We start from the raw sequence: 115,343 nt of genomic DNA on the forward strand, positions 1-115,343 counted from the left end.
CCTATTACTTTTAGCAGTTCTTTTTTTAATCTATAGAGATCGTAAAGGCATTGCTGGATTTCATTTGCTACAGATTTAGAGTACGCTCCTCCAGTGTTAAAATACTTTGCAATCTGATTAAGATTAGAGCCGATTTTTCCATACTCTGCTAAGAGCATTTTTACTGTTTTGCTTTCAATGACAACCTCATAGTGTATGGCCATTTTGTGATCTAAAATCAGGTTTCTCAGATAATCAGAACGTGATAATTTTGCCTGAGAAGCGGCATGATTGACTAACTCTAATTCAATGTCACTTAATCTTAAACAGATGATATTAGAGTGTTTCATTTCATTTCTTTTTTTCTTCGGTGCCATGTTCCTCCTTTCTTAATTTGGCACTTCCAACTTTATGGCACTCCACAAGAAATATCAGCTGTCCCTTCTGATACTTCTGGTGTTGCGTACACATTTTATGTGGAAGCCAATCTGACATTTTGCAAATGTCAGTATCGAGGGTATGGGGAGCGAAATCCACATCAAGATAAAACTCAAAGTAATAGGAAAGCCAAAATGGCGATACCGTATTACTGAGTGGATCTTGCTCTTGAAAGATTAACCCTCTCATATAACGAAATGCTCAGAGGGAAAAATACAGGGCGAGATAGAAAAAAAGTTAAAAAATTGATATACTACTATTTAGAATTAATCAAAAAAAGAGTTACTAACGGGCAAATAGCGTTTTTTGTTTTGTATGGTAAGTGTATTTAATAAGGGGGATAAAATGTTTGAAAATCAAATTGCAACACTAACAACGATTTTAAAGGATAAAGATATTCATAATTATATGGGGGATACATTTTGGAATATTATTAAAGCTGTCTCGCTAGGTGATATAGGTGCATTGCTCGATTCCAGCATAGATATAAAAAATATGCTTTTCCATGCACCATCAGTTTTGTTTTGGGACAAAATGCAGAGATATATGTTCGGTACATTTAGGAATTATGCTGAACAAGTAAAGATGGCGGGAAAATTTAATGAGGAAAATATGGATTATGAAAAATTTGTAAAAAGGCAGATTCATCTTATCAATGAAATTAATGATGATAAAAAAGTTGATTATTTTGCTCAACTTACTAGGTGCTATCTCTTAACTGAAATGGAAAATGCTTTGTATTATAAACTTGCAAGATTTTTAATTATGTGTACACCTGAAGAACTAGATTATATCGCTTCTTTTGATTATGAGGAAACAACGAATCTAACTGCTATGGTTTCGTCGTTGTATCAATATGGTTTGTTTGAACAACAGGAACGGAAAAATGGTGGTGTAGATTATGTACTTTCTGGATTTGCAAAAGCATTGAAAAATAATAGTTTAAATTTTAATGAAGGAATTAGTGGAAGAGATCGGATAGTCTCTTATTCTCAAATATCTCCTCTTAGCATCTCAGAGCCAATGACATGGGAAGATCTTGACGATGTGTTTAGTGAGAATGAAATTGTAATTGATGGAAACGGATCACGGAAATAAGATGATGATAAAAGATTTTGTGGAGAAGAACGCACAAAAAATAAATTAGAATACATATTATTTCTAACTGTACAATATAAAAGTGGAATTTGAATATATGGATACAAATTGAAAATGACAGAATTTGAAACTTGAGGAGAGATATTTTATGAAAACAGAAAGAACAGATGAGTTGTACAAGTTTTTACTTACCAAAGGATATCCGAAAGAACTTTGTTCAGAAATAGCTTACAATATTTTGAATACTGATTATACGGCGACTAGAATGTTAGGATACTTGTATCGTTACACGGAACCTAGAATAGAAGATGTAATAGATGAAATGATAGCAATTTTAAGTGACCGGGAAGAATTCATAAAGAAAAAAGAAATGGAACAGGCACGGGCTGTTATAAACGAGATTTATAGAAATGGGTTGTGATATAAAATATGAAAATAAAATAATTCAATATGAATATTAGTAATTTGTAACGATAGTTGTCGAAGAAAAGCCTTCGGCAACTATTTTTTTAACTTTTTTTCATAATCACCCTGTAAAATCCATTGATTTCCTTTCGTTATATGAGAAGACAAATTTGTTTTCTTTCTTATTTATAAATGGAAAGGAGTTTTGTGAAATGGGTTTTGCAAGAAAAGATGTGGAAGCTACTAAGAAAATGGAAAAGAAGTTCGTGAGATATCCAGAAGGTGCGGAGAAATATAGTTTGGGATTAACAAAATTTCAGGCATTAGCAAAAGAGGCGAAAGCAGTCTATAAAATTGATAAAGTAGCTTTAGTTAATTGTGAGATATTTGAAAAATATTTGGAAACATTCCGAGAGTATTAAAATTTTAAGAGAGAAAATAAGAGAGAAGAACTTCTATAATTTTCTGCATTTTTAATTGACTTTATGTCATACGGAAAGTATAATGTTGGTATAGGAGGTATAAGAGCTGAAATGAAAAAGATGGGAAGACCAAAATCAGACAATGCAAAGAAGAAAGTATTAAGCATTCGTGTTCCTGATCAACTATATTCCCAGATGCTTGCATACGCCGAACAACATAAAATGAATACAACGGACATTGTCCTAAAAGGGGTAGAGATGCTTTTATCCGAGCAGGAAAAATAGTGAGTGCTTCTCTCTTAAGAGGAGGAAACTATTATGGCGAAAGTCAGAAAAGATTTGCGAGGAAGATCTTTACGCAAAGGAGAAGTACAAAGATCATCAGATAAAAGATACATGTACACCTATACAGATCCGATGGGAAGACGTAAATTTATATATGCTAACGATTTGGCAGAACTAAGAGAGAAAGAAGCTAAACTGATGAAGGATCAGTTGGACGGATTGGATCTCTATGTTGCTGGCAAGGCAAGTGTGAATGATACGTTTGATCGGTATATGTCCACGAAGTATAATTTGCGTGAATCTACAAAAAGTTCATATTTATATACGTACGATCATTATGTACGTGATACCTTTGGGAAAAAACGGATTGCAGATATAAAGTATTCTGATGTGTTGCAGTTTTATTATTATCTTCTTAATGAAGTAAAAATTGCATTAGGGACTTTAGATACTGTTCACTGCTTGCTCCATCCAACATTTCAGTTGGCAGTACGGGATGAGATTATACGAAATAATCCTACTGATGGAGTAATGAAAGAAATCAGCAGAGAATCCAGTAAGAACAGAGGAATTAGACATGCATTGACAGTAGAGCAGCAAAGAGCATTTATGGAATATATTGCGAACCATCCGATATATTATCATTGGTGGCCTATGTTTACGGTGTTGCTTGGAACAGGGTGTAGAATTGGTGAGGCATTAGGGCTTCGATGGCAAGACCTGGATTATGACAAAAGAACAATCAATATAAATCACAGTTTGAGTTATTATCAAAAACCAGAGAGCAACAAAAGTGTATTGAGAATATCTAAACCCAAAACGGAAGCGGGAATTCGTACAATTCCAATGTTGGATATTGTGAAAGATGCTTTTGAAATGCTTTATGAAGAACAACTGGAAAATGGCTTTAATGAAACAGAAATTGATGGAATGTCAGGATTTATTTTTTGTAATCGTTTTGGAATGGTTCCAAATCCACAAACAGTCAATCATACGATTAAGCGTATAGCGAATAGTTATAATGCGGATGAAGTGGTGCGAGCTAAGAAAGAACGGAGAAATCCTATTATATTACCTAATTTTTCTTGCCATCATCTGAGGCATACTTTTTGTACACGACTTTGCGAAAATGAAACAAATTTAAAAGTTATTCAATCCATTATGGGACATAGAAACATTGAAACAACGATGGACATTTATGCGGAAGCAACAGAAGAAAAGAAACAAGAGTCATTCGAGAATTTAGCAGCAAAATTAGATATTTTTTGAGAAGTGCTTAGTAAAACGGATGACAACAATTTGTTTGGTTTACAGCAAATTGACAACAAAGACAATTCAATAATGACGAATAGTGAAGTAATTATAAGGTTTATAAATTTAGAAAATATAGTACAGTGACGCATCCCGAAGAATCATGAAGAAAATGTGAAATCTTTCCCGACAATGAAGTCATTAGACGCAAAGAAGGGCGAGAACAAGGCAGAGAAAGCTTCTTCTGCTGCAGCGGAAGCACCGGCTGCGGCTGTAAGCGTGTCCGCACCAAGTGTACAGCTTGACCTTTCTAAGGTAAAGATCGAGCCTCTGTTTGCAGATGACGTAGACTTTGAAACCTTCAGCAAGTCTGACTTCCGTGTCGTTAAGGTAAAGGCCTGCGAGGCAGTAAAGAAGTCAAAGAAGCTGCTGCAGTTCACTCTGGATGACGGAACTGGTACAGACCGCACGATTTTAAGCGGAATTCATGAGTATTATGAACCGGAAGAGCTGGTAGGCAAGACCTGTGTGGCGATTACCAATCTGCCTCCTCGTAAGATGATGGGCATTGATTCCTGCGGTATGCTGATTAGTGCAGTGTATGAATATGATGGACAGGAAGGATTGAATCTTTTAATGCTGGATGACAGCATTCCCGCGGGGGCGAAGCTGTACTAAGGCTTAGAGAAAAAGCGTGCTTTTTGAGCAGCGTACGACAGCGGTGCGACATTTTAAAGTGGCTTAACGGGTTTTAATAAGCGATGTAAATATTTTGTACTAAGAAGGACATTTTTCTAAAAGAAATTTTAGGAAGATGTCCTTTTGTGTTATGGTCAAAAAAGAATTGAAACTATGGTTTGTTACCGGAGAGATGAAGGTAAGTGCTATTGTTCGGTAACATCGCCGAAAAACGAATCAGAGAAATAGGAGTGTTTGATGAATATATAGCAAAATGGAGAGCGTGACAGAGCATGTTGAAAAATATTTCTATACAAAGCCCGATAGAATGGGTATAATAAAGGTAACAAGAGGATCATCTATTAGAATGGAAGAAGTGATAAGTAATGACAGCACTGAGAAAAGATGCGATGGATTTACTGGAACGGATGCCGGAAGATAAGCTGTATTTTATCATTCAGATTATGGAAGGTGTGACTGGTCTTTATGGCTCAGAATCAGAAAAAGTAAGAGAACAGGCATTTGAGCAGTTAGAGAATCTCAGACGGAAAGCACCGCAGATAGATTATGAAAGAGAATTAGCTAGTTACAGAGAGGAGAAATATGGGACTGCGAATTTTGGTTGATACAAATGTTCTTCTTGATTATCTGCTTTGCCGCAGTCCCTATGATCGGGCCGCAGAGCAGATCGTTGTTGCCTGTAAGCAGAGACGGGTATCAGGATGTATTGCGGCACATTCCATTTCAAATATGTTCTTTATTTTGCGTAAAGTGTTTAGTGTTGCGTAAAGACGTAAACTGTTGTTAAGCATATGCGAATTATTTGAGGTTGAAGAAATCGACAAGGCAAAGATTCTCAATGCCCTGGCAGATGAAACATTTTCAGATTTTGAGGATTGTCTGCAAAAGGAGTGTGCGGCTGCATTTCAGGCGGATTATATTGTTACAAGGAACTGTGCAGACTTTAAGAGCAGCGGAACACCCTGTATAGAGCCAGCAGAGTTCTGTAAAATGCTTTCAGAATAGCATAATCTTGCGGTATTCATTTCAAGGCTATGACAAATCCATATCTTCGGGGAAGGCAATATAAGAACAACGGCAGTGTTCTTCATCAAGTATTTAGGGACACTTGGGTTCTCTGCAACCAATGATATTTTTGCGGAAAATGCGTGGTATTTCAGAAATGCACTTGTCTGTGCAAACTATACGAACCTGCAAAAAGGTATTTACGAAACAACAGAGTATCTGGAAGCGTTTCTCAGAAATCTGTTATTGAACGAGAAAAATGGGCTTCATAATCGAAATCTTCACATAAGTGGACGTTTGAACGAAGAAAAAGTGGACATTCAAGACAAAAAAGTGGATGTTGAAAGTGTACTTTCCGAAAGGGGTAGCGATTTCTCAGTAAAAACGACAGTTCATATTCAGAGACTTTTTGAGAAGTTTGGTTTTGATGAGGTGTTTGGAAGAAGTGCAGCTATGGAAGTTCTTGAGTTGAAAGCTTCAGGTGTTTCAAAACTTCTTTCCAATTTGGTGCAGGCAGATATTATTGAATCAGTATCCGGTCATGGAAAAGGAAAATATAAATTCAAGAAGTAGTTAGAAAATTTCAAGAAGCGATGGCTATGGAGAATAAATTAGAAAAAATCAGTCAAAATAGTTTTATGGATAATTTTGTTAAAACCGATGACATCTTAAAAGATATGTGTGGGATTACTGAGTCCTTACAAAAAGTTGCATATCGGACGGTCAATACAACGCTTATACAGAGAAATTGGCTCCTTGGTTATAGAATTGCAAGTGAAACTTTCCATATTTTCATAAACTTAAAATAGATTTATTATAATCGCCTTCTTCTGCTAATGCTCTAACTTTAGCTGATAATACCTTCGTAAAATCAAGTTTACGGCTTAACGCTATTGCTAATTCCTGTAATGACATATGACATTGTATGTTGCTTCCGGTTCTCATTCAACCACATTTTCAATGATTTCAAAAGGTATTCGATTTTTGTTCTTCATGTTCCAACCTCGCCCATTCTTTTCTTAACTGTTTCAGTGCCGCTAGTTTCCAATCGTTTACAGTTGTACGACTTCGTCCATAGTTTTTCCCGATTTTCTTGTCTGTATATCTGAAAAAGAACTACAATACTGAAACTTCCTGCCATTGTTTTAACAAAATAGTTCATTTTCTCATCCCCTTTTTCCAAGGAGAGGACTGAAAAAGTAGGTATAGGTGGGGGAGATAATAGAAGGGCAGCTGATGTTGGCTCATGTCCATATGTTAGTGAGCATTCCGCCGATATAAGTATATTGAGTTTTATGGGGTATCTGAAGGGAAAAAGCGCATGGATTAGCGCTTTGAGGTGTGGACAAGAAGGCCGGGCTTAGAGCCTGTGTCCCGAGTTATCCATTTTACGGATAGCAGCGGATATTATGGTAAAAAGTGAAATAAATCGGCTATATTCATTGAAAATTTAACAATTTCTATATACAATGTTAAATATGCTATTTTGGCTTGGTATTGGGACAAAAAATGAAAAAGGGGTACAGTAGATGAGGATAAGTTATAATAAGCTTCAAAAATTGATGGCAGATAATCAAATGAAACGATCCGATTTAATGAGAGTTGCGGAATTTTCGCCGTATGCGGCAACAAAATTAAATAAAAATGAACCGGTTTCTCTTGGGGTGCTGATGCGAATCTGTGAGGTATTTCATTGTGATATTGGAGATATCTGTGAGGTTATTTTAGAGGAGTAATTGGATCAGAGGTTAAAAAAGAAAGGTGATAGATATGACAAACAAAGAATTACTACAGCAAATTCACAGAGACAACAGAGAAATTAAAAGAAATTTTCAGCATCTGGCCAATATTGGACTTATGGGAGTGCTTGGAAACTTTGCTGCGGAGGCAAAGGAAAAGGGCGATGGGGAAGGAAAAACACTCATTAGAGCAGGGCTGTTCTGTATCTTCATATCTGAAATTCTGATTTTGATCAGTGAAATCAATGACTGCAGGAAAGCCAGAACGAAAGAGGAATGAAATTGAAAATCTGAGCACAATTTTCTGCTTGCAAGATGAAATGAATCGTGATAGGATAGAAAAGATATCAGTACTGAAAAAGAAGATAAAAGAAAGGGTGTTATACCAATGTCAGGACATTCAAAATTTGCCAACATTAAGCATAAAAAGGAGCGCAATGATGCTGCAAAGGGAAAAATCTTTACAGTTATCGGCCGTGAAATTGCGGTTGCTGTAAAGGAAGGCGGTCCTGATCCTGCCAATAACAGTAAGCTGCGTGATGTAATTGCAAAGGCAAAGGCAAACAATATGCCAAATGATACCATTGACCGCGGTATCAAAAAGGCTGCCGGTGATGCCAACTCTGTAAACTATGAAACTCTGACCTATGAGGGCTATGGTCCCAATGGCGTTGCAATTATCGTAGATACTCTGACCGACAATAAAAATCGTACAGCAGCAAATGTAAGAAGTGCTTTTACAAAGGGAAGCGGAAATGTAGGTACTCCTGGAAGCGTGTCCTATATGTTTGATAAAAAGGGTCAGATCATTATTGACAAGGAAGAATGTGAGATGGATCCAGATGAATTGATGATGATTGCTCTGGATGCAGGCGCAGAGGATTTTTCCGAAGAGGAGGACAGTTATGAGGTGATTACAGCCCCGGATGATTTTTCTGCTGTCCGTGAGGCGCTGGAGGCTCAGAATATCCCCATGATGGAAGCCGATGTAACAATGATCCCTCAGACTTGGGTAGAGCTTACAGATGAGGATTCCATTAAGAAGATGAACCGTATTCTGGATCTGCTTGATGAGGATGATGACGTTCAGGCGGTGTACCACAACTGGGATACAGACGAAAGATAAGGAAAAACAACGTGAAATCAAAGGTTTTTGACCGTATTTGATGATGTAAAATGTGAAAAAAATGTGCCAGCTATGATATTCTGGACAATTTGCCATCATTCAATTACGAATGTGCAGAAAACTTCTTCCTAAACATGGTAAAAGATGCTTAGGAAGGAGTTTTTATGTTAAATGAGGATGTTTTAAAAGAATTTATTTTTGAATGTGAAATGAGGAGGCTTAGTAAAAGAACAATTCAAAGCTATAGGAATGCTAATTTAAGAATGATGAAATATCTTGAACAGGAATTTCATATTACAGAATTGGAACAAACGCATCATTTAGCAATCAGGGCATATGTTCAGTATCAGACAGCTCAGGGGTTGGCTGAGACGTATATTAATCGAAATATGATTGCATACCGCTGTTATTTCAATTATTGTATCAAAGAAAACTATATTACCAATAATCCAATGGATAGAATTAGCAAACAGAAAGAACCGATTGTTATGATAGAAACATTTAATGATGATGAGGTGAAAAGGCTTATCGGCGTTTTTAAAGGCCCACGTTTTTTAGATGTTCGGAATCAACTGCTTATGGTGATGTTCTTTGATACTGGAATGAGAAATTCAGAAATGTGTGATTTGAAAATAGAAGATCTTCGAGATACATATATTCGTGTTATGGGAAAAGGAAAAAAGATGCGTTATCTGCCTATCACTCCATTTATTAATAAATATCTGATTCGCTATCTTCGTGTACGGGAATCATATATAAAAGACAAATTATGCTATCAGACAGAGTATCTTTTCTTATCACAAAAAGGAAAACGTCTCACACCAGAAGCAATGGAGCATATTTTGAAAAAGGCAGGTGAAAAGGCAATTGTTAGAAGCCATATTAGGGTTAGTCCACATACGTGCAGACATTTTTATGCACAGAGTCAACTGAAAAATGGGTGTGATTTGTATACGGTATCTAAACTTTTAGGTCATAGTAAAGTAGATACTACAAAGCGCTACTTACAGTCAATGCAAGATGAGGATTTAATGGAAATAGCATCCAAGACAAGCCCTTTGATGCGTTTAAAATAAGAGAATCTTGTATAATAACGCAGATATGTGTAAAAAGCATATCTGTTTTTTTGTAATTCAAGTGAATATTCCGGATGGTTTTACATCAGCTGTCCGGTGATATGGAAATCACTTTTTAGATTCGCTTTTGTGCATACCGAATCATAATTTCTGCTGAGACGTTTGTAAAGACTGCTACGCACCGCAGATGCGGCAAGGTCTTGACAAATATCCCAACAGAAATGGATAAGTCATCAAGCACAAAATAGGCGATTTCCGAGTACCAGAATTCTGATTTCCAAATTTCCGGAAGTGCGATTTCATCACACAAGAATATTCATCAAGAAAATAAAACATTCAAAAAAGTATATAATATAAATTGGTAATTTAATTCCCATAACGTAAACATTTTAGAATTACTTTTGGAGAATTTATTATTATCAATGCAAAGGAGATTAAAGCAATGAATAGGAAGATTGATACGAAAAAATTATCAGTTGGTATGACCGTAAAAAATTATAAGGCACTATGTGAACTATTATCGCAGGATGTAAAAACAGGAAATTCAAAAAAAGCTCAGATAGCAGATTTTAAATGCTATTTTGATTGGAAAAGGTCAGGACAGCAATTTATTATTACTGATATATATGATACTCCATTATGTAAGGATGACAAACGGAAAGAAGGTAATAATTCAATTTATATTCCATATATTGAAAAAATTTTACTAATGTATCTAAAGGGTCAGGGGAATACAGATACACTTACGAAAAAAGGATGGTGGGAATTACTTGGATTTATTAATCATAATTATATTTGGTATACAGAAGATGCTTTGAAGAAATTAGATCATGTACTTACTCCTTGGGAAATTAGACATTTTTATATGAGGAGTGACAGAAAGTTAACCCAAATATTTTTTTCTGCCCTTAATAATTTAAAAAATAGAAATATAATTTCGTATGAAATTGAGATAATTATTGTGTTATCGGAAACAGAATATATAAAAGCAGATGAACTTGAGAAAGAGAAAATCGAACAAATGGAGAAACATGTTTTGAATGATATTATGGGGTTTGATACAATGTTTCAAGTGTTTGCGTCTTTCAAAATAGAAGAATTTTACCGAAAAGTGAATGAATTATTGTATGATGCTTATAGATGGATTCGTTATTTCAAGAATGTTAAAATTAGTTTAAGATCTGCTAATACAGATCAGGATGTATCAGAGATGGCATTGGAGAAAAAGCAGCTCAATGAAAAAATTGTGGAATACCTTAACCAGAATACTATTGAATTTTATAATAAAAATATGGAGAAGCATCAAACAGCACTTAAAGAAGAATACTGGGGAGATATTTCCCAATTTGAGCATTTAGAATGTAAGGTATGGAGTCCGCCGGATACATATTTAGAAGCTCAAGCACTCTTAACAGATAAACTGATTAAAATTTAATCTTAATAATAGAATAGTTTTGTAAAAATTGTCCATTTAAAATGGTATATATTATAAAATAAATATATAGCGTTATAAATGGACAAATTATTGGGTTGATATTAATTAGTCTGCGACGCTTTGGCCAATCGCTTGCACGCAAGCTCATGGCTGCGTTGGATTGCAAGCAATCCCCCGCTCAAATATCTTTTTTATGTTTACTCTATTAGGTAAGAAGATCAGAAAATGGTGGGATAAGTTAGATAAAAATTTTAGAACTAATTGAGAAGCACTTAAAAGAAAAAGCACTCAAAGAACATTATCAAGTGGTGAAACTCCAGTGGCAGAGGGCAGAGCTTGAAAGAAAAATTGCAGAGGCTAAAAGAGATAAAAACTGAAAAATCAATTTCAAAGCTCCTCCGGGAAAAAGAGGTGTTGTTATTTTGACAACATCTCCAGATTGCCCAAAATGGGAATACGCTGAGATCCAGAAGTGCATACTATGCACCTCTCAGCCTTTAAAGTCTTACAGCAAACTGGAATCAGCAGAACGCTTTGAAAGCTGGGATATCAAAATGATACTTTAGATATAGATTAGACTAATCCACACACGCCCCCTATATATGTGTCCGATAAAATTTTTTGCTCAAAAATTAAAGAAAATCTATGGTAGTCAAGCATTTTTCAGAATCAGGCCGCCAATCAGAATTTAAACGAAAAATTCAAAAAATACCTATGGAATAAGGGGGATTACGATATTAAATCCCCCTCCCATAATACCTAAAAATAGATAATATTTTAGGGCTGCGAAAAAAAGCTCCAGCGAAAAACACAGATGCAGTATACATTTTTTGATGCAGTATTATGTAATGATAGCGTGTACGATATGCCATACGATAAAGTATTAAATTTGACATTAATTCAAAAGATAATAAAACTGTATTGATTTTTGATAAAAACAGTGCTAAAATTAATACTAAATCAGACGAACGTCAAAAATAATACTAAAGGAGTGGTATCATGGAATACGGATATGCAAGAATCAGCACAGCTAAACAGAACATTGAAAGACAGATCAGGAACATAAAGCAGTCTTATCCGGATGCTCATATAGTAAAAGAGGTGTTCATAGGAACAAAGATTCAGTCACGCAAAGAGCTGGACAAGCTGTTAAAGCAAGTAAAGGAAGGTGATAAGATTATCTTTGATTCGGTGAGCCGTATGAGCAGAAATGCAGAGGACGGCTTTAAGCTGTATGAAGATTTGTACCATAAGGGGATAGAGCTTGTATTTCTGAAAGAGCCTCATATCAATACAGCCACATACAAAAATGCGCTGGAGAGCAATATAGAAATGACGGGAACCAATGTAGACTTTATTCTTGAAGGAATTAACAGGTATCTCATGGCTCTTGCAAAAGAGCAGATACGTCTTGCATTTGGACAGGCAGAAAAAGAGGTACAGGACTTACACCAGAGAACCAAAGAGGGCATTGAAACGGCACGGCTGAATGGTAAGCAGATCGGACAGAAACAAGGAGCCAAGCTCATTGTAAAGAAAGCTGCACCTGCAAAAGAGCAGATCAGGAAGTATAATAAGGACTTCGGCGGCCAGCTAACCAACCAGGAAACTTGGGAGCTGATCGGGATTAGCAAGATGACATTTTACAAATATAAGAGGGAGATCATAGAGGAGATGGCTGAGTAAGCTGTCTCTTTTTTTAATGTACATTATATTTTGAAAATAAAACTGCAAGAGCCTAGAGGATATCCATATAGCGAATGTTGTAGCGTCATGTACGATACATAAACAGGCTTCCAAAAGCACCAGAACGGTATTAAAGACCGTGTATGTTTACGGTTGACAATTATGCAGATAAAGGGACATAGAGGCATAGAGAGGCGTATGGTGCGTTTGGGAATATGATATGGTGAGGGGTAGATAAAACCTAAAACAGGCAGAGGGATGCGGATGGATAGGGAAGTTGGTACGTTTTCACACGGAGTTTAAGTTGGATGTCAAGAGTATTGACTTCTAAAGGTGTGCTGTCAAAATGAAGTGGTATTCACATTTTAAATTCAGATGCCTGTTTAACCAACATCCGAAAATCATTATATCTTTAACGGGGATAGGGCTTTTTCTGGTTGGTTCTCTCGATAATATAATCAACGCTAGTTCCGTAATAATCAGCAAGCTTGCTTAAAATTTCAATAGGAATGGCTCTTTCGTCATTTTCATATCTGGAATAGGTTCTTTGAGATACGTTTAAAATTTTCCCCATATATTCTTGGGTAAGTTCGTTATCTTCTCTTAAGTCTCTGATTCGTTCATATTTCATCATATCACCTCAGAGACCATTATATTAAGACCAAAACAGACTATTGATTTTTAGACTAAATTGGTCTAATATTATCAATGGGAGGGGAGGTGAAGCAGTGATATACGATTATACACACGATAATGAAGGGGAATGTCTGGAAATAGAGATTGAGGCATTGACAGGACAGCAAAAGGAGGAAGTTCGGTTATTTATCCATGATTTAAAGGACGGCAGAGGGAAAAGAGATGCAGAGCAGTATATACAATGGTTAAGGCATACAGTGATTCCAATATTACATGAGTATGCAAGAGTGACGTATTCTGTATTAGAGAGTGAAGAGACAGAAGCGGAAGTTCACATACAGATGAAGAATAAGTACGGGTATGACATAGGAACAGCAGACAAGGCTGTTAAGCTGGCGTTGTTTCTTGCGGATTATATGGGGATTGATACAGACAACGGAATGGTACGGATGAATTTATCATATGGGATTGGGTGAATACAGGGCTATAAAGAAACGGGGATGCCCTAAATGGGGGACTGGTGACAAAATAATCGTTAGTGAAAAGGATATATTGATAAAACAGGGCTGTCTAAATTGACAAGCCCCATAAAGGTATTATTTGTCTTGATTCTTAATCCATTCTCTTAGAACCATGTTGATATACTGGCTGAAACTGCGATCATCTTCCTCGGCCATTTCTTTGATCTTGTTGGCGATATCTTCGTCTAATGTAATGCTGAATCTGTTTTTAAGTGGTTTCATATCAAATACTCCTTTTTAAGATAAGATACCACTGATTGATAACAAACATGCTTAAATGGTATTAAGTATTGAAAAGTATTACTTTATATTATATAATAATATAAAAACAGAGGAGGGAATTTAATGGATAAAAAGAAAAGAATAATAGTTTTTATAGTGGCTGATATTCTTTTGTTAGTGTCAGTTATAATAAGTGGGTGTGCAAATGCTAAACAATTTCAAGAAGAGAGAGAATCATTACTACAGCAAATAGAAAGTTTGAGTCAGGAGAAAGAGAGTCTTTATGCTACAAATGAGGAAATAAATAAGAAGTATAGTCAAGTAAGCCAAGAATTAGAGTCTATAAATGAATCTTTTGAGGCAGCTAAGAAGGAAACAGAATTGCAGGAAGAAGATATTGTTGTACGGGTGGTTGAAAAAGGGGAGCTTCCGAAAGATATTTATAATGGTCGTTATAATGATATGTGTACAATGACATTTGAAATTACCAATAATACAGACCAAGATGTACAGGGAATTGAAGGTACTTTAAAAATAATGGATCTTTTTGGTAAAGAAATTATGGTGAGTGGCTGTGATTTTACTGGTCAGACAATTCCAGCAAAACAGACCATAACAGACAATGGTCTTATTTTTGAAATAAATCAGTTTATTTCTGAACACATGAAGTTTTATAATACAGCTTTTAAAGATTTGAAATTTGATTATACAGTATCTCAGGTGGTTTTTACTGATGGGACAATAAAAGAATAATCAGAAATATTTAAAATCCAGCACAAAAATTAAGGAGAAGAGATGAAAAGGATAATTCTAGTATTTATTTTGATTTTTTCTGTTATAAGCATATCTGTAGGATGTATAAAAATAGATACAAAAAAAAGAAATATACGGGTAACCTCTACAACTGCTAGTGTAACTAGACCTGCTTGGATGGAGGAAGAAACATTAGAGAATGAAGCTTCAAGGTGTGATTAAAATAGCAATATTGATTGAAAAGGGCTACTGTAAACCGCAGTAGTCTTTTTTCATGCATACACATTTTTCGATCATTATATTGCAATATCTGTATGGTATCCATAAAAAATAATTAGAATAATTTTATACTATGTTATTGTAGTTAAAATATTGCCATAGGTACACAGATACTAGAGTAGTAGGAGATTGATAAAATTTACTAAAATTATACAGCAGTATTATTGCTTCTTAACCTCAGCTATGATATACTCTACACAATAATAAAGAATTGGAAAGCATCAGCTATGATGTTTTGGAAGATTTGGGTTGTTTTTAATATCCCCATGATGGAAGCCGATGTAACAATGATCCCTCAGACTTGGGTAGAGCTTACAGATGAGGATTCCATTAAGAAGATGAACCGTATTCTGGATCTGCTTGATGAGGATGATGACGTTCAGGCGGTGTACCACAACTGGGATGAATAATTATGCGAATGACTTATTTCCTGAAAAAGGCTTAAAATCCAGCTTTTAGGGTAAGGGATTCAAGAAAATGCATAAGAGATTGCATAAAATCCGTATCAGTGATGATATACGGGCAAATTTTTAAACCCTTCGAGATGGGTGTGCAAAGACCTCTTTTTGTTTATCGTAATTGACAGACAAAAGGAGGTCTTTTTTATCATCAGCTGCCGGCGGTATTACGGTGATTAAAAGGAGTATGGGCTGCACACCAATTTAAGTGCGGCAGCCCTTTCAGCGGTCAGTTTGATACGATCATAGCCCGCAGGCCTTCTGTAGCTGTAGGAGCATTGAAAAGATAAAGCGTATAGGAAACATTGGCTTCCAGGGTGGCAGAAGCAGCGGCTATCGCATTTCCGGGGAAGGAACCGGTACGGGAGATATAGATTTGGTACCAGTTGGGATAAACGGTAGCATATGAGGTCACATTTTTATAAGCAACATTCGTAAATGGTGTATAAGAGCCGCTGCTGTTTTCAAGGGTCACGTCAAAGGGTCCCAGATTCAGGGACAGATTGCAGGTCCTGAGGCAGGCGGAACCGGATGGTGCGCTGCAGGAAGCATCGGAGATTTCCTTGAGATCCAGTCCGGAAGCAGTGTTGATAATGGCAACCGTCATAGAGGCTCCGGGACGGATGGTAATAGATTTTTGGATATAAACATATCCGTTGGCACCAGAAATGGTCATGGTGCGCCGTCCGGAGGCTGCCTGAACGTAACTGGTGATATCTCCGTTGGCCAGCTGTCCTGCGATCATCCAGCCGCCCAGGGATACATTAAAGGGCTGATATCCGGTTGAGGCGTTAAGTACCCGCACCCGTCCGAAATTGCCGGAAGCAGTACAGTTGTAGCAGGGGAAGCTGATGCCGGGAATTACGGTAATGGAGGAGCCGAAAGCAGGAAAGATGGGACGGAATACAGGAGGGTGGAAATGGGTATGGAAATGACCATTGGTATTCCAGCCCGGTCCGTCAAAGACCGGTCCGCCTTCTCCGGGATTTGGCAAAGGGATAACAGGCTCTGCGCCATCAAAGACCGGGCCTCCCTCGCCGGGATTTGGCAGGGGAATGGCTGGTTCTGAGCCGTCATAAACCGGGCCTCCCTCGCCGGGATTTGGCAGAGGCGTTACAGGTGTATGTTCCTGACGGGTTTCAGCAGCGCTTACCAGGGTGTCAGGGTATGGGTAAATGGGATGGTTATTCATGGATACCTCCCGGTTGATTGTTCATTACAGTGTATGCTGTGCTGCTGCCTGGTGTGCAAAGGGCTGCCGGAGGTATTTTCGGATGCTGAAAGCCATATACTGTTACAGTGAACGATCAGGAGGGAGAACAGAGCATGAATGAAGAAAAAAAGCGCATGGCAGCAACGGCTCTGGGGCTTCCCAAGGATGTGGTTTTGGGAGATGTACTGCTTCGTTTTACCGGTTTTCACGAAGTTTGTATTGAAAATTACAGAAGCATCCTTATGTATACAGATACTTTGGTGAGGATCCAGGCAAGAAACTGCCGTGTAACTCTCCACGGCCGGGAACTGAGGATCCGGTATTACAATCAGGATGCAATGGGGGTATGCGGTCAGATCCAATCGATGGAATTTGAACCGCTCCTGTAGGAAACATATAAAAGGAGGGAGAGCCTTTGCTTTTGTGGCTGTTTCGCAGCATAAAGGGATATGTACGGATCTGTTTAAAAGACGGCTCGCCGGAACGTTTTTTGAATCTTTGCAGTGCAAGAGGGTTTAAAATCTGGAACATCGTCTGCCGTGATAAGGGAGAATACGAAGCATATATGACTGTGGCGGATGTCAGGAGGGTAAAGCCTCTTGTGAGAAAATCCGGTGTCCGCTTAAGGATCACAGGGCGCTTCGGTTTTCCTTTTTTTATTTTCAGAAACAGGAAACGCTGGTATTATGCAGCCGGACTGGGAACTTTTTTCATACTGTTGTATGGTATGACTCTTTTTATCTGGGATATTGAATTTGAAGGGAATTACAGGTACACAGAGGATAATCTCAGGATCTGTCTGGAAAAGATGGATCTGCATTGCGGTATTTTAAAGAAGAAGATAAACTGTGAGGAAGTGGAGACATTTATACGAACGGATCTTCCAGAGGTTACCTGGGTATCGGCCAGTGTGACAGGAACCCGTCTGGTAGTAAAGATCAGGGAAAATCAGGTTTTATCCGCTGTGCCCCAGATAGATGAAACACCCTGTGATCTGGTGGCAGGGACGTCCGGAGTGATTCGCTCTATGATAGTCAGAAGCGGTATTGCTCAGGTATCTGTAGGAGATACGGTAGAGAAAGGACAGATATTAGTCAGCGGCCGTGTTCCTGTTACGGGAGATAACGGAGATGAGATAACATCCCATCTGGTTCGGGCAGATGCAGATATCGAAGCGGAAACAGTGATTGAGTATGAAAAAGAGATCCCATTTTCAAGAATGCTGCGGATTCCCACCGGACAGACGAGAAAGGGGATTTACGTAAAGGCGGGCCCATGGTCTGCTGCTGCGCTTTTTCCTGCTTTAGGGAAAAAAGAGGAGTGGGATTATTATATGGAGGAGCACCAGGCAGTACTGTTTTCTGATTACTGTCTTCCGCTTTATCTGGGAGTGATAGAGGGAAAACGGATGATTTCCTATGAAAAAGCCTATACGAAACAGGAATTGGATCTTCTGGCTGAACGAAAAGAAAAGGAGGAAGCGGAAAAATTAGAGGAAAAGGGGGTACAAATTCTTGAAAATAATGATAGAATAGAAAAGAGTGTATCCGGATACCGGATCAAGGGGGAGATGGTGGCGTTAGGGCCTATCAGTCAATGCCGGCCGGTGGAGGAAATCTCTAAAGAGTCAGAGGAGTGAAGACCGAATGAGTGTAATTGAAACAATGATCGATATTCCCGCAGAACATGAACAGAATGTCTGCGGTCAGTTCGATGCGTACTTAAAGAAAATAGAGCGCACCCTTCATGTGACGATGATCGCAAGGGACGGCGAGATTAAGATCATCGGGCCGGAAAAGGCGGTATCCCAGGCGAGAAGTGTATTTAACAATCTGATCCAGCTTTCCATGCGTCAAAATGCCATTACAGAGCAGAATGTAGATTACGCTCTGTCATTATCATTTACAGAAGAAGACGGACAGATTTTGGAGATTGATAAGGATATCATCTGCCGAACCATTACGGGAAAGCCGGTAAAGCCCAAAACGCTTGGACAGAAGCATTACGTGGATGCCATACGCAAAAAGATGATCGTCTTTGGAATCGGCCCGGCGGGAACGGGAAAGACGTATCTTGCTATGGCTATGGCGATCCAGGCCTTTAAAAACGGAGAGGTTGGGCGGATCATCCTTACACGTCCGGCGATTGAGGCGGGGGAGAAGCTGGGATTTTTGCCGGGAGATCTTCAGAGCAAGATCGATCCCTATCTGAGGCCTCTTTATGATGCTTTGTATCAGATTATGGGAGCGGAGAGTTATCTGCACAATTCAGAAAAGGGGCTGATCGAGGTGGCACCATTAGCTTATATGAGAGGACGTACCCTGGATAATGCCTATATTATCCTGGATGAAGCCCAAAATACCACTCCGGCCCAGATGAAAATGTTCCTGACCCGTATCGGCTTCGGCTCCAAGGTTATTATCACAGGTGATCAGACCCAGAAGGATCTGCCGTCAGGAGCTGTGTCCGGACTGGATACGGCCTTAAAAGTATTAAAACGCATTGATGACATCGGCTTTTGCTATCTTACCAGTTCGGATGTGGTGCGCCATCCGCTGGTTCAGAAGATTGTACAGGCTTATGATGACTATGAGAAGAAAGCGGAGCCTAAAAAGAGGACTCCCAGAGATAAAGGAAGGTAAATACGATGACCATTTCCATTGAATATGAGGCAGAAAAGAAACTGGAGCTTCCCTATGAAACCATTATAAAGGATGTGGTGGAAGCGTCACTGGACTATGAAAAATGCCCTTATGAGGCAGAGGTAAATGTAATCCTTACGGATAATGAGACCATCCGGGAGATCAACCGGGATCACAGGCAGATTGATTCGGCTACGGATGTGCTGTCCTTTCCTATGGTAGACTATGAGGCTCCTTCAGATTTTGACCATGTAGAGGATGCGGTGGAGGATTATTTTAATCCGGAGACAGGAGAACTGATGCTGGGAGATATTGTGATCTCCGTAGAGAAGGTAGAAGAGCAGGCTGAAAAGTACGGCCATTCCCAGACCAGGGAGCTGGCATTTTTAGTGGCTCACAGCATGCTTCACCTCTGCGGTTACGATCATATGGAGGAAGAGGAACGTCTGCTGATGGAGGAACGCCAGAGAGCGATCCTGGAAACCAGGGGGTATACCCGCTGATGCAGAAAGCAGGAATGTGCCTGTTTTATCTATGACGCTTCTGACGGTCTCTATCACAGATACCAGGGACTTTGATCGGATCGTGCTTAAGTGAGATACGAAAAAGGAGCAAAAAACAGATGAAAACAATGAATAAAAAGGGAGCCAAAAGAGCTGCAGATTTTGTGGTTCAGGGCAGTATTCTGGCTATGGCAGGCATCCTGGTGCGGATCATCGGGATGCTTTACCGTATGCCCTTAAATGATATTATTGGAAAGCAGGGAAATGGATATTATACCTCAGCGTATAATGTATACAATATTCTGCTTATCCTTTCTTCCTACAGTATGCCGGTGGCTATTTCCAAGATGATTTCTTCACGCCTTGCAAGGGGAGAGTATGAGAACTGCCGCAGGATCCTGCGGGCGGGTCTTTTGTATGCCACCATTGCGGGCGGAATTGCAGGCTGTGCACTGTGGTTTGGAGCAGATTTATTTGCAGGGCTGATGAAAACGCCTTTTTCCAGCTATGCCTTAAAAACCCTGGCGCCGACGATCTGGATTATGGCCTATCTGGGAGTTTTAAGAGGTTATTTTCAGGGAACAGGCACCATGGTGCCAACGGCGGTGTCTCAGATTCTGGAACAGATTGTCAATGCAGTGGTAAGCGTAGTGGCCGCCGGCCTTTTGTTTCAGACAGGAGCAGCTATGAATGCAGCGAGAGGGGCGCAGAATTATTCCTATGCGTTAGGAGCTGCAGGAGGAACTATAGGAACAGGAGCAGGAGCAGCTACGGCCTTTATTTTTTTTGTGATGCTGACTCTTTCAAAAGGGCGGGAAGTACTGGGAGAGGAGACGGCTCCGGTGCACACCGCGGATGGCTCAGGCAGGGCAAAGGCGGAAAGCTACGGCCGTCTTATGTATGTGCTGACGATCACAGTTCTTCCGATCATTGTAAGCAGCGCAGTCTATAACTGTTCCAATGTGGTGGACAACTTCCTGTTCGGACAGGGAATGGACCGCCTGGGTTATACCGGTGAGGAGATTGCCGTATTCTGGGGGGCACTGGGCCAATACCAGCTTCTTTTTAATATTCCGGTGGCGGTTTCAAATGCACTTTCCTCTTCTTTGATCCCATCCCTGACGCGGGCCGTATCCAGCGGAAATCAGGAGGAAACGAATCAGAGGATCGCTGCTGCCGTGCGTTTTTCCATGCTGATCGCCATTCCGGCGGCTGTGGGAATCGGTGTGCTGGCAGAGCCGGTGAGCAATCTTTTGTTTGCAGGAGAGGATAACAGTCTGTTGATCCGGCTTACCATGGCAGGAGCATTGGCCGTGGTGTTTTTTTCACTTTCTACGGTGACGAATGCGGTGCTTCAGGGCCTAAACCGGCTGGATGTGCCGGTGCGCCATGCGTTTTTGTCTCTGGCAGTTCATATTATATTGGTAGAGGTGTTCCTTATGATATTCCATATGGGGATTTTCAGCGTGGTATTTGCCAATATCCTTTTTGCATTTATGATGTGTCTGTTAAATGGACGCAGCATTGCCAGATATGCGGGATATCGCCAGGAATACAAAAAGACCGTGATCCTTCCTTCTGTCTGTTCCCTGCTCATGGGAACAGCCGCCTGGAGCATATATAAAGGACTTGTTTTTTTATGCCCGGCCCTTTTAAGCGGAGGCCGTTTGGGAATGGCTGTGCTGGTATTTCCCCCGGTGGCTGTTTCTATGGCTGTATATGGGGTGCTTCTCGTGAAGCTTAAGGCAATAGATGAAAAGGAACTTAAGGAGATGCCTATGGGAACCCGTCTGGTACGCCTGTGCAAACGGGTACGCCTGATGTAGAAAGAAAGAGATTTTCGGGCTGGACAGTTGTGTTTAAAAATCAGCAGAACGCAGATACTAGCTTTACAGGAGGTCAGGATCATGAAACGAATGTATTGCTATGCGCTGCTGTTTTTGGGAACCGCTTTTTTGTGTCTGGTTCTTATCTACGGGCTTACCAGATACCGCATCCGTCAGGAAGAGCCGATTCCCAATACCATACTGGAAACAGAGACGGTGCGGGATATGGAGGGACGGGAGGCTGTAAATCAGAGCGGGGTTCTTCCGGCAGCAAAAATGACACAGGAAGAGTCGAAGGAGGAATACTTTCTGGTATCTGAGGCAGGATTTTTACTGGTATTCTGCAGCGATAAAAGCACTATCTGTCTGTATACCCATATTCCGGTCACTGATTTTCCGGAAAGGGAGAGAGCGCGGCTGATGGAGGGAATCTGGTTTCCCTCTATGATGGATGTATACCATTATCTGGAATCGTATACAAGTTAAAAGAAAATGTTTCAGCGGGCGGAATCTGCCGCCCCTGTTGCAGTCAGGAGTAAAACAAAACAGATGAAAAACAGAACAGTTGGAATTATAGGAGGAGGGGCTTCCGGGCTGATGGCAGCAATTTCGGCTGCAAGAGCGGGAGCGCAGGTGACTCTGATCGAACATATGGACCGGGTTGGAAAGAAAATCCTTTCTACCGGGAACGGAAGATGCAATCTGACGAACTACAGGATGGAGCCGGAATGCTACCGCTGCAGCCAGAAGGATTTTCCCATGAAGGTAATTCAAGGCTTTGGCGTGGAGGAAACGCTGGAGTTTTTTAAGTATCTGGGAATCGTGCCAAAAGACAGGAACGGATATGTGTATCCTAATTCCGATCAGGCAGCGTCTGTTCTTGATGTCCTTCGGTGGGAGACGGAGCGGCTTGGGATCAGGGTGCTTCTTTCCTGTCAGGTATCTGTCATAAAGCCCCAGAGGGACGGGGGATTTCTGATCCGGAGCAGCCAGGGAACGCTTCATACAGATACCCTGATTCTGGCGGCAGGAAGCAAGGCCGCTCCTTCTACCGGTTCGGACGGAAGCGGTTATGAACTTGCGAAAGCTTTAGGCCATAAGGTAATTAAGCCTCTTCCGGCGCTGGTGCAGCTTCGGTGCCAGGGAACGCTTTATAAACAGCTGGCAGGAATCCGCACAGAGGCCAGGATCCGTCTTCTGGCGGACGGTATATGCATGGCAGAGGATAAAGGGGAGCTGCAGCTGACCGATTACGGCCTGTCCGGGATTCCGGTATTTCAGATCAGCCGTTACGCTTCAAGGGCATTGGACAAGGGTTCCAGAGTAAGAGCCAGTATTGACTTTATGCCATCCTGGAAGGAAGATGAGGCGTTCCGTCTTCTTAAAAAACGGGCAGTCATGCTGAAGGAAAAGCCAGTGGGAGAGCTTTTTACGGGAATGTTAAACAGAAAACTTGCGCAGGTGCTGATCAAACTGTCCGGTATGGATCCATCTGCTCTCTGTGAACGTCTTGGAAACCGCCAGCTGGAACGGATCCTGTATCAGCTTAAAAGCTATGAGGCCATTGTTATGTCCGTAAATCCATTTTCCAATGCTCAGGTGTGCTGCGGAGGAGTTGATACAAGAGAGGTGGATCCGGATACCATGGAGTCCAGAATAAGGACGGGGCTTTATCTGGCCGGAGAGCTTCTGGATGTAGACGGGATCTGCGGCGGATATAATCTGCAGTTTGCATGGTCCAGCGGATGGATCGCCGGACAGTCGGCAGCCGGAATAGAGAAGCCGCACAGAAAATAAAGAAAGAGGAAAATAAATACATATGATACGGATTAATCAGCTGAGGCTGCCTCTGGAGTACGAAAAAGAAAAACTTTTGCAGAAAGCGGCAAAGATACTGGGGATTTCTCCTGCTGATATTTTGAAAATCGATATTATAAAAGAGTCCATTGACGCCAGAAAGAAACCGGAAATTTTTTACAGCTATATTGTGGATGTGACTTTAAAATCCGGAGGCTCAAAGAGGGAAGAATCCATTGTCAGAAAAAAAAAGGATCGTAATTTATCAATCAGCCATGAGAAGCCATACTGCCTGCCGGAGTGTGGAACTGCCCCTCTGGCATACCCTCCGGTTATTATCGGGACTGGTCCGGCCGGACTGTTCTGCGGTCTGATGCTGGCAAGAAAAGGATACTGCCCCATTCTTTTAGAGCGGGGTGAGGACGTAGACGCCAGAACCAGACGGGTGGAAGCTTTCTGGAAGGATGGGGTATTAAATCCAGCATCCAATGTACAGTTTGGTGAAGGCGGAGCAGGCACTTTTTCAGATGGAAAGCTGAATACGCTGGTAAAGGATACCTTTGGACGAAACAGAGAGGTTCTTAAAATTCTTTCTCAGTTCGGTGCAGACCCTTCCATCTGCTATCAGAATAAGCCTCATATTGGAACGGATGTTTTAAGCCGGATCGTAAAATCCATCCGCCAGGAGATCGAGTCTCTGGGCGGAACTGTGCGTTTTTTAAGTCAGGTTACGGATTTTAGGATAAAGGATGGAAAGCTGTATGCTTTGGAGATTAATGGAAAAGAACTCCTGTATACAGATGCCGCTGTACTGGCAGTAGGACACAGCGCCAGGGATACGTTTGAGACACTTTACCGCCACAGCGTTCCTATGGAGGCGAAAGCCTTTGCCGTGGGACTGCGTATCCAGCATCCTCAGGCCATGATCAATATGAGCCAGTACGGCATGGAGGAGTGTAGCGCGTTAGGACCTGCCAGTTATAAGCTGACCCGGCAGACTACAGCAGGCAGAGGGGTCTATTCCTTCTGCATGTGCCCAGGCGGATATGTGGTAAATGCGTCCTCTGAGCCTGGAAGACTGGCCGTAAACGGTATGAGCTACCATGACAGGGCAGGAGAGAATGCCAACAGCGCGATCATTGTGTCTGTGACCCCAGAGGATTTTTCTCACGACAATGATGAGAAAAATCCTCTAAGCGGAATTTACTTCCAGAGAGAACTGGAGGAAAAGGCGTATCAGGCAGCCGGAGGAAACATCCCGGTACAGCTTTATGGAGATTTTATCTCGGACTGCACTTCAGATCACTTTGGCAAGGTTCGGCCGGCTTTCAGGGGGCAGTATGGGTTTGCGAACCTGCGCCGGGTCCTGCCGGAGGCATTGTCTGCTTCTTTTATAGAGGCTATGGAAGGCTTCGGCCATATGATAAAGGGCTTTGACTGTCCGGATGCGATTCTGGCAGGAATTGAAAGCCGCACTTCATCGCCTGTTCGGATTCCCAGAGATGAAACGCTTGAAAGTGCGGTCCGCGGCCTTTTTCCATGCGGGGAAGGGGCAGGCTATGCAGGGGGGATCACCTCCGCGGCCATGGACGGCATCAAGGTAGCGGAGGAGCTGATCCGCAGATACCGGCCTCTTAAGGAGAAAACGGGAGAACTTGAGGGATAAAAAAATTGACGGGCTATCAAATTTGGTGTAAGATAAAAAACATGGCGTTTCAGCGCCTGAAAGCAGAAGAAAAAGGAGCAGTATCATGGAAGCACAGGAACGAAAGAACCTGAAGGATAAAAAAAGAATCGTCATTAAGATTGGTTCCTCCTCTCTAACCCATCCGGAAACAGGGGAGTTAAATCTTATGAAAATAGAGAAGCTGATCCGCACCTTAAGCGATTTAAGAGGACAGGGAAAGGACGTGGTTTTGGTATCTTCCGGCGCCATTGCCGCAGGAAGGCAGGCTCTGGGCCATCACAAGCGCCCGGACTCCCTGGCGGAAAAACAGGCCTTTGCCGCTGTGGGGCAGGCCCGGCTGATGATGATGTATCAGAAGCTCTGCGCGGAATACAACCAGACAGCCGCTCAGGTGCTTCTTACAAAGGATACCATGGTAAATGACGCTTCCCGCTACAATGCCCAGAATACCTTTGAGGAGCTTTTAAATCTGGGAACGATTCCCATTGTAAATGAAAACGATACCGTTTCCACCTCTGAGATTCCTTATGTGGACAGCTTTGGAGACAATGACCGCCTCTCCGCGATCGTAGCTGCTTTGATCGGAGCAGATCTTCTGATCCTTTTATCGGATATTGACGGTCTTTATACAGATGATCCCAGAACTAATAAGGAAGCCCGCTTTATCAGTTTTGTGCCGGAAATCACAAAGGAGCTTCTTTCCATGGGAAAGGGAACCTCAGGAAGCGATGTGGGCACAGGAGGTATGTCTGCCAAGCTGGCAGCAGCCCGGATCGCCACAGACAGCGGAGCGGATATGGTAATTGCCAATGGAGACCATGTAGAGGCAGTAATGGAAATTGTAGGAGGGAAAGAAACAGGAACCCTGTTTTTAGCCCATACTAATCTGGATTTTGACCTGATGCATTACTTAAATAACGAGTATTAAGGACAGGAGGAGAAAATGGACGCAAAAAAGATAGATCGGATCAACGAACTTTACCATAAATCCAAGTCTGTAGGACTGACGGAGAAAGAAAAAAGTGAGCAGGCGGCTCTGCGCAGGGAGTATCTTGCAGCAATCAGAGGAAGCCTGAGAAATAATTTAAATAATATTTCTATCGTAGAAAAGGACGGATCTGTTACAGATCTTGGAAAGAAATACGGCGGTATCAAAGAGGTGTAGCAGCCCGGAGAATGAGCGAAAAGGAGCGCAGAGGGAATATGACATTAAATGAGATCGGCGGTCAGGCCAGGGCAGTTTCCAGAATACTGAACAGCCTGGGCTCCAGAGAAAAAAATATTGGATTGGAGGAAGCAGCCAGAGCGCTGCTTGAGGGCGAGGATGAGATCCTTGCTGCAAATGAGGCAGATTATGAGATGGCACGGCAAAAGGGCATGAGCCAGGGACTTTTAGACCGTCTGCGTTTGACTCCGGCCAGAGTTCAATCCATGGCAGACGGACTTTTAAAGGTCGCTTCTCTGGAGGATCCTGTGGGAGAAGTCATCTCCATGAAGCTTCGTCCCAATGGTTTAAAAATTGGCCAGAAACGGGTGCCTTTAGGCGTGATCGGCATGATCTACGAGGCGCGTCCCAATGTGACAGCCGACGCCTTCGGCCTGTGCTTTAAGTCCGGAAATGCTGTGATCTTAAAGGGTGGAAGCGATGCCGGAGAGTCCAATAAGGCTATTGTAAGATGGATCCGCACCGGTCTTGTCCGTGCGGGACTGCCGGAGGATGCTGTGCAGCTCATTGAAGATGCCAGCCGGGAAACTACGAGAGAACTGATGCGCTTAAATCAGTATGTGGATGTGCTGATCCCCAGAGGCGGAGCCGGACTGATCCGTACGGTTGTGGAAAACAGTACCGTGCCTGTGATCCAGACAGGAACAGGAAACTGCCATATTTTTGTAGACGAGTTTGCGGATTTCCATATGGCTCTGGATATTATCTTCAATGCAAAGACCCAGAGGATCGGGGTCTGCAATGCCTGTGAATCATTGGTGGTCCACAGAAAAATTGCAGCGGACTTCCTTCCATTATTAAGGAAAAAACTGGAAGAAAAGCAGGTGGAGATCCGGGCGGATGAGGCAGCCAGAGACATTGAACCGTCCTTTAAGCCGGCAGAGCCGGAGGACTGGGGAACGGAATATCTGGATTACATCCTGTCCTTAAAGCTGGTGGATTCTCTGGATGAAGCCATCCGGCATATCAATACATACAATACCGGTCATTCTGAGGCCATTATCACTTCTGATTATTTTAACGCACAGAAGTTTTTGGATGAGGTGGATGCGGCAGCTGTGTACGTAAATGCCTCCACCCGTTTTACCGACGGAGAGGAATTCGGTTTTGGAGCGGAGATCGGGATCAGCACCCAGAAGCTTCACGCCAGAGGCCCTATGGGCTTAAAGGAGCTGACTACAACCAAGTATATCATCTACGGAGACGGCCAGATCCGCAGCTGAGAAGAGAGGAACTTATTTATATGTTAGAAGAAGAAAAGAAGGGCAGAAGCCGCAAGAAAGAAGAGGAGGAGCCCTTTGATCTGAAAAAGGAGATCATCAGCTGGATCCAGATTATTGCGGCAGCTGTGATCATTGCCCTTGTGCTGAATAATTTCATTATTGCCAACAGCCGTGTTCCCAGCGGTTCTATGGAAAATACCATTATGACCAAAAGCCGTGTGATCGGCTCCAGGCTTTCCTACTTAACCGATGACCCGGAGCGGGGAGATATCGTGATTTTCCATTACCCGGATGATGAATCCGTTTACTATGTAAAGCGCGTGATCGGCCTTCCGGGAGAAACGGTGGAGATCGTAGACGGAAAGGTTTATATTAATGGCTCTGACACACCCTTAGAGGAACCTTATCTTCCTGAGCCTATGGAGGGCTCCTACGGTCCTTACACAGTGCCTGAGGGAAGCTATTTCATGCTGGGCGACAACCGCAACAATTCCAGAGATGCCAGATACTGGGAAAACAAGTTCGTAAAAAAGGAAAAGATCATAGCAAAGGTATTATTCTGTTATTATCCTCTTTCCCAATTCGGACCTGTGGAATAAATAGAGATTACCACCGGAACCGGCTGGGCTTATCTGCCCAGCCGCCTTACGTTACCGGAAAAGAAACATTATACCATCAGAACAGGAGTAAACATACATGGAATTATCTGCAAACATCTCTTATGAGGCGCTGCACGGCGCTCCTCCGGCCTGTGAACCGGAACGCCAGCAGTATTTTATGGAAAAAGCAAAGAAGCAGCTGGAGGTTTTTAAGGATCGTTTGGGCCGTCCTCTGACCTGCTGTATCAATACCTTTGGCTGCCAGATGAACGCCAGAGATTCGGAGAAACTTTTAGGGATCCTGGAAGCCATCGGCTATGTGGCATCGGACACGGAAGAGGCGGATTTTGTTCTCTATAATACCTGTACAGTTCGTGAAAATGCCAATTTGAGAGTTTACGGCCGTTTAGGACAGCTTGGAGCAAGAAAGAAAAAGCATCCCCATATGATGATCGCGCTCTGCGGCTGTATGATGCAGGAAAAGGAAGTGGTAGAAAAGATCAGAAAGAGCTACCGCTATGTGGATTTGATCTTTGGGACCCACAATATTTTTAAGCTGGCAGAGCTGATCAGCATCTGCCTGGAAAAACGCCAGGAAGAGCTTCTGAACGAGGAGGAAGGCGTCCATACAAAACACACCATGGTGGTGGACGTATGGAAGGACACGGATATGATCGTGGAGGATCTTCCGGTGGAGCGCAAATATTCCTTTAAATCCGGCGTCAATATTATGTTTGGCTGCAACAATTTCTGCAGCTACTGTATTGTCCCCTATGTCCGGGGCAGGGAGCGCAGCAGAAAGCCGGAGGAGATTATAAAGGAAATCAAGCGGCTGGTGGCAGACGGCGTAGTGGAGGTAATGCTTTTGGGGCAGAATGTAAACTCCTATGGCAAAAATCTGGAGACGCCCATGACCTTTGCAGAGCTGCTTCGCGAGATTGAGAAGATTCCGGGACTGGAGCGGATACGCTTTATGACCTCCCATCCAAAGGATCTTTCGGATGAACTGATTCAGGTAATGGCAGAGTCCCAAAAGATCTGCCGCCATCTCCATCTGCCCCTTCAGTCCGGGAGCTCCCGCATTTTAAAGGAGATGAACCGAAGATATACCAAGGAGCAGTTTCTGGCTCTGGCGGAAAAGATCAAGGCCGCTGTTCCGGGTATTTCCCTGACGACGGATATTATCGTGGGCTTTCCAGGAGAGACAGAAGAGGATTTTGAGGAAACCCTGGATGTGGTAAGAAACGTACGCTTTGACAGTGCATTTACCTTTATCTATTCCAAGCGCACGGGAACTCCTGCGGCGGCCATGGAAAACCAGGTGCCTGAGGACGTGGTAAAGGAACGCTTTGACCGTCTTTTAAAAGAAGTACAGGATATTTCCGCAGAGGTCTGCGGACGGGATGTGCATACGGTGCAGCAGGTGCTGGTGGAGGAGGTAAACGACCATTCTCCTGAGCTGATGACGGGCCGTATGTCAAATAATACCGTAGTACATTTTCCGGGAGATGCGTCTATGATCGGTTCCCTGGTAGATGTTTATCTGGAAGAGAGCAGGGGCTTTTACTACATGGGACGGATCCATGAGGATTCAGGGGAGGCGTGATCGTGGAGATTGATATTTCACAGCTGTCTCCCATGATGCAGCATTACATGGAGACAAAAAAAGAATATCCGGACTGTATCCTGTTTTACCGTCTGGGCGATTTTTACGAAATGTTTTTCGACGATGCCCTGGCAGCTTCCAAAGCATTGGAGATTACGCTGACCGGAAAGGAATGTGGCCTTAAGGAACGCGCCCCCATGTGCGGAGTTCCCTATCATGCAGTGGATTCCTATCTGTACCGTCTGGTTCAAAAGGGTTTTAAGGTAGCCATTGCAGAGCAGATGGAAGACCCAAAACAGGCAAAAGGGCTTGTAAAGAGAGAGGTTATCCGGGTGGTAACGCCGGGCACCATTACCAGCGCTCAGGCTCTGGATGAGACGAAAAATAATTACCTGATGGGAATTGTCTATGTGGACGGCCGCTACGGTATTTCCACCGCAGATATCAGTACGGGAGAATTTTTGGTTACAGAAGTGGATTCTGACCGGGAGCTGTTTGATGAGATCAATAAATTTTCTCCCTCTGAGATCATCTGCAACAATGCATTTTATATGTCTGGGGTAGACCTGGATGAACTGAAAAACCGGTATCAGGTCATCATATCCGCTCTGGACAGCCATTTCTTTGGGGATGAATCCTGTAAAAAAGTATTAAAGGAGCATTTTAAGGTAAATTCATTAAGCGGGCTGGGATTAGAGGACTATGCTACGGGGATCATTGCAGCAGGAGCGGTGATGGAATATATGTATGAGACTCAGAAGAGCACCTTAGAGCATATTACCTCCCTCACACCCTACCGCACCGGCCAGTATATGGTGATCGACACCTCTACCAGAAGGAATCTGGAGCTTGTGGAAACCATGCGGGAAAAACAGAAGAGGGGCACTCTTTTGTGGGTTCTTGACCGGACAAAGACAGCCATGGGCGCCAGGCTGCTGCGAAGCTATATCGAGCAGCCGCTGATCCACAAAGATGAGATCATCCGGCGGCAGGATGCGGTGGAAGAGCTGAATATGAATTATATTTCCAGGGAGGAGCTGGGAGAGTATTTAAATCCCATTTATGACCTGGAGCGCCTGATCGGACGGATCAGCTATAAGACAGCCAGTCCCAGAGACCTCATTGCCTTTAAGACCTCTCTGGAAATGCTGCCCCATATCAAACGCCTTCTTGGAGAGTTTCAGACCGGGCTTTTAAAGGAGCTTGAGAGCGAGCTGGATCCTTTGGAAGATATTTGGGATCTGATCCACCGTTCCATTGTAGATGATCCGCCCATTACTGTGAGAGACGGCGGTATCATTAAGGAAGGCTTCCACGAGGAAGCCGACCGGTTGCGCAATGCTAAAACCGAGGGAAAGACCTGGTTAGCTGAGTTAGAAGCACGTGAAAAGGAAAAGACGGGCATTAAAACCCTGAAGGTCAAGTACAATAAGGTGTTCGGCTATTATTTTGAAGTGACAAATTCTTTTAAAGACATAGTGCCGGACTATTTTGTGCGCAAGCAGACGCTTACGAATGCAGAGCGCTTTACCACAGATGAGCTAAAGCAGCTTGAGGATGTGATCATGGGGGCGGAGGAAAAGCTGACAGCCCTGGAATACGATCTGTTCTGTGAGGTAAGGGATTCCATTTCTTCCCAGGTAGTACGGATCCAGCAGACGGCCAGAGCCATTGCGGGAATCGACGTGTTCTGTTCCCTGTCCTCTGTGGCGACCCGCCGCAATTACGTCAAGCCCTCTATCAATGAAAAGGGCGTGATCCACATCAAGAACGGCCGCCATCCGGTAGTGGAGCAGATGATGCGGGATGATCTGTTTGTGGCAAATGATACCTTTTTAGACAATGGAAAGAACCGTCTTTCCGTAATTACCGGTCCCAACATGGCGGGAAAATCTACCTATATGCGCCAGGTGGCTCTGATCGTGCTAATGGCACAGTTAGGAAGCTTTGTACCGGCTCAGGAGGCGGATATCGGTATCTGCGACCGTATTTTTACCCGTGTGGGCGCTTCGGATGATCTAGCAAGCGGACAGAGTACCTTTATGGTGGAGATGACCGAGGTGGCAAATATCCTTAGAAACGCCACAAGGAACAGCCTTCTGGTGCTGGATGAGATCGGCCGCGGCACCAGCACCTTTGACGGCCTTTCGATCGCATGGGCCGTGATCGAGCACATCAGCAGCACAAAGCTTTTGGGAGCAAAGACGCTTTTTGCTACCCATTACCATGAGCTGACGGAATTAGAGGGTACCATTGCAGGCGTGAAAAATTACTGTATTGCAGTAAAGGAGCAGGGAGACGATATTGTATTTTTAAGGAAGATTGTCCGGGGCGGCGCAGATAAGAGCTACGGAATCCAGGTGGCAAAGCTGGCCGGGGTTCCGGATTCTGTGATCAGCCGCGCCAGGGAGATCGCCGGAGAGCTCAGTGAAAATGATATTACGGCCCGTGCAAAGGAAATCGCTCAGGCGAATGCCAATGTGACCCAGCACAGGGCGGTTCCAAAGCCGGATGAGGTGGATCTGCAGCAGCTTACCTTCTTTGATACGGTAAAGGATGATGATATTATTAAGGAGCTGGACGGCCTGGAACTTTCTACTATGACGCCGCTTGATGCCTTAAATACCCTGTACCGGCTTCAGACAAAGCTGAAAAACCGATGGAAGGAGTAAATATACATGAATTTTCATATTCTTACCCTGTTTCCTGACATGGTTATGGATGGTCTTGGCACCAGCATCACAGGACGGGCCATGGAAAGCGGGGCCATTCAGGCAGAGGCGGTGGACATTCGGACTTATTCAAGGGACAAGCACCGCCATGTGGATGACGCGCCTTATGGCGGCGGAGCAGGCATGGTAATGCAGCCCGGTCCGGTGTGCGATGCCTATGAGGATTTGTGCCGCCGCTTAAACCGCCGTCCCAGAGTAATCTATATGACCCCTCAGGGCCAGCGGTTTAACCAGAAGATTGCGGAGGAGCTGTCTAAGGAGGAAGAGCTTGTATTCCTCTGCGGCCACTATGAGGGCATTGATGAGCGGGCTCTGGAGGCCATCGGTGCAGAGTACCTTTCTCTTGGGGATTTTGTCCTTACCGGAGGGGAGCTTCCTGCAATGGTGATGATCGACTGCATTTCCCGACTGGTGCCAGGGGTGCTGGGGAACGGAGATTCTGCAGAAATAGAGTCCTTTTATGACAATCTTTTAGAGTATCCCCAGTATACCCGCCCGGAGGTCTTTGAAGGCCGTCCGGTGCCGGAGGTTCTCCTCACAGGCCATCATAAAAATATTGAAGCCTGGAGACGGGAGCAATCCATCCGCCGCACCCTTGAGCGCCGTCCGGATCTTCTGGCAGAAGCCAGTCTGACTTTAAAGGAGCAGAAGTTTTTGGACAGCCTTAAGTCTGAACTGGGACAGGAGAGCATTTTAAAGGAACTGGAAACATACATTGAAAAGCTTGTGGATCCGGAATGCGGAGAGAGCGCCGGAAAACAGGTGCGCCGCCAGATGGCTCTGGTAAAGAAGCTTTTAAATGAAAAACAGTGCACGGCAGAGGAATTAAAGGGCTATTTTAAGGTCATGGCTTTAAAGGAAAGTATGTAAAAATTTTAACGCTTATTGACAAGGGAAGGGCTTCTAGTGTAAAATTCCTTGAAACCTGTGTAAAAATAAAAAATAAACAAAAGAAATAGGAGTTGATGAATTTTGGATCTATCAGGTGATACGGTCGTCATACGTTTGGTGTTAGTAGTGGTCTGTCTGGTGCTTTCGGCGTTTTTCTCTTCTTCGGAAACCGCCCTTACAACGGTGAATCTGATCCGTATACGAAATCTTGCAGACAACGGAGATAAGGCGGCAGCCTGGGTTTTAAAGGCCAGAAGGGATCAGAGCAAAATGCTGGGAGCCATTTTGATCGGAAACAATGTGGTTAATCTTTCTGCGTCCTCCATGCTTACCGTGCTGGTAACGGATGTATTCGGAAGCCAGGCCGTAGGAGCGGCTACCGGAGTGTTGACTCTTTTAGTGCTGCTTTTTGGAGAGATTACGCCAAAAACCATAGCTACTCTGGAGGCAGAAAAAAACGCCCTTCGCTTTGCGAGAGTAATCTGCCTTCTCATGACCATACTGACACCAGTTATTTTTGTTGTAAACCTGCTCTCCGGCGGGGTTCTGCGTCTTTTGGGCGTGGATCCCAACAAGCCGACAGACAGTATTACGGAAGATGAGCTGAGAACGATCGTAGAGGTAGGTCACGAAAAGGGTGTGATCGAATCAGAAGAAAAAGAGATGATCAACAATGTGTTCGATCTGGGAGACTCTGTTGCCAGAGATATCATGGTTCCCAGGATCGACATGAGCTTTGTAGATGTGGAGGCGTCCTATGAGGAACTGATGGAAATTTTCCGCAGGGATCATTATACCCGCCTTCCTGTCTATGAGGACAACACCGACAATGTCATCGGCATTATCAACATGAAGGATCTGATCCTTTTGGAGGACAGAGCCGCTTTTTCCGTCCGCGACTACCTGCGCCAGCCCCTGTTTACCTTTGAGTCAAAGAAACTCTCCGAACTCATGATCGAGATGCGAAAGACATCAAATAATATCGTGATCGTTCTGGATGAGTATGGTGCAACCGCAGGCCTGATCACGCTGGAGGATATCCTGGAGGAGATCGTAGGCGATATCAGGGATGAATTTGATGCAGATGAGGAAGACGAGCTTAAGGAGATTTCCAAAGGAGAATATCTGGCAGACGGTTCCATGAACCTGGACGATATCAATGACCGGCTTGGCCTGGAGCTTGTATCAGAAGATTTTGATTCACTGGGCGGTTTTATGATCGACCGTCTGGAGCATCTTCCGGCAGAAGGAGAAGAGGTGGACACAGAAGAAGTCCGTCTGGTAGTGGAAAAAGTCAATAAAAACCGGATTGACAAGGTTCATATTTATGTAAAAAAAACGGTTGCAAATGAAGCGGATCTGTGATAAACTGATTCCGTTGTGACAAAGAATAGATGGTCCTCTGCTACTGAATTGCAGTGAACACGTTTTACCGCATAGAGTATTAAGAACATCCAATAAATGAAGGAGGTTCACACAATGAACGAAATTATCAAGAATATCGAAGCAGCACAGTTAAAGGAAAGCGTACCTAGCTTCCACGTAGGTGATACCGTAAAGGTATACAACAAGATCAAAGAGGGTAACCGCGAGAGAATCCAGATCTTTGAGGGCGTTGTGATCAAGAGACAGAACGGCGGAGCAAGAGAGACCTTCACCGTTAGAAAGAACTCCAACGGCATCGGCGTAGAGAAGACATGGCCATTACATTCCCCAAGCGTAGACAACGTTGAGGTTGTCCGCAAGGGTAAAGTAAGAAGAGCAAAACTGAACTACTTAAGAGACAGAGTAGGTAAGGCTGCTAAGGTAAAAGAGTTAGTTAAATAAGTAAGACAGACAAAACGGGGACAATGAAAATTGTCCCCATTTTAGTAGCTGCGGATTGAAAACAGAATCGGGGGCAGACTTGGATTTTTATATCAATGAAGATACCGCCTGGCTTCGCAGGGCAGTCAGCTGGGTGGTGAATATTGTAGTAGTTTTAGCCTGCGCCTGGTTTTTAGTCTATGGTTATGGGGGCCAGGTGGAAATCTCAGGCAATTCCATGCAACCGGTTTTAGACGGGGGCGATGTGGTGCTTACGGACCGGATCACTTATGTGGTGAGGCGTCCCAGGCGTTTTGACATCGTAGTGTTTAAACGGGAAGATGGAAGGAAAAATGTAAAAAGGGTCATTGGGCTTCCCGGAGAAACGGTACAGATCAAAAATGGCCTTGTTTATATTGATGGAAGCCCCTTAAAAGCCCCTGAAGGACTGGATCTTGTTTCTTTAGCCGGACGTGCAGAAAGTCCGGTCCTTCTGTCGGAGGATGAATACTTTCTGCTGGGAGACAACAGGGACAGCAGTGAGGACAGCCGTTTTTCCAATGTGGGAAATGTGAAGGAAAATCAGATCCTCGGCCGGGTATGGCTGCGTTTTCTTCCCCTGTTAAAGCTTGATTTTATCCCCGGAGGACAGTGAAAAAACCGGGCAGTAAAAATGAGAAGAACGAGGAGTTATAAGCGATGAATATACAGTGGTACCCGGGCCATATGACAAAGGCCAGACGGGCAATGAAAGAGGATATGAAGCTCATTGATCTGGTGATCGAGCTGGTGGACGCAAGAGTGCCCTTTTCCAGTCGGAATCCGGATATTGACGAGCTGGCAGCCGGGAAGGCGCGGATGGTTCTGTTAAATAAGGCAGATCTGGCAGACGAGGCGAAAAATGCAGCCTGGGCCGCTCTGTTTGAATCACGGGGCATCCATGTGGCAAAGATTGACGCCAGAAATAAGGGAAGCTTAAAGCAGGTTCAGGCTGTGATCCAGGAGGCTTGTAAGGAAAAGATTGAAAGAGACCGCAGAAGAGGGATTTTAAACCGTCCTATCCGTACGATGGTAGTGGGAATCCCAAATGTTGGAAAGTCCACCTTTATCAATTCCTTTGCCGGAAAGGCCTGCGCCAAAACGGGAAATAAGCCCGGTGTCACAAAGGGAAACCAGTGGATCCGTCTGAATAAAACGCTGGAGCTTTTAGATACTCCGGGTATTTTGTGGCCCAGATTTGAGGATCAGACCGTAGGCCTGCATCTGGCTCTGATCGGCTCCATTAACGACCAGATTTTAAACCGGGAAGAGCTGGCCTGGGAGTTGATCGGGCTTTTGGAGCAGATTTATCCCGGCGTGCTCACAGAGCGCTACGGGGATGCTGCTGAGGGAGAAACGGAAGACAACAGTGCCTGGAAGGAACTGTCAAAAGAGGAGCAGAATCTGAAGGCAAGCCGGATGCTGGAGCGGATTGCGAAAAACCGTGCGTGCCTGATGAAGGGAGGAGAGCTGGATCTTGCCAGAGCCTCTGCCCTTCTTTTAGATGAGTTCCGTTCCGGAAAGCTTGGAAAGCTCAGTCTGGAGCAGGCACAGGATTACACAGACAGGGTGAAATAAATGGCGCGTGAATTAAAGGGAGAACGTCTGAAAAAGGAGCTTGCCAGACTGGAGGCGATGAAAGCCTATGAAAAAGAATATGAAGATTATACGTTGATCTGCGGGATTGATGAGGCCGGCAGGGGGCCCCTTGCAGGGCCGGTTACGGCAGGGGCAGTGATTCTGCCAAAGGACTGTCAGATCCTCTATCTGAATGATTCTAAAAAGCTGTCAGAAAAGAGACGGGAAGAGCTTTTTCTTGAGATTAAGGAAAAGGCTGTATCCTGGTGCGTAGGGACTGCTTCTCCGGCCCGGATTGATGAAATCAATATTCTGCAGGCTACCTATGAGGCCATGAGGGAAGCAATCTGGGGGCTTTCTGCGGTACCGGAGATTCTGCTCAATGACGCGGTCCAGATTCCAAAGGTAGAGATCCCGCAGGTATCTATTATAAAGGGAGATGCAAAGAGCGTATCCATCGCTGCCGCCAGTATTCTGGCAAAGGTTACAAGGGATCACATGATGGCAGAATATGATGAAATCTATCCCGGTTACGGCTTTGCAAAGCACAAGGGTTACGGCACGGCGGCCCATATTCAGGCTTTAAAGGAGCTTGGGCCCTGTCCGATCCACAGAAGAAGCTTTATTAAAAACTTTGTTGCAGAGGAAGCAGAATGAATAAAAGAGAAACAGGCAGCCGTTATGAAGATGCAGCGGCTGCCTTTCTTCAAAGTAAAGGGCTGCGGCTTCTGGAAAAGAATTTCCGCTGCCGCAAAGGGGAGATTGACCTGATCCTGATGGACGGCGCCTGCCTTGTATTTACAGAAGTAAAATACAGATCCGGTCCGGGCTGCGGCTCTCCCCTGGAGGCCATTGATGGACGCAAACAGAAAAAAATCCGCCATACGGCCGCTTATTATATGTATATCCGCCGCATTTCTCAGGATACACCCTGCCGCTTTGACGCAGTAGGTATTATGGGAGAATCAATTCAGTGGATACAGGATGCTTTTTAAAAGAATTGATCAAAAGATACAGGGGAGAATGCTCTATGATTCAGTGGAAGTATAAAAACAGTGCGAAGGTTCTTACAACAAGAGAAAAGGGAGGAGTGCCGTATCTTTCCTTTGATGTTCTTGAAAAAACCGGCCTTGTGATCAACGGTTTTTCCACCAGGCTTGGAGGCGTAAGCAAAGGGGACTGCGCATCTATGAACTTTTCTTATACCAGAGGGGACGATCCGAAGGATGTATTGGAAAATTTTACCAGAATGGCCACGGCTCTTGGGGTAGACAGAGACCGGATGACCGTATCCTGGCAGACCCATACAGTCAATGTCCGGCGTATGACCAAGGCAGATGAGGGAAAAGGGGTGATCATTCCCAGAGATTACAGGGATGTAGACGGGATGATCACAGATGTACCCGGCCAGACCCTTGTGACCTTTTATGCGGACTGTGTGCCGCTGTATTTTGTGGATCGGACCCATAGGGCCATCGGCTTAAGCCATTCCGGCTGGCGGGGGACGGTAAAGGCCATGGGGCAGGAAACTATAAAGGCCATGAAGGAGGCCTTCGGAACACGGCCTGAGGATCTGGTGGTCTGCATCGGCCCCAGCATCTGTAAGGACTGCTTTGAAGTGGGAGAAGAGGTGGTGGAGGAATTTAAAGAAGCCTTTGCTCCCAGATGGCATTCTTCCCTTTTTACAGAAGGAAAGGCTCCGGGCAAATATCAGCTGGATTTGTGGACGGCAAATGAAATCCTTTTTCTGGAAGCTGGACTAAAAAAAGAGCAGATCCACACGGCCAATATCTGTACCATGTGCAACCATGAGGTGCTTTTTTCCCACCGGAAGGCTGGGGCTAAAAGAGGAACTCTGGCAGCATTTTTATGCCTGAAATGATACGGCAATGAAAAACCCCGTCTTCGGGAGGCCCTTGATGGCGGCCCGGACGGGGTTTCATGATATCATTAGATGATCTGCTGTCTTTTTCTTACAAGCTTCTGGATCTTCTCTGTAGGAGAAAGGGTTGCTCCGATGGAACGGTCATGGTTTAAGGAGTTGATAATAGCAGCGGTGTATTTGCTCATATCTGCCTCCAGATACCACTTGCGGTCAAAGAGCTCCTTTGGACGGTAATTTAAGTTGGTTGTGATCACATAATCCAGATAACCCTTCTCAAAATACTCGTCGAACTTCTCAAGTCCATTGGTGAACAGGCCGAAGGTACAGCATACGATCGCCTTGGCAGCCTTTCTCTCCTTTAATTCCTTACAGGTATCCAGCATACTTTCACCGGAGGAGATCATATCGTCAATGATCAGAACGGTCTTGCCTTCTACGGAGGAACCTAAGAACTCATGGGCTACGATGGGGTTGCGTCCGTTTACAACCTTGGAATAGTCGCGGCGCTTGTAGAACATACCCATATCTACGCCCAGGTTGTTTGCCAGATATACCGCGCGGTTCATGGCGCCTTCATCCGGGCTGATCACCATCAGATGCTCCTTGTCGATCTTTGTGGTAGTATCGTGGGAGAACAGTGTTTTTACAAACTGATACGTAGGCAGGAAGTTGTCAAAGCCGTAAAGGGGGATGGCATTCTGCACTCTGGGGTCGTGAGCATCAAAGGTAATGATGTTTTCTACGCCCATTGCAACCAGCTCCTCCAGTGCCATAGCACAGTCTAAGGACTCGCGCTTGCTGCGCTTGTGCTGGCGGCTTTCATAGAGGAAAGGCATAATTACATTGATCCGGTGAGCTGTAGAGGAGCAGGCACCGATAATACGCTTTAAATCCTGATAATGGTCATCCGGGGACATGTGGTTGGTGTAGCCGCATACAGTGTAGGGGATGCTGTAGTTCATTACATCAACCATTACAAATACATCGTTGCCGCGTACAGATTCATTGATCACGCCTTTTGCCTCGCCAGTGCCAAAGCGCGGGCAGTGGCAGTCCAACAGATAGGAATCCACATCATATCCGCGGTAGCGCAGGTCTGCCTTGCGGCGGGTCAGTTCCTCAATATCGTTGCGGCGGAACTGCACAATGTGATCGTTGACCTTGGAGGCGAAGTCCCGGCAGCTTTCCAGGGCAGCCAGCTTTAAAGGTGCAACGGGGAGGGAATCATTAAATACGAAATTGTTAGCCATGAAAGCTTACTCCTTTGTCCATTGTAGTGACGGTTTTCCTCAGAAAACAAGGCGGACAGGCCGTCCCTGTCTGAGGGCATACATATGATATATACCATTTCCCGCCATTCTGGTCAAGGCTTTACAGAGATTTTACTGAAAAATACATTGGGAAGTTGCCATTTACAAACATAGGTAAAATTGTTATGATAGAAAAAGAACATCAGAATACAGACAGATTGAGGTTAAAATAATATGGAAAAGAAACTGAAGGGACATCTTATTTCAAAGGTAGATCCGGGTTCCATTGGCGAAGAACTGGAGCTGGAGCCGGGAGACTGTGTCCTTACGATCAACGGAAATCCCATAGAGGATATATTCGATTATGAATACTATGTAAACAGTCCGTCCATGCTTATGACGGTGAGAAAGGCTGACGGAGAAGAGTGGGAGCTTGACATTGAAAACGATTATGAGGATCTGGGACTTACGTTTGAAAACGGACTTATGAGCGAGTACCGATCCTGCAGCAACAAGTGCATTTTCTGCTTTATTGACCAGATGCCTCCGGGAATGCGGGAAACACTGTATTTTAAGGATGATGATACCAGACTGTCCTTTCTCCAGGGAAATTATGTGACCCTTACGAATCTGAAGGAAAAAGATATCGAGCGGATCATCCGCTTTAAACTGGCTCCGATCAATATTTCTGTCCAGACCACCAATCCGGAGCTTCGCTGCAAGATGCTGCACAACCGTTTTGCAGGACAATCCCTGAAACTGATCGACCGCCTTTATGAGGCAGGTACGCCCATGAACGGACAGATTGTTTTGTGCAAGGGTGTCAATGACGGGGAGGAGTTAAAGCGTTCCATTGAGGATCTTACAAAGTATATTCCCTGTATGCAGAGCGTATCTGTGGTGCCGGTGGGGCTTTCCAAGTACAGAGACGGTCTGTACCCCTTAGAACCGTTTACAAAGGAGGACGCCTGCCAGGTCATCGACCTGATCGAGATGTGGCAGAAAAAGCTGTATAAGGAGCATGGGATCCACTTTATCCACGCCAGCGACGAGTGGTATATTCTGGCAGAGCGCCCCCTTCCGGAGGAGGAGCGATATGACGGTTATATCCAGCTGGAAAACGGAGTGGGAATGCTGAGGCTTCTGGCCTCAGAAGTAGAGGAGGCGTTAAAAGGGTACTCTGATGACGGTCAAAACCGTACCGTTTCCATTGCAACCGGCCGCCTTCCCTATCCTTATATAAAGAAATATGCCGGATGGATCAATGAAAAATTCCCCGGCCGCACCATTCATATTTATCCCATAAGAAATGATTTTTTTGGAGAATCCATCACTGTATCCGGCCTTCTCACCGGGCAGGATGTGATCGCCCAGCTAAAGGGCAAAGAGCTGGGAGAATACCTTCTTCTTCCGGTAAATATGTTCCGCAGCGGCGAGACCGTTTTTTTGGATGATCTCACGGCCGAGGACGCAGAAAAGGCTTTACAAGTAAAGGTGCGTATAGTAAAATCAAGCGGGCGCGATTTTGTAAAGGCGGTTCTTTATCCAGAGCTGGAAGCAGAACAAACGGAGGATGAAGCAGGCCTTGGAGCAGACTACGGCTATGAGGGCTATGAGCTTGATGAGCTGTCGGACGAGTCATATAAGTAGGAGGAATAAAGATAAATGAGCAAACCAGTGGTAGCCATCGTAGGAAGACCCAATGTGGGAAAATCTACGCTGTTTAATGTAATTGCAGGAGATACCATCTCCATTGTAAAGGATACCCCAGGCGTTACCAGAGACCGTATTTATGCGGACTGTTCCTGGCTGGATATGAATTTCACTTTAATTGATACAGGCGGTATTGAACCGGATACCAGCGATATCATTTTATCCCAGATGCGGGAGCAGGCGGAGATCGCCATTTCCACCGCAGATGTGATCGTGTTTATCGTAGATGTGCGTCAGGGACTGGTAGATGCGGATTCCAAGGTGGCAGATATGCTCCGCAAATCCAGAAAACCGGTTGTGCTGGCTGTAAATAAAGTGGACAGCATGGCAAAATTTGGAAATGACGTATATGAGTTTTACAATCTGGGAATCGGCGATCCTGTTCCTGTTTCTGCGGCATCCCGTCTGGGGATCGGTGATCTGTTGGATGAGGTGGTAAAACATTTTGACGGAACTGCCTCAGAGGAAGAGGAGGATGACCGTCCGAGAATTGCGGTGGTCGGAAAGCCCAATGTGGGAAAATCTTCCATTATCAATAAGCTTTTAGGAGAAAACAGGGTCATTGTATCTGATATTGCCGGAACTACCAGAGATGCAGTGGATACAGAGATTGTCCACAACGGTACGCCCTATGTATTTATCGACACAGCGGGACTCCGCCGCAAAAATAAAATCAAAGAAGAACTGGAGCGCTACAGTATTATCCGTACGGTAACCGCAGTGGAGCGGGCGGACATTGTGGTTGTGGTCATTGATGCCAAGGAAGGCGTTACGGAGCAGGATGCAAAGATCGCCGGAATTGCACATGACAGAGGCAAGGGAATTATTGTGGCTGTAAATAAATGGGATGCCATTGAGAAGAATGACAAGACCATTTACCAGTATACAAATAAAATCCGGGAAACTCTGGCATTCATGCCCTATGCGGAATTTATCTTTATCTCGGCTGCCACCGGACAGCGTCTTCCAAAGCTGTTTGACATGATCGATATGGTGCGCCAGAACCAGAATCTCCGTGTAGCGACCGGTGTTCTTAATGAGATCATGACAGAGGCAGTAGCCATGCAGCAGCCGCCTTCCGATAAGGGCAAGCGCTTAAAGATTTACTACATGACCCAGGTATCTGTAAAGCCGCCGACCTTTGTGGTGTTTGTAAACGATAAGGAACTGATGCATTTCTCCTATACGAGATATCTGGAGAATCAGATCCGAAACGCTTTTGGATTTAAGGGTACCTCCTTAAAATTCATCATCCGGGAACGGAAGGAAAAAGATCAGTAATACAAGGGGATATGAGAAATGGAACGCATCATTTGTCTGGCCGCCGGTTATCTGTGCGGCCTCTTTCAGACCGGATATATTTATGGAAAACTTCACGGCATTGATATACGCAGTTACGGAAGCGGCAACTCCGGCAGTACCAATGCCCTGCGTGTAATGGGAAAAAAAGCAGGTCTTACGGTTTTTGTGGGAGATTTCTTAAAAACCGTGATCCCCTGCTTTATCACGCGGCTGCTGTTTAAGGATCAGCCGGAGCTTATGTATGTGTATATGCTCTATACGGGCCTTGGAGTGATCCTGGGACATAATTTCCCTTTTTATCTAGGATTTAAGGGAGGAAAGGGAATTGCAGCCACAGCGGGAATTATTTTCTCCATTGACTGGAGACTGACTGTGATCTGCCTATCCTGCTTTATTCTGCTTGTGGCAGTGACACGCTATGTATCGTTAGGTTCTTTAGTGGTATCTGTGATCCTTCTTGTCTGGGACGCAGTACAGAATCTCCGCGGAGCCTATGGCCTGATACCGGGAAGACTGGAGTTTACAGCTGTGACAGCCGTGATCACGGTCATGGCCTTCTGGCGCCACCGGGCGAATATCGGCCGTCTTTTAAAGGGCACGGAAAATAAAGTGGGAGCCAAAAAGCAGTAAATACATAAATACAGTGACAGGAGGGGTACGATATGTCTAAGATTGGTGTGATCGGTTCAGGAACCTGGGGAACTGCTTTAGCGGTTCTCCTTACGGGAAACGGCCATGAGGTGGAGCTGTGGTCTGCGGTTCCTGCGGAGGTAGAAGCGCTTACAGCCACAAGACGCCATCCCAATCTGGGGGATACGCCGATCCCGGAGAAGATCCGTGTGACAGGAGATCTTGAGCAGGCTATGAAGGATAAGGAGCTTCTGGTTCTTTCGGTTCCATCGGTTTATGTGAGGGAAACGGCGCACAGGATGGCTCCCTTTTTAAAGGAAGGGCAGGTCATTACCAATGTAGCCAAGGGGATTGAGGATACGACTCTTAAAAATCTGTCTGAGATCATTGAGGAAGAGCTTCCGGCTGCCAGGGTTACGGTTCTTTCCGGGCCCAGCCATGCAGAGGAGGTAAGCAGGGGACTCCCTACAACCTGCGTGGCAGGAGCGCACAGAAGACAGGATGCGGAGCTGGTGCAGAACCTGTTTATGAGCCCTGTATTCCGGGTGTATACCAGTCCGGATATGCTGGGAATTGAGCTGGGAGGCGCGCTTAAAAATGTAATCGCCCTTGCTGCGGGGATTGCGGACGGCTTAGGCTGCGGTGATAACACAAAGGCTGCATTGATCACCAGAGGCATTGCCGAGATCACCAGGCTTGGTACTGCCATGGGAGGAAGCCCGGAGACCTTTTCCGGCCTGACTGGAATCGGAGATCTGATTGTTACCTGCGCCAGTATGCACAGCCGAAACCGCAGAGCAGGTATCCTGATCGGTAAGGGATATACGATGGATGAAGCCATGAAAGAAGTAAAAATGGTAGTAGAGGGTGTATACTCTGCCAGAGCGGCCAGGGCTCTTTCTAAGAAATATCAGGTGTCCATGCCGATCGTGGAGCAGGTAAATGAGGTTCTTTTTGACGGAAAGCCTGCAAAGGATGCGCTGTATGATCTGATGCTCAGGGACCGGCGGGCAGAAAATGCTCTGCTGGAATGGAAGGAATAACTTTTCGTTATAGCAGGAATCAGGGAAAACGGTTGACAATGCAGAGGGAAATTCTTATAATCTTAAGAAAGCTTTAATACAGCAGAGCATTATAATATGCAGTGAGCAGTGTTCCGGCTTTAAAGAGGGCAGGGACAGTGTCTGGCACTGCAGGAGGAGGATATTATGAAAAAAAGACTTTTATGCGCAGGACTTGCGGCAGCAATGGCAGTTTCATTAACCGCCTGCGGAGGTTCGGCAGCCGGGACAAAAGCTGAGGGAAGTTCCGCTTCAGCAGAAGCAAACTCTGAGGGCGGAAGTGAAGCGGCGAAGGTATTTAAGATCGGCGGGATCGGCCCTGTTACAGGCGGCGCGGCTGTATATGGAATGGCTGTACAGCACGGTACAGAGCTGGCTGTAAATGAGATCAATGCAGCAGGCGGTATCAATGGCTATCCGATCGAGTTCCAGTTCCAGGATGATGAACATGACGCGGAAAAAAGTGTAAATGCGTATAATACCTTAAAGGACTGGGGAATGCAGGTACTGGTAGGAACCACCACATCAGCCCCATGTCTTGCAGTAGCGGATAAAACAGCGGCTGATAATATGTTCCAGATCACGCCATCCGGTTCCGTTGTTGAATGTGCAGCGAATCCGAACGTATTCCGTATCTGCTACTCTGACCCGGATCAGGGTGCGGCTTCTGCTACTTATATTGGAGAGCATAAGCTTGCATCTAAGATTGCGGTAATCTATGACAGCTCGGACGTATATTCCAGCGGGGTATATGAGAAGTTTGCTCAGGAAGCTCCGGCCCAGGGGATTGAGATCGTAGCAGCAGAGGCATTCACAGCCGACAGCAACAAGGATTTCTCCACGCAGCTTCAGAAGGCAAAGGATGCCGGCGCTGAGATGGTATTCCTTCCGATCTATTACACAGAGGCTTCTCTGATCCTTCAGCAGGCCAATACCATGGGCTTTGCGCCCCAGTTCTTTGGGGTAGACGGTATGGACGGTATCCTTCAGGTAGAGGGCTTTGATACCAGTCTGGCAGAAGGGCTGATGCTCTTAACTCCATTTGCAGCTGATGCAAAGGATGACCTCACAGTAAAGTTTGTAAAGGCATATGAAGATGCTTACAAAGAGACGCCGATCCAGTTTGCAGCAGACGCTTACGATGCAGTTTATGCTGTAAAGGCAGCCATTGAGGATGCAAAGGCAACACCGGATATGTCTGTCAGCGATCTGTGCGAGGCGATGAAGGCATCCATGCTGAATATCAAGCTGGATGGTCTTACCGGCACCGGAATGACCTGGACAGAGGACGGCGAGCCGCACAAGGCACCTAAGGCTGTGAAGATCGTAGACGGCGCATATGCGGCCATGGAATAAATTTTCATAACGAAAGACCCGAAAGAGGGATGTCGTAAGACAGCCCTCTTATCTGTAGTAAACCATAGAAGAGGTGTTATAGAATGAGCTTTGTTAACTATTTGATCAACGGCGTCAGCCTGGGCAGCGTATACGCAATCATAGCCCTTGGATATACCATGGTATATGGAATCGCCAAGATGCTGAATTTTGCTCACGGCGATGTTATAATGATCGGAAGCTATGTGGTATTCGTGGCAACCGGTTCCATGGGGCTTCCTCCCTTGGCAGGTGTGCTTTTAGCAGTAGTGGTGTGCACGGTTCTGGGCGTTGTGATCGAGAGAGTGGCATATAAGCCTCTTCGTGCAGCTTCCCCGCTGGCAGTACTGATCACAGCCATCGGCGTCAGCTATCTGCTTCAGAACCTGGCTCTTTTGATCTTTGGAGCCGATACCAAATCCTTTCAGTCTGTTGTAACTCTTCCGGCTCTGCGTCTGGCAGACGGACAGCTGACGGTTACAGGAGAAACAATTGTTACGATTATAACGTGTATTATTATCATGGCGGGGCTTGTGATATTTATAAACCGCTCCAAGGCAGGACAGGCTATGCTGGCTGTATCAGAGGATAAGGGTGCTGCTACCCTTATGGGTATCAATGTAAACGGTACCATTGCCCTTACCTTTGCTATTGGTTCTGCTCTTGCAGCCATCGCAGGTGTGCTTTTGTGCTCTGCTTATCCGTCTTTAACGCCATACACCGGTTCTATGCCAGGCATCAAAGCTTTCGTGGCTGCCGTATTTGGAGGGATTGGCTCCATACCGGGAGCATTTATCGGAGGAATCCTTCTGGGAGTGATCGAAATTTTGTCAAAGGCATATATTTCTTCCCAGTTATCAGATGCCATTGTGTTCTCTGTTCTGATCGTTGTACTGCTTGTGAAGCCCACAGGTATTCTTGGAAAACAGATCAGAGAGAAAGTGTAGGTGTACCGGTATGAAAAGCACAGCAAAGAAAAAAATATTTATCAATAACATGATCACCTACTGTATGGTGATCGCTGCCTGGTTGATCATGCAGTTTATGATAAGCGGAGGGCATATTTCCAGCCTCGTCAAGGGACTTTTGGTGCCTTTCTGCATTTATGTCATTATGGCTGTGTCCCTGAATCTGACCGTAGGCATTTTAGGAGAGCTGAGCCTTGGCCATGCAGGCTTTATGTGTGTGGGCGCTTTTGCGGGTGCTCTTTTTTCCAAGTGCATGAAGGGCTCCATTGATCCCACCCTTTCCCTGGTGATCGCAATTTTCATAGGAGCAGCGGCGGCGGCAGTTTTTGGGATCCTTATCGGTATTCCGGTACTGCGTTTAAAGGGTGACTATCTGGCGATTGTAACGCTTGCCTTTGGAGAGATCATTAAAAACCTTGTAAATGCCATTTATCTCGGCAGAGACAGCGCCGGTTTCCATTTTTCTTTAAAGGACTCTCTTTCTCTGGGGCTGGCACCGGACGGAGAGGTGCTGATCAAGGGCGCTCAGGGGATCACAGGCACTCCCCAGGCAGCCACCTTTACCATTGGCGTGATCCTGGTGCTGGTTACGCTGTTTATTGTTTTGAATATCATCAATTCCCGGACTGGACGGGCGATCATGGCGATCCGTGACAACCGGATTGCGGCTGAGTCTGTAGGAATCAATATTACAAAGTATAAGCTGCTGGCATTTTCTGTATCAGCGGCTCTGGCAGGCGTAGCAGGCGTTCTCTATGCCCATAACCTGACTACCTTAACGGCTCTGCCGAAGAACTTTGGTTATAATATGTCCATCATGATCCTTGTATATGTGGTTTTGGGCGGGATCGGAAATATCCGCGGTTCTGTCATCGCCGCCGTTGTTCTGTATATGCTTCCGGAGCTTCTGAGAGGACTGAGCAATTATCGTATGCTGATCTATGCAGTTGTTTTGATCCTTGCCATGCTCTTTAACTCTGCACCCCAGTTTGTAGTGCTCAGAGAGCGGATTGCTCAGAATTTCAGAAAGAAAGAGAAGGAGGCGGCATAATGGCACTGCTGGAAGTAAAAAATTTAAGCATTTCCTTTGGCGGTCTTAAGGCCGTTGACGGGTTCCATATCGATATTGAAAAAGGGCAGCTTTACGGTCTGATCGGACCGAACGGAGCGGGAAAGACTACCGTGTTTAACCTTCTTACAGGCGTTTATAAGCCAAATGCGGGAAGTATTGTGCTGGACGGCAAAAATATCACAGGAAAAAGCACCATCCAGATCAATCAGGAGGGTATTGCAAGAACATTCCAGAACATCCGCTTATTTACGGATATGTCTGTGCTTGACAATGTAAAGACGGGTCTTCACAATCATCACAGGTATTCTACACTAGAGGGGATTTTCCGGCTTCCAAGATACCATAAGACGGAAAAGGAAATGGATGAAAAAGCCATGAGCCTATTAGAAGTATTCGGGCTGGCAGGAGAGTGTGATTTTAAGGCCTCCAATCTTCCCTATGGAAAGCAGCGAAAGCTGGAGATTGCCAGAGCTTTGGCTACAGATCCCAAGCTGCTCCTTTTAGACGAGCCTGCGGCAGGCATGAATCCCAACGAGACGGCAGAGCTTATGGATACCATCCGTTTTGTCAGAGACAATTTTGATATGACGATTCTGCTCATTGAGCACGATATGAAGCTGGTAAGCGGTATCTGCGAGAAGCTTACTGTCTTAAACTTCGGACAGGTATTAAGAGAAGGCTCCACCAGCCAGGTGCTCCATGATCCGGAAGTTGTAAAAGCATATCTTGGTGAATAGGAGGAGAGGATATTATGGCTATGCTTGAAGTCAGAGACCTGGAGGTGTATTACGGTGTGATCCAGGCGTTAAAGGGAATCTCCTTTGATGTAGACCAGGGAGAGATCGTGGCTTTGATCGGCGCAAATGGTGCGGGAAAGACCACAACACTGCACACCGTTACAGGCCTTTTAAGCGCCAAGGCAGGAAAGATCGTCTATGAAGGAACGGATATTACCCGTGTACCCGGTTATAAGCTGGTAAGCATGGGAATCGCCCATGTGCCTGAGGGACGGCGCGTATTTGCTACCCTGACAGTGCTTCAGAATCTGAAAATGGGCGCTTACACCCGCAAGGATAAAAATGAGATGGAAGAAACGCTAAAGATGATCTATAAGCGCTTTCCCCGTCTGGAGGAGCGGAAAAACCAGCTGGCAGGCACTCTTTCCGGCGGCGAGCAGCAGATGCTTGCCATGGGCCGCGCTCTTATGAGCCACCCCAGGCTGATCGTTTTGGACGAGCCGTCTATGGGACTTTCTCCAATTTATGTAAATGAGATTTTTGATATCATCCAGAAGATCAATGAGGATGGAACGACCGTTCTCCTGGTAGAGCAGAATGCAAAAAAGGCCCTTTCCATTGCAGACAAGGCCTATGTTCTGGAAACAGGTACTATTGCTCTTTCCGGAGATGCAAAGGAACTGATGAACAACGATCAGGTAAAGAAGGCATACTTAAGCGAGTAATACAAGTGAACCCCCTGTGCATATATTATAAAAACGTGCAAGGGGGTATTTTTATGGACAATTTTAATGTATACAGAGATATTGAAGCCAGAACCGGGGGAGAAATCTATATTGGAGTGGTGGGGCCGGTGAGGACGGGGAAATCCACCTTTATCAAACGCTTCATGGAGCTTCTGGTTCTTCCGGCCATGGAGGACGAACATCTGCGCGCCATCAGCCGGGATGAACTGCCCCAGAGCGCTGCGGGAAAAACCATTATGACAACGGAACCCAAATTTATCCCAAAGGAGGCGGCAAAAATTTCCCTGGACGACGGGATTGAAGCCAGAGTGCGCCTGATTGACTGTGTGGGCTTTATGGTAGAGGGGGCCGCGGGTCATGTGGAGAATGAGGAGGAGCGGCTGGTAAAGACGCCCTGGTTTGACCACGAGATCCCCTTCACCCAGGCTGCAGAGCTTGGAACCAGGAAGGTGATCGGAGATCATTCCACCATCGGCATTGTGGTGACGACAGACGGCACTATAGGGGATCTGAAACGTCCGGGATACATAGCGGCAGAGCGCCAGACCGTAGAGGAGCTTAAAAAACTGGGAAAGCCGTTTGTCATTCTTTTAAATTCCGTAAAGCCCTATTCGGAAGAAACTGCCCGGCTGGCAAAGGAACTGGAGGAGACGTATGGGGTGTCTGTGCTTCCGGTCAACTGTGAGCAGCTGAAAAAAGAGGACATTTTTCATATTTTAGAGTGCGTTTTAAAGGAATTTCCGGTTACGGAGATGGATTTTCACATTCCAAAATGGCTGGAGATCCTTCCTGCATCCCACTGGCTGAAGGCTCGGGTGATCCAGACGGCAAAAGAGATCTTACAGAAGGTGGAGCACATGAAGGATGTGGCTTTAAGAATACGGGAGATGAAGGATGAATCGGGAGCCATTAAGTCTCTTTCCGTGCGGAAAATGGAAATGGCAGACGGAAGCGTGGATCTTGCAGTGGAAATGGACGACAGCTATTACTATCAGATCTTAAGCGATTATGTGGGTCTTCCTATTGGGGGAGAATATGAACTGATGCAGACCTTAAGCGGTCTGGCCCGGATGCAGAAGGAGTATGAAAAGGTCAAAAATGCGCTGGCTCAGGCACGGATCAAGGGGTATGGCGTCATGATGCCAGAGCGGGAGGAAATCCTCTTAGACGAACCACAGGTGATCCGCCACGGAAACAAATACGGGGTAAAAATGAAGGCGCAGGCTCCGTCCATTAACCTGATCAAGGCTCATATTGAGACGGAAATTGCCCCAATCGTGGGAAGTGAACAGCAGGCCAGAGACCTCATCGCCTATATTAAATCCAATGCGGGAGAAAGCGAGGAGGGCGTATGGGATGCCAATATTTTCGGGAAGTCCATTGAACAGATCGTAGAGGATGGAATCCAGGCCAAGATCTCCCAGATGACAGAGGACTGCCAGATGAAGCTTCAGGATACGCTGCAGAAGATCATCAATGATAGTAATGGGGGTATGATTTGTATTATTATATAAAATTTTTATAAATATTGCAAATCATACTGTGAATATGGTATAATACCTACAAGTTGACAGACTATTATACTTTTTATTCAACCACCTTCAGAGGGGAGAATGCATATGAAACTAACCTTTATCGGAGCAGATCATGAAGTAACGGGAAGCTGTCATTTTCTTGAGGCAGGAGGCAGTAAGGTGCTGATCGACTGCGGCATGGAGCAGGGGAATAATCCATACGTCAATGCAGAGCTGCCTGTAAGCTACAGTGAGATTGATTACGTTTTTCTCACACACGCCCATATTGACCACGCAGGCCTGCTGCCGTGGATTTATGCCAGAGGCTTTAAGGGCCGGGTCATTACCACCTATGCCACGATGGATTTATGCCAGATCATGCTTCGCGACAGTGCCCACATCCAGGAGATGGAGGCAGAATGGAAAAACAGGAAGGCTAAAAGAGCCGGACGCGGCGAGGTAGAGGCTCTTTATACGGTAGAGGATGCCGAGGGCGTACTGAGCCATTTTGAGGGCGTAGCATATGGTCAGGTGTTTAAGCTGAATGACAATCTGACCCTCCGGTTTACCGATGTGGGCCATCTGCTTGGCTCTGCTTCCATTGAAATCTGGGCCAAAGAGGGGGATGAGGAGCGAAAGATCGTATTTTCCGGCGATATCGGAAATAAAAGCAAACCGCTGATCCGTGACCCTCAGTATATTTCAGAGGCAGATTATGTGGTGATGGAATCCACCTATGGAAACAGATACCACAAAAAGACCACTACCTATGTAGAGAGCCTGACAAGGATCATCCAGGAAACGCTGGACCGTTCAGGGAATGTGGTGATTCCCGCCTTTGCCGTAGGCCGTACCCAGGAGCTTCTTTATATGATCCGCCATATCAAGGAACATAATCTGGTTCACGGCCACGATGGATTTCTGGTGTATGTGGACAGTCCCCTGGCTGTGGAGGCAACACAGGTATTTACGGAAAACCTTCTGGACTGCTATGATGATGAGACAAAGGCACTGGTAGAGCGGGGGATCAACCCCATTGATTTTAAAGGGCTGAAGCTTTCAGTTACCAGTGATGAATCCAAAAACATCAATTTTGACATGATGCCCAAGGTTATTATTTCCGCAGCCGGTATGTGCGATGCAGGCCGTATCCGCCATCATTTAAAGCATAACCTGTGGCGCCCGGAGTGTTCGATCGTATTTGCCGGCTATCAGGCCGAGGGGACCTTAGGAAGGGTTCTTCAGGATGGCGCGCCGGCGGTAAAGATTTTCGGAGAGGAAATTGACGTGCGGGCTCACATTGAAACCATAGACGGCATCAGCGGCCATGCAGACAGAGACGGTCTCCTTGCCTGGATCTCAGCCTTTGAAAAACAGCCCTCCCATGTATTTGTAGTACATGGAAATGAGGAATCCTGCACCGCCTTTACAGAGGCTCTTCAAAACCAGCTCAGGCTGACGGCGGATGCCCCGTACTCCGGTTCCCAGTTTGACCTTATAAAGAACTGCTGGATCTGCCAGACAGAGCCGGTTCTGGTTGAGAAGGAGACAGAGGCCAGACGCAAGGCCACAGGAGTTTATACCAGACTGGTAGACGCAGGCAGCCGGCTTTTGGCTGTGATCAGCCATAACCAGGGCGGTGCCAACCGGGATCTGGCCCGGTTTACAGAGCAGATTCTGGCTCTGTGCGAGAAGTGGGACCGGTAAAGTGCCGCTTCCTATCAATGAACAACAGGAGAGACAAAAAACAATGACAGAAGTACAGATCTATACAGACGGTTCCGCCCGGGGAAACCCGGACGGTCCCGGCGGCTACGGCGTAGTAATGCACTATACAGACCGGACCGGAAAGTGCTACGAAAAAACCATGTCCGGCGGCTATGTCCGCACCACCAATAACCGCATGGAGCTTATGGCGGCGATTGCAGGCCTGGAAGCCCTGAACCGTCCCTGCGCGGTTTCCCTTTATTCCGATTCCAAATATCTGACAGACGCCTTTAACAAACACTGGATCGAAGGCTGGGTGGCAAAAAACTGGGATCGGGGAAAGAGCGGGCCGGTAAAAAATATTGACCTGTGGAAGCGCCTTTTAAAAGCAAAGGAGCCTCATCAGGTCACCTTTATATGGGTAAAGGGCCATGCGGGCCATCCGGAAAATGAACGCTGCGACCAGCTGGCTACGACGGCTGCCGACGGAACTGATCTGATGATCGATGAAGGACTCCAATAGGAGTCCTTTTTAGATATTACAGATATCTTACAATGTATTACTCCTTTGAAAATCGTATTCACAATTATCCGTTTTTGTGATAATGTATCACTGGAAAGTGAAATTGAGTCAGACAGGGATGATAGAATATGAAAGATAAAAGGATATGGCTGGTGATTTTGGGGATTCTGGTAATCGGCATTCTGGTGACCGGTTATACCAGGTCTGTAGTAAAAAAACAGGCAGACAGTGCCGCCTTTGAGGGAGAAATATCCACAGAGGCTTCTTTGGGGCCGTTTAAGGAACAGACAGAGGAAGAGGCTCAGAAGGAGGAGAGCGGCGCTGTGCAGGAACAGGCTCAGGCAGATACGGCAGTCCCGGAAACGGAACAAAAGGAAGAAGAGGCGGGAGAACCCGCTGCAATCTCTGAGCCTGTCCCTGCAATGGCCCGGTCAGCAGTCCCGGAAAGTGGGAGAGCGGCCACAGATTCACAGGCAGACAGTCCGTGTGAAGGCGGACTTTATAGACAGCGTCTGAATGATCTGGACGCACAGATCCAGAAAATGCAGGAGCAGGAAAGGGATCCGAACGTATACTCCATTAAAACATCTGCGGAGACCGAAGTCAAAATGTGGGACAGGGAGCTGAATGCAGTGTACAATGCCCTTTTGGGAATCCTCCCTCAGGAGGAGGCGGAGGAACTTGCAAAGGAGCAGAAGGAGTGGCTCATAAATCGTGAAACGGCTGCCGGACAGTCTGGAAAGGCGGAAGGGGTAGGAAGCATCAGTTATGCAGCCAGCCTGGTGGATTTAACCAGAAATCGCGCCTATGAACTGGCAGACCGATACGAGAAAGAGGCCTGCGGGCCGCAGGATGCTGAAAACGAAAGCGATACGGCTGTTTTGCCATAAGCAGTGAGATATATTCTTATAAGGGCGTCTGAGAAATCAGACGTCTTTTTGTATTTTACAACTTTATAAAAAATAGTTGGAAAAAACCAAAAAACTGTTATAATGAAATCAAAATACCAATATGGAGGAGAGAAATGAATAAAGCAGAGGAACGATATCAGGAAATCATAGAAATATTAAAGGAAAATCCCATTGTTACGGTGGCGGATTTTGCAGAGCGTCTTTCCGTTTCTATGGAAACCATCAGAAAGGACTTAAATATCCTGTCGGAACAGGGCAAGATCGTCCGTGTCCATGGCGGGGCCGCCCTTGCAGGAAATACGGAAATGGCTTCTCCCTTTCAGTTCAGAGAAGGCGTGCGCCGCAGGGAAAAGCAGAAGCTGGGGAAAGAGGCGGTAAAGCTGATACAGAAGGGGGATACCCTGATCATAGAGAGCAGCACTACGACGGCAGAATTTGTAAAGGAGCTTGTAAAAGCTCCGGAACTGCTGAAAACCCTGACGATTGTTACAAATTCAATTCACATCCTTACATTGGTGGAGATGGGGAAGCTGTGCAAGAGAGTGTTCCTTTTAGGCGGCTGGATCAATGAGAGAGAGGGGGCTACCAAGGGGCAGTTTATGGCGGAACAGTTAAAAAGCTTCCATGTGGATAAATGCATCCTCAGCGGGGCGGCTCTTGGAAAGAACCTGATCCTGTCCTCCTACTATGAGAGCGATATGCATTTTCAGAAGCTGGCTATGGAAAGCGCGGGAGAGACCATTCTTTTGCTGGAAGCGGGAAAATACCCGGAGGCTGCTGTGTTTTCTGTAACGGCTGCCACCAATTTTGACTATATGGTAAGCAATGTGCCCTTTAAAAAAGAGGATAAGGAGCGCTTTGCAGCAGCCGGCCTTCATCTGATCTATGTGCCTACTGGCTCCGAAGAAGCAACTGATAATGATTGAAATGTGAAAAAACAAATTAACTATCGCAAAAATATTGTAAAAAACCAAAAATGATATTGACTATTGGCGAAAATAATGATAAAAAGTAATTAAAAGTTGTCGAAACAAAATAAAAGAGAAAAGGAGTCATACCATGATACCAAATCCCTTTGGCTTTTCCTATTCAGATGATATTGACATTTCAGAAATGGAACAGTCCATCGCCCGTTTAAAACGGCCTCAGGGGCGGATTGACGTTGTGCTGGATACGGATACCTTTAATGAGGTGGACGATCAGTTTGCTCTGGCGTACCTGCTTCAGTCAGAGGATCGTCTGAACCTGAAGGCAATTTATGCAGCTCCCTTTGACAACCATCATTCCAATGGTCCCAAAGACGGCATGGAGCGCAGCTATGAGGAGATTTTCAGAGTGCTGGCGATGCTGAAAAAAAGCCAGTATGAAGAATGTACCTACAAAGGTGCAGAGCAGTTTTTAGACAGCGAGGAGACTCCAGCTGTTTCAGCGGCTGCAGAGCATCTGTGCAGTCTGGCAATGGAGTATACAAAGGAAGATCCCCTCTATGTGATTGCCATCGCAGCCTGTACCAATATTGCCTCCGCCCTTCTTATGAAGCCTGAGATTAAGGACAGGATCTTTGTGGTATGGCTGGGAGGCCTGTCATTGGACTGGCATGATAATTTTTCCTTTAATGCAAAGCAGGATGTGGCGGCGGCCCGTGTGCTTCTTGGAAGCGGAGTTCCCCTGGTGCTTCTGCCGGGCAGAGGGGTGGTAGACCATTTTTCAACCACAGGGCCTGAGCTGGAGTACTGGCTGCGGGGGAAAAATGAGTTCTGCGATTACATCATTGACAAGACCCGTCATGAGGCAAAGATTGTAAGCGGAGAAACCTGCTGGAGCCGGCCGATTTCAGACGTAACGGCAGTGGCCTGGCTGCTTGATACCTCCTTTATGCTGGACCGTCTGGAACCAAGCCCTATTATGGAGTATGACCACCATTATGCAAAGGATAAGCGGCGCCATTTTATCCGATATGTCTACAGCATCAACCGTGACCGTCTGATGAAGGATCTGTTTGATAAGCTGGCATCTATCTGATATCGAAAGAGGAAATATGAAATGAAACGGAAGAAAAGCCTTTTAAGATGCGTTGAGCCCTATTTATACCTGCTCCCGGCTGTGGTGCTGTTTGTCCTGTTTGTGTATTACCCGTTTTTAAAAAATGAGGTTTTAAGCTTTTTCACCCTTGATAAATTCAGGACAGTAAAGGGATTTGCGGGAATCCAGAACTATGTAAGGGTCTTTGGAGATGAGAAGTTTTTACTGGCTGTAAAAAACACCCTGGTCTATGTGGCTGTGACTGTGCCTGTATCCATGGTTCTGGGGTATTTTCTGGCTCTGCTGTGCAGAAAAAAGAGAAAGAGCTCCTTTGTGTATGAAGCCATGTTTGCCCTTCCCATGGCAGTTTCGACATCGGTTGTTGCCATGATCTTTCAGCTGGCCTACAATCCGTCCATGGGTATTATCAATAAGCTCACCGGACTGAATGTAAACTGGCTGAGCGATCAGAAGCTGGCCTTGATCAGCATTATGATCGTGCAGATCTGGGCCAATGTAGGGTACAATTTTATTTTCATCTTATCCGGCGTGAGAGGGCTTTCGGAGGAAGTGATGGAGAGCGCGGCCATTGACGGCGTAAGCGGCATCCAGATGCAGACAAAGATCATCCTTCCCATGCTTTCCCCCACCCTGCTGTTTCTGCTGGTAAAGGATGTGGCCTATGCCATGACCACAGCCAGCTTTACGCTGATCATGACTGAGGGCGGGCCCAACGGAGCCACTGAAACCATGATCTCTTATATTTACAAAAAAGCCATTACGGGAACCAATTACAACGCGGCCTTTGCGGCTACGACCGTATGCTTTGTGCTGTCGGCTCTTATGATGGCATTAAGCATGGCTTTGGAGGGAAAGAAGGTGCATTATGATCAATAAGAGAAAGCTGCAGAGCCTGATTTACCAGCTGTTTTGTATGTTTGTGGGACTGGCTGTCATTTCACCGATTATATACTGTGTCCTGGTTTCCTTTATGCAGCCGTCGGAGATCCTGACAAAAGAAGTGCATCTGATACCGGATTACATTTATCTGGTAAACTATATAAAGGCTGTGACTCAGACGGATATTTTCCGCTTTATGCTCAACTCCTTTATCGTAGCCTTTGTATCAAGCGTAGTCCGGATCATTACCTCCAGCTGCGCGGCCTATTCCTTCGCATTTTTTGAGTATCCGGGAAAAAAGTTTTTATTTTATCTCACCATCGGTACTATGATCATTCCCACGGATGTGCTGTTGGTACAGAATTATTTTACCGTTTCCGGAATGAACCTGATCAATACCTATACGGGAATGATGGTGATTTTCTTTGTTTCCGGAATGAATATTTTTGTGATCCGCCAGTATTTTTTAAGCTATTCCCTGTCTTTAAAGGAAGCGGCCCATATTGACGGCTGCGGAAACCTGCAGTTTTTCCTGCAGATCCTTCTGCCGACCACCACTCCGGCCCTGGTTACGGTTTTCATTTCCTCCTTTGTGGGAACCTGGAATACGTACCTGTGGCCCCTGATCGTGACAAATGTAAATGAAATGAGAACGGCCCAGGTAGCCATTACCATGCTCAATACAGAGGCGTCCAGTGATTTCGGCGTTGTGATGGCAGCAGCGACCATTATCCTGATCCCCTCCGTTCTGGTGCTTGCTCTTTTCCAGCGCAAGATCGTAGGCGGCATGATGGGCGGAGCTGTAAAGGGCTGATGCTACAGACGTAAACGTACATAATGACATGTAAGAAAGGAATACAAGATGATGAAAAAGAAAGTGATTGCTACAACCATTCTCTCAGCGGCAATTCTTGGTTCTCTCACCGGCTGCGGAGGCGTCAAGACAACAGATGACAGTGTTGTGTCCACCGGGGCAGCCGAGGCGGCAACAGAGGCGAAAGAGGAAACAAAGGCCACAGAAAAAGCGGCAGAGGGAGAAACAGTTGTTACCTTCTGGCACAGCTTAAACGGTTCTGCGGGAGAGGCGCTGGAGACTGTCATTTCTAATTATAATGAGGGGCAGGGAAAGGAAAAGGGCATCCATGTAAACCTGGTGTTCCAGGGCTATGAGGGAACAGATAAGGCGATTTTAGCGTACCAGACCGATGACCGGAAAAATGCTCCCGACATCAACCAGGGACTGACCTCTACCATCCCCAGCATGATGGATTTAAGCTGGACCGTCGATCTTACCCCGTGGATTGAAAAGGAAGAAAACGCAGTAAAAAAAGATGATTTCTATGAGCCTATGCTCCGTTCCTGCACAGCAGACGGAAAGCTGATGGCGGTTCCCTTTGCAAACTCCAATATGCTTCTTTACTACAATGAGGATGCGTTAAAGGAGGCGGGCTTTGATGCTCCGCCTGCTACCTGGGATGAGCTGGCACAGTATACGAAGGCGCTTACAAAGAAGGGCGCAGACGGCAGTGTAGAGCGTTACGGCTTTGAAGCTCAGATTAAGAGATACCATCTGGTGAACTATATTGTACAGCAGTCCGAGGACTCCTTTGTGGGTGATAATGAGGGCGGCCGTGCAGGAGAAATGACAAAGCTTACCATTGGTGAGGACGGCACCTTAAAAACCGTTCTGGAAAAGGTAGACGCCCTTTTAAAGACAGGCGGTTATAAGTATGTGGAAGACAGTCTGAATGAGGAATTTGCCAACGGCCTTACCGCCATGTGCATGATGTCCTCCTCCCGTCTTGCCACCATTGACGGCCTGGTAGGCGATTCCTTCCAGTGGAAGGCAGCTCCTATTCCAAAGATCACCGAAGCAGACGGAAGCGGAGCAGCTCTGGGCGGTTCCTGCCTGACCTTGTTTGATCTGGGTGATGAGAAAAAGGTAGAGGCAGCCTGGGATGTGCTCCAGTACTGCTCCTCTCCTGAGGCACAGTATATCCTTTCTACCGGTTCCGGCTATATTCCTGTCAATAACCAGGTAGAAGAAATGGATGAGATGAAAGCTTATTATGAGGAGCATCCTGAGTTTAAGGTTCCTCTGGATCAGATGAAGAGCTCTTCCCCTCTAGCACAGGAGCCTCTGGATCTGGTATATAATGAAATCAACGGCGTAATGACAGACCTGATGCTGCAGTTCTGCGAGGGGAGTCTGGCCATAGATGAAACTGTAGATGCAATCGTAGGAGAATGCAACGCTCTGTTAGACGAGTATCATGCTGCTAACGACTAGGAAAAATATGACAGAAAAAAGAAAAAAAGACATACGTCTTGTTGTGAGCGACATTGACGGAACCCTGATCCGCAGAGGAGAAGGGTTCCCGAAAGAGGTGGAGCAGGCGGCGGCAGAGTTAAAAAAGAGGGGGATCCTCTTTACCTTTGCCTCCGGCCGGCTGCCCTATATGATTACGCCTTTTGCAGAGTCACTTGGAATCGAAATCCCCGTATGCGCCTGCAATGGCACGCTTCTTTACCGGAAGGATGAGATACTGGAAAAACATCCCCTTTGCCTTTTAGAGCTTCGTCCTCTGATCGAGGCGGCGCTTTTAAGAGAAATGACCGTACTGTATTCCTTAAACGGAACAGAATACTGTATGCGGGAAAATGAAGCGGTCCGGCGCAAGCGGGCGGAGCGGGGGAGCTACCATCCAATCCGCCCGGTGAGGGAAGAGGAATGGGAAAACCTTTGGGCGGATAAGGTAAATATTTCCGATGAACAGGGCGAAATTTCCAGCCTTCTGGAATGGGAGCAGCCTCTTGAGGGAAGCTGTGAGATTACCCATTACGGAAACCAGGGCCTTGAGATTGTACGGGCCGGCTTTGGAAAGGCCTACGGCGTAAGGCAGATCTGCGCCGGGCTTGGGATTTCCATGGAGCAGGTTCTGGCAATCGGGGATAATGAAAATGACAATGAGATGCTGACGCAAGCTGGTATCGGAGCCGCAGTGGGAAATGCAGAGACAGCTACCAAAGCCTGTGCAGACCTGACTGCCAGAAAGGAAAGCGGAGCCGGGGCGGCAGAGATCATCCGCCGGATCTGTTTTGAGGAGAATGAGAAATGAAACTGTCTACTTCAACCAATATGGTGTTTGAACGCATCAATATGGAGCCTATTTCCCAGGAGCGCGGAATCCTTCTCTGTGTCCAGGCGGGATACAGGGTATTCGATTTCTGCTTCCATGACCTGATTACCTTTAAAAGCCCTTTTTTAGATGAACGCTGGGAAGCATATACGGAAAAAATGTGCGCGCTGAAGGAGGAACATGGCCTCTCTTACGAACAGGGCCATGCCAATGTATATGATTTTTTGAATCCCAAAGCCGATCATGAGTTTCACCAGACCATCATGGAGCGCTGTGTCCTGGCCTCTGAGAAAATGGGGATTCCCTGGCTTGTGGTTCATCCCTCTACGGCCTTTTCGGCAGATGCAGTTTATGCAGCCTCCCGGTCCGGCAATACAGAGTATTTTAAGCGTCTCTGCGAGTTTGCCGCAAAGCACGGCGTGGGAATCGCGGTGGAAAATATGTGGGATCTGCATATTGCGCCTAAACGCTATTATGCGGATCATGCAGAGGAGCTGTGTGAGCTCACAGACGCGGTGGGCGCAGAAAATATCGGCATCTGCTGGGACTTGGAGCATGCCAGCATCATGGGGCAGGATCAGAAAAAATCTCTGAAAATCATCGGAAACCGCCTGAAGGTCACCCATGTGTCCGACCAGACCGGCGTGGACAATATCCATGTAATGCCTTTCCAGGGAAAAACCGACTGGAAGGCTGCCATGGAAGGACTGGCAGAGATTGGATATGAAGGGAATCTGAATTTTGAGGCCCAGTGGTTTTTAAATAAAGTTCCTGAGGCGCTTTTACTCCCCTCCCTGCGCTACAGCAGAGAGGTGGGAGCGTATCTGATCGGGCTTTATGAGGAAAAAAGAAGGCTTAAATAATCGGAGGCTTAAACGCAGTATCCCATTTGATAAGCCATATTGATAAAGGGCGTTTTGCTGACAGCACCGACATCCGTAACGTCTGTCGCATAGATACGCCCTTTTATTTCGTGCTTTTCCAGATGAAAAATAAAACCGTCCAGATCTCCCAGAGAGCACTCGATGATATCGCGGCCTAAACCGGCTGTAACAATATAATAGATTTCTTTTTTTCCTAAATTCTGCCATATGGGATAGGTACGGTCGATAAAGGTTTTCATCTGGGCGCAAACGCCGTGGAAGTATACGGGCGTTGCCAATACCAGAACGTCTGCTTTTTTATATGCATCTAGGATTTCAGACATATCATCTTTTTGGACACAGACTCCATCATTTTTCATGCAAAAATCACAGCCTTTGCAGTATCCAATGTTCTTTTCTGCCAGACGGATCAGTTTTGCGAAATTTCCGCTTTCTTCCACCCCTTTTTTAAAAGCTTCACACAACATCTGAGAATTCCCATTTTTTCTGGGGCTGCTTGAAATAATAAGTACATTTTTCATTTGGTACCTCCTGATAAAGCGTTTTTGTTTGATATTACCATAAAATACGGAGATTTTCTATCTTAAATTATAAAAAATGAAAAAGAGAGAGGGTAACGGCAGGGGTTATGTTAAAGCACATGAAACTCCAGCCATTTTCTGCTCATATACCGTCTTGTAAAGAAGATTCCCCTCACGATCCAGTCGGAGAACATACCGATCCACACGGCGATAGGGCCCACGCCAAGGCCGCGGATGAGAAAAATACATAAGGACACCCGGCACAGCCACATGGTAAGACAGGAAACGACCATGGTATATTTTACATCTCCTGCGGCCCTCAGGCCATAAGCGGGTATGAAGGACGGTACCCAGATGATCGGTTTTACAAGGGTGATGAAGGTCAAAAGTCCCAGAAACAGACGCATGCTTTCGGGCTCCATGCCTGAAAGGGTGACAATGGGGCGGGCTAAAAGGAAAAGAAGGATACAGCTTCCGGCCACGGCGATTTCTGCTGCCACGCAGAATTTCTTTACATAATAGACCGCTTCGTCCTTTCTTCCGGCTCCCAGACAGTGTCCGGTAACGGTCATAAGGCCGATTCCCACGCCAATGCCTGCGATCCCGTTAAAGCTTTCAAAATTGGAGGCCATTGCATGGGCTGCCATGGCGGTAACACCAAGGGTAGACACACTGGACTGGATAGCAAGCTTTCCAAACTGGAACATACTGTTTTCAATGCCTGCGGGAATACCGATATGGAGAATCCGCCGGATCAAAGGCATATGGGGGCGTATGCGGGTATAATTGGCTACATAGACCGGCTGATTTTCCCTGGGCTTTACAAGGCGCAGGAGAACCAGCAGAGCACATAAGGCCCTGGCAGCCAGAGTGGAGATGGCGGCGCCTGCTACACCCTGTCCCAGGATCAGCACCAGAATGATATTTCCGATCACATTTGCAATGTTTGCGATCAGGGACATGGCCATGGGAAAGCCGGTATTTTTCTGTGCTCTGAAGATGGAGGAACCGGCATCATACAGGGCGATAAATGGGTAGGAGAGGGATGAATAGAAAAAGTATGTACGAGCAGAGTTAAATACTTCTTCATCCACTGTCCCGAAGATCAGCCTTAAAATCTGCCGGTCAAACAGGATGCAGAATGCAGCTGTTACAAGAGAGATCAGCGTTACAATAAACAGGGTCTGTTCAGCAGAGCGGATGGCATGCCCTGTCTTTTTTTGCCCCAGATACTGGGCGCAGACAATGGTTCCGCCGGTAGACAGGGCGTAAAAGGCCTGGATCACCAGAATATTGATGGAATCCACCAGGGATACGGCGGAAATGGCATAAGAGCCTACATGGGCTACCATAAAGGTATTTACCATGCCCATAAGGGTGATCAAAAGCTGTTCGGCCATCAGGGGAAGCAGCATGGCGGTGATCTGACGGTTGGTAAAAAGATGGGTGGTTTGGGATGGGGATTGGTTCATGGGGAAAAGGATCCTTTCCGGCGCATTCGCTGCGGCGCCATATTATTCTGAGAGTAAGTGTAGCATACTCCGAAACGTGCCACAATGGAGATAATAACGAAATAGAGGGCAAATATCTTGATAAATACAAGTCAATATGGTAAAATGTCGCTTATGGTTATGATTTCAAATTAAGATGCGCGTATATTGCGCGTCAAAGGATATGGAGGAAGAGAAAGTGAAAGAACCACAGTACCGCGGAGTGAACGAACTGCGCCGTATGTTCCTTGAATTTTTTGAGAGCAAGGGACATCTGGCAATGAAGAGCTTTTCACTCGTGCCTCATAATGACAACAGCCTTCTGCTGATCAACTCCGGTATGGCTCCCTTAAAGCCTTACTTTACCGGACAGGAGATCCCTCCCAGAAGAAGAGTTACTACCTGCCAGAAGTGCATCCGCACCGGCGATATTGAAAATATCGGAAAGACAGCCCGCCACGGCACCTTCTTTGAGATGCTGGGCAACTTCTCCTTTGGCGATTACTTTAAGACAGAGGCCATTCACTGGTCCTGGGAATTTTTAACAGAAGTAGTCGGCCTGGATCCGGACCGCCTGTACCCCTCCATCTATGTAGATGACGACGAGGCTTTTGAGATCTGGAATAAGGAAATCGGTATTCCTGCAGACCGTATTTTCCGCTTTGGAAAAGAGGACAACTTCTGGGAGCACGGTTCCGGCCCCTGCGGCCCCTGCTCTGAGATCTACTATGACAGAGGCGAGAAGTTCGGCTGCGGAAAACCCGGATGTACCGTAGGCTGCGAGTGCGACCGCTATATCGAGGTTTGGAACAACGTATTCAGCCAGTTTGACAATGACGGCCACGGCAATTATTCCGAATTAAAGCAGAAAAATATTGATACCGGTATGGGACTGGAGCGCCTGGCTGTAGTGGTTCAGGGCGTAGATTCCCTGTTTACGGTGGATACAAACAAGGCTCTCTTAGACCGCGTATGCGCCCTGTCCGGCAAGGAATACCAGAAGGAGCATGAGACCGACGTTTCCCTGCGTATTGTCACAGACCATATCAAGTCCTGCACCTTTATGATTTCCGACGGCATCATGCCTTCCAACGAGGGCAGAGGATATGTGCTGCGCCGCCTGCTGCGCCGCGCTGCCCGACATGGACGCAAGCTGGGAATCGAAGGAAAGTTCCTGGCAGACCTTTCAAAGACCGTAATCGACCTTTCCAAGGACGGTTATCCGGAGCTGGAAGAGAAGCAGTCCATGATCTTTAAGGTATTGAGCGAGGAAGAGGATAAGTTTAATAAGACCATCGACCAGGGTCTTGCCATTCTTGCCGAGATGGAGGCTTCCATGGTTTCTGCCGGTGAAAAGACCTTATCCGGAGAAAATGCATTTAAGCTTTACGACACCTACGGCTTCCCTCTGGATCTGACAAGAGAGATCCTGGAGGAAAAGGGCTGCGGCGTTGATGAGGAAGGCTTTAATGCTGCCATGAAGGAGCAGAAGGACAAGGCCCGCAAGGCCCGCAAGGCAACCAACTACATGGGTGCAGACGTGACCGTATACCAGTCCATCGATCCTGCTATTACCTCTGAATTCGTAGGCTATGACAAGCTGAGCGTGGATTCTAAGATTTCCGTTCTGACTACAGATGAGGAGCTTGTAGAGGCTCTTACAGACGGCCAGGCAGGAACCATTATCACAGATGAAACCACTTTCTATGGCACCATGGGGGGCCAGCAGGGCGATAAGGGTATCATTTCCAATGAAAACGGCGAGTTCAAGGTTAAGGACACCATTCACCTTCAGGGCGGAAAGATCGGCCATGTAGGCGTGATGACAAAGGGAATGCTCCGCGTTGGAGAAGCCGTAACTTTGTCCGTATGCGAGAGAAACCGCGCCTTAACCTGCAGAAACCACAGTGCGACCCATCTGCTTCAGAAGGCTTTAAGAACCGTTCTTGGAAGCCATGTAGAGCAGGCAGGCTCCTATGTGGACGCAGGCAGACTCCGTTTTGACTTTACCCATTTCTCCGCCATGACTCCTGAGGAGATCAAAAAGGTGGAAGATATGGTAAATGCAGAGATCAGCGCTTCCCTTCCGGTTGAAACACAGGTTATGACCCTGGATGGGGCAAAGAAGACAGGCGCTATGGCCCTCTTCGGTGAAAAATACGGCGAGAAGGTCCGCGTGGTAAAGATGGGAGATTTCTCCACAGAGCTTTGCGGCGGTACCCATGTGGCAAATACCAGCGCCATTGCTTCCTTTAAGATCCTTTCTGAAGCAGGCATTGCAGCAGGCGTAAGACGTATTGAGGCTCTTACCTCCGACGGACTGATGAAGCACTATGCAGAGGTGGAAGAGGAGCTTCATGAGGCGGCAAAGGCAGCCAAGACCACTCCTGCATCCTTAACCTCCCGGATTGAGGCTCTTTTAGAGGAAATTAAGGCTCTGAGCTCTGAAAATGAAAAATTAAAGAGCAAGCTGGCAAATGACTCTCTGGGCGATGTAATGAGCCAGGTAAAAGAAGTAAACGGCGTAAAGGTTCTGGCTTCCAGAGTAGCGGATGTAGATATGAACGGCCTGAGAAACCTGGGCGACCAGTTAAAGGATAAGCTGGGCGAGGGCGTAGTTGTAATCGCATCTGTAATGGATGGAAAGGTAAATCTGATGGCTACCGCAACGGAGGCTGCTCAGAAGAAGGGCGTTCACGCAGGCAATCTGATCAAGGCCATTGCCGGTCTGGTAGGCGGAGGCGGCGGAGGCCGTCCCAACATGGCTCAGGCAGGCGGAAAGAATCCGGCAGGAGTAGACGAGGCCCTTAAGAAAGCGGTTGAAACAGTAGAAGAGCAGACAAAATAATCCATTTTGCCCGAAAGTTTACTGTGGAAATAAAAATAAGAAAAAAATATAATTTTTTTCTTGACGTATGGGATTTTTATGCTATAATCATAGCAGTGCTAAAAATACCCAAACAGTTGTATTATGCACAATTACACAACTGGAGGGAGGTTAGGTGTGAGCGATGTCAAACGTAATTGTTAAAGATAACGAGAGCTTAGACAGTGCTTTACGCAGATTCAAAAGAAACTGTGCAAAGGCTGGCATTCAGCAGGAAATTCGTAAGAGAGAGCATTACGAGAAGCCAAGCGTAAGACGTAAGAAGAAGTCTGAAGCTGCTCGTAAGCGCAAGTATAACTAATTCACGCACGGGATTAGTTGATTTTGAGTAAAGTAAATCAGCCGGCTGTCGGGAGAGATTCCGATGGCTGGCTGTTTTATTTGTGACAGTATAAAATGATACGATAAAAAACGACAGGCCCCGGTGTGAAAATCGGGGCCTGTTTCGCTATTCTGCTTCTTTCAAATTGCAGGAAGGTATCGCAACCAAAGAATAATTGGTGTGGTAGATCACAAAGCCCGGTGCGGCTCCTGTAACCTTTTTGATATTTTTTTTCTGGATATAGTCGATTTCCACTTTCTCATTTTCGCGGCCCTTGGAATAGAAGGCAGCCAGTGCGCCCGCCTCCTCAAAGGCCCGGTCCGGCAGCTCGCCTTTCCCGTCATTTTTTAAAATCACATGGGAGCCGGGTATGCCCTTGGCGTGGAACCACCAGTCATTTCCATTTGCAAACCGGAAGGTCAGCTCCTCATTCTGATAGTTGTTTTTGCCCACATAGATGTGGTATCCGTCAGAGGAAATATAATGGAAGGGCTTGCTGGTGATCTTTGGCCGCTTATCGTTTGGACGGCGCTTTTTCACATAGCCGTATTCCATCAGTTCCTCCTTGATCTGCACCAGATCATTTTCAGCCAGAGCGATATCCAGGGCAGAGCTGATGGATTCCAGATGGTCGATTTCCGCCTTTGTCTGGTCGGTCAGCTGGGTTAAGGCCTCAAAGGTCCTCTTTAATTTATTATACTTGTCAAAATGCTTCTTTGCATTGTCCTTTGCAGAAAGCTGAGGATCCAGGGGGATAGAGATTTCTTCCCCTGTGTAATAGTTGATGCAGGAAAAGGATTTCTCACCGCCTGCCAGCTCGTAGCCGTAGGTATTTAACAGTTCTCCGTAGATCCGGTACTTTTCCCGCTTTTCCGTATCCTTTAGCTGCTTTAACTGCAGATCGTATTTTTTATAATTGCGCTCCAGGGCGGTCTGGACGATCCGGCGCAGGTCGGCGGATTTCTGGCGGATCCTTGTGCGGCTGTCTCTGGAGGCATAGTAATTTTCCAGAAGAGCGCTGATGGAAGACCAGCCCTCTCTGCGGCAGCCCCTTCCTTCCAGACAGGTCAGGGGAATGGAAGCGTATTCCAGAGGGCCTTCCTCATCATAGATAATAGCAGGAGAGAAGCGTCCTTCCTTTACATCCTCCATCAGCAGGCAGAAGGTATGGGCCAGATGGGTCAGTTCTGCCTCAGACAGCCCGTTGGCAGACAGGTCGGAATCGATGGAAGCCAGATGACAGACCTCCTCTGCCACAATGGGGCTGATGCCTGTGAAATGATTGTACAGGGCCTTCTGAACCGTCATGGGCGCGGCTTTTATGATCCGGCAGAAATCCGCTTCCGTGACGGTCAGAGGATTCTCTTTTGCTACTGTTTGAGGGATAAAGTATTCCCTTCCGGGCAGAACCTCCCTTACAGAACTCATATTGGCGGACACATGCTTGATGCTGTCAATGATCGTGCCGTCTTCCTTACAGAAAATGATATTGCTGTGCTTTCCCATGATCTCTACGATCAGCTTTTTTCTGCACAAGTCGCCCATTTCGTCCAGATGCTCCAGCTCAAATTCCAGGATACGCTCCAGTCCCGGCTGGGTGATGGAAAGGATCCTGGCGCTTCCGATATGCTTTCTTAAAAGCATACAGAAATTGGGGGCGGTCAGAGGGCTGGGTTTATTATTTTCCGTGAGATAGATAAGGGGAAGGCTGGCGCTGGCGGAAATCTGCAGCCGGTAGGTTTCACGGTTATTTTTAACGGCAATGAGAAGCTCGTCCTTTTCCGGCTGGGCGATCTTTGCGATCTTTCCGCCCTCTAAGGTGCTTTTGAACTCATAAGCCAGATTTGCAATGGTAATACCATCAAATGCCATTTGATACACTCCTGTCGGGCCCATATTTGTTTGCCTGAAACGGGGCCTTGCTTATTAGGATAGCATAATTTATGGAAATAGAAAAGCAGAAAAGGTTTGAGTTTCCGCATTTTGCACCGCACCCTGAGGTCTGGTGTGCAGGGCTCCGGTTTCCGGTCATAAGAAAGCCTAAGAGTCTGAAATTTTTCTAAAAACAAAAGCCATATCAAAAACTCGCTGCGCTCAAACAGGTTTGATATGGCTTTTAACAAAAAATTTAATCCTCTAAGGCTTTCTAATGACCTTCAAAGTCGCCCTGCACACCAGACCCCAGGTCACACTGCAAAATGCGGAAACTCAAGGAAAAGGACATTATAATGGCTGTAAAAAAGAAAGGCAGGAGAGCTGGAATGGGTGAAGGGAAGAAATATGTTATTTGCGAAAAAGAACTGGAGGTTTACCGCCGGGATATGCTTGAAAATGAAAGAAGCCGGGCTACCATTGAAAAATACATAAGGGATGTAAGGGCATTTTGCAGATGGAATGGAGAAAAGGAGATCGACCGGCTCCGCGTGTTGGAATGGAAGGAATATCTGGGAAGAAACTATGCTGTATCCTCTGCTAATTCCATGCTTGCGGCGTTAAACAAATATTTTGATTTCCGTGGCTGGGAGGAACTGAGAGTAAAACCCTTCCGGCAGCAGAAGCAGATCTACAGGGAACCGGAGGAGGATTTATCACGGGAAGAATATATGCGTCTGATCGGGGAAGCGCAAAGACAGGGGAAGGAACGCCTGAAGCTTGTGATGCAGACCATCTGCGCTACGGGGATACGGGTGTCAGAGCTAGCGTTTATCACGGCAGAGGCGGTGAAAACAGGACGGGCAGAGGTAAGCTGCAAAAATAAAAAGCGCATTGTCTTTCTTCCGGAGAAGCTGCGGCGGATTTTGAAGGAGTATATGAAAAAACACCGGATTGCGGACGGCCCTGTCTTTATCACCAGAGGAAAACGAGCCTTAAACCGAAGCAATATATGGGCGGCAATGAAAAAGCTCTGCGAAAAGGCAGGCGTTGATCCCCAAAAGGTATTTCCCCATAATCTGAGACATTTATTTGCAAAGACCTTTTATCAGGAAGGAAAGGATCTTGCAAAGCTGGCAGATGTGCTGGGACATTCTGATATTGAGACAACCAGGATCTATGTAATGGAAAATGGAAGGGAGCATGAACGGCTGATTGAGAGGCTGGGGCTTTTGGGAGAGGAGTGGAGCGCGGAAGAAAAGAGGGGATGCTCCGGGATGAGGAGGGGGATAAAAGGGCGTAGTACATAATTATACTTATGTTGTTAAAAACGGGTGAAATACCGCTTATAAATGCAGGATATTATAATGAACCCCCTTTACTAAGGGTTCTTTGGAAAGTATAGCATTTGTGATTGTGTTTTGCAAGTATTTCCGGACGTGTTCAGCGCGGTGGGGAAAGATAAAAATAACAACATAAGTATAATTATGTAGTAAATGCAGAGATAAATACATTAGAAAAGGGGAACAGGTATGTATTGTCCAAAGTGTGGTTTCAACCTGAACGATGATAACGGGGTTGAGGTTTGCCCGGAGTGCGGAGCGAAACTGAGAGAAAGTACGGAGAAAAAGGAAGAAAGAGCGGAAGCTAAAACGAAAAAGTCCGGGATGAAGTATGCAGTTGCCGCGGCGGCTGCGGTGGCGGTGCTTTGTGGCGGGTTTTTCATTTTTAAAGCAGGGATGGGAGCGGCAGAGAAGCCGTCTGAACCGTCTGCTGAAAGTGGTCTTGAACTGGTAAGCATAACTGTACCGGAGGGAACGACGGAAATTAAGGATTATGAGTTTGCATATTATACCAATATGGAGAGTATAACGATACCAGACAGTGTTACGAAAATTGGGGTAGGCGCTTTTGGGGGATGTGCAAATTTAAAAAGTATAAAACTTTCGGAGAACATTGAAGAAATAGGAAACGATGCCTTTAGGGAATGTAAAAGCTTAGAGAATATAGATATTCCGGACAAGGTAGAAAAAATAGGAGATAGCGCCTTTTATGGATGCGAAGGTTTAAAAAGTATAGGACTTTCGGAGAACATTGAAGAAATAGGGTACAGTGCCTTTGAAGGATGTAAAAGTTTAGAGAATATAGATATTCCAGAGACGGTAGAAAAAATAGGAATGGCTACCTTTCGTGGATGTGAAGGTTTAAAAAATATACAACTTTCAGAATATATTAGAGAAATAGAGGGGTATGCTTTTTACGGATGTGAGAGTTTAGAAAATATAAATATCCCAGAAAGAGTTAAGGTAATAGAGGATGGTACATTTTTTGAATGCAGTAATTTAATAAGTGTAGGCCTTCCGGAAAGGTTAGAAAAAATAGGAGAACAAAGTTTCTCTAGTTGTAGCAAATTGGAAAATATAGATATTCCTAAAAATGTTAAAGATATAGGATCTGGAGCGTTTTCTGGTTGTGTTAATTTGAAGAGTATAAATATGCCAGAGCAATTAAAATGGATAGAAAACAGTACTTTTAAAAATTGCAAAAACTTAGAGAGCATAACCATTCCAGAGAAATTGGAAGGGGAGGAGATTCTGTCAATAGATGGCAAAACATTAGAAAAATCTATTATTATAGGAGATAGTGCTTTTTCAGGATGCAATAGTCTGAAAAATATTAATATTCCAGACGGGGTTACTACAATAGGAAACGGTGCATTTCTAGACTGTTGGAGTTTAAAGGAAATACATATTCCTAACAGTGTGACTAGAATATCGGGAAGCGCATTTGGGGGATGTATGAACTTGAAATATTTAGATATTTCTTCGAATTCTGAAATGGAAATTACTGATGCAGAATTGATGTTTGCTGGATGTAATAATTTGGAAAATATAGATTTATCAAATAAAAATTGTTTAGAATATGATCGTAGAAGTATATTTATTAGTTTTATGGGATGTAATAAATTGAAAAACATATCTCTTCCAAAGGGGCTTCCGTTAATGCTAGATGAAGAGGAACTTCCGTTTGTATTTACAGGCTGCACAAGTCTGGAAACTATTAAAGCTCCTGAAGAGTTGAAAGATGCAAATTGGCTAGAAGAGATCAGAAATCAGGTAGAAATCATCTTTTACTAAAAGGAGAACCAACAATGAACGAAACACAAAAGAATAATCAGAAGTATACAGAGGAACTGGAAAAAATTGAGGAAATCCGGCAAAGATGGCTTAAAAAAAAGAAGAAAGATAAAAAATGGGAAAAGGAAAAAGAGAAAATCCGCGAACTGGTTTCCGCTTTAAGAGAACAGGCGGCGCAGTTTAAAAACAAAGCCCCGGAAGAATTTGAATTATTTTACTGGACAACAAGGGCTCATGTCATACGGGATGAGATTTACAATACGTCCTATGCGGCTGTTATTTCCATCCTGTCCCTGCTTATTTCCATTTTCAGTATAATCAATTCAATAAAACAGGAAGTAAATGTAGTCGCTGTGTTTGGGCTGGTTTCTGCTCTGATCGTCATTCTGATTATATGGATAGAGCGCCGGGCGCTATTTGGTGGAAGGGAACGCTCCTATTATCGGATTCTGTATTCGATTCTGGAGGATATACGAAATAAGAAAAGTACAAATGAGGAGAGGTAATTATGTTTTGTCCCAAGTGTGGAAATGACGTTAAAAATGGCGCGCAGTTTTGCCCCAAATGCGGTGAAAAGATGCGTGTAAACACAGGAAGTACAAAAAAGGCAGAGAAAAAAGGCGTATCCTTCGCATGGAAGCGCCCGCAGATTTCCATAAAGGCTGCAGGGCTTCTGGGAGCGGTTCTTGTGCTTGTTTTTGCCGTTCTTTTATTAAAGCCCAGTGCGGGAAAGATTGATACGCAGGCTATGATGGAGGAATATTTTGCGGAGCATAGCGAATATTCGGAAAATGAAAATCTGTACCGTTCCTGCTTTGACTATATGGTAAATGATCTGACCGAACAGTTTTTTCAGAATATAAAGCTTTCTCTGGGAAAGTTGGGAGAAAATTTTGAAGATAAAGAGGTAAGGGATCTTTCATCAAAACTGGGAAAGGTTCTTTCAGAGTCCTTTTCCAGAGCCGCTAATATGGAACAGCTGGCAGAGTCTGTGACCGGCCGCTCTTATTTTGAGGCGGAAAAAGCAAAAAAGAAGGACGGGATCGTCAGCGCGTCCGTAACGGTGCATTATCTGGATATCCCCGATATAAACCGTCGGGTAATAGAGGACTACACAGGCCTGTCCGAGCTTGTGAATCTGGTAATAAACAGGAAGAATCTGTGGATGAACCTGACGGATATGGCCTTTGGGGACGCTTCTCTTATACTGAACGGCTTTGAAGAAAAAGCAGAAAGCAGTACGGCAGACAAAACCTATACGGGAACCGTAGAATTTACATATAATAAAGAGGAGAAGCGCTGGGAGATCAGCAGCGTTGACAGCGGGCTTTTAGACGCTTGGTTTGGAATACAGTAGGAGGATTGGACATATGGGACTTTTTGATACGATTAAAGAAAATACCAATTTGGTCAGAGGGGGAAGCAGCCAGCCGGCCGGAAAGTTTGACCAGCAGATTGAAGCGGTAGAGGGAAAAATCAGGGAAACTCTGATCCAGATTGGAACGGTATATCTGGAAAAGCACCGGGAGGACTGTGAGCCGGAATACAAAGGGTTTATACAGCAGGTAAAGGATCTGGAAGATCAGAAGGAGACGCTGGAGCGCAACAAGCTGGCGGCTCAGGGACTGCGCATGTGCGAGCACTGCCGGCAGATTATTACGCTGGACAGCGTATTCTGCAATAAATGCGGCTCCAAACTGGAGTCTCTGGAAATATCCAGCGCAGGCGGACGGTTCTGCCCTTCCTGCGGCGCTTCACTGGCAGAGGGGGATGCTTTCTGCACGGCCTGCGGCTCCAAGGTGAATTAAAAGAGTACCATTTCATAAAGTTTTTCAGGGGAGATGCGTTCAGAAGGCGCGTCTCCTCTTTTTGAAAAAAAGTTGACTTGCCCCCACAGATGAATTATAATACTGTATAACTATGTAACGATGAAAGAGAGGCATTCCTTTATGTTAAAAAGCATGACCGGCTTTGGAAGATGCGAGAATGCTACTGATGAGTATAAGATTTCTGTGGAGATGAAGGCGGTGAACCACAGATATCTGGATCTGAGCATTAAGATGCCGAAGAAGTTCAATTACTTCGAGGCTGCCATCCGTACCCTGCTTAAGAAGTACATCCAGCGGGGAAAGGTGGATATTTTTATCAACTATGAGGACTATACGGAGGGAAACCTCTGCTTAAAGTACAACCGTGCTCTGGCAGCAGAGTATATGGAGCATTTTAAACGGATGGAGGAGGAATTTCACATTCCAAACGATATCCATGTATCCACTCTTGCCAGATGCCCGGAGGTTCTGACCATGGAGCAGACCCCGGATGATGAGGAGCACCTCTGGGAGATCCTTTCATCCGCTATGGAGGAGGCCGCCGAAAAGTTTGTGGCTTCCAGAGAGATTGAGGGCGAACACCTGAAACATGACCTTTTAGGCAAGCTGGATTACATGACAGAGCTGGTTGATTTTATCGAGGCCCGTTCTCCGCAGATTATTTCCGAGTACCGGACACGCCTGGAGGAAAAGGTAAAGGAGCTGTTAAACGGAACTGCGGTAGACGAGGGCCGGATTGCCTCTGAGGTGGTGATCTATGCGGACAAGATCTGTGTAGATGAGGAAACGGTACGTTTGAGAAGCCACATTGAAAATACGAAACGGGAGCTTTTAAGCGGTGAAAGTGTAGGCAGAAAGCTTGATTTTATCGCTCAGGAGATGAACCGGGAGGCCAATACCATTTTATCAAAGTCAAACGATCTGGAGCTTTCCGATAAGGCCATTGCCCTGAAAACGGAGATTGAAAAGGTAAGAGAACAGATCCAGAACATCGAATAGAGATGAAAGTGAGGAGAGATCCCATGAACCAGCAGGGAATTTTAGTGGTTGTATCCGGATTTTCGGGAGCGGGCAAGGGAACCTTGATGAAGGAGCTTTTAAGGCGTTATGATAATTATGCGCTTTCGATCTCGGCCACTACGAGAAAACCACGGGAAGGTGAAGAAAACGGAAGAGAATACTTTTTCCTTTCGGAAGAAGAGTTTAAGAAGCTGCGGGATGAGCATAAGCTGATCGAGTATGCCAAGTATGTAAATCACTATTACGGCACTCCCAAGGAGTATGTAGAAGAAAAGATGGCTCAGGGCAAGGACGTGATCCTGGAGATTGAGATCCAGGGCGCTTTAAAGGTAAAGAAGCGCTATCCTGAGGCGCTGCTTCTTTTTGTTACGCCGCCCAGCGCAGAGGAGTTAAAGCGCCGCCTGGTGGGCCGCGGTACGGAAAGCATTGAGGTGATCAACGCCCGCTTAAAGAGAGCGGCTGAGGAGGCGGACGGCATGGAAGCCTATGATTACCTCCTGATCAATGATGAGATTGATACATGTGTGGAAAAAATGCACCAGCTGATCCAGCTGCAGCACGAAAAAACCTCCTATCATCTGGATTTCCTTGGAAAGATGCGGGAGGACCTGTATCATCTGGATGAGAGAAACTAATGTCAGCAAACTGCCCTGTTAAAAGCCGGGATCATTTTCGGGCCGCAGACAGAGCGATTATATATTTAAAATTGAAAGGGGAATGTAGAATGTTACATCCATCATACACAGATCTGATCAACGTTGTAAACAGCGATATCGAACCGGGCGAGCAGCCGGTGGTACAGAGCCGCTATTCTATCGTCATTGCAGCCTCCAAGCGTGCAAGACAGCTGATTGGAGGGGAAGAACCCTTAGTTCCCGGCACAGCAGGGAAAAAGCCTCTGTCGATCGCCATTGACGAGCTGTACCATCAGCAGGTAAAGATTCTTCCGGAAGAGGAGACAACAGAGGAAGAAGAAGCTGATGCAAAAGAGGCTGCCCAAAACGAATAAGAGAAAGAAGAAGCCGTCTCCTGTGCCTGAAACGCCGGGGCGATCTACGCCCGGCAGACACGGGAAGATGGCTTAAATGTTAATCAGGAGTAAAATGCATTTATGAAGAAGATAAAATTATTCTGTGTGTCCTTAGGCTGTGATAAAAACCTGGTGGATACAGAAAAAATGTTAGGCGTAGCCGGAGGCCTTGGCGTAACCTTTACAGATGATGAAACAGAGGCGGATGCTGTTTTGATCAATACCTGCTGTTTTATCGGGGACGCCAAGGAAGAAAGCGTAAATACCATTCTGGAGATGGCCCGCTTAAAGGAAGAGGGTAAATGCCGTGCCCTGATCGTGGCAGGCTGTCTGGCTCAGCGCTATAAAGAGGAGATCACAGAGGAGATCCCGGAGGTAGACGCAATTTTAGGAACCACCTCCTACGAAGAGATCGGACGGGTTCTGACGGAGCTTTTTGGAGAAGATGAGAGGGACGGGGAAGGAACGGCTGACAGCCACATTTCAGTTTTTCACAGTCTGAGCGAGCTGCCCCACACAGCTAAAAAGCGTGTGGTGACTACCGGCGGCTACTACGCCTTTTTAAAGATTGCCGAGGGCTGTGATAAGCGCTGTACCTACTGCATTATCCCGTCCTTAAGAGGGCCTTACCGCAGCGTTCCCATGGAACGGCTGTTAGAGGAGGCCAGAGAGCTGGCTGACAACGGAGTGCGGGAACTGATCCTGGTGGCTCAGGAGACCACTCTTTATGGAAAAGACATTTATGGGGAAAAATCCCTTCCAAAGCTGCTCCATGAGCTGGCAAAGATTCCGGGGATTTACTGGATCCGCATCCAGTACTGCTATCCGGAGGAGATTACGGATGAGCTGATCGAGGCCATTAAATCAGAGGAAAAGGTCTGCCATTATCTGGATATCCCCATCCAGCATGCCAGTGACCGGATCCTGCGCCGCATGGGCCGCAGAACTCACAAAGAAGAATTAAAGGAGCGCATTGCAAAACTGCGCAGAGAGATCCCGGATATTGCCCTGCGTACTACTCTGATCTCCGGTTTTCCGGGAGAGACAGAGGAGGATCATGAGGAGCTGATGGAGTTTGTGGACGAGATGGAGTTTGAGCGTCTTGGAGTGTTTGCCTATTCGGCAGAGGAAGATACCCCTGCGTACTCCTATCCCGATCAGGTGCCCCAGGAGGTAAAGGAGGAGCGCCGGGATGCCATCATGGAGCTTCAGCAGGAGATTGCGTTTGAACACTGTGAAAAAATGGTGGGAAAAGTCCTGACTGTCATGATCGAGGGAAAGGTAGCAGATGAACCGGCCTATGTAGGCCGCACCTACATGGATGCGCCCAATGTGGACGGACTGATTTTTGTAAATGCCGATGAGATGCTGATGTCCGGCGACTTTGTAAGGGTAAAGGTCACAGGAGCCGCCGAGTATGACCTGATAGGAGAGGTGTATCATGAATCTGCCCAATAAGCTTACCGTTCTTCGTATCTGTATGATCCCGTTTTTTGTGGCCGCCCTTCTTTATGAAAATGGCGCCGATCAGACCATGCGGATCATTGCCAATGTGATTTTTATTACAGCCAGCCTGACGGATCTTTTAGACGGAAAGATTGCCAGAAAATACGGACTTGTGACAAATTTTGGAAAATTTATGGATCCCCTGGCAGATAAACTTTTAGTCTGCTCGGCCCTGATCTGCCTGATCCAGCTGGGCCAGCTTCCTGCCTGGGTTGTGATCGTTATCATCAGCCGTGAGTTTATCATCAGCGGCTTCCGCCTGGTGGCAGCAGATAACGGCATTGTGATCGCAGCCAGCTACTGGGGCAAATTTAAAACCGTGTTCCAGATGACGGCAGTAGTGCTTCTGATCTTCAACATCCCGCCTCTGTCTGTTCTGACAAGCGCTGTTTTGTGGATCGCCGTGATCCTGACGGTCGTATCCCTGGTGGATTATGTTGCAAAGAATATAAAGGTTCTGACGGAAGGAGGCCTGTAAAATGGTCGTTGAGCTGATCAGCGTAGGAACTGAGATCCTGATGGGGAATATTTTAAACAGCAATACGCAATATCTGGCGGAAAAATGCGCCCTTTTGGGGCTGGATCAGTATTATCAGGTAACGGTCGGCGATAATTACGGCCGGATGATGGAGAGCGTAAAGAGAGCCCTTCACCGGTCGGATATCGTAATCCTCACAGGAGGACTTGGCCCTACGGAGGATGATCTGACAAAAGAAGTCTGTGCAGAGGCCATGGAAATGGAATTGGTGGAGGATCCCCATACCCGAAGCCAGCTGGAGGCGTTTTTTGCAGGCAATATTTATAAAGAAATCCCGGATAATAACTGGAAGATGGCGATGGTTCCCCAGGGGGCGATCGTACTGGACAATCCTAACGGTATGGCTCCTGGATTGATATTGGAAAAAAATGGGAAAACAGCCATTCTTCTTCCGGGCCCGCCAAATGAGCTGTACCCGCTGTTTGAAGGGCAGGTATTTCCCTATCTGGAACGGCTCCAGCAGTCGGTTTTAGTGTCTCGGATGGTAAAAATCTGCGGATACGGCGAGAGCCAGGTGGAGGATAAGCTGCTGGATTTGATCGATGGCCAGACCAATCCTACCATTGCTACCTATGCAAAGACAGCGGAGGTTCATATCCGTATTACAGCCAGAGCGGCAGATTATGAAGAAGGGAAGGCTCTTGTGGCTCCTGTGATCCGGGAAATCAAGTCCCGGTTTGGGAATGCGGTTTACACCACAGATGAAAAAACCAGTCTGGAAATGGCAGTTGCCGCGCTTTTAAAGGAAAAGCAGCTTACCATGGCAGCGGCTGAGTCCTGTACCGGCGGAATGGTGGCTGCCCGCATGGTAAACGTATCCGGTGTATCGGATGTATTTATGCAGGGCATGGTGACATATTCCAATGAGGCGAAAATGCGTCTTTTGGGAGTACGGGAGGAAACCCTTGCTGCTTACGGTGCGGTCAGTGAGGAAACGGCCGTACAGATGGCAGAGGGCGGAGCGGCGGCAGCCGGGACGGATGTGTGCGTATCCATTACGGGAATTGCCGGGCCGGAGGGCGGAACGCCGGAAAAACCGGTGGGACTTGTATATATGGCCTGCTGCGTAAAAGGAAAGACAGTGGTAAAACGTTACCAGTTTAAAGGGAACAGGGCCAAGATTCGGGAACAGTCTACGGTAAAGGCTCTGGATCTGGTACGCCTGTGCGTATTGGAATATGAAAACCGTTCGGATTCATAAGGAGGAATTATTTTTATGAAAGCAGCAAGAATACGCAGGCAGCTTACGGCGGCCTACCATTGCTCCTATATCAGGCTGGCGCTGAACTTTTATACAGCCTATGAGGCGGCGGCAGAGAAAAAAGGCTTTGAAAATGATCGGATTTCCGGTCTGTATGACCGATTCTGTGAACTCCTTGACGCCTGCCTGAAAGGACAGTCAGACTGCGGGGCAGATGAACTGCGCCAGGATGTGATCCGGGAGATGGAAAAGGTTACGGATTATACGGATGCGTTCCAGGCCTATGAATATGTGATGAATCGGATTGAGGGAAGATTTGCACCAAAGCTGATCGGAAAAAAGCCGGAGGATACAGAGAGCCTTACGGAAGAAATCCTGTCCTGGTTTCAAACTGCGCCCGATCCGGCAGCCCTTCGCGAACGGATGCAGGTGATTACAGGACAGCTCCCGGTACGTTTTACAAAGCAGAAATTCTTTGCCCTGTTAGAGGATCGTCTGAGCATCTACAAGGGGCTTCCGCGCTCCGGTTTTGAAGATATACTGTATATTTTGCGTTCCGAGGGGCTGTTAAACCGGCCGATGGCGCGGGAAGAAGCATATGGAACATTGTTTGACCGGATGAAAGCGTTTGAACAGGCAGATTTAAGACATCTTACTGCACAAGAGTATCGTCATCTGGCTTCTGAACTGGAGGAAGGAAGCCGGGAGATCAATGCTCTCAGCGGAGAAATCCTGTGCCTGATAGATATGGTAAATGATCTGTGCGTGATCCTTCTGGCGCAGGGAACGGCTGTATCTGATCTGTCCTGCGAACAGAATACAAAAGAGATTTTAAAGGGAATACAGACGCTTTTTGCATCAAAAGAGTGGGAGGACATCCCCGAAGAGGTCACAGACCGTCTTCCGGCCCTGGAAGGGAAGCAGGAGCAGTATTTTGAGCAGTGGCTCAGAGATGATATCTCTCTGGAGGAGCTTCAGGAGGAAAACGGGCCGGAGGCAGAGGCTGCCTGGAAGGCAGGTCTTCTGATGTCTGGCAGCGCGTTTATGTCCTTGGAAAAGCCGAATGCAGATGAGGCAGAGGTAGACGAAGTATTTTTCAGAGAAAAACTGGATGCGCTTTTTAAGGATATGGGAGAACGCTGGAAGGAGCTTCCAAAAGCTGTAGTGCGGGCTGCCATGGCAAAATGCCTGTCCAGCCTGCCTGCAAATTTCCAATCTCTGGATGAGGCCAGAGAATATATTCAGGGAAGCCTGGACAGCTGCAGCGACGAGATAGAGCGGGAAGCCTGTGCAGATCTGATCCGCAGCCTGATGGAAGAGTAAAGCGGGAAAAAGGTCATTTTGCCAAAAAGGAGGAGAGAGGATGCGTTTGTGGGATCATCTGTATATGGGACAAAATGCAGACCGGGCCAGAGCGCGGATCCTGAAAGGACTCCGCCAGGGCAGCCTTTTGCCTGATACCTATGTGATTACTCTTCCGGAAAATGGGAAACATATATTTGATATCTGTCCTGTGTCTCTGCTCACGAGGAGAGAACGGCAGGGGGAAAATCTGCTGGTTCTGGGAATCGCCAGAGGCTATCATGAGGCGGCGGAGGTTACAGGACGGATGGTAGACGATATGTACCATCAGACAGGCGGTTTTGACTGGAAGGCATATATGGATCAAATGGCCGGGAAATGAGGTGCGGATAGTGGTACACATACTGCTTTTGATTTTAAAGGCCATTGGTATCCTGATTCTGGTTCTTCTGGGCCTGGTTCTGGCTGTGGTTTGTCTGGTGCTCTTTGTTCCGGTGTGCTATGAGGCAGGCGGAAGCTGGAAGGACAAACCGGCCGGGAAAGGGAAAATTTCCTGGCTTTTCGGAGCTGTTTCCTTAAGCGCCGGATATGATGGAGATGAAAGCGGACTGACAGCCGGAGTAAGGCTGTTTGGACAAAAGCTCTGGGAAATGGGCGAAGAGAAAGAAACACCAAAAGCCCCCTGGCCTTTGGATGAGGAAACGCTCAGAGGTACAGATGCAGAAAGGAAAGAGCCGAAAGATAGAAAAAAGCCGGAAGAAAAGGAAACTGCCCTTTGGGAAGAGAACCAGCAGCCCCGACCGGAGCCTGAAGACAAAAGACATACAGAGCATAAAAAGAAGGATGTATTCGGCCGCATAAAGGTTTTTCTTGAAAAACTTAAGTTTTCTTTTCAGTCATTTTGTGATAAGCTTAAGAATATGCAAAACATTGCAGAAGAAAAGAAAGCCTGGCTGGAGGATGAAGAAAATCAGGCGTCGCTTAAGCTTCTCTGGAAGCAGACGGGCCGTTTTCTGCGCCATGTATGTCCCAGAGGAGGGAAGGGATCCGTAACCTTTGGGTTTGAAGAACCTTATCTTACGGGACAGGCATTGTCGGCGGCAGCTCTTATCTATCCTTTTTTTGAAGGGAATCTGGAAATCTGCCCGGTGTTTGATGAAACGGTATTTGAGGCAGAAGGCAGCTTTAAGGGACGCATCCGGGCGGGATATCTTTTGTGGCTGGGTCTTGGGATCCTGCGTGATGGGCATACCAGGCGCATGCTGTTTGGTTTTTTAAAGGGAAGCGCAGTCTAGCGCGTTAAAAGAAGGAAGAGGAAAGACGGTATGGCAGAAAATCATTTTTCATCTATGATTGATACATTATTTAAGGGGATGGATCAGTTTGTCACTTCAAAGACAGTTGTAGGCGAACCGGTGCAGGCAGGAGATGCCATTATCGTCCCTCTGATTGATGTGACCTGCGGCATGGCGGCAGGAGCATTTTCGGAAAAAACAAAGGAAAAGCAGAAGGGCGGCGGCGGAATGAGCGCCAAGATGAGTCCCAGCGCCGTTCTGGTGATACAAAACGGAGTCACAAAGGTGGTAAACATCAAAAACCAGGATGCCATCACAAAGGCGATCGATATGGCTCCCGACCTGATTAACCGTTTTATGGGCGGAAAACCGGCTGTATCGGAGGAAACCCGCGCAGCGGCTCAGGATGCTGCGGCTGAATATGACAAACGGGATTAAAACAGGAATATGACATTATTACGGTCCTGCGTCTGCAGGGCCTTTTGCTATCTCGGAGAGGGCATATGAAAGCTTCGGGGGAATGGGAAGGAACGCTTTTGCATAAGATAAAGAGAAGGGAGCGTTTTGATATGAAAAGGATATGCGGACTGATGCTGTTCTGTTTCGGCCTTGGGATGGCGGTGCTTTTATTTATACCCGAGACCATATTTACCTTTTTCTTTGTGGTATGCTGCCTTGTGCTTGGGTATAATCTGTTTTGCTGCTGATTTCTGGAAGCTGCAGAACCGGTATCATTAAATAGACGATCCAGACAGAAAAAAGCTCCTGACCATCACAGTCAGGAGCTTTTGCTCTGCATTTAATTAGGCTCTTTCTACAAGGCCGGAACGTAAGCAGGAAGTACATACGTACATTCTCTGGGTTCCGCCATTTACTTTAACCTTAACAGATTTTACGTTTGCTTTCCACATCTTGTTGGACCGTCTATGGGAATGGCTCACTTTGTTTCCGAAATGAGCTGCCTTTTCACAGATTGCACACTTAGCCATACTATTGCACCTCCTTAAACGTTACTTGGATTTCTTGTAGAAAATAGAAAAATCCACAACAAAAGTAATGATACCAGATGTTTTCAATTTTTGCAAGTGAAAAAACAAAAATTTATTTCTTTTTTTCGGGAAATAGTGTATACTGTCCTTAATATGAAAACAGGAGGCGTGTATATGAAGGGACGAATCAGCAATAAGATGGGCGAGATCCAGATCAGCCCGGAAGTGATTGCTTTATATGCAGGAACCATTGCAGTAGAGTGCTTTGGTATCGTGGGTATGGCGGCCGTAAGTATGAAAGACGGTCTTGTGAAGCTGCTGAAAAGAGAGAGCCTGACACACGGCATCACTGTGGATATCAGAGAAAACAGGATATCCATTGACTTTCATGTGATCGTATCGTATGGGGTCAGCATTTCAGCAGTGGCTGACAATCTGATCGAAAGTGTGAAGTACAGAGTAGAAGAATTCACCGGCATGGAGATCGAAAAGATCAATATCTTTGTAGAAGGTGTCAGAGTGATTGATTAGGAGGAAGCAACCCGTGGGTATAAGTACAATTGATGCCGGGATGGTAAAAAAAGCCTTTCTGGCAGGAGCAAAGGGCCTTGAGGCCAAGAAAGACTGGATCAATGAGCTGAATGTTTTTCCGGTACCGGATGGAGATACCGGGACGAATATGACGATGACGATCATGGCGGCTGCCAAAGCGGTAGCAGAACTGGAAGACCCGGATATGGAGCAGCTGGCAAAGGCTATTTCTTCCGGCTCTTTAAGAGGCGCCAGAGGAAATTCCGGAGTTATCCTGTCACAGCTTTTGAGAGGCTTTACAAAGGAGATCCAGGGCACAGCGTCCATTGATGTGACCATTCTGGCAAATGCCATGGTGCGCGGTACAGAAACCGCCTACAAGGCAGTTATGAAGCCAAAGGAAGGCACCATTCTTACGGTTGCCAAGGGCATGGCGGACAAAGCCATCGAAATGGCCGCTCAGACGGATGATATTGAAATTTTTGCAAAGGCAGTCATTGAGGAGGGCGACTACGTTTTAAGCCAGACACCGGAGATGCTTCCCGTATTAAAGCAGGCAGGCGTAGTGGATTCCGGCGGTCAGGGCCTGATGCAGGTAGTAAAGGGAGCTTTTGACGGCCTTACGGGAAAATGCAGTGATTTCTCCTTTGAGGACGCAGGCATTTTAAAACCTTCTTCTGAAAAAGCCCCTCAGTCTGCCGGAGCTTCCAGAACGGATATTGACACAGCGGATATCCGCTTCGGTTATTGTACCGAATTTATCATTAAGCTTGAAAAGGAATACAGCCAGAAGGATGAGGATGAGCTTAAGAAGTATCTGGGCTCTATCGGAGATTCTCTGGTAGTGGTCTCAGATGATGAGATCGTAAAGATCCATGTTCACACCAATCATCCGGGACTGGCCTTTGAAAAGGGACTTACCTACGGCTCTCTTTCTCGTATGAAGGTTGACAATATGCGGGAAGAGCATGAGGAGCGGGTAATCCAGGATTCAGAGCGTCTGGCAAAGGAGCAGGCCGCCCAGCCCAACCCTGCAGAGGAGGAAACCAGCGAGCGGAAGCCCTATGGATTCATCACCGTATCCTGCGGCGATGGCTTAAGCGAGATTTTCAAGGGAATCGGGGCCGATTACCTCATTGAAGGCGGACAGACCATGAACCCCAGCACGGAGGACATGTTAAACGCCATTAAAAAGGTCAATGCCGATCACATTTTCATTCTCCCGAACAATAAAAATATTATCATGGCGGCCAATCAGGCTCGTGATCTGACGGAGGATAAGGAGATTATCGTTATTCCTTCTAAAACCGTGCCTCAGGGCATCACGGCTCTGGTGAATTTCATCCCCGATCTGACGCCGGAGGAGAATCTGGAAAATATGACAGCCGAGATGGAGCGGGTGCAGACAGCCCAGATTACCTATGCGGTGCGAAATACCTCCATCGACGGAATGGAAATCCATGAGGGCGATATTATGGCAATCGGCGATCATGGGATGCTGGCAGTGGACACATCTGTTTTAGGAGCAGCGAAGGCGGCTCTTGAGGCGATGTTAAATGAGGACAGCGAGCTGGTTACTATTTATTATGGAAGCGATGTGACCGAGGCAGATGCAGAAGCCTTCAGAAAGCAGGCCGAAGAGGAATTCCCGGATAAGGAAATCGAACTGCAGTACGGCGGTCAGCCTATTTATTATTATATGATATCTGCAGAGTAGAAATGAAAGGAGAAAAGCAAGTATGAACGATGAATTCAGAATGGAACAGAGGACAGTCAATCAGGCGGGGGAATCTCTGGGACGATACACTGCTAAAACCTTTGGCTGGATGTTTGCGGGACTGCTTATAACATTGATCGTTGCCATCAGTATGTATGTTACAGGAGCATTTATCTATGTAATCCGGATTCCGGCGTGGAACTTCCTTCTGTTGGCGGCTGAACTGATTTTAGTAATTTCACTGTCTGCCAGACTGGAAAAGATGTCTGTAACTACAGCGAAAAGTATGTTTTTCCTGTACTCTGCTGTAAATGGTATCGTATTCAGCCTGTATTTTTTGATGTTTGACCTTCTTTCCCTGTGGATTGCATTTGGAATTACAGCTATGTTTTTCGGGGTGATGGCACTGATCGGGTATTTTGGAAATATCAATTTTTCCGCTCTGCGTCCTTTTATGACAGGCGGCCTGATCTTCCTGTTTGTTTTCTGGCTGTTAGCCATGTTTATTGATTTAAGCGCTTTTGAAACAATGGTCTGCGGTGTGGGAATTTTCCTGTTTTTAATTATTACAGCTTACGACGCAAAGAAAATCCAGGCATACTATGCTTATTACGGACAGAATTCCGAGATGGCAGCAAAGGCTTCCGTTTTCTCAGCACTGCAGCTGTATCTGGATTTCATTAACCTGTTTATCTATATTCTGCGTTTTGTAGGAAACAGAAAAGACTGATAAGAGGGGGATAAAGCCAAAATGATAATCGGAGCACTGGAAGCAGGGGGAACCAAGATGGTCTGCGCCCTGGGAAAGGAAGACGGGAGTATTATAGACCAGATCTCCATTCCGACTACCACACCGGAGGAAACCATTCCAAAGATCATTGAGTATTTTAAGGATAAGGGGATCGAAGCCCTTGGCATCGGAGCCTTTGGCCCGGTGGGAGTGGATCCTGCTTCTGAAAACTACGGATATATACTGGAAACTCCTAAGCTGGCCTGGAGAAATAAGGATCTTCTGGGTAGCCTGAAAAAAGGGCTTAAGGTTCCCATGGCCATTGATACGGACGTAAACGGCTCCTGTTTGGGAGAAGTGACCTATGGCTGCGCCAAAGGTTTAAACAGTGTGATTTATATTACCATCGGAACGGGAGTTGGCGTAGGCGTGTGGGTAAATGGAGGACTTCTCCACGGGATGCTTCATCCGGAGGGAGGCCATATCCTGTTAAACCGCCATCCCGAAGATACAAAGGGAGGAGTCTGCCCCAGCCATCCAAACTGCTTTGAGGGCTTTGCCAGCGGCCCTTCCATTGAAGCCAGATGGGGAAAAAAGGCAGTTGATTTAAAGGAGCAGTCTGAAGTATGGGAGCTTGAAAGCTTCTATATTGCTCAGGCTCTGGCAGATTATATTATGATTTTGTCGCCCCAGAAGATTATCCTGGGCGGCGGCGTTATGCATCAGGAGCAGCTGTTCCCGTTAATCCGAAGGAAGGTAAAGGAGCTTGTAAACGGCTATATCTGCTCCAAAGAGCTGGATGATATTGACAATTACATTGTTCCTGCAAGCTTAAATGACGATCAGGGAATCATGGGCGCGATCCGCCTGGGATTAAATGCCCTTGAGCAGGAAAAATCATGAGCGGCCATCAGCCTGTAAGCGCTTTAAAGGGAATTGGAGAGAAAACAGGAAAACTGTTTGAAAAGCTAGGGGTCATCACCATTGATGACCTCATTTCCTATTATCCGAGAGCATATGACACCTATGAAGAACCGGTTCCCATTGGACAGTTAAAGGAACAGACCGTAATGAGCGTGGCTTCTGTGCTTTCAAAGCCGCCGGATCTTCTGCGCACCGGAAAGGTGCAGATGGTATCAGCGATGATCCGTGATCTGACAGGAACACTGCAGCTTGCCTGGTTTAATATGCCCTATATGCGGGCAAATGTAAAAAGCGGCCAGATGTATGTATTCCGGGGGCGGGTGGTGAAAAAACGGGGCCGCCTGATGATGGAACAGCCGGAGGTTTTTACCAGAGAGGCCTATGATGCGCTGGAGCATTCCATGCAGCCGGTATACGGGCAGACCAGAGGGCTGAGCAATAAAACCATTGTGAAGGCCCAGAAACAGGCGCTTGAAATGCGCCGGCTGGAACGGGAATATATGCCGGCCGTTCTCCGCAGAAAATACGAGCTGGCAGAGATTAACTATGCGCTGGAGCATATCCATTTTCCATCTGATGAAAAGGAGCTTCTTTTTGCAAGACGCCGCCTTGTGTTTGATGAATTTTTCATGTTTCTTGTAGGCGTCAGACGGCTGAAGGAGCACAGGGAAAAAGAAATGTCTTCCTGGGTCTTAAAGGAATGCTTGGAGGTTTTAAAACTCAGGAAAAGGCTTCCCTATGCCCTTACAGGGGCTCAGGAGAAGGTCTTACAGGAGGTGTTTTCCGATATGGCGGGAGGCCGGGTGATGAACCGGCTGATACAGGGAGATGTAGGCTCAGGAAAGACTATTATTGCCATACTTGCCCTTTTGCAGGCCGCTTATAACGGCTGCCAGGGAGCCCTTATGGTACCTACGGAGGTGCTTGCCAGACAGCATTTTGAATCCATGCAAAAGCTGTTTACGGAAAATGGAATTGACAAAGTTCCTGTACTTGTTACCGGCTCCATGACCGCAAAGGAAAAGCGGCTGGCTTATGAAAAAATCGCTTCCCATGAGGCGGATATTATCGTGGGAACCCATGCGCTGATCCAGGAAAAGGTGGTCTATGACCGTCTGGCGTTAGTGATTACGGATGAGCAGCACCGGTTCGGTGTGGGCCAGAGAGAGCTTTTAAGCAACAAGGGAAATACGCCCCATGTACTTGTTATGAGCGCAACCCCCATTCCAAGAACTCTGGCAATTATCCTTTATGGGGATCTGGATATTTCCGTGATCGACGAGCTGCCTGCGGGACGGCAGGAAATTAAAAACTGCGTGGTGGATATCAGTTACCGGTCAAAGGCATATGCATTTATCCAGAAGCAGGTGGAAATGGGCCATCAGGCCTATGTGATCTGTCCCATGGTAGAGCCAAGCGAGATGATCGAGGCGGAAAATGTGGTGGATTACACGAAAACGCTGAAAAAAGTATTTCCTGAATCAATTTCTGTTGAATATCTCCACGGAAAAATGAAGGCAAAAGAGAAGAATAAGATCATGGAACGCTTTGCTGCCGGAGAGATTGATGTGCTGGTATCTACCACTGTCATAGAGGTTGGGGTGAATGTCCCCAATGCCACTGTCATGATGATTGAAAATGCAGAGCGCTTCGGACTGGCCCAGCTTCATCAGCTCCGGGGCCGCGTGGGCCGTGGGAAAGCCCAGTCCTTCTGTATTATGGTGAATGGAAACGGCGGTAAGGATACCATGGAACGGCTAGATATTATGAACCGTTCCAATGACGGTTTTTATATTGCTTCTGAAGATTTAAAGCTTCGCGGGCCGGGAGATATCTTCGGCGTACGCCAGAGCGGGGAGCTGGAGTTTAAACTGGCAGATATCTTTACAGATGCCAATCTTCTAAAACAGGTATCAGAGGAAGTAAATGCGATACTAGATCAGGATCCTGGTCTTGAAGGAGAGGAATACAGGGAGCTTAAGCAAAAAATTGAGCAGTACCTTGGAGACAGGGAGGAACATTTAAATCTTTAAAAAGGAGACGGTGAAGATGAACGAAACAATGCAGACAATCCTTACAAGAAGAAGTACAAGAAAGTTTAAGGTTCAGGAGATTCCGCAGACAGATCTGGATCAGATCCTTAAGGCGGCTCTCTATGCTCCCAGCGGAATGGGAAAACAGACCTGGCAGTTTACCGTGGTAAAAAACAGAAAAAAGGTGCAGAGGCTGGCAGAGGCCGCAGGAAAGATACTGGGCCGGGAAAATTATGATATGTATCAGCCGGAGATTTTGATCATTCCTTCCAATCAGAGGGATAATCCTCATGGAAAAGAGGACAATGCCTGCGCTATGGAAAATATCTTTCTGGCCGCTCATTCTCTTGGGATTGGCTCTGTGTGGATCAATCAGCTTCAGGGAATCTGCGATGAGCCTTCCATTCGTGAAATTTTAAATGATTTTGGCATTCCGGCAGATCATATCGTATATGGAATGGCTGCTTTGGGATATGCAGATGATGTAAAAGCAGAAAAACAGCGGATCGAAAAAGTAGTTGTGGTGGAATAGACAGATGTTTTCTATATTTTGACATTTTACGCAAAACATTCTAGTGTATTATGTTCAGAAAATCACATAATAACAACGTAACAACAAACAAGCTTCAAGCGGAACAAAAACCGCAGGAGCAGATCTGTTATAAGGAGGCGTTTTATTATGTCTAACAACACAAACAAAACAAACGTACCTGAGGCAAAGGAAGCAATGGATCGCTTTAAGATGGAGGTCGCAAGCGAGTTGGGAGTACCGTTAAGCAACGGCTACAACGGCAACCTGACTTCCGCGCAGAACGGTTCTGTAGGCGGCTATATGGTCAAAAAGATGATCGAGGCCCAGGAGCGTCAGATGGCAGGTAAGTAAAACTCCTTAAAAAGAAAGATGCAGTCCGGCGGGGATTTCCTGTCGGGCTGCATTTTTCTTTTGATGCAGTAAGTTGCTGATGGCGAGGATCAGAGCAGAAGGTTGTGAATATATTGATTCGTTCTAAAACTATTGACGTACAAAAAATTGTACGCTATAATAAAAGAAAAAGGAGTGAATGATATGTTCGCTGTAAATTATTCAACGCTTAGGGAAAATATGAAAGAATGTTTTGACCGTGTAGCGGATGGGTTTGAAACGATGATCGTGACACGAAAAAAGACAAATATGGTTGTCATGTCTGAAAATAGTTATAACAGTTTAATGGAAACCGTATATTTGCTGGGCAATAAGGAGAATCATGATCACCTGATGAAATCTTTAGAACAATACAGGAATGGGGGCACCTCCATACATGAAATGATGGAGGATTAACCTATGCTTTTATGGACGGATGAAGCCTGGGCTGATTATGTGTATTGGCAGTCACAGGACAGAAAAACCATAAAAAGAATCAATCAGCTAATTAAAGACATTGAGCGGAGTGGAAATATGCAGGGAATTGGAAAGCCGGAACCTCTGCAATATGAATTACAGGGATTTTTCAGCCGAAGAATTGACGAAAAAAATCGTCTTGTATACGTCAAAGAGGGGGATGCTTTAACTATTTTGTCATGTAGATATCACTATTAAATTTAGATCAGAAAGAATGCCTTCAGGGTTTTCAGTGATACTGCATCGATATTAAAATTCGTGTGATACTCGTGTGATATTTAGATACATTTAGGATGTAAAAAACGGAAAATACTTCCTAAAGTCACACAAAAAAATAAGTGTAAACCAAGAAAAAACCTTGCATTTATCAGCTTTTTCTGATAAATACAAGGTTTCTCCCTGCCAAGGGTGTAGAGCAGATGACGGGAATCGAACCCGCCTCCTCAGCTTGGGAAGCTGATATTCTACCGATGAACTACATCTGCGTGATAAAATTATTATATCAGCCCCAAACGGTTTTTGCAAGAGAATTTTTGAAAAAATTTATAATTTTATAACAATTTAGAATATAATCCCATAAGTATCAGAGCGCCGCCGGATCCGACCATGATCCAGGAAAGGGGGAAAGCGTCTGCCATGGGACCAAAGAGGGCCATTCCCAGGGGAAGAAAGCCGGAATACATGGTTCCCAAAAGACCGAATACACGGCCCTGCATGGAGACGTCTGTGTGTTTCTGGATAAGCGTGGTGATGGAGGTTTGCACCACGGTCAAAGCAATTCCATAGAAAAACATCATGATAAGATAGGGAATAAAATAAGCAGACAGTCCCATCCCAACAGCAAAGGCTCCAAAGCTGAAAAGCCCCCATGATAAAAGGCGGGTTTTGCTTTGACCGTTATTTTTAAGGCTCATCAGGATCCCGCCCAGGATCATTCCTCCAAAGCCGATCACCTCCACGGCGGTAAGGTACCAGTAGGTATTCCCAAAGCTTCTGCGCACAAAAAGTCCGGCTAGGAAGCCCGCAGGGACGCACAGGAAGGTAAAAAGACCATATAGGATCAGAAGCCTTCCGATAGTACGATGGGAAAAGGCATAGTTCACTCCGGCCTTCATATCCTGAATAAATGAGGAACACTGTCCCTGGCTTTTACAGGAGGGAATGGACAGGCAGGATAAAAGGCCGATTCCCAAAATGGCAGTCACAATATCGATCATCAGGGTTGTATCCAGGGTGCTGACTGTAAAGATGGCTCCGGCGGCAGCAGGAGCGGCAAACTGTACCGCAGACTGCATGGCTGCATTGATTCCGTTGCAGCGCATCAGGTGCTCCTCTGGTACCAGCTGAGGAATAACTGCATTGACAGCAGAGGTCTGTATGCCGGCTCCAAGGGAACGGATGACAGACATTAAAAGAAGACCTCCAAGAAAAAAAGGTTTGGAGGTGATGTGCGGGACTGCAAGCAGCATGGCCAGAGTAGCCAGCGCCGTAAGGGCATCTGCTCCTGCGATCAGCAGTTTTCTGCTGTACCGGTCCGCCCATACGCCTCCTGAAAAGGAGATGAGAAACTGGGGCAGATAGGAGCACACTGTAAATGCTGCAACCCAGGCTCCGCTTGCCGTTTCCATGGTGGCGTACCAGACCACGGCCATCTGTACCAGGGTGGAACCAAATAGGGTAATGCACTGGCTGGTCAGAAACAGGATTGTCCGTCTCTGCCAGCCGCTTGGTTTTGTTTCATTCATTGTTTGTTTCATTGAATCGTATCCTCCTGTATTTTTAGCCGCGGATGTTCCATATTAGCAGACTTTTTCTAAAAATACAAGTTTTTATTTCCGGATTCAGCCAGAGGTATAATCAGGAATAGATCCGGCCATTCTTTTTATAAAAGAATAATTTTTCAGAAGGGAAATGTTATGTACAAAAAGGATATCTGTGAAAAAGAGAAACAGGAAAGAGACTGCCTTGTTATGGATCTTGATCTTGTGATCGGCGGCCGCCCGGACCGCGTCCGGGAGCTTTTAGCACACCTTGATTTTGATATGCATCCTCCGGGGCCGGAGCTGAAACGCCTTGCAGAAGAGCTGGAAAAGAAGCTTGAGGCCCAATGAACTTGAAAAAATCATTCAAATATGATTTAATACTATGAGACAAACCGGCGCGCTCCTTAATTTTTAAGGGGCGTGCTTCATGAATATGGAGGATAAGAATGGCAACAGAACAATATAATGCGGACAGTATTACCGTCTTAGAGGGCCTGGAGGCCGTCCGCAAGCGGCCGGGTATGTACATAGGCGGCGTTGGTACCAAGGGACTGAACCATCTGATCTATGAGATTGTAGATAATGCAGTGGACGAGCATCTGGCTGGCTTTTGCTCTAAGATCTGGGTGAAACTGGAAAAGGACGGTTCCTGCACTGTAAAGGACAATGGACGAGGGATTCCGGTGGAAATGCACCAGAAAGGCGTTTCGGCAGCCAGAATCGTTCTTTCCACCCTTCATGCGGGCGGCAAGTTTGACAATGAGGCATATAAAACCAGCGGCGGTCTTCACGGCGTAGGCTCCTCTGTGGTAAATGCCCTTTCGGAATATATGGATGTAAAGATCAGCCGGGGCGGTCTGGTCTATCATGATGCCTATGAGAAGGGCCGTCCGGTGGTTGAGCTGGAGCAGGGCCTTCTTCCGGTTGTGGGAAAGAGCAGGGAAAGCGGCACCCAGATTAATTTTCTTCCGGATGGAGAAATCTTTGAAAAGACACGCTTTAAGGCAGACTGGCTGAAAAGCCGTCTCCATGAGACAGCCTATCTGAATCCCAATCTGACGATTTTTTATGAGAATCACCGGAGCGGAGAAGAGGAAGCCATTACTTATCATGAGCCGGAGGGAATTATTTCTTATGTGAAAGAATTAAATTCAGGAAAAACTCCCGTTCATGAGCCCATTTATTTTAAAGGAGAGGTAGACCGGGTAGAGGTTGAGGCAGCCATCCAGTTTGTAGATACCTTCGAGGAGAATATCCTTGGCTTCTGTAATAATATTTTCACCCAGGAGGGCGGCACCCATCTGGCAGGCTTTAAAACCCGTTTTACTGCTATGATTAATTCTTATGCCAGAGAGCTTGGTATTTTAAAGGAAAAAGATCCTAACTTTACGGGAGCGGACACCCGAAACGGTATGACAGCTGTGATCGCAGTGAAGCATCCGGACCCTATCTTTGAGGGACAGACCAAGACAAAGCTGGCAAGCGCAGACGCTACCAAGGCAGTATTTACCGTAGCGGGAGATGAGCTGCAGCTGTACTTTGACCGGAATGTGGAGGTCTTAAAGGGAGTGATCGGCTGTGCGGAAAAGTCTGCAAAGATCCGCAGGGCTGAGGAAAAGGCAAAGACAAATATGCTGACCAAATCCCGTTTTTCTTTTGACAGCAACGGAAAGCTTGCAAACTGCGAGAGCCGGGACGCTTCCAAATGTGAAATTTTTATCGTAGAGGGAGATTCTGCCGGCGGCTCTGCAAAGACAGCCAGAAACCGGCAGTATCAGGCCATTCTGCCTATCCGCGGAAAGATTTTAAATGTAGAAAAGGCTTCTATGGATAAGGTGCTGGCAAATGCGGAGATCAAGACCATGATCAATTCCTTTGGCTGCGGCTTTTCAGAGGGTTATGGAAATGATTTTGATATCACGAAGCTGCGCTATGACAAGATTATCCTCATGACGGATGCGGATGTGGACGGAAGCCATATTGATACGCTGCTTCTTACCTTTTTATACCGGTTTATGCCGGAGCTGATCTATGACGGCCATGTGTATATTGCCATGCCGCCTCTGTTTAAGGTAATCCCCAAAAAGGGGGAGGAGCAGTATCTGTATGATGAAAAGGAGCTGGAACGTTACCGCAGGACCCACAAGGGTGATTTTACCCTGCAGCGCTATAAGGGTCTTGGTGAAATGGATGCGGAGCAGCTCTGGGAAACGACCCTGGATCCGGAACGCCGGGTATTAAAGCGGGTTGAGATCGAGGACGCAAGACTGGCTTCTGAGGTGACGGAGATGCTGATGGGCAGCGAGGTAGGCCCCCGCCGCCAGTTTATCTATGAGCACGCCGATGAGGCTGAGATCGACGCATAACAGGAGAGGACAAAATGGCAGAAAAGATATTACGGACAGAATACAGCGAGGAAATGCAGCGCAGCTACATGAATTATTCCATGAGCGTCATTACTGCAAGAGCGATTCCCGACGCCAGGGACGGCTTAAAGCCCGTTCAGCGCCGGGTGCTCTATGATATGAGCCAGCTGCGCCTGGATTACGACAAGCCCCACAGGAAATCCGCCCGTATCGTAGGCGATACCATGGGTAAATACCATCCCCACGGCGACAGTTCTATCTATGATACGCTGGTAGTTATGAGCCAGGAATTTAAAAAGGGAATGGCTCTGGTAGACGGCCATGGCAATTTCGGCTCTATTGAGGGTGATGGAGCGGCGGCTATGCGATACACGGAGGCAAGGCTGGAGAAATTTGCCCAGGAGGTCTATTTAAAGGATTTGGATAAGACCGTAAATTTCGTTCCCAATTATGATGAAACGGAGAAGGAGCCGGAGGTTCTTCCCGTCCGGGTGCCGAACCTTCTGGTAAACGGAGCTGAGGGAATTGCGGTGGGCATGAGCACCAGTATCCCCCCTCACAATCTGGGAGAGGTAATTGATGCGGTAACTGCCTATATTGACAATCCCGCAATCACTGCGGCAGAGCTGATGGAGCATATGCCGGGGCCGGATTTCCCCACCGGAGGCATTATCGCAAATAAGAGCGACCTTCCGGAGATCTATGAAAGCGGAACGGGAAAAATAAAGCTCAGAGGCCGTTTTGAGGTGGAGCTTGGAAAGCGCAAGGCAGATAAGGACAAGCTGGTGATCACGGAAATTCCCTATACCATGATCGGAGCAGGTATCAATAAGTTTCTGGTGGACGTAGCCGATCTGGTAGAGTCTAAAAAGCTTACGGATGTGGTGGATATTTCCAATCAGTCCAATAAGGACGGGATCCGTATCGTACTGGAGCTGAGAAAGGACGCGGATATTGACCGGATCAAGAACATTTTGTATAAGAAGACAAAGCTTGAGGATACCTTTGGAGTCAATATGCTGGCTATTGCGGACGGACGTCCGGAAACGCTGAATTTAAAGGGGATTCTCCGCAATTTTTTGGAATTCCAGTATCAGAATACGGAGCGTAAATACAATGTGCTTCTGGAAAAGGAACTGGAAAAGAAGGAAATTCAGGAGGGCCTCATAAGCGCCTGTGACTGCATTGACCTGATTATCGCAATTTTAAGAGGTTCTAAAAGCTTAAAGGATGCGAAGGCCTGTCTGATATCTGGTGATGTGAGCAATATCCATTTCCGGATGCCGGGATTTGAGGAGGAGGCAAAGAAGCTCCACTTTACAGAGCGCCAGGCGTCTGCTATTTTGGAAATGCGGCTGTACAAGCTGATCGGTCTGGAAATTCTGGCTCTGGAAAAGGAACATAAGGAAACCTTAAAACGAATTGAAAGCTACAAAAAGATCCTGGGCAGCCGTGGGGTGATGAACCGGGTGATCAAGGACGATCTGGCAGCTATCCGGAAGGAATTTGCAGTCCCAAGACGGACGCGGATCGAGGATGGCCCAGAAGCAGTTTATGTGGAGAATGCAGTTCCGGTTCAGGAGGTTGTTTTTGTGATGGATCGTTTCGGCTATTGTAAGCTTTTGGATAAGTCTACTTACGAACGGAATCAGGAAACGGTGGATACGGAGCAGGTATATGTAAAGCGCTGCCTGAATACGGATAAGATCTGCCTGTTTACGGCCTCAGGAACACTGCATCAGATCAAGGCATTGGATATCCCCTCAGGAAAGCTGAGAGATAAGGGTGTGCCCATTGAAAACTTGAGCAAATATGATGGAAGAGAAGACCGGATCTGTCTTCTTACCTGCGCCCAGGAGCTGAAAGGAAGAAAGCTCGTGTTTGCCACAAAGCTTGCTATGGTAAAGCAGGTGCCGGGAGAAGAGTTTGAGACTAATAACCGCATGGTGGCAGCTACCAAGCTTCAGGAAGGGGACGAAGTTCTGTCTGTAGCACTGGTAGAGGAGCAGACAGCTACCGTCGTGCTTCAGACCACGGGGGGATATTTCCTGAGGTTCCCGTTGGAGGACATTTCCGTACTTAAAAAGGCATCCAGAGGTGTCAGAGGCATAAAGCTTTCCAAAAATGAAGAGCTGGAGCAGCTTTATCTGCTGGGCGATGAGCCGTATGCCATTACCTATAAAGACAGGGAGATCAATTTGAGCGGAATGCGGATCACTAAGCGGGATGCGAAAGGCACAAAGAAGTAAAAAGTACGCCATAGAAATACAAATGTGCGCAAAACACGAATTTCTGGTTGCATTTTTCTTTACTTTGGTATAGGATAGGAAATAATCCTACAGGGGAGGCTTCCCATATCATCAGTGGAAGGATTATGAAAAAGAAAGACGAGGAGAGCGAGACATGGAAAGAAAATTAAGAGTGGGCATATTAGGCGCAACAGGTATGGTAGGGCAGAGGTTTATCGCCCTGCTGGAAAATCATCCATGGTATGAGGTAGTGACAGTGGCTGCCAGCCCCAGATCTGCCGGAAAGACTTACGAAGAGGCTGTAGGAGGCCGCTGGAAGATGACAACTCCTATGCCTGAGGCGGTAAAGAACCTGATCGTAATGAACGTAAACGAGGTAGAAAAGGTAGCTGCAGGCGTTGATTTCGTATTCAGTGCAGTGGATATGACAAAGGAAGAGATCCGTGCCATTGAGGAGGCTTATGCCAAAACGGAGACACCTGTGGTTTCCAACAACAGCGCTCACCGCTGGACGCCGGACGTTCCCATGGTAATCCCGGAGGTAAATCCGGAGCACTTTGATGTGATCGAATTTCAGAAAAAGCGTCTCGGCACCACCAGAGGCTTTATTGCCGTTAAGCCCAACTGTTCCATTCAGAGCTATGCTCCCGTACTGACTGCCTGGAAGGAATTTGAGCCTTATGAGGTAGTGGCTACTACATATCAGGCGATTTCCGGCGCCGGAAAGACTTTTAAGGACTGGCCGGAGATGGAAGGAAATATTATCCCCTATATCGGCGGAGAGGAAGAAAAGAGCGAGCAGGAGCCTCTGCGTATCTGGGGTCATATTGAAGACGGTGTGATCGTAAAGGCCCAGTCTCCTGTGATCACCTGCCAGTGCATCCGCGTGCCTGTATTAAACGGCCACACAGCGGCTGTGTTTGTAAAGTTTAAAAAGAAGGTTACAAAGGAAGAACTGATCGAAAAGCTGGAAAGCTTTAAGGGCCTTCCTCAGGAATTAAAGCTTCCAAGTGCCCCTGCTCAGTTTATCCGTTATATGGAAGAGGATAACCGTCCTCAGGTAAGCCTGGATGTGGACTTTGAAAACGGAATGGGAATTTCTGTGGGACGTTTGAGAGAGGATACGGTTTACGATTATAAATTTGTAGGACTTTCCCATAATACTGTCCGCGGCGCTGCCGGCGGAGCCGTTCTCTGCGCAGAGCTTCTGACTGCAAAGGGATATATTAAGGAAAAATAAGCAAAGGACGCGCTTTGCATAAACGGAAGGGGTAAATAGCAATTATGGCAATTACAAAACAGGCATTCGGTGTGATGCCGTCCGGAGAAACGGTTTATAAGTATACGCTGACGAATCATCACGGAGTCAGCGCAGACTTTATCACCCTTGGAGGAACCTGGGTGACCATGAATGTGCCGGATAAAAAGGGAAAAATGGCAGATGTGATCCTGGGATATGATAACCTGGAGGGGTATCTGTCCAACAATCCTCATTTTGGCGCAATTATCGGAAGAAACGCCAACCGTATCGGGGGGGCAGTGATTACCATTGACGGAAAGGACTATAAGCTGGAAGCGAACAACGGGCCAAATAATCTTCACAGTGCTCCGGATCTCTATCACAGACGCCTTTGGGACTGTGAGGCCGCAGAAACCGACGAGGGAAGCTGCCTTACTTTTTCTTTAAAGAGCCCGGACGGAGATCAGGGATATCCGGGAAACGCATCCATCCAGGTAAGCTATACGCTGACAGAGGATGACAGCATCCGGATCCATTACCATATGATCTGTGATGCAGATACCATTGCCAACTTTACAAACCACTGCTACTTTAATCTGGCGGGCCATGATGGCGGTTCTGTTATGGATCAGGAGGTATGGCTGGCTGCTTCTAAGTTTACTCCTGCAGATGAGGTATCCATTCCTACCGGAGAGATTCTTCCAGTAGAGGGAACCCCTATGGACTTTACGGAAATGAAGCCTCTGGGCCGTGATATTGATGAGCCATATGAAGCATTGATCCTGGGACATGGTTATGACCATAACTGGGTATTAGATCACGATCCGGGGATTTTATCTCTTGCAGCAAGAGCGAAGGATCCAAAGAGCGGACGTATGATGGAGACGTATACGGATCTTCCCGGCATCCAGCTTTATACAGCCAATTTCCTGAATGATCCGGTTCCCGGAAAAGGCGGTGTCCGCTATGAGGGACGCCATGCATTTTGTTTTGAAACCCAGCATTTCCCGGATGCCTGTCATAAACCTGAGTTTCCGTCCCCGATCTTAAAGGCAGGAGAGGTGTACGATACAACGACGGTTTATAGGTTCTATACAGAAACGGAATAAAAAGGCAGATATTAAAATTCACATAGAAAAGGGCTTTTTGATGAGATAAAAACTCACAAAAAGCTCTTTTTACTTGTGTGGATTACATCAAGGATAAAAAATAATTGCGAGATTTTATCTCATAAACTGCAAAACCACAAAGAATGGTTGAATTTAACATGAGATTTTTACTCAATTATTGCTATATTTTCTATTTAATGGTATACTAAATAAATATGCCTGCATGCAGGCATTTATATTAAAAGGAAAATGAGGGATCGCATGTCAAAATCATTGTACATCGCGGAAAAGCCCAGTGTAGCCCAGCAGTTTGCAGATGCATTAAAGATCCGGGGACGGCGGGGAGACGGATATATTGAATCCGAGGACGCCATTGTAACCTGGTGTGTGGGCCATCTGGTGACGATGAGCTATCCGGATGCCTATGACATGAAATTTAAACGCTGGAGCCTGCAGACCCTGCCGTTTCTGCCGAAGGAATTCAAATACGAGATTATTCCCGGCGTAGCCAGGCAGTTTGCAGTGGTAAAGGGGCTTTTAAACCGTCCGGATGTGGATACGATCTATGTCTGCACGGACTCAGGGCGGGAAGGAGAATATATCTACCGTCTGGTGGCTCAGATGGCAGGAGTAAAAGACAAGCGCCAGAAACGTGTGTGGATCGATTCCCAGACAGAGGAGGAGATCCTCAGGGGAATCCGGGAAGCAAAGGATGAGTCGGAATATGATAATCTTTCTGCTTCTGCCTATCTGCGCGCAAAGGAAGATTACCTGATGGGGATCAACTTCTCGCGGGTGCTTACCCTGCGGTACGGTCCTGCCATGTCAAACTATCTGGGAACCAAATTTACGGTTCTTTCCGTAGGTCGTGTGATGACCTGTGTGCTGGGAATGGTTGTCCGCAGGGAGAGGGAGATACGAAGCTTTGTAAAGACTCCCTTTTATCGTGTGATCGGAACCTTTGACGCAGTGGCAAAGGATGGCCGAGCCCTTCCGCTGGAGGCTGAATGGAAGGCGGTGGAAGGTTCCAGATATTTTGGAACGCCCTGCCTTTATAAGGACAACGGCTTTAAGGAGGAAGAACGGGCCAGAGAACTGATCGCATATCTAAAGGAAGGGGAACCGCTTACAGCTGCCGTTGTTTCAAAGGAAAAGAAAAAGGAAACAAAAAATCCGCCGCTTCTTTACAATCTGGCAGAGCTTCAGAATGACTGCTCAAAAATGTTTAAGATCAGCCCGGATGAAGCGCTGAAGGTCGTTCAGGAGCTGTATGAAAAAAAGATGGTTACCTATCCCCGTACGGATGCCAGGGTTTTATCCACGGCGGTAGCAAAAGAGATCCGAAAAAACATAAGCGGACTCTCCGGCTACAGCCCCATGAGTGCCTTTGTTCAGGAGATTTTGCAGGGAAGCAGCTGGCAGAACCTGGCAAAAACCAGGTATGTCAACGACAAACAGATCACAGACCACTATGCGATCGTTCCTACGGGCCAGGGACTGGGCAGCTTAAGACAGCTTACACCCTTGCAGGAAAAGGTCTATCAGGTGATCTGCCGCCGTTTTTTAAGTATTTTTTATCCGCCTGCCGTTTACCAGAAGTATACCCTGGAGCTGGAGCGGAAAAAGGAGCATTTTTTTGCGGGATTTAAGGTGCTTTCCGAGCCCGGATATTTGAAGGTGGCGGATGTGAATCTGGCAAAAAAAACAGGGGTTGAAGAGACCTTTGAGGACCAGAAAGAGGAGAATCCCGATAAAAATAATACAGAATCCCCAAAAGTTGACAGAACAGAACTGTTACAGGTGCTTGCAGATTTGAAAAAAAATGATATACTTACTGTAGCGGACCTGCGGGTGAAGGAAGGGGAAACCTCACCTCCCAAGCGATATACCTCAGGCTCTATGATCCTGGCGATGGAAAATGCGGGCCAGCTCATTGAGGATGAGGAGCTGCGGGCCCAGATCAAGGGAAGCGGTATCGGTACCAGCGCCACCCGCGCGGAGATTTTAAAAAAACTGGTGAGTATCCAGTATCTTTCTTTAAATGGAAAGACACAGGTGATCACGCCGTCCCTTTTAGGGGAAATGGTGTATGATGTGGTGGATCATTCCATCCGCCAGCTTTTAAATCCGGAGCTTACAGCCAGCTGGGAAAAGGGATTGACCTATGTAGCCGAGGGTTTCATTACCTCCGGCGAATATATGGAAAAGCTGGAACGCTTTGTAGCAGGAAGAACCGTCAATGTGATCCGCCTGAACAATCAGTACGATCTGAGAGGACTTTTTGACGCGGCTGCTGTATTTTATAAACAAAAAAGGAGAACTGATCAATGAAATTGGAAGAAATGAAGATGAAAGAGCTTTTTGACATGAGCCATACCATTGCAGAAAGGATCTTTGACAATCACGCATATCCATGGGAGGTACTGCCGGAGATCGGCGATTTCATCCGTTCTTTGGGACCCCTTCTTCCTGAAAATGAGTATCGGAAGATCGGTAAAGATATCTGGATCCATAAAACTGCAAAGGTTGCGCCTACGATTATGATGACAGGCCCTATGATCATATGTGCGGGAGCCAATGTGCGCCACAACGCATTTTTAAGAGGCAATGTAATCATCGGTGAAAAGGCTGTAGTAGGAAACTCCTGTGAGTTAAAGAATGCCCTGCTGTTTGACGAGGTTCAGGTACCTCACTTCAACTATGTAGGCGATTCCATCCTGGGCTACAAGGCACATATGGGCGCAGGCGCAGTGACCTCTAATGTAAAGTCTGACAAGAGCCTGGTAAAGGTTCACGCAGAGGACGGCGATGTGACGACTGGATTTAAGAAATTCGGCGCAATCTTAGGAGACTGTGTTGAAGTTGGCTGCAACAGCGTATTAAATCCGGGTACCGTAATCGGAAAAAACAGCGTTGTATATCCTCTTTCCAGTGTAAGAGGCTGTGTAGCGGCAAATTCCATTTACAAGAATCAGGAAAATGTGATCGTAAAGGAAAACAGAGATGCAGAAGCTGAAGCCGTTAAGGCAGAGGCAGAAGAGCCTGCTCCAAAGCCAAAGAGAACCAGAGCAAAGAAGAGCACAGCAGCTTCCAGCAGCACTGTAAAGGTAGTAAAGTAAATAGAAGATAAGATTTAACGCATGATGCGCATAAAAAGACCTCCTCTCAATCCGGGAAAACCTGTGAAAGAGAGGAGGTTTTTTATGATGGGAACGGGATTATTTTGTGCCGAAAATACGGTCGCCTGCATCGCCCAGACCCGGACAGATATAGGCATCTTCATTCAGGCAGCGGTCCAGATGGCCTACATAGATCTGGATATCCGGATGTGCCTTGTGAAGGCGCTCTAAGCCCTCGGGAGCAGCGATGATCGCCATAAATTTGATTTTTTTCCCGCCATGCTGTTTGATGAAATCAACAGCAGACACGGCGGAGCCTCCGGTTGCCAGCATGGGATCGGTGACAATGATGGTGCGCTCCTCAATGGGGCTTGGAAGCTTGCAGTAATACTCATGAGGCTCATGGGTTACCTCGTCGCGGTAAAGGCCGATATGGCCGATCTTTGCGCTGGGAACCAGAGCCAGAATGCCGTTTACCATGCCAAGGCCAGCGCGCAGGATGGGAACTACAGCCAGCTTGCGTCCGGCGATCATAGGCGTCATGCAGGTCTCTAAAGGTGTCTCTACCTCAACATCCTCTAAAGGAAGATCTCTTAAAGCCTCGTATCCCATAAGCATGGCAATCTCTTCGATCAGGGCGCGGAATTCATTCGTTCCGGTACTCTTGTTGCGCAGGATTGAAATTTTGTGCTGAATCAGCGGATGATTAAAAACCATTATCTGTTCCATAAAAGCAGTGCTCCTTTGTATATTTTTTAACGTACATTCATTATACTGGATAAAAGGCCGGGGTGCAATGGAAAACTCAAGGAATTATCGTTTAACGCTTATTTGGTGGCCGGATCAAATTCTACGATCACATAGTCTCCCAGAGCATGGGGGACGGGAAGAGAGAAGTAAATCCGGCCCTGTTTTTCATAGCTGAAGGATTCCGGCCAGGTTTCTTTCCCGGAAAGCGGGAAATCTGCATTTTCAAAAACAGCGGTCAATGCTTCCATAGACTGTGTGCTCCGGTATTCCAAGGCAGCGCTTGTTTCCTCGGCATTCAGCTTTGGAAAACGTACGTCTTCACTTAGCACATAGCCTGCCATGGTATAGGCGTCTGTGAAGTCATTCAGTCCCATATCCTTCATCTGGTTCAGATTCAGTGTATTGGTGTAAAAAATGCGGCTGGGATGAGCGCCGCCTTCGATGCTCAGTTCTCCGGTATATACAGCGGTGAGACGCTTGGGATCGGCGGATATGATTTCGCAGGAAACAGAAAGGGTATCTGCACTTTCATTGATCTCATAAGCATCCAGAATGGAAAGGGCATTTGCCTTTAAATGTTCATTGATCCGGCTCTGCTTTTCCTCATCCTCCATCTGCTCAATCGCCGGATATTCAATGGATACCTTTCCGGAGGTATAGGTCATCACCTTTGCAGAGATGGCGGTTACCGATTCTTCAGGTGCCTTTGATGGTTCTGTTTCAGGTGCTTTTGTTTCCTGCGGTTTGTTTTCTGCGGGAGCTTCCGTTGATGCTTCTGTATGAATGGTAGAAAGATCTGCTTTTGGCGGCGTACGTCCCAGGATCAGTCCGATTATCACACCTCCGGCCACTACCACAGTGCCGATTGCTCCGATCATTATTTTCTTGCTTTTATCCATAGGGTCCTCCTTTTTCATTTGTAATAAAATAATTATACCTGAAACTCATGGACAGGGTTTGAAGAAAAACTTACAAATTCGTGAAGGAAAGGAAAAAACAGTCATATTTTTCATGGCTGATGCATATAGTATTAGAGCGTGTAAAGAAAGTGGGGGCAAGAAGGAGGAAAAAGGCCATGACATACCTTGAACTGATCGCCAGGGTCGGGACCAGTCCCATGGATGTGGTGAAAATGTATTTTAAAGGGATGATTACAGAAAAGGAGTTAAGCAACGTGATCGGACGAAACAGGGCCGGGATCGTGGAGGAATATAAAAATCAGGCGCAAACATCTGTTCTGGAAGCGGCATGCACAGGGGACAAGAAAAAATAAACAGAAAAGCACTTGCCAAAATCTGACGTTTATGGTAAAATAACAACCGTTGTGAAACAATGCCGGCGTGTCGGAATGGCAGACGATGCAGACTCAAAATCTGTTGCGGGTAACCGCGTGCGGGTTCAAGTCCCGCCGCCGGCAGGATGAAAAGTCTTAAAAGCTTGAAAATACAGCTTTTGAGGCTTTTTTGTTTTTCAGGAATGGATTTTTGGAAATGCAGCAGGGGACTTTGGTTGAAAACCATATTTTTTTATTGTATGATATAAAGCATGGATTTACATTCACAGCGGCCCAAAGGAGGTGCCATTTATATGACCTGTGAGGAAGCGGAGCGTCTTGTGATGCCCTATATCAATGGAAGTATTACCGATCAGGAGCTGGAAGGCTTTTTAAAGCATATCGATCACTGCCCGGAGTGTAGGGAGGAGCTGGAGATCTATTTTACCGTAGATGTGGGGATCAGGCAGTTAGATGAGGGAAGCGGAACGTACAATATAAAGGGCGCTCTGGAAACAGCCCTGGAGCTGTCCAGGCAGAGAATTCACTCACTGGATATTCTGCGCACGGCGGTTTATGCAGTGAACACATTATGCTTCTGGTCGGTGCTTCTGGTTCTGATCCTGCAGCTGCGCATCTGGGGATTCTTTGGCGTTTAGAATAGGAGGAATTAAAAAAATATGGACAAACTTGTACTGATCGACGGACACAGTATATTAAACCGTGCCTTTTACGGAGTACCGGATCTGACCAATGCAGAGGGGCTGCACACCAATGCGGTATACGGCTTTTTAAATATTATGCTGAAGATTTTAGAGGAGGAGAAGGCGGATCATCTGGCAGTGGCCTTTGACCTGCCGGAGCCTACCTTCCGCCACAAAATGTTTGATGCATACAAGGGGACCCGAAAGCCTATGCCCGAAGAGTTAAGAGAGCAGGTGCCTCTTATAAAAGAAGCACTGACCGCCATGGAAATCCCGATCCTGACTCTGGCCGGCTATGAGGCCGACGATATTCTGGGAACCGTGGCAAAGCGGTGCCAGGAGAAGGGCGCTGAGGTATCGGTTGTTTCGGGAGACCGGGATCTCTTACAGCTGGCAGACAGCCATATTAAGATCCGTATTCCCAAAACCAGCCGGGGAACGACAGAGATCCATGATTATTATCCGGAAGATGTAAAGCGGGAGTATCAGGTTTCCCCGGAAGAATTTATTGATGTAAAGGCCCTTATGGGCGATTCCTCTGATAATATACCGGGAGTTCCTTCTATTGGAGAAAAGACGGCGACCAGTTTGATCGTGTCTTACGGTTCCATTGAAAATGCCTATGCCCATCTGGAGGAGATCCGTCCGCCCAGAGCACAGAAGGCCCTGGGAGAACATTATGATTTAGCACAGATGAGCAAGGAGCTTGCCACTATCTGCACCCGCTGTCCGGTGGAATTTTCTTATGAGGATGCAAAGGTGGAGAATCTGTACACCCCTCAGGCGTTCCGGTTTATGAAGCGTATGGGCTTTAAGTCCATTTTAAGCCGTTTTTCTCCGGATGCGGCAGGGGAAAATCCTCTGGAAATCAAAGAACAGTTTCAGGTTATTACCGGAAGGAAGGAGGCAGAGGCGGTCTTAAAAAAGGCCCGGAATGCAGCTGTAACAGGAATGCAGCTGATTTTTGCCTCTGCAGTGCTTCCTGAGGAAGAAGGCAGTGCAGGAGAAGAACAGCTTTCCTTTTCTTTCGATGATGCAGGCGGCCTTAAGCCGGATGAAACAGAAGAAAGCGAGGTTTTTGCAGCGGCAGGTATGGGGCTTTGTCTGGGAGAGAAGGAGATTTACTGTATCCGTACCGGGAAAGAGATAAGCAGTAAGGATCTGATCCGGGAGGCAAAAAAAATCTGCGGCGGTTCTCATCCGGTGTGGGTTCTGGATTTAAAGGCTATGCTTCCTGTGCTGGAACTGGAAGATTCAGCACCTGTTTATGATGCGGGAGTGGCGGGCTATCTTTTAAATCCCTTAAAAGATACCTACGATTATGATACCCTTGCAAAGGATTACCTTTCAGAAGACCTGCCTTCCCGGACGGATCTTCTTGGAAAAGGCCAGATCGGTGATCTGCTGGTTCAGGAAGAGGAAAAGGCGGCGGACTGTGCCTGCTATATGGCCTATGCGGTATGGAAATCCGCAGGGATTTTGAAAAAACGCCTTTTGGATGAAGAAATGTATACACTGTACACAGAGATTGAAATGCCGCTGATTTACAGTCTGTATCATATGGAGAAGGAAGGCATACAGGTTCAGAGAGAAAAATTAAAGGAATACGGAGACAAGCTAAAGGTTGGGATTGCCCGTCTGGAAAAAGAAATATATGAGGATACGGGAAGAGAATTTAATATCAATTCCCCTAAGCAGCTGGGAGAGATTCTCTTTGGTGAAATGAAGCTTCCGGGTGGAAAAAAGACAAAGACGGGCTATTCTACGGCGGCAGATGTGCTGGAAAAGCTGGCGGCAGACCATCCGGTGGTGCAGAAAATCCTGGATTACCGCCAGCTTGCCAAGTTAAATTCCACCTACGCGGAGGGTCTGGCCGGATTTATCAGAGAGGACGGCCGCATCCACGGCAAATTTAACCAGACCATTACAGCTACAGGCCGCATCAGCAGTACAGAACCCAATCTTCAGAATATACCCGTCCGTATGGAACTCGGACGGGAGATACGCCGGGTATTTGTGCCAAAGGAAGGCTGTATTTTTATTGATGCGGATTATTCTCAGATCGAGCTTCGTATCCTGGCCCATATGTCCGGGGATGCAGGGCTGATCGAGGCTTACAGAGAATCCAGGGATATCCACGCAGCTACGGCTTCCCAGGTATTCCATGTGCCTCTGGATAAGGTGACGCCTCTTCAGCGGCGCAACGCCAAGGCGGTCAACTTCGGCATTGTTTACGGCATCAGTGCCTTTGGACTCAGCGAGGACTTAAGCATCTCCCGAAAGGAAGCAAAGGAGTATATTGAACGATATTTTGAATCCTATCCCGGAGTAAAGGCCTTTTTGGACGGTCTGGTAAAGCAGGGAAAGGAGCAGGGCTATGTGACTACCCTTTACGGACGGCGCAGGCCCATCCCTGAGTTTAAGTCATCCAATTTCATGCAGCGTCAGTTTGGAGAGCGTGTGGCTATGAATTCCCCCATCCAGGGTTCCGCGGCGGATATTATGAAGATTGCCATGATCGATGTGGATCGGGAGTTAAGGAAAAGAGGGCTGCGTTCCCGGATTGTCCTGCAGATCCACGATGAACTTTTGATCGAAGCTCCGTTAGAGGAAGAGGAAGAGGTGAAAAATCTTCTGACAGACCGCATGAAGCATGCGGCCAGCTTACAGGTCGCTCTGGAGGTGGAAGCCCAGACAGGAGCCTCCTGGTTTGATGCCAAATAGAACATTCAGGAGGACAGACGATGGCAGAAAAACAGACATTTATCCTTGGCCTGATCGGAGGTGTGGGGGCGGGAAAGAGCACGGTTCTTACCCTTTTGAAAGATCACTACGGTTTTTATGTGATTCAGACCGATCTTACGGCCAGGAGGCTTTTGGAGCCGGGGGAGGCAGCATTTGAAGAGATATCTGCTCTTTTTGGCCGGGACATTTTAAGACCCGACGGCAGGATTGACCGGGCCCGACTGGCAGAGCAGATCTTTAAGGATCCACAAAAACGAAAACAGGTAAATGCGATCACACATCCGCTGACCTGGAACGCGGTCCTTACGGAGGCATATTCCTGCGGCAGTGAGAGGGTTGTCATAGAAACAGCCCTTCCTTCAAAAGAATTTCGTGACAAGTGCGATGAAATGTGGTATCTTTATACATCAGAAGAAAACCGTATATCCCGCCTGATGGAAAGCCGGGGCTATTCTTTGGAAAAGTCGATGGCAATTATGGAAAGCCAGGCTTCGGATGAAGAGTTTCGTGCTCTGGCAGATGCGGTGATCGATAACAACCACAGTCAGGAATGTACAGCCGCGCAGGTAAGGGAGCTGCTGCACGGACGGGAAGGAATAGATACATGAGAATGGTAAGCATAGCAAGCGGAAGCAGCGGAAACTGTATTTATATCGGCTCCGATCAGACTCATATCCTGGTAGATGCCGGAATCAGCAATAAACGCATCATGGCAGGGTTAAATGAGCTTGGGCTGGCAGGAGGCGATATGGCAGGGATTCTGATCACCCATGAACATTCGGATCATATCCGGGGGCTTGGGGTGATTTCCAGAAAGTATCATCTGCCCATTTACGGTACGCGAAAGACTCTGGCGGGAATCGCCTCCTGCAGCAGCCTGGGAAATTTTGACAGACAGCTTTTAAAGCCCGTTGATCCTGATGTGGATTTTATGGTGGGAGATCTTAAGATACATCCCTTTAAAATTGATCATGATGCAGCAGATCCGGTTGCATACCGGGTAGAGCATCAGAAAAAATGCGTAGCCGTGGCCACGGACATGGGCCATTTTGATGAATACATTGTAGAGAACCTTAAGGGCCTTGACGCAGTGCTTTTAGAATCTAATCATGATGTCCGGATGCTGGAGACAGGCCCCTATCCTTATCCTTTAAAACGCAGGATTCTGGGAGATCACGGCCATCTGTCCAACGAAAACGCAGGACGTCTTTTAAACCGGATCCTCCATGACCATTTAAAAAAGATCTTTTTAGGCCATCTGAGCAAGGAAAACAATTATCCGGAGCTGGCTTATGAAACGGTTCGCCTGGAAATTGATGAGGGCGACTGCCCCTACGGAGCATCTGATTTTTCTATCTCCGTAGCATCTAGAGACAGGATGAGCGATATTGTTTATTTATAATTATTCTTGCTATTATTAGCAAGCTTAATATATAATATAGCCATTACAATGAAAGAGGAGAATGAGCATGAGCAAAGCAATCATTACAGTAGTTGGAAAAGACACAGTAGGAATTATTGCAAAGGTATGTACCTATCTGGCAGAGCACCGCATCAATATTCTGGACATTTCCCAGACCATTGTACAGGGATATTTCAACATGATGATGATCGTGGACATCAGTGCTCTGGACAGTTCCTTCGGACAGGCGGCAGAGGAGCTTGAAAAGCTGGGAGAGGGAATCGGCGTTTCTGTTAAGATCCAGAGAGAAGAAATCTTCACAAAGATGCACAGAATCTGATAAGCGCAAAAAAGGGAAGGAACAGACGGGCTATGATAAATATTTATGAAGTAAATGAAACAAACAACATGATTGAGCATGAAAAACTGGATGTCCGCACGATTACCATGGGTATCAGCCTTTTAGACTGTGCGGACAGTGATCTGGATGCTCTGAATGAAAAAATTTACACAAAAATCACCACTCTGGCAAAGAATCTGGTTTCCACCGGAAAGGATATTGAGCGCGATTTCGGGATTCCCATCGTGAATAAGCGTATTTCCGTTACCCCTATTGCGCTGGTGGGCGGTGCAGCCTGCAAAAGGCCGGAGGATTTTGTGACTATTGCAAAGACTCTTGACCGGGCGGCAAAGGAAGTGGGAGTAAACTTTATCGGAGGCTATTCTGCACTGGTAAGCAAGGGCATGACCACAGCAGATAAGAATCTGATCCTTTCTATCCCCCAGGCCCTGGCTCAGACCGAACGGATCTGCAGCTCTGTCAACGTGGGTTCTACAAAGACAGGCCTGAATATGGACGCGGTAGAGCTTATGGGACGGATTGTGACGGAAACGGCTGAGGCAACAAAGGAGAATGACTCCTTAGGCTGTGCCAAGCTGGTGGTATTCTGCAATGCTCCCGACGATAATCCATTTATGGCAGGTGCATTCCACGGCGTTACAGAGGCTGACGCCATTATCAATGTAGGTGTCAGCGGCCCGGGCGTTGTGAAGGTGGCTCTGGAAAGGGTGAGAGGTGCTAATTTTGAGGTGCTCTGTGAAACCATCAAAAAGACGGCCTTTAAGATCACCCGCGTAGGCCAGTTGGTAGCCCAGGAAGCTTCCAGACGTCTGGGTATTCCCTTTGGCATCATTGACCTTTCTCTGGCCCCTACTCCTGCGGTAGGCGACAGCGTGGCAGAAATTCTGGAGGAGATCGGCTTAGAACGGGTAGGCGCTCCCGGCACCACAGCGGCTCTTGCCATGTTAAACGATCAGGTAAAGAAGGGCGGCGTTATGGCGTCCTCTTATGTAGGCGGTTTAAGCGGTGCATTTATCCCGGTCAGTGAGGATCAGGGCATGATCGATGCTGTAAGCCTTGGCGCCCTTACCATTGAGAAGCTGGAGGCCATGACCTGCGTCTGCTCAGTAGGCCTCGATATGATCGCCATTCCCGGTGACACACCAGCTTCTACCATTGCCGGCATCATTGCGGATGAGGCTGCCATTGGTATGGTAAACCAGAAAACAACCGCAGTACGCCTGATCCCTGTGATCGGAAAAAAGGTAGGAGATACGGCGGAATTTGGCGGACTTTTAGGATATGCTCCGATTATTCCCGTTAATACATTTTCCTGCGAGAAGTTTGTGACAAGAGGCGGACGGATTCCTGCTCCTATCCACAGCTTTAAGAATTAAGAGGCCGGTTTATGGAGCTGTATCTTATACGTCATGGCCGCCAGAGCAGCAGGCTCTGTAATGTAAATGTGGATCTTTCCCCGGAGGGCCGCCGTCAGGCTGCCCTTCTTGGCCATAGGCTTGCAGACTGGGGAATTGAGGTTCTTTATTCCAGCAGCCTGATCCGGGCGGTACAGACGGCTGAGGAGATAAACCGTTTTTTACTCCTGCCTCATCAGGTCTGTCCGGAGCTTGGAGAGATTTCTTTTGGGGAAATGGAGGGGCTTCTAGATGAAGAGATCGCAGTCCGCTTCCGGGAATTTAAAGAGCGTCAGGCTGCCATGACAGAGGATCTGCCCTATCCGGGCGGAGAATGTGCGGCAGATGTGATCCGCAGGGCAGGCCCGGTTTTGGAACGGCTTGCAGAGAGTGGTCATGAGAGGATTGCCGTGGTGACTCACGGCGGAGTGATCCGAACCATGGCAGCCTGGTATCTGGGGATGCCTCTGGAAAAATGGAGGCTTCTTGGAAAGGATCTGGAAAATACAAGTATCACACAGTTAAAATGGGACAGAGGCCACAGGCGTTTTACACTGGAACGCTTTAATGACTATGCCCATCTGGAGGCCTGTCCGGAGCTTTTGAGAAAAAACTGGAAGGAAGGCTGAAACAGACTGAAATAAAAAGGAGTGTTCCCATGGATCAGAATGAACGCAAAAAGCTGGAAGAAGGGCTGGAGCTGTTTTTAGATGAGGGGCTGGAGCGGCTGCTTTTAAGCCATCCCACAGAGCCTTCCGGGTGCAGCCGCAGCCGGATCCGTCCCCTGCTTTTAAAGGGGGAGCTGGTATTTCAGGCAGAGGAACAGATAGGAAAACAGGCCTTTCACCGAAACCTGACGAAAGAAGAGGCGGTCGCCTATGTCTGCCAGATGCTTAATAAGAATTTCAGACAGGCAGAGATGAGCGGCATTCATGGGACCGGAGTGGTTCTGGTAAGCAAAAAGGGAAAAATAACCGTAAAAATCCGAAGGAAGGAACGGACAGAGGCTGCCGGTTCCGAAAAAATCCGTCCGCGCTTTGACGGACAGGAAAACGGGCTGCGCCTTTTGGAGCACAACCGCAAAAAGCGTTATATTCTGGAAGAGGGAATCCCGGTTCCTTTTTTAGTGGATCTGGGGGTTATGACGGCAGAAGGAAAGGTTGTCCGCAGCCGTTATGATAAATACCGCCAGATCAACCGGTTCCTGGAATTTATCGAAGATATTCTCCCGAATCTGGATCCTGCGAGAGAGTCTGTGATCCTGGATTTTGGCTGCGGAAAGTCCTATCTGACCTTTGCTATGTATTATTATCTGAAGGAGCTAAGGGGGTATCCGATCCGGATCATCGGCCTTGACTTAAAGGAAGATGTGATCTGCCGCTGTGATACTCTGGCAAAATCCTATGGTTATGACCGCTTAAGCTTCTGCTGCGGGGATATTGCTTCCTACGAAGGCGTAGATCGGGTGGATATGGTTGTAACCCTTCATGCCTGTGATCTGGCTACGGACTACGCCATGGAAAAGGCTGTGGGATGGGGAGCAAAGGTGATTTTGTCTGTTCCCTGCTGCCAGCATGAGTTAAACCGCCAGATTGAAAATCCGTTAATGAAGCCGGTATTTGGCTATGGCCTGATCAAAGAGCGTATGGCTGCCCTGTATACGGATGCCATCCGGGCTCAGGTACTGGAGTACCGGGGCTATCGTACCCAGATTTTGGAATTTATCGACATGGAACACACTCCCAAAAACATCCTCATTCGGGCAGTCCGCCAGGGAAATGACGCTGCTTTCAAAAAGGCACGGGAGAAGACCGGCACAGAACTTAGAAAGCTTCTGGAATTTCTCCAGGCAGATCCGGCGATCGTACGGCTTCTTGCGCCGGAACTTGGAACAGGAGAACGTGCAGGAACAGATGAATGATGCCGGAAAGAAGAACAGGACTGACCGGCTATATAATGCAGATGGGCTGATTAAATTCGTTTCGCCCGGTCTGTCCATACTTTGCTGCTTCCATACTCTGGCGTACATGGGAGGCAAACAGATCCTGCTTAAAAAGCGTCATGGCTTCCTCAGTAAGGATTTGTGAGGCATTTGCAGTTTTTGTAATAAGCGGGATCTCAGACTGTTTCTTTAAAAGAGACAAAAGAGATCCTGCCTCTTTTTTAAAGCCCAGGATCCTGGCATAGGGGGAATAGCCCAGTTCCTTGGCCTTTAATACCTGCGCATCTGTGATTTCCAGAAGAATATGGGTCAGAGAGCGGCTGATCCGCGTATAGGTATACTGCTTTGTTTTTAACTGGCGGATCCTTCCTTCCCAGCCCTCATACTGCAGCAGCTGTCCGGTGAGCCGGTCAGCCAGTTCCTTAGATACATCTGAAAACGCAGTCAGATCCTCCCCCTTATGGAACAGGGAAAGAAGGCGGTAGTTTAGAAGCCCTGCGCAGTCTTCAGGCCCAAGAATCCTTCCTTGGGAATAAAGCGGGAGAATGTGGGGAGGAATGTGGGACGATAAAGAAATGGGAGGCTCCCAGGAAACACAATCTTCGTGAGACCGGGCTTTTTTTTCCGGCTGAGATGCAAGAAGGCTTTTTCGGATCGCAGATGCGGATGCCTGTCCCGATTCCAGCGTTTTATCGTGATATCCCTGTCCCTTTCTCTGGATGGTTACAGGACGGATGGTGCTGCGGCAACGGAAAATGGCTTTGCAGTATTCAATTCCCAGAAGATTGTTTGGAGATCCCAGAAGGCGGCTTAATGAATCCTCCTTGAAACAGGAACATATGTCCATGGAAAGAAGGGCTCTGTTTCTTGCCTGGGGCCAGCTTAAGCCCAGCTTTAATCCTTCCCGCAGACGGGCTGAAAAATCAGGGCTTTCATCGGATAAAATCTTTGCAGCGGCCTGGATTCCTTCCAGATTTCCATCCTCACTTCCGAAGCAGAGATGGGTTACGGCTCCCAGCCGGCTTAAAAGATTTACCCCGCAGGCGGCAAAGTCTTCGGCGCTGCTGACCGCAAAGACGGAGGGCAGCTCAATCACAAGATCTGCCCCTCCCATCAGAGCCATTTTTGTTCGGAGGTATTTATCAAAAACAGCCGGTTCTCCCCGCTGGACAAAATCCCCGCTCATAACGACAATGCAGTAATCGGCATTTGTCTTTTTTTTTGCTTCTTCTATATGAAAACAGTGTCCTCCGTGAAAAGGGTTATATTCTGCAATAATTCCGGTTATATTCATAAGCTGCTCCTTTAGCGGCAGAACTGCCGTATTCTCACTATTATATTACCTGTTTTTGCAAAATTATCAACCGGAAACTTAAAACGGCCTGCAGTTTAACAGGCAGGAACATAAACACAAGGACACAAAATTTCCACAATTTCGTCACAAATCAAACAATTCTCTTTCGTATGATTGAACCATCAAAAGGAAGTGTACGAAAGGAGCATTCGTTATGTACGAAGAAAAAGATAGAGAGCAGATGAATCAGGATGAAAGAGAGGAAAGAAAGGTAAACTGGACTACGCCCCAAAAGCTGGAGGAGGGACGCAGCACAGATGAGTCCCGGAGCAGAGAAACAGAACCGCTGCAGAACCATCCTTCCGGTGAAAATGCATCCTGGAGGGAAAATACCCCATACAATAACCAGTTCCGACAGGACAGGGATTTTTCCGGGGACAGCCGGAAATATGAAAAAAAGAAAAAAACATCTTCTGGAAAGCGCATGATACGTAGGGCAGCAGGGATTACTGCGGCAGCTGTCCTGTTTGGCACGGTATCCGGCGGTGTGATGACAGGCGTTAACTATGCAGGTTCCAGACTGATGAATATGACAGGGATCATGGCTGATGTACAGGAACAGCCGCAGGCTGCAACAGAGGCTCAGGAAACGGCGCCAAATACTATGCCGGGCAGCGGAAACACAACCACAGTTTCCACTGTAACGGATGTTTCTGCGATTGTGGAGAAGGCCATGCCGTCTATTGTAGCGATTACAGATACCATGACCATCCAGCAGAGGGATTTCTTTGGAAGGACACAGGCGTACCAGACACAGAGCAGCGGTTCCGGCATTATTGTAGGAAAGAATGACACAGAGCTTCTTATTGCCACCAATAACCATGTAGTAGCCGGTTCTACCGATCTTACAGTTACATTTTCAGACAACAAAGACGTTTCTGCCGCTATTAAGGGTACAGATTCAGCTACGGATCTGGCGATCATCGCTGTAAAACTTTCAGATATTCCTTCCGATACCATGAGCAAAATCCAGATTGCTACTATGGGAGATTCGGATAATGCAAAAGTAGGACAGCAGGTAATTGCTATCGGAAATGCTCTGGGGTATGGCCAGTCTGTTACCGTAGGCTATGTCAGTGCCTTAGACCGCCAGATCACGGATGAAAACGGCATTGTCCATACCTATATCCAGACCGATGCGGCCATTAATCCCGGAAACAGCGGCGGCGCCCTCATTGACCTTCAGGGAAATGTGATCGGTATCAATGCAGCCAAAACTGCTTCCACAGAGGTAGAAGGTATGGGCTTTGCAATCCCTATTACCAGCGCCCGGGAAATTTTAGACGGTCTGATGACCAAGAAAACAAGAGAAGCGGTAGATGAAGCATCTCAGGGCTACCTTGGCATTCAGGGAACCAATATTGATGCAGGAACCTCACAGGCTTATGGCATGCCGGTAGGCGTATATGTATACAAGATTGTTCCTGGAGGTGCAGCAGCATCTTCGGATCTGAAGGAAAAGGATATCATTACCAAATTTGACGGCCAGTCCATTACCACGATGGAGGAGCTGAAGGATATGCTGGCCTATTATGAGGGAGGGGATGAAATTACTCTTACGGTACAGTCTCTGGTAAACGGTGCATACGTAGAGCATGAAGTGTCCATTACACTGGGAACAAAGCCGGCAGCCAACTCATAAAAATAATCCGTAAAAATAAAAATTTTTACACCATTTTTCAGAATTGTGTGATATAATAGCTTCAATAAACCGAAAAAGGAGGTTTGGCTTATGAAGTTAATATATGCAATCGTACGCAATGACAATGAGGATGATGTGGTAAGCCAGCTTACACAACACCGCTACAGCGTAACCCGCCTGTCTACCACCGGAGGTTTCCTGAAAAAAGGAAATACCACACTGATGATCGGTGCAGAAGACGATAAGGTAGAAGAGGTTATTTCCATCATTAAGCAGGAGTGCGGACAGCATCAGAAGCTGACTGTAAATATGCCCTATATCTCCGGTACGACAATGGTAAATTATGCAACGATGCCCATGACGGTAGATGTGGGCGGCGCAACCATCTTTGTGATAAATGTAGACCGTTACGAAAAAATCTGACCGCCCCCGCGGCGTATCGGCAGTGAAAGCCCCCGG

General features: G+C 46.4%; 114 protein-coding genes, 2 tRNA genes and 5 pseudogenes. 107 read left to right on the forward strand and 14 right to left on the reverse strand.

Annotation, left to right across the window (positions count from 1 at the left end):
• Nucleotides 1-356 (reverse strand): plasmid mobilization protein (locus WKT10_RS05695; RefSeq protein WP_340276041.1); only part of this gene is annotated, 356 nt, incomplete at its 3' end.
• A gap of 406 nt (nt 357-762) precedes the next feature.
• Here WKT10_RS05695 and WKT10_RS05700 point away from each other — a divergent pair.
• From WKT10_RS05700 to WKT10_RS05775, 16 genes and pseudogenes are all read left to right on the forward strand, one after another.
• Complete coding sequence (locus WKT10_RS05700; protein WP_117500824.1) at nt 763-1,515, forward strand: hypothetical protein; 753 nt, start codon at nt 763-765, stop codon at nt 1,513-1,515.
• Nucleotides 1,516-1,663: 148 nt separating this feature from the next.
• Nucleotides 1,664-1,936: a hypothetical protein gene (locus WKT10_RS05705; protein WP_117578117.1), complete on the forward strand. Its 273-nt coding sequence runs from the start codon at nt 1,664-1,666 to the stop codon at nt 1,934-1,936.
• A gap of 196 nt (nt 1,937-2,132) precedes the next feature.
• Nucleotides 2,133-2,342: a DUF6462 family protein gene (locus WKT10_RS05710; RefSeq protein WP_008976866.1), complete on the forward strand. Its 210-nt coding sequence runs from the start codon at nt 2,133-2,135 to the stop codon at nt 2,340-2,342.
• 111 nt (nt 2,343-2,453) lie between these two features.
• Nucleotides 2,454-2,627, forward strand: coding sequence for a hypothetical protein (locus WKT10_RS05715; RefSeq protein WP_165851949.1), 174 nt, complete (start codon nt 2,454-2,456; stop codon nt 2,625-2,627).
• Between the two features lie 33 nt (nt 2,628-2,660).
• Complete coding sequence (locus WKT10_RS05720; protein WP_117578119.1) at nt 2,661-3,896, forward strand: site-specific integrase; 1,236 nt, start codon at nt 2,661-2,663, stop codon at nt 3,894-3,896.
• 153 nt (nt 3,897-4,049) lie between these two features.
• Nucleotides 4,050-4,556: pseudogene (locus WKT10_RS05725) on the forward strand (lysine--tRNA ligase); the annotation flags it as partial.
• A gap of 386 nt (nt 4,557-4,942) precedes the next feature.
• Entirely contained in the window at nt 4,943-5,182 is a 240-nt protein-coding gene (locus WKT10_RS05730) for a UDP-N-acetylenolpyruvoylglucosamine reductase (protein ID WP_337433243.1), read from the forward strand.
• Nucleotides 5,160-5,582, forward strand: a pseudogene (locus WKT10_RS05735) (PIN domain-containing protein). Before WKT10_RS05730 ends, WKT10_RS05735 begins: the two are co-directional and overlap by 23 nt.
• A pseudogene (locus WKT10_RS05740) lies at nt 5,583-6,155 on the forward strand (Fic family protein); the annotation flags it as partial. It abuts the pseudogene before it with no gap.
• A gap of 642 nt (nt 6,156-6,797) precedes the next feature.
• A pseudogene (locus WKT10_RS05745) lies at nt 6,798-6,904 on the forward strand (transposase); the annotation flags it as partial.
• A 207-nt stretch (nt 6,905-7,111) separates the two neighbouring features.
• On the forward strand, nt 7,112-7,318 hold the full coding sequence (locus WKT10_RS05750; protein WP_317438810.1) for a helix-turn-helix domain-containing protein: 207 nt from the start codon (nt 7,112-7,114) through the stop codon (nt 7,316-7,318).
• Nucleotides 7,319-7,352: 34 nt separating this feature from the next.
• On the forward strand, nt 7,353-7,601 hold the full coding sequence (locus WKT10_RS05755; protein WP_317438809.1) for a hypothetical protein: 249 nt from the start codon (nt 7,353-7,355) through the stop codon (nt 7,599-7,601).
• 108 nt (nt 7,602-7,709) lie between these two features.
• Nucleotides 7,710-8,447, forward strand: coding sequence for a YebC/PmpR family DNA-binding transcriptional regulator (locus WKT10_RS05760; protein ID WP_340276057.1), 738 nt, complete (start codon nt 7,710-7,712; stop codon nt 8,445-8,447).
• A 164-nt stretch (nt 8,448-8,611) separates the two neighbouring features.
• On the forward strand, nt 8,612-9,523 hold the full coding sequence (locus WKT10_RS05765) for a tyrosine-type recombinase/integrase (protein WP_340276059.1): 912 nt from the start codon (nt 8,612-8,614) through the stop codon (nt 9,521-9,523).
• A 442-nt stretch (nt 9,524-9,965) separates the two neighbouring features.
• Complete coding sequence (locus WKT10_RS05770; RefSeq protein WP_340276061.1) at nt 9,966-10,958, forward strand: hypothetical protein; 993 nt, start codon at nt 9,966-9,968, stop codon at nt 10,956-10,958.
• Between the two features lie 999 nt (nt 10,959-11,957).
• A complete protein-coding gene (locus WKT10_RS05775; RefSeq protein ID WP_340276063.1) occupies nt 11,958-12,644 on the forward strand; it encodes a recombinase family protein in 687 nt (228 codons plus the stop codon).
• 412 nt (nt 12,645-13,056) lie between these two features.
• Here WKT10_RS05775 and WKT10_RS05780 read toward each other — a convergent pair whose 3' ends face one another.
• Nucleotides 13,057-13,275: a helix-turn-helix domain-containing protein gene (locus WKT10_RS05780; RefSeq protein WP_340276065.1), complete on the reverse strand. Its 219-nt coding sequence runs from the start codon at nt 13,273-13,275 to the stop codon at nt 13,057-13,059.
• Nucleotides 13,276-13,372: 97 nt separating this feature from the next.
• Here WKT10_RS05780 and WKT10_RS05785 point away from each other — a divergent pair, with 97 nt between their 5' ends.
• Entirely contained in the window at nt 13,373-13,756 is a 384-nt protein-coding gene (locus tag WKT10_RS05785; protein WP_340276067.1) for a hypothetical protein, read from the forward strand.
• Between the two features lie 120 nt (nt 13,757-13,876).
• Here the strand turns inward: WKT10_RS05785 and WKT10_RS05790 are convergent, their stop codons facing one another.
• Nucleotides 13,877-14,023: a ribbon-helix-helix protein, CopG family gene (locus tag WKT10_RS05790; RefSeq protein ID WP_340276069.1), complete on the reverse strand. Its 147-nt coding sequence runs from the start codon at nt 14,021-14,023 to the stop codon at nt 13,877-13,879.
• Nucleotides 14,024-14,146: 123 nt separating this feature from the next.
• Here WKT10_RS05790 and WKT10_RS05795 point away from each other — a divergent pair, with 123 nt between their 5' ends.
• The 3 genes and pseudogenes from WKT10_RS05795 to WKT10_RS05805 form a co-directional block, all read left to right on the forward strand.
• A complete protein-coding gene (locus WKT10_RS05795) occupies nt 14,147-14,776 on the forward strand; it encodes a hypothetical protein (protein WP_340276071.1) in 630 nt (209 codons plus the stop codon).
• A 42-nt stretch (nt 14,777-14,818) separates the two neighbouring features.
• Complete coding sequence (locus tag WKT10_RS05800; RefSeq protein ID WP_340276073.1) at nt 14,819-14,998, forward strand: hypothetical protein; 180 nt, start codon at nt 14,819-14,821, stop codon at nt 14,996-14,998.
• A 317-nt stretch (nt 14,999-15,315) separates the two neighbouring features.
• A pseudogene (locus tag WKT10_RS05805) lies at nt 15,316-15,465 on the forward strand (YebC/PmpR family DNA-binding transcriptional regulator); the annotation flags it as partial.
• 277 nt (nt 15,466-15,742) lie between these two features.
• Here WKT10_RS05805 and WKT10_RS05810 read toward each other — a convergent pair.
• The gene (locus tag WKT10_RS05810) at nt 15,743-16,705 is read right to left on the reverse strand and encodes a DUF4397 domain-containing protein (RefSeq protein ID WP_066548886.1); all 963 of its coding nucleotides are present in this window, start codon (nt 16,703-16,705) and stop codon (nt 15,743-15,745) included.
• 134 nt (nt 16,706-16,839) lie between these two features.
• Here WKT10_RS05810 and WKT10_RS05815 point away from each other — a divergent pair, with 134 nt between their 5' ends.
• The 22 genes from WKT10_RS05815 to pgeF all read left to right on the forward strand — a co-directional run bounded on the left by WKT10_RS05815 (nt 16,840) and on the right by pgeF (nt 38,762).
• Nucleotides 16,840-17,115 carry a YabP/YqfC family sporulation protein gene (locus WKT10_RS05815; RefSeq protein WP_340276077.1) on the forward strand — a complete coding sequence of 92 codons (276 nt, stop codon included), beginning with the start codon at nt 16,840-16,842 and terminating at the stop codon, nt 17,113-17,115.
• A 26-nt stretch (nt 17,116-17,141) separates the two neighbouring features.
• On the forward strand, nt 17,142-18,365 hold the full coding sequence (locus tag WKT10_RS05820) for a sporulation protein YqfD (protein ID WP_340276079.1): 1,224 nt from the start codon (nt 17,142-17,144) through the stop codon (nt 18,363-18,365).
• A gap of 7 nt (nt 18,366-18,372) precedes the next feature.
• Nucleotides 18,373-19,368 carry a PhoH family protein gene (locus tag WKT10_RS05825; RefSeq protein ID WP_337433246.1) on the forward strand — a complete coding sequence of 332 codons (996 nt, stop codon included), beginning with the start codon at nt 18,373-18,375 and terminating at the stop codon, nt 19,366-19,368.
• A gap of 5 nt (nt 19,369-19,373) precedes the next feature.
• The gene (gene ybeY, locus WKT10_RS05830) at nt 19,374-19,871 is read left to right on the forward strand and encodes an rRNA maturation RNase YbeY (protein WP_066548882.1); all 498 of its coding nucleotides are present in this window, start codon (nt 19,374-19,376) and stop codon (nt 19,869-19,871) included.
• A 119-nt stretch (nt 19,872-19,990) separates the two neighbouring features.
• Nucleotides 19,991-21,697, forward strand: coding sequence for a putative polysaccharide biosynthesis protein (locus WKT10_RS05835; protein ID WP_337433247.1), 1,707 nt, complete (start codon nt 19,991-19,993; stop codon nt 21,695-21,697).
• 78 nt (nt 21,698-21,775) lie between these two features.
• Complete coding sequence (locus tag WKT10_RS05840) at nt 21,776-22,183, forward strand: hypothetical protein (RefSeq protein WP_337433325.1); 408 nt, start codon at nt 21,776-21,778, stop codon at nt 22,181-22,183.
• A gap of 63 nt (nt 22,184-22,246) precedes the next feature.
• A complete protein-coding gene (locus tag WKT10_RS05845; protein WP_066548879.1) occupies nt 22,247-23,494 on the forward strand; it encodes an aminoacetone oxidase family FAD-binding enzyme in 1,248 nt (415 codons plus the stop codon).
• A gap of 22 nt (nt 23,495-23,516) precedes the next feature.
• A complete protein-coding gene (locus WKT10_RS05850) occupies nt 23,517-25,160 on the forward strand; it encodes an NAD(P)/FAD-dependent oxidoreductase (RefSeq protein ID WP_337433248.1) in 1,644 nt (547 codons plus the stop codon).
• An 85-nt stretch (nt 25,161-25,245) separates the two neighbouring features.
• Nucleotides 25,246-26,109 carry a glutamate 5-kinase gene (gene proB, locus WKT10_RS05855; protein ID WP_337433249.1) on the forward strand — a complete coding sequence of 288 codons (864 nt, stop codon included), beginning with the start codon at nt 25,246-25,248 and terminating at the stop codon, nt 26,107-26,109.
• Nucleotides 26,110-26,124: 15 nt separating this feature from the next.
• On the forward strand, nt 26,125-26,346 hold the full coding sequence (locus tag WKT10_RS05860) for a DUF896 domain-containing protein (RefSeq protein ID WP_317438801.1): 222 nt from the start codon (nt 26,125-26,127) through the stop codon (nt 26,344-26,346).
• A 38-nt stretch (nt 26,347-26,384) separates the two neighbouring features.
• Entirely contained in the window at nt 26,385-27,629 is a 1,245-nt protein-coding gene (locus WKT10_RS05865) for a glutamate-5-semialdehyde dehydrogenase (protein WP_337433326.1), read from the forward strand.
• Between the two features lie 20 nt (nt 27,630-27,649).
• Nucleotides 27,650-28,228: a signal peptidase I gene (gene lepB, locus WKT10_RS05870; protein ID WP_296038287.1), complete on the forward strand. Its 579-nt coding sequence runs from the start codon at nt 27,650-27,652 to the stop codon at nt 28,226-28,228.
• Between the two features lie 97 nt (nt 28,229-28,325).
• Nucleotides 28,326-29,834, forward strand: a complete 1,509-nt coding sequence (gene miaB, locus WKT10_RS05875; RefSeq protein ID WP_296038286.1) for a tRNA (N6-isopentenyl adenosine(37)-C2)-methylthiotransferase MiaB — start codon at nt 28,326-28,328, stop codon at nt 29,832-29,834.
• A gap of 32 nt (nt 29,835-29,866) precedes the next feature.
• Entirely contained in the window at nt 29,867-32,506 is a 2,640-nt protein-coding gene (gene mutS, locus WKT10_RS05880; RefSeq protein WP_340276412.1) for a DNA mismatch repair protein MutS, read from the forward strand.
• A 6-nt stretch (nt 32,507-32,512) separates the two neighbouring features.
• The gene (gene trmD / locus WKT10_RS05885; RefSeq protein WP_066548864.1) at nt 32,513-33,436 is read left to right on the forward strand and encodes a tRNA (guanosine(37)-N1)-methyltransferase TrmD; all 924 of its coding nucleotides are present in this window, start codon (nt 32,513-32,515) and stop codon (nt 33,434-33,436) included.
• 102 nt (nt 33,437-33,538) lie between these two features.
• A complete protein-coding gene (locus tag WKT10_RS05890; RefSeq protein ID WP_066548863.1) occupies nt 33,539-34,822 on the forward strand; it encodes an HlyC/CorC family transporter in 1,284 nt (427 codons plus the stop codon).
• A 114-nt stretch (nt 34,823-34,936) separates the two neighbouring features.
• Nucleotides 34,937-35,284: a 50S ribosomal protein L19 gene (gene rplS / locus WKT10_RS05895; protein WP_066548861.1), complete on the forward strand. Its 348-nt coding sequence runs from the start codon at nt 34,937-34,939 to the stop codon at nt 35,282-35,284.
• A gap of 79 nt (nt 35,285-35,363) precedes the next feature.
• Nucleotides 35,364-35,918: a signal peptidase I gene (gene lepB, locus WKT10_RS05900; RefSeq protein WP_317438813.1), complete on the forward strand. Its 555-nt coding sequence runs from the start codon at nt 35,364-35,366 to the stop codon at nt 35,916-35,918.
• 44 nt (nt 35,919-35,962) lie between these two features.
• The gene (gene ylqF / locus WKT10_RS05905; RefSeq protein WP_066548856.1) at nt 35,963-36,880 is read left to right on the forward strand and encodes a ribosome biogenesis GTPase YlqF; all 918 of its coding nucleotides are present in this window, start codon (nt 35,963-35,965) and stop codon (nt 36,878-36,880) included.
• Nucleotides 36,881-37,537 carry a ribonuclease HII gene (locus WKT10_RS05910; RefSeq protein ID WP_337433251.1) on the forward strand — a complete coding sequence of 219 codons (657 nt, stop codon included), beginning with the start codon at nt 36,881-36,883 and terminating at the stop codon, nt 37,535-37,537.
• A complete protein-coding gene (locus WKT10_RS05915; RefSeq protein WP_066548851.1) occupies nt 37,534-37,875 on the forward strand; it encodes a YraN family protein in 342 nt (113 codons plus the stop codon). The genes WKT10_RS05910 and WKT10_RS05915 overlap by 4 nt, the downstream gene beginning before the upstream one ends.
• A 35-nt stretch (nt 37,876-37,910) precedes the next feature.
• Entirely contained in the window at nt 37,911-38,762 is an 852-nt protein-coding gene (gene pgeF, locus WKT10_RS05920; RefSeq protein ID WP_066550848.1) for a peptidoglycan editing factor PgeF, read from the forward strand.
• A 68-nt stretch (nt 38,763-38,830) separates the two neighbouring features.
• On the opposite strand, the gene WKT10_RS05925 is transcribed toward pgeF, so the two are convergent.
• Nucleotides 38,831-40,015 (reverse strand): ribose-phosphate pyrophosphokinase, encoded by a 1,185-nt coding sequence (locus tag WKT10_RS05925; RefSeq protein ID WP_066548847.1) that lies wholly within the window; start codon nt 40,013-40,015, stop codon nt 38,831-38,833.
• A 234-nt stretch (nt 40,016-40,249) separates the two neighbouring features.
• Here WKT10_RS05925 and WKT10_RS05930 point away from each other — a divergent pair, with 234 nt between their 5' ends.
• From WKT10_RS05930 to WKT10_RS06025, 20 genes are all read left to right on the forward strand, one after another.
• Nucleotides 40,250-41,665, forward strand: coding sequence for a DUF512 domain-containing protein (locus tag WKT10_RS05930; protein ID WP_337433253.1), 1,416 nt, complete (start codon nt 40,250-40,252; stop codon nt 41,663-41,665).
• Nucleotides 41,666-41,680: 15 nt separating this feature from the next.
• Nucleotides 41,681-43,009 carry a ribosome biogenesis GTPase Der gene (gene der / locus WKT10_RS05935; RefSeq protein WP_066548845.1) on the forward strand — a complete coding sequence of 443 codons (1,329 nt, stop codon included), beginning with the start codon at nt 41,681-41,683 and terminating at the stop codon, nt 43,007-43,009.
• Nucleotides 43,010-43,027: 18 nt separating this feature from the next.
• Nucleotides 43,028-43,660, forward strand: coding sequence for a glycerol-3-phosphate 1-O-acyltransferase PlsY (gene plsY, locus WKT10_RS05940; protein ID WP_317438796.1), 633 nt, complete (start codon nt 43,028-43,030; stop codon nt 43,658-43,660).
• Nucleotides 43,661-43,692: 32 nt separating this feature from the next.
• Nucleotides 43,693-44,703 carry an NAD(P)H-dependent glycerol-3-phosphate dehydrogenase gene (locus WKT10_RS05945; RefSeq protein ID WP_066548841.1) on the forward strand — a complete coding sequence of 337 codons (1,011 nt, stop codon included), beginning with the start codon at nt 43,693-43,695 and terminating at the stop codon, nt 44,701-44,703.
• 165 nt (nt 44,704-44,868) lie between these two features.
• Nucleotides 44,869-46,077 (forward strand): ABC transporter substrate-binding protein, encoded by a 1,209-nt coding sequence (locus WKT10_RS05950; protein WP_340276091.1) that lies wholly within the window; start codon nt 44,869-44,871, stop codon nt 46,075-46,077.
• Between the two features lie 83 nt (nt 46,078-46,160).
• Complete coding sequence (locus WKT10_RS05955) at nt 46,161-47,042, forward strand: branched-chain amino acid ABC transporter permease (protein ID WP_066548837.1); 882 nt, start codon at nt 46,161-46,163, stop codon at nt 47,040-47,042.
• A gap of 10 nt (nt 47,043-47,052) precedes the next feature.
• Nucleotides 47,053-48,114: a branched-chain amino acid ABC transporter permease gene (locus tag WKT10_RS05960; RefSeq protein WP_340276094.1), complete on the forward strand. Its 1,062-nt coding sequence runs from the start codon at nt 47,053-47,055 to the stop codon at nt 48,112-48,114.
• Complete coding sequence (locus WKT10_RS05965; protein WP_066548831.1) at nt 48,114-48,872, forward strand: ABC transporter ATP-binding protein; 759 nt, start codon at nt 48,114-48,116, stop codon at nt 48,870-48,872. Before WKT10_RS05960 ends, WKT10_RS05965 begins: the two co-directional genes overlap by 1 nt.
• A gap of 14 nt (nt 48,873-48,886) precedes the next feature.
• Nucleotides 48,887-49,597, forward strand: a complete 711-nt coding sequence (locus WKT10_RS05970; RefSeq protein ID WP_066548825.1) for an ABC transporter ATP-binding protein — start codon at nt 48,887-48,889, stop codon at nt 49,595-49,597.
• 53 nt (nt 49,598-49,650) lie between these two features.
• A complete protein-coding gene (gene spoIVA, locus WKT10_RS05975) occupies nt 49,651-51,132 on the forward strand; it encodes a stage IV sporulation protein A (protein WP_066548820.1) in 1,482 nt (493 codons plus the stop codon).
• Between the two features lie 99 nt (nt 51,133-51,231).
• The gene (locus WKT10_RS05980) at nt 51,232-52,839 is read left to right on the forward strand and encodes an MBL fold metallo-hydrolase RNA specificity domain-containing protein (RefSeq protein WP_340276099.1); all 1,608 of its coding nucleotides are present in this window, start codon (nt 51,232-51,234) and stop codon (nt 52,837-52,839) included.
• A 43-nt stretch (nt 52,840-52,882) separates the two neighbouring features.
• On the forward strand, nt 52,883-53,362 hold the full coding sequence (rnhA, locus tag WKT10_RS05985) for a ribonuclease HI (protein WP_340276100.1): 480 nt from the start codon (nt 52,883-52,885) through the stop codon (nt 53,360-53,362).
• A 128-nt stretch (nt 53,363-53,490) separates the two neighbouring features.
• Entirely contained in the window at nt 53,491-54,252 is a 762-nt protein-coding gene (locus WKT10_RS05990; RefSeq protein ID WP_296038265.1) for a lysozyme inhibitor LprI family protein, read from the forward strand.
• 134 nt (nt 54,253-54,386) lie between these two features.
• Nucleotides 54,387-55,199, forward strand: a complete 813-nt coding sequence (locus WKT10_RS05995; protein ID WP_340276103.1) for a DeoR/GlpR family DNA-binding transcription regulator — start codon at nt 54,387-54,389, stop codon at nt 55,197-55,199.
• 133 nt (nt 55,200-55,332) lie between these two features.
• A complete protein-coding gene (locus WKT10_RS06000) occupies nt 55,333-56,295 on the forward strand; it encodes a nucleoside hydrolase (protein ID WP_340276105.1) in 963 nt (320 codons plus the stop codon).
• A gap of 21 nt (nt 56,296-56,316) precedes the next feature.
• A complete protein-coding gene (locus WKT10_RS06005) occupies nt 56,317-57,192 on the forward strand; it encodes a carbohydrate ABC transporter permease (protein ID WP_340276106.1) in 876 nt (291 codons plus the stop codon).
• Nucleotides 57,182-58,009 carry a carbohydrate ABC transporter permease gene (locus WKT10_RS06010; protein ID WP_296038259.1) on the forward strand — a complete coding sequence of 276 codons (828 nt, stop codon included), beginning with the start codon at nt 57,182-57,184 and terminating at the stop codon, nt 58,007-58,009. Before WKT10_RS06005 ends, WKT10_RS06010 begins: the two co-directional genes overlap by 11 nt.
• Before the next feature lie 48 nt (nt 58,010-58,057).
• Nucleotides 58,058-59,485, forward strand: a complete 1,428-nt coding sequence (locus WKT10_RS06015; protein ID WP_296038257.1) for an extracellular solute-binding protein — start codon at nt 58,058-58,060, stop codon at nt 59,483-59,485.
• A gap of 7 nt (nt 59,486-59,492) precedes the next feature.
• Entirely contained in the window at nt 59,493-60,314 is an 822-nt protein-coding gene (locus tag WKT10_RS06020; protein WP_296038256.1) for an HAD family hydrolase, read from the forward strand.
• Nucleotides 60,311-61,198: a sugar phosphate isomerase/epimerase family protein gene (locus tag WKT10_RS06025; protein WP_066548799.1), complete on the forward strand. Its 888-nt coding sequence runs from the start codon at nt 60,311-60,313 to the stop codon at nt 61,196-61,198. The genes WKT10_RS06020 and WKT10_RS06025 overlap by 4 nt, the downstream gene beginning before the upstream one ends.
• Nucleotides 61,199-61,206: 8 nt before the next feature.
• Here the strand turns inward: WKT10_RS06025 and WKT10_RS06030 are convergent, their stop codons facing one another.
• Nucleotides 61,207-61,740 carry a flavodoxin family protein gene (locus WKT10_RS06030; protein ID WP_337433262.1) on the reverse strand — a complete coding sequence of 178 codons (534 nt, stop codon included), beginning with the start codon at nt 61,738-61,740 and terminating at the stop codon, nt 61,207-61,209.
• Nucleotides 61,741-61,850: 110 nt separating this feature from the next.
• Nucleotides 61,851-63,212 carry an MATE family efflux transporter gene (locus tag WKT10_RS06035; protein ID WP_317439828.1) on the reverse strand — a complete coding sequence of 454 codons (1,362 nt, stop codon included), beginning with the start codon at nt 63,210-63,212 and terminating at the stop codon, nt 61,851-61,853.
• Between the two features lie 217 nt (nt 63,213-63,429).
• Here WKT10_RS06035 and alaS point away from each other — a divergent pair, with 217 nt between their 5' ends.
• Both alaS and rpsU read left to right on the forward strand, forming a co-directional pair.
• Nucleotides 63,430-66,078 (forward strand): alanine--tRNA ligase, encoded by a 2,649-nt coding sequence (gene alaS, locus WKT10_RS06040; protein ID WP_417301321.1) that lies wholly within the window; start codon nt 63,430-63,432, stop codon nt 66,076-66,078.
• Nucleotides 66,079-66,241: 163 nt separating this feature from the next.
• Nucleotides 66,242-66,418, forward strand: coding sequence for a 30S ribosomal protein S21 (gene rpsU / locus WKT10_RS06045; RefSeq protein ID WP_003504099.1), 177 nt, complete (start codon nt 66,242-66,244; stop codon nt 66,416-66,418).
• Nucleotides 66,419-66,565: 147 nt separating this feature from the next.
• Here rpsU and WKT10_RS06050 read toward each other — a convergent pair whose 3' ends face one another.
• Nucleotides 66,566-68,311 (reverse strand): Rqc2 family fibronectin-binding protein, encoded by a 1,746-nt coding sequence (locus WKT10_RS06050; protein ID WP_296038245.1) that lies wholly within the window; start codon nt 68,309-68,311, stop codon nt 66,566-66,568.
• Between the two features lie 389 nt (nt 68,312-68,700).
• On the opposite strand from WKT10_RS06050, the gene WKT10_RS06055 reads away from it, so the two are divergent.
• The 15 genes from WKT10_RS06055 to WKT10_RS06125 all read left to right on the forward strand — a co-directional run bounded on the left by WKT10_RS06055 (nt 68,701) and on the right by WKT10_RS06125 (nt 81,607).
• Nucleotides 68,701-69,621 carry a tyrosine-type recombinase/integrase gene (locus WKT10_RS06055; RefSeq protein ID WP_340276166.1) on the forward strand — a complete coding sequence of 307 codons (921 nt, stop codon included), beginning with the start codon at nt 68,701-68,703 and terminating at the stop codon, nt 69,619-69,621.
• 222 nt (nt 69,622-69,843) lie between these two features.
• Nucleotides 69,844-71,448 carry a leucine-rich repeat protein gene (locus WKT10_RS06060; RefSeq protein ID WP_340276169.1) on the forward strand — a complete coding sequence of 535 codons (1,605 nt, stop codon included), beginning with the start codon at nt 69,844-69,846 and terminating at the stop codon, nt 71,446-71,448.
• Nucleotides 71,449-71,462: 14 nt separating this feature from the next.
• Nucleotides 71,463-71,954, forward strand: a complete 492-nt coding sequence (locus WKT10_RS06065) for a hypothetical protein (RefSeq protein ID WP_340276171.1) — start codon at nt 71,463-71,465, stop codon at nt 71,952-71,954.
• A 2-nt stretch (nt 71,955-71,956) separates the two neighbouring features.
• On the forward strand, nt 71,957-72,805 hold the full coding sequence (locus tag WKT10_RS06070; RefSeq protein ID WP_340276173.1) for a zinc ribbon domain-containing protein: 849 nt from the start codon (nt 71,957-71,959) through the stop codon (nt 72,803-72,805).
• A gap of 13 nt (nt 72,806-72,818) precedes the next feature.
• Entirely contained in the window at nt 72,819-73,256 is a 438-nt protein-coding gene (locus tag WKT10_RS06075; RefSeq protein WP_340276175.1) for a zinc ribbon domain-containing protein, read from the forward strand.
• A gap of 141 nt (nt 73,257-73,397) precedes the next feature.
• A complete protein-coding gene (locus WKT10_RS06080; RefSeq protein ID WP_066548777.1) occupies nt 73,398-74,276 on the forward strand; it encodes a YicC/YloC family endoribonuclease in 879 nt (292 codons plus the stop codon).
• A gap of 23 nt (nt 74,277-74,299) precedes the next feature.
• Nucleotides 74,300-74,932, forward strand: a complete 633-nt coding sequence (gene gmk / locus WKT10_RS06085) for a guanylate kinase (RefSeq protein WP_066548775.1) — start codon at nt 74,300-74,302, stop codon at nt 74,930-74,932.
• A gap of 89 nt (nt 74,933-75,021) precedes the next feature.
• Entirely contained in the window at nt 75,022-75,306 is a 285-nt protein-coding gene (gene rpoZ, locus WKT10_RS06090; protein WP_066550834.1) for a DNA-directed RNA polymerase subunit omega, read from the forward strand.
• Between the two features lie 102 nt (nt 75,307-75,408).
• A complete protein-coding gene (gene rimO, locus WKT10_RS06095) occupies nt 75,409-76,785 on the forward strand; it encodes a 30S ribosomal protein S12 methylthiotransferase RimO (RefSeq protein ID WP_179297088.1) in 1,377 nt (458 codons plus the stop codon).
• Nucleotides 76,769-77,311: a CDP-diacylglycerol--glycerol-3-phosphate 3-phosphatidyltransferase gene (pgsA, locus tag WKT10_RS06100; RefSeq protein ID WP_340276179.1), complete on the forward strand. Its 543-nt coding sequence runs from the start codon at nt 76,769-76,771 to the stop codon at nt 77,309-77,311. The genes rimO and pgsA overlap by 17 nt, the downstream gene beginning before the upstream one ends.
• 1 nt (nt 77,312) lies before the next feature.
• Nucleotides 77,313-78,572: a competence/damage-inducible protein A gene (locus tag WKT10_RS06105; RefSeq protein WP_340276181.1), complete on the forward strand. Its 1,260-nt coding sequence runs from the start codon at nt 77,313-77,315 to the stop codon at nt 78,570-78,572.
• A gap of 15 nt (nt 78,573-78,587) precedes the next feature.
• Nucleotides 78,588-79,895, forward strand: a complete 1,308-nt coding sequence (locus WKT10_RS06110) for a hypothetical protein (RefSeq protein WP_337433268.1) — start codon at nt 78,588-78,590, stop codon at nt 79,893-79,895.
• A gap of 40 nt (nt 79,896-79,935) precedes the next feature.
• Nucleotides 79,936-80,256: a hypothetical protein gene (locus WKT10_RS06115; RefSeq protein WP_331624851.1), complete on the forward strand. Its 321-nt coding sequence runs from the start codon at nt 79,936-79,938 to the stop codon at nt 80,254-80,256.
• Nucleotides 80,257-80,266: 10 nt separating this feature from the next.
• Entirely contained in the window at nt 80,267-81,169 is a 903-nt protein-coding gene (locus WKT10_RS06120) for a DUF2953 domain-containing protein (protein WP_337433270.1), read from the forward strand.
• A gap of 30 nt (nt 81,170-81,199) precedes the next feature.
• Nucleotides 81,200-81,607: a GerW family sporulation protein gene (locus WKT10_RS06125; RefSeq protein ID WP_066548763.1), complete on the forward strand. Its 408-nt coding sequence runs from the start codon at nt 81,200-81,202 to the stop codon at nt 81,605-81,607.
• Between the two features lie 365 nt (nt 81,608-81,972).
• On the opposite strand, the gene rpmB is transcribed toward WKT10_RS06125, so the two are convergent.
• Entirely contained in the window at nt 81,973-82,158 is a 186-nt protein-coding gene (rpmB, locus tag WKT10_RS06130; protein WP_066548750.1) for a 50S ribosomal protein L28, read from the reverse strand.
• Nucleotides 82,159-82,332: 174 nt separating this feature from the next.
• On the opposite strand from rpmB, the gene WKT10_RS06135 reads away from it, so the two are divergent.
• From WKT10_RS06135 to WKT10_RS06175, 9 genes are all read left to right on the forward strand, one after another.
• Complete coding sequence (locus tag WKT10_RS06135) at nt 82,333-82,689, forward strand: Asp23/Gls24 family envelope stress response protein (RefSeq protein ID WP_066548747.1); 357 nt, start codon at nt 82,333-82,335, stop codon at nt 82,687-82,689.
• 13 nt (nt 82,690-82,702) lie between these two features.
• On the forward strand, nt 82,703-84,406 hold the full coding sequence (locus WKT10_RS06140; RefSeq protein ID WP_337433271.1) for a DAK2 domain-containing protein: 1,704 nt from the start codon (nt 82,703-82,705) through the stop codon (nt 84,404-84,406).
• Nucleotides 84,407-84,428: 22 nt separating this feature from the next.
• On the forward strand, nt 84,429-85,136 hold the full coding sequence (locus tag WKT10_RS06145; RefSeq protein WP_337433272.1) for a Bax inhibitor-1/YccA family protein: 708 nt from the start codon (nt 84,429-84,431) through the stop codon (nt 85,134-85,136).
• Between the two features lie 21 nt (nt 85,137-85,157).
• Entirely contained in the window at nt 85,158-86,039 is an 882-nt protein-coding gene (locus WKT10_RS06150; protein ID WP_337433273.1) for an ROK family protein, read from the forward strand.
• Nucleotides 86,036-88,093 carry an ATP-dependent DNA helicase RecG gene (recG, locus tag WKT10_RS06155; protein WP_337433274.1) on the forward strand — a complete coding sequence of 686 codons (2,058 nt, stop codon included), beginning with the start codon at nt 86,036-86,038 and terminating at the stop codon, nt 88,091-88,093. Before WKT10_RS06150 ends, recG begins: the two co-directional genes overlap by 4 nt.
• Nucleotides 88,094-88,109: 16 nt before the next feature.
• The gene (locus WKT10_RS06160; protein ID WP_337433275.1) at nt 88,110-88,625 is read left to right on the forward strand and encodes a nitroreductase family protein; all 516 of its coding nucleotides are present in this window, start codon (nt 88,110-88,112) and stop codon (nt 88,623-88,625) included.
• A gap of 147 nt (nt 88,626-88,772) precedes the next feature.
• Complete coding sequence (locus WKT10_RS06165; RefSeq protein ID WP_066548732.1) at nt 88,773-88,976, forward strand: alpha/beta-type small acid-soluble spore protein; 204 nt, start codon at nt 88,773-88,775, stop codon at nt 88,974-88,976.
• 183 nt (nt 88,977-89,159) lie between these two features.
• The gene (locus WKT10_RS06170) at nt 89,160-89,411 is read left to right on the forward strand and encodes a type II toxin-antitoxin system Phd/YefM family antitoxin (protein WP_066548730.1); all 252 of its coding nucleotides are present in this window, start codon (nt 89,160-89,162) and stop codon (nt 89,409-89,411) included.
• 3 nt (nt 89,412-89,414) lie between these two features.
• Nucleotides 89,415-89,669: a Txe/YoeB family addiction module toxin gene (locus tag WKT10_RS06175; RefSeq protein ID WP_066548728.1), complete on the forward strand. Its 255-nt coding sequence runs from the start codon at nt 89,415-89,417 to the stop codon at nt 89,667-89,669.
• 216 nt (nt 89,670-89,885) lie between these two features.
• Here the strand turns inward: WKT10_RS06175 and WKT10_RS06180 are convergent.
• Together WKT10_RS06180 and WKT10_RS06185 are read right to left on the reverse strand one after the other, a co-directional pair.
• Nucleotides 89,886-89,956: transfer RNA gene (locus tag WKT10_RS06180), tRNA-Gly, on the reverse strand.
• 66 nt (nt 89,957-90,022) lie between these two features.
• The gene (locus WKT10_RS06185; protein ID WP_340276195.1) at nt 90,023-91,228 is read right to left on the reverse strand and encodes an MFS transporter; all 1,206 of its coding nucleotides are present in this window, start codon (nt 91,226-91,228) and stop codon (nt 90,023-90,025) included.
• Between the two features lie 159 nt (nt 91,229-91,387).
• Here WKT10_RS06185 and WKT10_RS06190 point away from each other — a divergent pair, with 159 nt between their 5' ends.
• The 7 genes from WKT10_RS06190 to WKT10_RS06220 all read left to right on the forward strand — a co-directional run bounded on the left by WKT10_RS06190 (nt 91,388) and on the right by WKT10_RS06220 (nt 101,317).
• Entirely contained in the window at nt 91,388-91,582 is a 195-nt protein-coding gene (locus WKT10_RS06190; protein WP_066548724.1) for a hypothetical protein, read from the forward strand.
• A gap of 98 nt (nt 91,583-91,680) precedes the next feature.
• Complete coding sequence (locus tag WKT10_RS06195; protein ID WP_066548722.1) at nt 91,681-93,600, forward strand: DNA gyrase/topoisomerase IV subunit B; 1,920 nt, start codon at nt 91,681-91,683, stop codon at nt 93,598-93,600.
• Between the two features lie 14 nt (nt 93,601-93,614).
• Nucleotides 93,615-95,849 carry a DNA gyrase/topoisomerase IV subunit A gene (locus WKT10_RS06200; RefSeq protein WP_317439481.1) on the forward strand — a complete coding sequence of 745 codons (2,235 nt, stop codon included), beginning with the start codon at nt 93,615-93,617 and terminating at the stop codon, nt 95,847-95,849.
• A 154-nt stretch (nt 95,850-96,003) separates the two neighbouring features.
• Entirely contained in the window at nt 96,004-97,089 is a 1,086-nt protein-coding gene (gene asd, locus WKT10_RS06205; protein ID WP_296038214.1) for an aspartate-semialdehyde dehydrogenase, read from the forward strand.
• A gap of 44 nt (nt 97,090-97,133) precedes the next feature.
• Nucleotides 97,134-98,198: an aldose epimerase family protein gene (locus tag WKT10_RS06210; protein ID WP_337433277.1), complete on the forward strand. Its 1,065-nt coding sequence runs from the start codon at nt 97,134-97,136 to the stop codon at nt 98,196-98,198.
• A gap of 261 nt (nt 98,199-98,459) precedes the next feature.
• Complete coding sequence (locus tag WKT10_RS06215) at nt 98,460-100,529, forward strand: DNA topoisomerase (RefSeq protein WP_337433278.1); 2,070 nt, start codon at nt 98,460-98,462, stop codon at nt 100,527-100,529.
• Nucleotides 100,526-101,317 carry an acyltransferase gene (locus WKT10_RS06220; RefSeq protein WP_337433279.1) on the forward strand — a complete coding sequence of 264 codons (792 nt, stop codon included), beginning with the start codon at nt 100,526-100,528 and terminating at the stop codon, nt 101,315-101,317. The genes WKT10_RS06215 and WKT10_RS06220 overlap by 4 nt, the downstream gene beginning before the upstream one ends.
• A gap of 99 nt (nt 101,318-101,416) precedes the next feature.
• On the opposite strand, the gene upp is transcribed toward WKT10_RS06220, so the two are convergent.
• A complete protein-coding gene (upp, locus tag WKT10_RS06225) occupies nt 101,417-102,046 on the reverse strand; it encodes a uracil phosphoribosyltransferase (RefSeq protein WP_066548698.1) in 630 nt (209 codons plus the stop codon).
• 98 nt (nt 102,047-102,144) lie between these two features.
• The gene (locus WKT10_RS06230; protein WP_337433280.1) at nt 102,145-102,966 is read right to left on the reverse strand and encodes a hypothetical protein; all 822 of its coding nucleotides are present in this window, start codon (nt 102,964-102,966) and stop codon (nt 102,145-102,147) included.
• A 176-nt stretch (nt 102,967-103,142) separates the two neighbouring features.
• Here WKT10_RS06230 and WKT10_RS06235 point away from each other — a divergent pair, with 176 nt between their 5' ends.
• The 10 genes from WKT10_RS06235 (at nt 103,143) to WKT10_RS06280 (ending at nt 111,867) form a co-directional block, all read left to right on the forward strand.
• Nucleotides 103,143-103,340 carry a hypothetical protein gene (locus WKT10_RS06235; protein WP_317439486.1) on the forward strand — a complete coding sequence of 66 codons (198 nt, stop codon included), beginning with the start codon at nt 103,143-103,145 and terminating at the stop codon, nt 103,338-103,340.
• 61 nt (nt 103,341-103,401) lie between these two features.
• Nucleotides 103,402-103,484 (forward strand) — tRNA-Leu (locus WKT10_RS06240).
• Between the two features lie 170 nt (nt 103,485-103,654).
• Nucleotides 103,655-103,999: an anti-sigma factor family protein gene (locus WKT10_RS06245; RefSeq protein WP_066548690.1), complete on the forward strand. Its 345-nt coding sequence runs from the start codon at nt 103,655-103,657 to the stop codon at nt 103,997-103,999.
• Between the two features lie 21 nt (nt 104,000-104,020).
• Nucleotides 104,021-106,768 (forward strand): DNA polymerase I, encoded by a 2,748-nt coding sequence (gene polA, locus WKT10_RS06250; protein WP_337433281.1) that lies wholly within the window; start codon nt 104,021-104,023, stop codon nt 106,766-106,768.
• Between the two features lie 20 nt (nt 106,769-106,788).
• Nucleotides 106,789-107,397, forward strand: coding sequence for a dephospho-CoA kinase (coaE, locus tag WKT10_RS06255; RefSeq protein ID WP_340276202.1), 609 nt, complete (start codon nt 106,789-106,791; stop codon nt 107,395-107,397).
• Complete coding sequence (locus WKT10_RS06260; RefSeq protein ID WP_066548678.1) at nt 107,394-108,191, forward strand: MBL fold metallo-hydrolase; 798 nt, start codon at nt 107,394-107,396, stop codon at nt 108,189-108,191. Before coaE ends, WKT10_RS06260 begins: the two co-directional genes overlap by 4 nt.
• Before the next feature lie 67 nt (nt 108,192-108,258).
• Entirely contained in the window at nt 108,259-108,531 is a 273-nt protein-coding gene (locus WKT10_RS06265; protein WP_066548675.1) for an ACT domain-containing protein, read from the forward strand.
• A 32-nt stretch (nt 108,532-108,563) separates the two neighbouring features.
• Entirely contained in the window at nt 108,564-109,928 is a 1,365-nt protein-coding gene (locus WKT10_RS06270; protein WP_066548672.1) for a PFL family protein, read from the forward strand.
• A gap of 11 nt (nt 109,929-109,939) precedes the next feature.
• Entirely contained in the window at nt 109,940-110,575 is a 636-nt protein-coding gene (locus WKT10_RS06275) for a histidine phosphatase family protein (RefSeq protein WP_340276205.1), read from the forward strand.
• Nucleotides 110,576-110,604: 29 nt separating this feature from the next.
• Nucleotides 110,605-111,867 (forward strand): class I SAM-dependent methyltransferase, encoded by a 1,263-nt coding sequence (locus tag WKT10_RS06280; RefSeq protein ID WP_296038600.1) that lies wholly within the window; start codon nt 110,605-110,607, stop codon nt 111,865-111,867.
• A gap of 28 nt (nt 111,868-111,895) precedes the next feature.
• Here WKT10_RS06280 and WKT10_RS06285 read toward each other — a convergent pair whose 3' ends face one another.
• Nucleotides 111,896-113,182, reverse strand: coding sequence for a tRNA(Met) cytidine acetate ligase (locus WKT10_RS06285; RefSeq protein ID WP_337433284.1), 1,287 nt, complete (start codon nt 113,180-113,182; stop codon nt 111,896-111,898).
• 214 nt (nt 113,183-113,396) lie between these two features.
• Here WKT10_RS06285 and WKT10_RS06290 point away from each other — a divergent pair, with 214 nt between their 5' ends.
• On the forward strand, nt 113,397-114,884 hold the full coding sequence (locus WKT10_RS06290) for a S1C family serine protease (protein ID WP_337433285.1): 1,488 nt from the start codon (nt 113,397-113,399) through the stop codon (nt 114,882-114,884).
• A 90-nt stretch (nt 114,885-114,974) separates the two neighbouring features.
• Nucleotides 114,975-115,307, forward strand: a complete 333-nt coding sequence (locus tag WKT10_RS06295) for a cyclic-di-AMP receptor (protein ID WP_066548657.1) — start codon at nt 114,975-114,977, stop codon at nt 115,305-115,307.
• The last annotated feature ends 36 nt before the right edge of the window (nt 115,308-115,343 follow it).

It is taken from the genome of Enterocloster sp. HCN-30185, from assembly GCF_037890305.1.
Classification (GTDB): Bacteria; Bacillota; Clostridia; order Lachnospirales; family Lachnospiraceae; genus Enterocloster.

Coding starts and splice junctions, on each gene's coding strand:
- WKT10_RS05700 (WP_117500824.1), top strand. CDS start 763: ATGTTTGAAAATCAAATTGCAACACTAACAACGATTTTAAAGGATAAA.
- WKT10_RS05705 (WP_117578117.1), top strand. CDS start 1,664: ATGAAAACAGAAAGAACAGATGAGTTGTACAAGTTTTTACTTACCAAA.
- WKT10_RS05710 (WP_008976866.1), top strand. CDS start 2,133: ATGGGTTTTGCAAGAAAAGATGTGGAAGCTACTAAGAAAATGGAAAAG.
- WKT10_RS05715 (WP_165851949.1), top strand. CDS start 2,454: ATGAAAAAGATGGGAAGACCAAAATCAGACAATGCAAAGAAGAAAGTA.
- WKT10_RS05720 (WP_117578119.1), top strand. CDS start 2,661: ATGGCGAAAGTCAGAAAAGATTTGCGAGGAAGATCTTTACGCAAAGGA.
- WKT10_RS05730 (WP_337433243.1), top strand. CDS start 4,943: ATGACAGCACTGAGAAAAGATGCGATGGATTTACTGGAACGGATGCCG.
- WKT10_RS05750 (WP_317438810.1), top strand. CDS start 7,112: ATGAGGATAAGTTATAATAAGCTTCAAAAATTGATGGCAGATAATCAA.
- WKT10_RS05755 (WP_317438809.1), top strand. CDS start 7,353: ATGACAAACAAAGAATTACTACAGCAAATTCACAGAGACAACAGAGAA.
- WKT10_RS05760 (WP_340276057.1), top strand. CDS start 7,710: ATGTCAGGACATTCAAAATTTGCCAACATTAAGCATAAAAAGGAGCGC.
- WKT10_RS05765 (WP_340276059.1), top strand. CDS start 8,612: ATGTTAAATGAGGATGTTTTAAAAGAATTTATTTTTGAATGTGAAATG.
- WKT10_RS05770 (WP_340276061.1), top strand. CDS start 9,966: ATGAATAGGAAGATTGATACGAAAAAATTATCAGTTGGTATGACCGTA.
- WKT10_RS05775 (WP_340276063.1), top strand. CDS start 11,958: ATGGAATACGGATATGCAAGAATCAGCACAGCTAAACAGAACATTGAA.
- WKT10_RS05780 (WP_340276065.1), bottom strand. CDS start 13,275: ATGAAATATGAACGAATCAGAGACTTAAGAGAAGATAACGAACTTACC.
- WKT10_RS05790 (WP_340276069.1), bottom strand. CDS start 14,023: ATGAAACCACTTAAAAACAGATTCAGCATTACATTAGACGAAGATATC.
- WKT10_RS05795 (WP_340276071.1), top strand. CDS start 14,147: ATGGATAAAAAGAAAAGAATAATAGTTTTTATAGTGGCTGATATTCTT.
- WKT10_RS05800 (WP_340276073.1), top strand. CDS start 14,819: ATGAAAAGGATAATTCTAGTATTTATTTTGATTTTTTCTGTTATAAGC.
- WKT10_RS05810 (WP_066548886.1), bottom strand. CDS start 16,705: ATGAATAACCATCCCATTTACCCATACCCTGACACCCTGGTAAGCGCT.
- WKT10_RS05815 (WP_340276077.1), top strand. CDS start 16,840: ATGAATGAAGAAAAAAAGCGCATGGCAGCAACGGCTCTGGGGCTTCCC.
- WKT10_RS05825 (WP_337433246.1), top strand. CDS start 18,373: ATGAGTGTAATTGAAACAATGATCGATATTCCCGCAGAACATGAACAG.
- ybeY (WP_066548882.1), top strand. CDS start 19,374: ATGACCATTTCCATTGAATATGAGGCAGAAAAGAAACTGGAGCTTCCC.
- WKT10_RS05835 (WP_337433247.1), top strand. CDS start 19,991: ATGAAAACAATGAATAAAAAGGGAGCCAAAAGAGCTGCAGATTTTGTG.
- WKT10_RS05845 (WP_066548879.1), top strand. CDS start 22,247: ATGAAAAACAGAACAGTTGGAATTATAGGAGGAGGGGCTTCCGGGCTG.
- WKT10_RS05850 (WP_337433248.1), top strand. CDS start 23,517: ATGATACGGATTAATCAGCTGAGGCTGCCTCTGGAGTACGAAAAAGAA.
- proB (WP_337433249.1), top strand. CDS start 25,246: ATGGAAGCACAGGAACGAAAGAACCTGAAGGATAAAAAAAGAATCGTC.
- WKT10_RS05860 (WP_317438801.1), top strand. CDS start 26,125: ATGGACGCAAAAAAGATAGATCGGATCAACGAACTTTACCATAAATCC.
- WKT10_RS05865 (WP_337433326.1), top strand. CDS start 26,385: ATGACATTAAATGAGATCGGCGGTCAGGCCAGGGCAGTTTCCAGAATA.
- lepB (WP_296038287.1), top strand. CDS start 27,650: ATGTTAGAAGAAGAAAAGAAGGGCAGAAGCCGCAAGAAAGAAGAGGAG.
- miaB (WP_296038286.1), top strand. CDS start 28,326: ATGGAATTATCTGCAAACATCTCTTATGAGGCGCTGCACGGCGCTCCT.
- mutS (WP_340276412.1), top strand. CDS start 29,867: ATGATGCAGCATTACATGGAGACAAAAAAAGAATATCCGGACTGTATC.
- trmD (WP_066548864.1), top strand. CDS start 32,513: ATGAATTTTCATATTCTTACCCTGTTTCCTGACATGGTTATGGATGGT.
- rplS (WP_066548861.1), top strand. CDS start 34,937: ATGAACGAAATTATCAAGAATATCGAAGCAGCACAGTTAAAGGAAAGC.
- ylqF (WP_066548856.1), top strand. CDS start 35,963: ATGAATATACAGTGGTACCCGGGCCATATGACAAAGGCCAGACGGGCA.
- WKT10_RS05910 (WP_337433251.1), top strand. CDS start 36,881: ATGGCGCGTGAATTAAAGGGAGAACGTCTGAAAAAGGAGCTTGCCAGA.
- WKT10_RS05915 (WP_066548851.1), top strand. CDS start 37,534: ATGAATAAAAGAGAAACAGGCAGCCGTTATGAAGATGCAGCGGCTGCC.
- pgeF (WP_066550848.1), top strand. CDS start 37,911: ATGATTCAGTGGAAGTATAAAAACAGTGCGAAGGTTCTTACAACAAGA.
- WKT10_RS05925 (WP_066548847.1), bottom strand. CDS start 40,015: ATGGCTAACAATTTCGTATTTAATGATTCCCTCCCCGTTGCACCTTTA.
- WKT10_RS05930 (WP_337433253.1), top strand. CDS start 40,250: ATGGAAAAGAAACTGAAGGGACATCTTATTTCAAAGGTAGATCCGGGT.
- der (WP_066548845.1), top strand. CDS start 41,681: ATGAGCAAACCAGTGGTAGCCATCGTAGGAAGACCCAATGTGGGAAAA.
- plsY (WP_317438796.1), top strand. CDS start 43,028: ATGGAACGCATCATTTGTCTGGCCGCCGGTTATCTGTGCGGCCTCTTT.
- WKT10_RS05945 (WP_066548841.1), top strand. CDS start 43,693: ATGTCTAAGATTGGTGTGATCGGTTCAGGAACCTGGGGAACTGCTTTA.
- WKT10_RS05950 (WP_340276091.1), top strand. CDS start 44,869: ATGAAAAAAAGACTTTTATGCGCAGGACTTGCGGCAGCAATGGCAGTT.
- WKT10_RS05955 (WP_066548837.1), top strand. CDS start 46,161: ATGAGCTTTGTTAACTATTTGATCAACGGCGTCAGCCTGGGCAGCGTA.
- WKT10_RS05960 (WP_340276094.1), top strand. CDS start 47,053: ATGAAAAGCACAGCAAAGAAAAAAATATTTATCAATAACATGATCACC.
- WKT10_RS05965 (WP_066548831.1), top strand. CDS start 48,114: ATGGCACTGCTGGAAGTAAAAAATTTAAGCATTTCCTTTGGCGGTCTT.
- WKT10_RS05970 (WP_066548825.1), top strand. CDS start 48,887: ATGGCTATGCTTGAAGTCAGAGACCTGGAGGTGTATTACGGTGTGATC.
- spoIVA (WP_066548820.1), top strand. CDS start 49,651: ATGGACAATTTTAATGTATACAGAGATATTGAAGCCAGAACCGGGGGA.
- WKT10_RS05980 (WP_340276099.1), top strand. CDS start 51,232: ATGCATATGAAACTAACCTTTATCGGAGCAGATCATGAAGTAACGGGA.
- rnhA (WP_340276100.1), top strand. CDS start 52,883: ATGACAGAAGTACAGATCTATACAGACGGTTCCGCCCGGGGAAACCCG.
- WKT10_RS05990 (WP_296038265.1), top strand. CDS start 53,491: ATGAAAGATAAAAGGATATGGCTGGTGATTTTGGGGATTCTGGTAATC.
- WKT10_RS05995 (WP_340276103.1), top strand. CDS start 54,387: ATGAATAAAGCAGAGGAACGATATCAGGAAATCATAGAAATATTAAAG.
- WKT10_RS06000 (WP_340276105.1), top strand. CDS start 55,333: ATGATACCAAATCCCTTTGGCTTTTCCTATTCAGATGATATTGACATT.
- WKT10_RS06005 (WP_340276106.1), top strand. CDS start 56,317: ATGAAACGGAAGAAAAGCCTTTTAAGATGCGTTGAGCCCTATTTATAC.
- WKT10_RS06010 (WP_296038259.1), top strand. CDS start 57,182: ATGATCAATAAGAGAAAGCTGCAGAGCCTGATTTACCAGCTGTTTTGT.
- WKT10_RS06015 (WP_296038257.1), top strand. CDS start 58,058: ATGATGAAAAAGAAAGTGATTGCTACAACCATTCTCTCAGCGGCAATT.
- WKT10_RS06020 (WP_296038256.1), top strand. CDS start 59,493: ATGACAGAAAAAAGAAAAAAAGACATACGTCTTGTTGTGAGCGACATT.
- WKT10_RS06025 (WP_066548799.1), top strand. CDS start 60,311: ATGAAACTGTCTACTTCAACCAATATGGTGTTTGAACGCATCAATATG.
- WKT10_RS06030 (WP_337433262.1), bottom strand. CDS start 61,740: ATGAAAAATGTACTTATTATTTCAAGCAGCCCCAGAAAAAATGGGAAT.
- WKT10_RS06035 (WP_317439828.1), bottom strand. CDS start 63,212: ATGAACCAATCCCCATCCCAAACCACCCATCTTTTTACCAACCGTCAG.
- rpsU (WP_003504099.1), top strand. CDS start 66,242: ATGTCAAACGTAATTGTTAAAGATAACGAGAGCTTAGACAGTGCTTTA.
- WKT10_RS06050 (WP_296038245.1), bottom strand. CDS start 68,311: ATGGCATTTGATGGTATTACCATTGCAAATCTGGCTTATGAGTTCAAA.
- WKT10_RS06055 (WP_340276166.1), top strand. CDS start 68,701: ATGGGTGAAGGGAAGAAATATGTTATTTGCGAAAAAGAACTGGAGGTT.
- WKT10_RS06060 (WP_340276169.1), top strand. CDS start 69,844: ATGTATTGTCCAAAGTGTGGTTTCAACCTGAACGATGATAACGGGGTT.
- WKT10_RS06065 (WP_340276171.1), top strand. CDS start 71,463: ATGAACGAAACACAAAAGAATAATCAGAAGTATACAGAGGAACTGGAA.
- WKT10_RS06070 (WP_340276173.1), top strand. CDS start 71,957: ATGTTTTGTCCCAAGTGTGGAAATGACGTTAAAAATGGCGCGCAGTTT.
- WKT10_RS06075 (WP_340276175.1), top strand. CDS start 72,819: ATGGGACTTTTTGATACGATTAAAGAAAATACCAATTTGGTCAGAGGG.
- WKT10_RS06080 (WP_066548777.1), top strand. CDS start 73,398: ATGTTAAAAAGCATGACCGGCTTTGGAAGATGCGAGAATGCTACTGAT.
- gmk (WP_066548775.1), top strand. CDS start 74,300: ATGAACCAGCAGGGAATTTTAGTGGTTGTATCCGGATTTTCGGGAGCG.
- rpoZ (WP_066550834.1), top strand. CDS start 75,022: ATGTTACATCCATCATACACAGATCTGATCAACGTTGTAAACAGCGAT.
- rimO (WP_179297088.1), top strand. CDS start 75,409: ATGAAGAAGATAAAATTATTCTGTGTGTCCTTAGGCTGTGATAAAAAC.
- pgsA (WP_340276179.1), top strand. CDS start 76,769: ATGAATCTGCCCAATAAGCTTACCGTTCTTCGTATCTGTATGATCCCG.
- WKT10_RS06105 (WP_340276181.1), top strand. CDS start 77,313: ATGGTCGTTGAGCTGATCAGCGTAGGAACTGAGATCCTGATGGGGAAT.
- WKT10_RS06110 (WP_337433268.1), top strand. CDS start 78,588: ATGAAAGCAGCAAGAATACGCAGGCAGCTTACGGCGGCCTACCATTGC.
- WKT10_RS06115 (WP_331624851.1), top strand. CDS start 79,936: ATGCGTTTGTGGGATCATCTGTATATGGGACAAAATGCAGACCGGGCC.
- WKT10_RS06125 (WP_066548763.1), top strand. CDS start 81,200: ATGGCAGAAAATCATTTTTCATCTATGATTGATACATTATTTAAGGGG.
- rpmB (WP_066548750.1), bottom strand. CDS start 82,158: ATGGCTAAGTGTGCAATCTGTGAAAAGGCAGCTCATTTCGGAAACAAA.
- WKT10_RS06135 (WP_066548747.1), top strand. CDS start 82,333: ATGAAGGGACGAATCAGCAATAAGATGGGCGAGATCCAGATCAGCCCG.
- WKT10_RS06145 (WP_337433272.1), top strand. CDS start 84,429: ATGAACGATGAATTCAGAATGGAACAGAGGACAGTCAATCAGGCGGGG.
- WKT10_RS06150 (WP_337433273.1), top strand. CDS start 85,158: ATGATAATCGGAGCACTGGAAGCAGGGGGAACCAAGATGGTCTGCGCC.
- recG (WP_337433274.1), top strand. CDS start 86,036: ATGAGCGGCCATCAGCCTGTAAGCGCTTTAAAGGGAATTGGAGAGAAA.
- WKT10_RS06160 (WP_337433275.1), top strand. CDS start 88,110: ATGAACGAAACAATGCAGACAATCCTTACAAGAAGAAGTACAAGAAAG.
- WKT10_RS06165 (WP_066548732.1), top strand. CDS start 88,773: ATGTCTAACAACACAAACAAAACAAACGTACCTGAGGCAAAGGAAGCA.
- WKT10_RS06170 (WP_066548730.1), top strand. CDS start 89,160: ATGTTCGCTGTAAATTATTCAACGCTTAGGGAAAATATGAAAGAATGT.
- WKT10_RS06175 (WP_066548728.1), top strand. CDS start 89,415: ATGCTTTTATGGACGGATGAAGCCTGGGCTGATTATGTGTATTGGCAG.
- WKT10_RS06185 (WP_340276195.1), bottom strand. CDS start 91,228: ATGAAACAAACAATGAATGAAACAAAACCAAGCGGCTGGCAGAGACGG.
- WKT10_RS06190 (WP_066548724.1), top strand. CDS start 91,388: ATGTACAAAAAGGATATCTGTGAAAAAGAGAAACAGGAAAGAGACTGC.
- WKT10_RS06195 (WP_066548722.1), top strand. CDS start 91,681: ATGGCAACAGAACAATATAATGCGGACAGTATTACCGTCTTAGAGGGC.
- WKT10_RS06200 (WP_317439481.1), top strand. CDS start 93,615: ATGGCAGAAAAGATATTACGGACAGAATACAGCGAGGAAATGCAGCGC.
- asd (WP_296038214.1), top strand. CDS start 96,004: ATGGAAAGAAAATTAAGAGTGGGCATATTAGGCGCAACAGGTATGGTA.
- WKT10_RS06210 (WP_337433277.1), top strand. CDS start 97,134: ATGGCAATTACAAAACAGGCATTCGGTGTGATGCCGTCCGGAGAAACG.
- WKT10_RS06215 (WP_337433278.1), top strand. CDS start 98,460: ATGTCAAAATCATTGTACATCGCGGAAAAGCCCAGTGTAGCCCAGCAG.
- WKT10_RS06220 (WP_337433279.1), top strand. CDS start 100,526: ATGAAATTGGAAGAAATGAAGATGAAAGAGCTTTTTGACATGAGCCAT.
- upp (WP_066548698.1), bottom strand. CDS start 102,046: ATGGAACAGATAATGGTTTTTAATCATCCGCTGATTCAGCACAAAATT.
- WKT10_RS06230 (WP_337433280.1), bottom strand. CDS start 102,966: ATGGATAAAAGCAAGAAAATAATGATCGGAGCAATCGGCACTGTGGTA.
- WKT10_RS06235 (WP_317439486.1), top strand. CDS start 103,143: ATGACATACCTTGAACTGATCGCCAGGGTCGGGACCAGTCCCATGGAT.
- WKT10_RS06245 (WP_066548690.1), top strand. CDS start 103,655: ATGACCTGTGAGGAAGCGGAGCGTCTTGTGATGCCCTATATCAATGGA.
- polA (WP_337433281.1), top strand. CDS start 104,021: ATGGACAAACTTGTACTGATCGACGGACACAGTATATTAAACCGTGCC.
- coaE (WP_340276202.1), top strand. CDS start 106,789: ATGGCAGAAAAACAGACATTTATCCTTGGCCTGATCGGAGGTGTGGGG.
- WKT10_RS06260 (WP_066548678.1), top strand. CDS start 107,394: ATGAGAATGGTAAGCATAGCAAGCGGAAGCAGCGGAAACTGTATTTAT.
- WKT10_RS06265 (WP_066548675.1), top strand. CDS start 108,259: ATGAGCAAAGCAATCATTACAGTAGTTGGAAAAGACACAGTAGGAATT.
- WKT10_RS06270 (WP_066548672.1), top strand. CDS start 108,564: ATGATAAATATTTATGAAGTAAATGAAACAAACAACATGATTGAGCAT.
- WKT10_RS06275 (WP_340276205.1), top strand. CDS start 109,940: ATGGAGCTGTATCTTATACGTCATGGCCGCCAGAGCAGCAGGCTCTGT.
- WKT10_RS06280 (WP_296038600.1), top strand. CDS start 110,605: ATGGATCAGAATGAACGCAAAAAGCTGGAAGAAGGGCTGGAGCTGTTT.
- WKT10_RS06285 (WP_337433284.1), bottom strand. CDS start 113,182: ATGAATATAACCGGAATTATTGCAGAATATAACCCTTTTCACGGAGGA.
- WKT10_RS06290 (WP_337433285.1), top strand. CDS start 113,397: ATGTACGAAGAAAAAGATAGAGAGCAGATGAATCAGGATGAAAGAGAG.
- WKT10_RS06295 (WP_066548657.1), top strand. CDS start 114,975: ATGAAGTTAATATATGCAATCGTACGCAATGACAATGAGGATGATGTG.